This window comes from Pseudomonas sp. MN1F (assembly GCF_009391885.1).
Taxonomy (GTDB): domain Bacteria; phylum Pseudomonadota; class Gammaproteobacteria; order Pseudomonadales; family Pseudomonadaceae; genus Aquipseudomonas.
On sequence record NZ_VZII01000025.1, the window covers coordinates 1 to 111,791 of the forward strand.

Annotated in this window: 111 protein-coding genes, 1 tRNA gene and 1 pseudogene (1 of these 113 running past the window's edge); 69 read left to right on the plus strand and 44 right to left on the minus strand. The window is 63.1% G+C overall.

Annotated elements, in window-relative coordinates; genetic code table 11:
- Positions 1-139: 139 nt before the first annotated feature.
- From F6X59_RS13715 to F6X59_RS13725, 3 genes are read left to right on the plus strand one after another with little or no spacing between them, the layout of a single operon-like run.
- Positions 140-703 (plus strand): GNAT family N-acetyltransferase, encoded by a 564-nt coding sequence (locus tag F6X59_RS13715; RefSeq protein WP_060511452.1) that lies wholly within the window; start codon positions 140-142, stop codon positions 701-703.
- Positions 700-1,257 (plus strand): hypothetical protein, encoded by a 558-nt coding sequence (locus tag F6X59_RS13720; RefSeq protein WP_152956676.1) that lies wholly within the window; start codon positions 700-702, stop codon positions 1,255-1,257. The genes F6X59_RS13715 and F6X59_RS13720 overlap by 4 nt, the downstream gene beginning before the upstream one ends.
- A gap of 11 nt (positions 1,258-1,268) precedes the next feature.
- Complete coding sequence (locus F6X59_RS13725) at positions 1,269-1,649, plus strand: lysozyme inhibitor LprI family protein (protein ID WP_152956677.1); 381 nt, start codon at positions 1,269-1,271, stop codon at positions 1,647-1,649.
- Between the two features lie 41 nt (positions 1,650-1,690).
- Here F6X59_RS13725 and mnmH read toward each other — a convergent pair whose 3' ends face one another.
- Together mnmH and selD are read right to left on the minus strand one after the other, a co-directional pair.
- Positions 1,691-2,791 carry a tRNA 2-selenouridine(34) synthase MnmH gene (gene mnmH / locus F6X59_RS13730; RefSeq protein WP_152956678.1) on the minus strand — a complete coding sequence of 367 codons (1,101 nt, stop codon included), beginning with the start codon at positions 2,789-2,791 and terminating at the stop codon, positions 1,691-1,693.
- Positions 2,791-3,825, minus strand: a complete 1,035-nt coding sequence (selD, locus tag F6X59_RS13735) for a selenide, water dikinase SelD (protein ID WP_152956679.1) — start codon at positions 3,823-3,825, stop codon at positions 2,791-2,793. The genes mnmH and selD overlap by 1 nt, the downstream gene beginning before the upstream one ends.
- Before the next feature lie 126 nt (positions 3,826-3,951).
- Between selD and F6X59_RS13740 the strand changes: the two genes are divergently transcribed.
- The 4 genes from F6X59_RS13740 to phnE are packed head-to-tail and all read left to right on the plus strand — an operon-like array spanning position 3,952 to position 7,185.
- Entirely contained in the window at positions 3,952-4,806 is an 855-nt protein-coding gene (locus F6X59_RS13740; RefSeq protein WP_152956680.1) for a putative selenate ABC transporter substrate-binding protein, read from the plus strand.
- On the plus strand, positions 4,803-5,600 hold the full coding sequence (locus F6X59_RS13745) for an ATP-binding cassette domain-containing protein (protein WP_346653146.1): 798 nt from the start codon (positions 4,803-4,805) through the stop codon (positions 5,598-5,600). Before F6X59_RS13740 ends, F6X59_RS13745 begins: the two co-directional genes overlap by 4 nt.
- Positions 5,594-6,421, plus strand: a complete 828-nt coding sequence (locus F6X59_RS13750; protein ID WP_152956681.1) for an ABC transporter permease — start codon at positions 5,594-5,596, stop codon at positions 6,419-6,421. The genes F6X59_RS13745 and F6X59_RS13750 overlap by 7 nt, the downstream gene beginning before the upstream one ends.
- The gene (gene phnE / locus F6X59_RS13755; protein ID WP_152956682.1) at positions 6,418-7,185 is read left to right on the plus strand and encodes a phosphonate ABC transporter, permease protein PhnE; all 768 of its coding nucleotides are present in this window, start codon (positions 6,418-6,420) and stop codon (positions 7,183-7,185) included. The genes F6X59_RS13750 and phnE overlap by 4 nt, the downstream gene beginning before the upstream one ends.
- Before the next feature lie 29 nt (positions 7,186-7,214).
- Here the strand turns inward: phnE and F6X59_RS13760 are convergent, their stop codons facing one another.
- Complete coding sequence (locus tag F6X59_RS13760) at positions 7,215-8,105, minus strand: bestrophin family ion channel (RefSeq protein WP_346653149.1); 891 nt, start codon at positions 8,103-8,105, stop codon at positions 7,215-7,217.
- Positions 8,106-8,315: 210 nt separating this feature from the next.
- Between F6X59_RS13760 and F6X59_RS28980 the strand changes: the two are divergent.
- Positions 8,316-8,462: pseudogene (locus tag F6X59_RS28980) on the plus strand (transcriptional regulator); the annotation flags it as partial.
- A 10-nt stretch (positions 8,463-8,472) separates the two neighbouring features.
- Here F6X59_RS28980 and F6X59_RS13765 read toward each other — a convergent pair.
- A complete protein-coding gene (locus tag F6X59_RS13765) occupies positions 8,473-8,952 on the minus strand; it encodes a GNAT family N-acetyltransferase (RefSeq protein WP_152956684.1) in 480 nt (159 codons plus the stop codon).
- A gap of 79 nt (positions 8,953-9,031) precedes the next feature.
- Positions 9,032-9,676: a trypsin-like peptidase domain-containing protein gene (locus F6X59_RS13770; RefSeq protein WP_152956766.1), complete on the minus strand. Its 645-nt coding sequence runs from the start codon at positions 9,674-9,676 to the stop codon at positions 9,032-9,034.
- Between the two features lie 305 nt (positions 9,677-9,981).
- Here F6X59_RS13770 and F6X59_RS28405 point away from each other — a divergent pair, with 305 nt between their 5' ends.
- Entirely contained in the window at positions 9,982-10,107 is a 126-nt protein-coding gene (locus F6X59_RS28405) for a winged helix-turn-helix domain-containing protein (RefSeq protein WP_178120084.1), read from the plus strand.
- A gap of 177 nt (positions 10,108-10,284) precedes the next feature.
- A complete protein-coding gene (locus F6X59_RS13775) occupies positions 10,285-11,313 on the plus strand; it encodes a Fic family protein (protein ID WP_218572251.1) in 1,029 nt (342 codons plus the stop codon).
- 92 nt (positions 11,314-11,405) lie between these two features.
- On the opposite strand, the gene F6X59_RS13780 is transcribed toward F6X59_RS13775, so the two are convergent.
- Positions 11,406-11,490: transfer RNA gene (locus tag F6X59_RS13780), tRNA-Leu, on the minus strand.
- Between the two features lie 108 nt (positions 11,491-11,598).
- Here F6X59_RS13780 and queA point away from each other — a divergent pair.
- From queA to F6X59_RS13810, 6 genes are all read left to right on the plus strand, one after another.
- Positions 11,599-12,648, plus strand: a complete 1,050-nt coding sequence (queA, locus tag F6X59_RS13785) for a tRNA preQ1(34) S-adenosylmethionine ribosyltransferase-isomerase QueA (RefSeq protein ID WP_152956685.1) — start codon at positions 11,599-11,601, stop codon at positions 12,646-12,648.
- A 14-nt stretch (positions 12,649-12,662) separates the two neighbouring features.
- Positions 12,663-13,778, plus strand: a complete 1,116-nt coding sequence (gene tgt / locus F6X59_RS13790) for a tRNA guanosine(34) transglycosylase Tgt (protein ID WP_178120086.1) — start codon at positions 12,663-12,665, stop codon at positions 13,776-13,778.
- Between the two features lie 42 nt (positions 13,779-13,820).
- Positions 13,821-14,156, plus strand: a complete 336-nt coding sequence (gene yajC, locus F6X59_RS13795; protein ID WP_027920288.1) for a preprotein translocase subunit YajC — start codon at positions 13,821-13,823, stop codon at positions 14,154-14,156.
- Positions 14,157-14,220: 64 nt separating this feature from the next.
- Positions 14,221-16,083 carry a protein translocase subunit SecD gene (gene secD, locus F6X59_RS13800; protein WP_152956687.1) on the plus strand — a complete coding sequence of 621 codons (1,863 nt, stop codon included), beginning with the start codon at positions 14,221-14,223 and terminating at the stop codon, positions 16,081-16,083.
- Positions 16,084-16,093: 10 nt separating this feature from the next.
- Positions 16,094-17,002: a protein translocase subunit SecF gene (gene secF, locus F6X59_RS13805; protein ID WP_152956688.1), complete on the plus strand. Its 909-nt coding sequence runs from the start codon at positions 16,094-16,096 to the stop codon at positions 17,000-17,002.
- 119 nt (positions 17,003-17,121) lie between these two features.
- Positions 17,122-17,664, plus strand: coding sequence for a glycine zipper 2TM domain-containing protein (locus F6X59_RS13810; protein ID WP_346644602.1), 543 nt, complete (start codon positions 17,122-17,124; stop codon positions 17,662-17,664).
- A 57-nt stretch (positions 17,665-17,721) separates the two neighbouring features.
- Here the strand turns inward: F6X59_RS13810 and suhB are convergent, their stop codons facing one another.
- Positions 17,722-18,540, minus strand: a complete 819-nt coding sequence (gene suhB / locus F6X59_RS13815) for an inositol-phosphate phosphatase (protein WP_152956689.1) — start codon at positions 18,538-18,540, stop codon at positions 17,722-17,724.
- 151 nt (positions 18,541-18,691) lie between these two features.
- On the opposite strand from suhB, the gene trmJ reads away from it, so the two are divergent.
- From trmJ to F6X59_RS13920, 21 genes are all read left to right on the plus strand, one after another.
- On the plus strand, positions 18,692-19,462 hold the full coding sequence (trmJ, locus tag F6X59_RS13820) for a tRNA (cytosine(32)/uridine(32)-2'-O)-methyltransferase TrmJ (RefSeq protein WP_152956690.1): 771 nt from the start codon (positions 18,692-18,694) through the stop codon (positions 19,460-19,462).
- Positions 19,463-19,465: 3 nt separating this feature from the next.
- The gene (gene cysE / locus F6X59_RS13825; RefSeq protein ID WP_152956691.1) at positions 19,466-20,254 is read left to right on the plus strand and encodes a serine O-acetyltransferase; all 789 of its coding nucleotides are present in this window, start codon (positions 19,466-19,468) and stop codon (positions 20,252-20,254) included.
- 179 nt (positions 20,255-20,433) lie between these two features.
- Positions 20,434-20,925 carry a Fe-S cluster assembly transcriptional regulator IscR gene (gene iscR, locus F6X59_RS13830; protein WP_054887562.1) on the plus strand — a complete coding sequence of 164 codons (492 nt, stop codon included), beginning with the start codon at positions 20,434-20,436 and terminating at the stop codon, positions 20,923-20,925.
- 51 nt (positions 20,926-20,976) lie between these two features.
- Positions 20,977-22,191 (plus strand): IscS subfamily cysteine desulfurase, encoded by a 1,215-nt coding sequence (locus F6X59_RS13835; RefSeq protein WP_027920282.1) that lies wholly within the window; start codon positions 20,977-20,979, stop codon positions 22,189-22,191.
- 46 nt (positions 22,192-22,237) lie between these two features.
- Positions 22,238-22,624 carry a Fe-S cluster assembly scaffold IscU gene (gene iscU / locus F6X59_RS13840; protein WP_007929523.1) on the plus strand — a complete coding sequence of 129 codons (387 nt, stop codon included), beginning with the start codon at positions 22,238-22,240 and terminating at the stop codon, positions 22,622-22,624.
- A 35-nt stretch (positions 22,625-22,659) separates the two neighbouring features.
- Positions 22,660-22,983: an iron-sulfur cluster assembly protein IscA gene (iscA, locus tag F6X59_RS13845; protein WP_023630636.1), complete on the plus strand. Its 324-nt coding sequence runs from the start codon at positions 22,660-22,662 to the stop codon at positions 22,981-22,983.
- Between the two features lie 8 nt (positions 22,984-22,991).
- Positions 22,992-23,513, plus strand: coding sequence for a co-chaperone HscB (hscB, locus tag F6X59_RS13850; RefSeq protein ID WP_346653151.1), 522 nt, complete (start codon positions 22,992-22,994; stop codon positions 23,511-23,513).
- Positions 23,514-23,555: 42 nt separating this feature from the next.
- Positions 23,556-25,418: a Fe-S protein assembly chaperone HscA gene (hscA, locus tag F6X59_RS13855; RefSeq protein ID WP_152956692.1), complete on the plus strand. Its 1,863-nt coding sequence runs from the start codon at positions 23,556-23,558 to the stop codon at positions 25,416-25,418.
- A 3-nt stretch (positions 25,419-25,421) separates the two neighbouring features.
- On the plus strand, positions 25,422-25,763 hold the full coding sequence (gene fdx / locus F6X59_RS13860; RefSeq protein WP_054887566.1) for an ISC system 2Fe-2S type ferredoxin: 342 nt from the start codon (positions 25,422-25,424) through the stop codon (positions 25,761-25,763).
- A gap of 10 nt (positions 25,764-25,773) precedes the next feature.
- A complete protein-coding gene (gene iscX / locus F6X59_RS13865) occupies positions 25,774-25,974 on the plus strand; it encodes a Fe-S cluster assembly protein IscX (RefSeq protein WP_023382209.1) in 201 nt (66 codons plus the stop codon).
- A gap of 90 nt (positions 25,975-26,064) precedes the next feature.
- Positions 26,065-26,490 carry a nucleoside-diphosphate kinase gene (gene ndk, locus F6X59_RS13870; RefSeq protein WP_054887567.1) on the plus strand — a complete coding sequence of 142 codons (426 nt, stop codon included), beginning with the start codon at positions 26,065-26,067 and terminating at the stop codon, positions 26,488-26,490.
- Between the two features lie 28 nt (positions 26,491-26,518).
- A complete protein-coding gene (rlmN, locus tag F6X59_RS13875; RefSeq protein WP_152956693.1) occupies positions 26,519-27,664 on the plus strand; it encodes a 23S rRNA (adenine(2503)-C(2))-methyltransferase RlmN in 1,146 nt (381 codons plus the stop codon).
- Positions 27,665-27,677: 13 nt separating this feature from the next.
- Entirely contained in the window at positions 27,678-28,439 is a 762-nt protein-coding gene (gene pilW, locus F6X59_RS13880) for a type IV pilus biogenesis/stability protein PilW (protein ID WP_152956694.1), read from the plus strand.
- Complete coding sequence (locus F6X59_RS13885; protein WP_152956695.1) at positions 28,436-29,464, plus strand: RodZ domain-containing protein; 1,029 nt, start codon at positions 28,436-28,438, stop codon at positions 29,462-29,464. Before pilW ends, F6X59_RS13885 begins: the two co-directional genes overlap by 4 nt.
- Before the next feature lie 3 nt (positions 29,465-29,467).
- Positions 29,468-30,577, plus strand: coding sequence for a flavodoxin-dependent (E)-4-hydroxy-3-methylbut-2-enyl-diphosphate synthase (ispG, locus tag F6X59_RS13890; RefSeq protein ID WP_060511408.1), 1,110 nt, complete (start codon positions 29,468-29,470; stop codon positions 30,575-30,577).
- Positions 30,578-30,601: 24 nt separating this feature from the next.
- Positions 30,602-31,891, plus strand: a complete 1,290-nt coding sequence (gene hisS / locus F6X59_RS13895) for a histidine--tRNA ligase (protein ID WP_372240383.1) — start codon at positions 30,602-30,604, stop codon at positions 31,889-31,891.
- Between the two features lie 39 nt (positions 31,892-31,930).
- The gene (locus F6X59_RS13900; protein ID WP_346653155.1) at positions 31,931-32,569 is read left to right on the plus strand and encodes a tetratricopeptide repeat protein; all 639 of its coding nucleotides are present in this window, start codon (positions 31,931-31,933) and stop codon (positions 32,567-32,569) included.
- Positions 32,570-33,712: an outer membrane protein assembly factor BamB gene (bamB, locus tag F6X59_RS13905; RefSeq protein WP_346653156.1), complete on the plus strand. Its 1,143-nt coding sequence runs from the start codon at positions 32,570-32,572 to the stop codon at positions 33,710-33,712.
- Between the two features lie 117 nt (positions 33,713-33,829).
- Positions 33,830-35,293 carry a ribosome biogenesis GTPase Der gene (der, locus tag F6X59_RS13910; protein WP_152956696.1) on the plus strand — a complete coding sequence of 488 codons (1,464 nt, stop codon included), beginning with the start codon at positions 33,830-33,832 and terminating at the stop codon, positions 35,291-35,293.
- 149 nt (positions 35,294-35,442) lie between these two features.
- The gene (locus F6X59_RS13915) at positions 35,443-36,591 is read left to right on the plus strand and encodes a pyridoxal phosphate-dependent aminotransferase (RefSeq protein ID WP_152956697.1); all 1,149 of its coding nucleotides are present in this window, start codon (positions 35,443-35,445) and stop codon (positions 36,589-36,591) included.
- A complete protein-coding gene (locus tag F6X59_RS13920; RefSeq protein ID WP_152956698.1) occupies positions 36,579-37,370 on the plus strand; it encodes an amidohydrolase in 792 nt (263 codons plus the stop codon). Before F6X59_RS13915 ends, F6X59_RS13920 begins: the two co-directional genes overlap by 13 nt.
- 82 nt (positions 37,371-37,452) lie before the next feature.
- On the opposite strand, the gene F6X59_RS13925 is transcribed toward F6X59_RS13920, so the two are convergent.
- Positions 37,453-40,008 (minus strand): PepSY domain-containing protein, encoded by a 2,556-nt coding sequence (locus tag F6X59_RS13925; protein WP_372240384.1) that lies wholly within the window; start codon positions 40,006-40,008, stop codon positions 37,453-37,455.
- A gap of 102 nt (positions 40,009-40,110) precedes the next feature.
- Entirely contained in the window at positions 40,111-42,423 is a 2,313-nt protein-coding gene (locus F6X59_RS13930; protein ID WP_372240389.1) for a TonB-dependent receptor, read from the minus strand.
- Positions 42,424-42,640: 217 nt separating this feature from the next.
- Between F6X59_RS13930 and F6X59_RS13935 the strand changes: the two genes are divergently transcribed.
- The 3 genes from F6X59_RS13935 to F6X59_RS13945 all read left to right on the plus strand — a co-directional run bounded on the left by F6X59_RS13935 (position 42,641) and on the right by F6X59_RS13945 (position 44,726).
- Positions 42,641-43,321, plus strand: a complete 681-nt coding sequence (locus F6X59_RS13935; protein WP_152956700.1) for a Fe2+-dependent dioxygenase — start codon at positions 42,641-42,643, stop codon at positions 43,319-43,321.
- A gap of 3 nt (positions 43,322-43,324) precedes the next feature.
- Complete coding sequence (locus F6X59_RS13940; RefSeq protein WP_152956701.1) at positions 43,325-44,074, plus strand: tetratricopeptide repeat protein; 750 nt, start codon at positions 43,325-43,327, stop codon at positions 44,072-44,074.
- A 136-nt stretch (positions 44,075-44,210) separates the two neighbouring features.
- Positions 44,211-44,726 carry a hypothetical protein gene (locus tag F6X59_RS13945; RefSeq protein WP_152956702.1) on the plus strand — a complete coding sequence of 172 codons (516 nt, stop codon included), beginning with the start codon at positions 44,211-44,213 and terminating at the stop codon, positions 44,724-44,726.
- Positions 44,727-44,790: 64 nt separating this feature from the next.
- Here the strand turns inward: F6X59_RS13945 and F6X59_RS13950 are convergent, their stop codons facing one another.
- Positions 44,791-45,954, minus strand: a complete 1,164-nt coding sequence (locus F6X59_RS13950) for a type III PLP-dependent enzyme (protein ID WP_025337787.1) — start codon at positions 45,952-45,954, stop codon at positions 44,791-44,793.
- Between the two features lie 505 nt (positions 45,955-46,459).
- Here F6X59_RS13950 and F6X59_RS13955 point away from each other — a divergent pair.
- The 3 genes from F6X59_RS13955 (at position 46,460) to F6X59_RS13965 (ending at position 50,465) form a co-directional block, all read left to right on the plus strand.
- The gene (locus tag F6X59_RS13955; RefSeq protein ID WP_372240385.1) at positions 46,460-46,948 is read left to right on the plus strand and encodes a sigma-70 family RNA polymerase sigma factor; all 489 of its coding nucleotides are present in this window, start codon (positions 46,460-46,462) and stop codon (positions 46,946-46,948) included.
- A gap of 17 nt (positions 46,949-46,965) precedes the next feature.
- Positions 46,966-47,928 (plus strand): FecR family protein, encoded by a 963-nt coding sequence (locus F6X59_RS13960; protein ID WP_152956704.1) that lies wholly within the window; start codon positions 46,966-46,968, stop codon positions 47,926-47,928.
- A gap of 107 nt (positions 47,929-48,035) precedes the next feature.
- Complete coding sequence (locus F6X59_RS13965; protein ID WP_372240386.1) at positions 48,036-50,465, plus strand: TonB-dependent siderophore receptor; 2,430 nt, start codon at positions 48,036-48,038, stop codon at positions 50,463-50,465.
- 36 nt (positions 50,466-50,501) lie between these two features.
- Here F6X59_RS13965 and F6X59_RS13970 read toward each other — a convergent pair whose 3' ends face one another.
- Genes F6X59_RS13970 through F6X59_RS13985 form a run of 4 tightly spaced genes read right to left on the minus strand, consistent with a single transcriptional unit; the run spans position 50,502 to position 53,947 of the window.
- Positions 50,502-51,659, minus strand: a complete 1,158-nt coding sequence (locus F6X59_RS13970) for a betaine/proline/choline family ABC transporter ATP-binding protein (protein ID WP_152956706.1) — start codon at positions 51,657-51,659, stop codon at positions 50,502-50,504.
- The gene (locus F6X59_RS13975) at positions 51,656-52,309 is read right to left on the minus strand and encodes an ABC transporter permease (RefSeq protein ID WP_033701152.1); all 654 of its coding nucleotides are present in this window, start codon (positions 52,307-52,309) and stop codon (positions 51,656-51,658) included. The genes F6X59_RS13970 and F6X59_RS13975 overlap by 4 nt, the downstream gene beginning before the upstream one ends.
- Entirely contained in the window at positions 52,306-53,220 is a 915-nt protein-coding gene (locus F6X59_RS13980; RefSeq protein WP_152956707.1) for a glycine betaine ABC transporter substrate-binding protein, read from the minus strand. The genes F6X59_RS13975 and F6X59_RS13980 overlap by 4 nt, the downstream gene beginning before the upstream one ends.
- Before the next feature lie 13 nt (positions 53,221-53,233).
- Positions 53,234-53,947, minus strand: a complete 714-nt coding sequence (locus tag F6X59_RS13985; protein WP_346653166.1) for an ABC transporter permease — start codon at positions 53,945-53,947, stop codon at positions 53,234-53,236.
- Between the two features lie 431 nt (positions 53,948-54,378).
- Between F6X59_RS13985 and F6X59_RS13990 the strand changes: the two genes are divergently transcribed.
- The 3 genes from F6X59_RS13990 to F6X59_RS14000 all read left to right on the plus strand — a co-directional run bounded on the left by F6X59_RS13990 (position 54,379) and on the right by F6X59_RS14000 (position 56,704).
- The gene (locus F6X59_RS13990) at positions 54,379-54,693 is read left to right on the plus strand and encodes a type II toxin-antitoxin system RelE/ParE family toxin (RefSeq protein ID WP_256669314.1); all 315 of its coding nucleotides are present in this window, start codon (positions 54,379-54,381) and stop codon (positions 54,691-54,693) included.
- 3 nt (positions 54,694-54,696) lie between these two features.
- Positions 54,697-55,023 carry an XRE family transcriptional regulator gene (locus F6X59_RS13995; protein WP_256669316.1) on the plus strand — a complete coding sequence of 109 codons (327 nt, stop codon included), beginning with the start codon at positions 54,697-54,699 and terminating at the stop codon, positions 55,021-55,023.
- Positions 55,024-55,120: 97 nt separating this feature from the next.
- On the plus strand, positions 55,121-56,704 hold the full coding sequence (locus F6X59_RS14000; RefSeq protein ID WP_152956710.1) for a peptide chain release factor 3: 1,584 nt from the start codon (positions 55,121-55,123) through the stop codon (positions 56,702-56,704).
- A gap of 104 nt (positions 56,705-56,808) precedes the next feature.
- Here the strand turns inward: F6X59_RS14000 and F6X59_RS14005 are convergent, their stop codons facing one another.
- The 13 genes from F6X59_RS14005 to F6X59_RS14065 form a co-directional block, all read right to left on the minus strand.
- On the minus strand, positions 56,809-57,888 hold the full coding sequence (locus tag F6X59_RS14005; RefSeq protein ID WP_152956711.1) for a polyamine ABC transporter substrate-binding protein: 1,080 nt from the start codon (positions 57,886-57,888) through the stop codon (positions 56,809-56,811).
- A 51-nt stretch (positions 57,889-57,939) separates the two neighbouring features.
- Positions 57,940-58,281, minus strand: coding sequence for a cupin domain-containing protein (locus F6X59_RS14010; protein WP_152956712.1), 342 nt, complete (start codon positions 58,279-58,281; stop codon positions 57,940-57,942).
- 32 nt (positions 58,282-58,313) lie between these two features.
- A complete protein-coding gene (locus F6X59_RS14015; RefSeq protein ID WP_152956713.1) occupies positions 58,314-59,720 on the minus strand; it encodes an FAD-binding oxidoreductase in 1,407 nt (468 codons plus the stop codon).
- Positions 59,721-59,784: 64 nt separating this feature from the next.
- Positions 59,785-60,594, minus strand: coding sequence for a nuclear transport factor 2 family protein (locus F6X59_RS14020; protein WP_152956714.1), 810 nt, complete (start codon positions 60,592-60,594; stop codon positions 59,785-59,787).
- 347 nt (positions 60,595-60,941) lie between these two features.
- On the minus strand, positions 60,942-61,910 hold the full coding sequence (locus F6X59_RS14025) for a peptide ABC transporter ATP-binding protein (RefSeq protein WP_152956715.1): 969 nt from the start codon (positions 61,908-61,910) through the stop codon (positions 60,942-60,944).
- On the minus strand, positions 61,910-62,878 hold the full coding sequence (locus tag F6X59_RS14030; protein ID WP_152956716.1) for an ABC transporter ATP-binding protein: 969 nt from the start codon (positions 62,876-62,878) through the stop codon (positions 61,910-61,912). Before F6X59_RS14030 ends, F6X59_RS14025 begins: the two co-directional genes overlap by 1 nt.
- A gap of 10 nt (positions 62,879-62,888) precedes the next feature.
- Positions 62,889-63,815, minus strand: coding sequence for an ABC transporter permease subunit (locus tag F6X59_RS14035; RefSeq protein ID WP_152956717.1), 927 nt, complete (start codon positions 63,813-63,815; stop codon positions 62,889-62,891).
- A 10-nt stretch (positions 63,816-63,825) separates the two neighbouring features.
- A complete protein-coding gene (locus F6X59_RS14040; RefSeq protein WP_152956718.1) occupies positions 63,826-64,836 on the minus strand; it encodes an ABC transporter permease subunit in 1,011 nt (336 codons plus the stop codon).
- Between the two features lie 74 nt (positions 64,837-64,910).
- Entirely contained in the window at positions 64,911-66,506 is a 1,596-nt protein-coding gene (locus F6X59_RS14045; RefSeq protein WP_152956719.1) for an ABC transporter substrate-binding protein, read from the minus strand.
- A gap of 73 nt (positions 66,507-66,579) precedes the next feature.
- Positions 66,580-67,959, minus strand: coding sequence for an OprD family porin (locus F6X59_RS14050; RefSeq protein WP_152956720.1), 1,380 nt, complete (start codon positions 67,957-67,959; stop codon positions 66,580-66,582).
- A 143-nt stretch (positions 67,960-68,102) separates the two neighbouring features.
- Positions 68,103-69,695: an ABC transporter substrate-binding protein gene (locus F6X59_RS14055; protein ID WP_152956721.1), complete on the minus strand. Its 1,593-nt coding sequence runs from the start codon at positions 69,693-69,695 to the stop codon at positions 68,103-68,105.
- Positions 69,696-69,848: 153 nt separating this feature from the next.
- Positions 69,849-71,474 carry an ABC transporter substrate-binding protein gene (locus tag F6X59_RS14060; RefSeq protein WP_152956722.1) on the minus strand — a complete coding sequence of 542 codons (1,626 nt, stop codon included), beginning with the start codon at positions 71,472-71,474 and terminating at the stop codon, positions 69,849-69,851.
- A gap of 302 nt (positions 71,475-71,776) precedes the next feature.
- Positions 71,777-72,493 (minus strand): SIMPL domain-containing protein, encoded by a 717-nt coding sequence (locus F6X59_RS14065; RefSeq protein ID WP_152956723.1) that lies wholly within the window; start codon positions 72,491-72,493, stop codon positions 71,777-71,779.
- 202 nt (positions 72,494-72,695) lie between these two features.
- On the opposite strand from F6X59_RS14065, the gene F6X59_RS14070 reads away from it, so the two are divergent.
- The 4 genes from F6X59_RS14070 (at position 72,696) to F6X59_RS14085 (ending at position 77,026) form a co-directional block, all read left to right on the plus strand.
- Entirely contained in the window at positions 72,696-73,952 is a 1,257-nt protein-coding gene (locus F6X59_RS14070) for an ATP-binding protein (protein ID WP_152956724.1), read from the plus strand.
- Positions 73,952-74,512 (plus strand): response regulator transcription factor, encoded by a 561-nt coding sequence (locus tag F6X59_RS14075; RefSeq protein WP_079229623.1) that lies wholly within the window; start codon positions 73,952-73,954, stop codon positions 74,510-74,512. Before F6X59_RS14070 ends, F6X59_RS14075 begins: the two co-directional genes overlap by 1 nt.
- A 156-nt stretch (positions 74,513-74,668) precedes the next feature.
- Complete coding sequence (locus F6X59_RS14080; protein ID WP_152956725.1) at positions 74,669-75,610, plus strand: AEC family transporter; 942 nt, start codon at positions 74,669-74,671, stop codon at positions 75,608-75,610.
- Positions 75,611-75,667: 57 nt separating this feature from the next.
- On the plus strand, positions 75,668-77,026 hold the full coding sequence (locus F6X59_RS14085; protein WP_152956726.1) for an amino acid permease: 1,359 nt from the start codon (positions 75,668-75,670) through the stop codon (positions 77,024-77,026).
- Positions 77,027-77,035: 9 nt separating this feature from the next.
- Here F6X59_RS14085 and F6X59_RS14090 read toward each other — a convergent pair whose 3' ends face one another.
- The 5 genes from F6X59_RS14090 to gatC all read right to left on the minus strand — a co-directional run bounded on the left by F6X59_RS14090 (position 77,036) and on the right by gatC (position 81,872).
- On the minus strand, positions 77,036-78,079 hold the full coding sequence (locus tag F6X59_RS14090; protein WP_152956727.1) for a calcium/sodium antiporter: 1,044 nt from the start codon (positions 78,077-78,079) through the stop codon (positions 77,036-77,038).
- A 60-nt stretch (positions 78,080-78,139) separates the two neighbouring features.
- Entirely contained in the window at positions 78,140-78,514 is a 375-nt protein-coding gene (locus F6X59_RS14095) for a septal ring lytic transglycosylase RlpA family protein (RefSeq protein WP_082433675.1), read from the minus strand.
- A gap of 146 nt (positions 78,515-78,660) precedes the next feature.
- Positions 78,661-80,106: an Asp-tRNA(Asn)/Glu-tRNA(Gln) amidotransferase subunit GatB gene (gene gatB / locus F6X59_RS14100; RefSeq protein WP_152956728.1), complete on the minus strand. Its 1,446-nt coding sequence runs from the start codon at positions 80,104-80,106 to the stop codon at positions 78,661-78,663.
- An 11-nt stretch (positions 80,107-80,117) separates the two neighbouring features.
- A complete protein-coding gene (gene gatA / locus F6X59_RS14105; protein ID WP_152956729.1) occupies positions 80,118-81,569 on the minus strand; it encodes an Asp-tRNA(Asn)/Glu-tRNA(Gln) amidotransferase subunit GatA in 1,452 nt (483 codons plus the stop codon).
- A gap of 15 nt (positions 81,570-81,584) precedes the next feature.
- Positions 81,585-81,872 carry an Asp-tRNA(Asn)/Glu-tRNA(Gln) amidotransferase subunit GatC gene (gene gatC / locus F6X59_RS14110; protein WP_152956730.1) on the minus strand — a complete coding sequence of 96 codons (288 nt, stop codon included), beginning with the start codon at positions 81,870-81,872 and terminating at the stop codon, positions 81,585-81,587.
- A 204-nt stretch (positions 81,873-82,076) separates the two neighbouring features.
- Between gatC and mreB the strand changes: the two genes are divergently transcribed.
- The 8 genes from mreB (at position 82,077) to tldD (ending at position 93,177) form a co-directional block, all read left to right on the plus strand.
- On the plus strand, positions 82,077-83,114 hold the full coding sequence (mreB, locus tag F6X59_RS14115; protein ID WP_003255163.1) for a rod shape-determining protein MreB: 1,038 nt from the start codon (positions 82,077-82,079) through the stop codon (positions 83,112-83,114).
- A 192-nt stretch (positions 83,115-83,306) separates the two neighbouring features.
- Complete coding sequence (gene mreC, locus F6X59_RS14120) at positions 83,307-84,329, plus strand: rod shape-determining protein MreC (protein WP_152956731.1); 1,023 nt, start codon at positions 83,307-83,309, stop codon at positions 84,327-84,329.
- Positions 84,329-84,817, plus strand: coding sequence for a rod shape-determining protein MreD (mreD, locus tag F6X59_RS14125; protein ID WP_060511328.1), 489 nt, complete (start codon positions 84,329-84,331; stop codon positions 84,815-84,817). Before mreC ends, mreD begins: the two co-directional genes overlap by 1 nt.
- 30 nt (positions 84,818-84,847) lie before the next feature.
- Positions 84,848-85,459: a nucleoside triphosphate pyrophosphatase gene (locus F6X59_RS14130; protein WP_152956732.1), complete on the plus strand. Its 612-nt coding sequence runs from the start codon at positions 84,848-84,850 to the stop codon at positions 85,457-85,459.
- Between the two features lie 54 nt (positions 85,460-85,513).
- Positions 85,514-86,971 carry a ribonuclease G gene (gene rng, locus F6X59_RS14135; protein ID WP_152956733.1) on the plus strand — a complete coding sequence of 486 codons (1,458 nt, stop codon included), beginning with the start codon at positions 85,514-85,516 and terminating at the stop codon, positions 86,969-86,971.
- Between the two features lie 82 nt (positions 86,972-87,053).
- Positions 87,054-90,869 (plus strand): YhdP family protein, encoded by a 3,816-nt coding sequence (locus F6X59_RS14140; RefSeq protein WP_152956734.1) that lies wholly within the window; start codon positions 87,054-87,056, stop codon positions 90,867-90,869.
- Positions 90,870-90,883: 14 nt separating this feature from the next.
- Positions 90,884-91,735: a carbon-nitrogen hydrolase family protein gene (locus F6X59_RS14145; RefSeq protein ID WP_152956735.1), complete on the plus strand. Its 852-nt coding sequence runs from the start codon at positions 90,884-90,886 to the stop codon at positions 91,733-91,735.
- Between the two features lie 2 nt (positions 91,736-91,737).
- Positions 91,738-93,177, plus strand: a complete 1,440-nt coding sequence (gene tldD, locus F6X59_RS14150) for a metalloprotease TldD (protein WP_152956736.1) — start codon at positions 91,738-91,740, stop codon at positions 93,175-93,177.
- Between the two features lie 41 nt (positions 93,178-93,218).
- Here the strand turns inward: tldD and yjgA are convergent, their stop codons facing one another.
- Positions 93,219-93,740: a ribosome biogenesis factor YjgA gene (yjgA, locus tag F6X59_RS14155; RefSeq protein ID WP_060511316.1), complete on the minus strand. Its 522-nt coding sequence runs from the start codon at positions 93,738-93,740 to the stop codon at positions 93,219-93,221.
- A 108-nt stretch (positions 93,741-93,848) separates the two neighbouring features.
- Here yjgA and pmbA point away from each other — a divergent pair, with 108 nt between their 5' ends.
- Positions 93,849-95,195 (plus strand): metalloprotease PmbA, encoded by a 1,347-nt coding sequence (pmbA, locus tag F6X59_RS14160; protein WP_152956737.1) that lies wholly within the window; start codon positions 93,849-93,851, stop codon positions 95,193-95,195.
- Between the two features lie 183 nt (positions 95,196-95,378).
- On the opposite strand, the gene F6X59_RS14165 is transcribed toward pmbA, so the two are convergent.
- From F6X59_RS14165 to F6X59_RS14210, 10 genes are all read right to left on the minus strand, one after another.
- Positions 95,379-95,651: an HPr family phosphocarrier protein gene (locus tag F6X59_RS14165; RefSeq protein WP_152956738.1), complete on the minus strand. Its 273-nt coding sequence runs from the start codon at positions 95,649-95,651 to the stop codon at positions 95,379-95,381.
- A 20-nt stretch (positions 95,652-95,671) separates the two neighbouring features.
- Entirely contained in the window at positions 95,672-96,526 is an 855-nt protein-coding gene (gene rapZ, locus F6X59_RS14170; RefSeq protein WP_152956739.1) for an RNase adapter RapZ, read from the minus strand.
- A gap of 2 nt (positions 96,527-96,528) precedes the next feature.
- On the minus strand, positions 96,529-96,993 hold the full coding sequence (gene ptsN, locus F6X59_RS14175) for a PTS IIA-like nitrogen regulatory protein PtsN (protein ID WP_152956740.1): 465 nt from the start codon (positions 96,991-96,993) through the stop codon (positions 96,529-96,531).
- A 12-nt stretch (positions 96,994-97,005) separates the two neighbouring features.
- A complete protein-coding gene (gene hpf / locus F6X59_RS14180; RefSeq protein ID WP_003255135.1) occupies positions 97,006-97,314 on the minus strand; it encodes a ribosome hibernation-promoting factor, HPF/YfiA family in 309 nt (102 codons plus the stop codon).
- Between the two features lie 78 nt (positions 97,315-97,392).
- Complete coding sequence (locus F6X59_RS14185; protein ID WP_152956741.1) at positions 97,393-98,886, minus strand: RNA polymerase factor sigma-54; 1,494 nt, start codon at positions 98,884-98,886, stop codon at positions 97,393-97,395.
- 176 nt (positions 98,887-99,062) lie between these two features.
- The gene (lptB, locus tag F6X59_RS14190; protein ID WP_060511298.1) at positions 99,063-99,788 is read right to left on the minus strand and encodes an LPS export ABC transporter ATP-binding protein; all 726 of its coding nucleotides are present in this window, start codon (positions 99,786-99,788) and stop codon (positions 99,063-99,065) included.
- The gene (gene lptA / locus F6X59_RS14195; RefSeq protein ID WP_152956742.1) at positions 99,789-100,313 is read right to left on the minus strand and encodes a lipopolysaccharide transport periplasmic protein LptA; all 525 of its coding nucleotides are present in this window, start codon (positions 100,311-100,313) and stop codon (positions 99,789-99,791) included.
- Positions 100,300-100,872: an LPS export ABC transporter periplasmic protein LptC gene (gene lptC, locus F6X59_RS14200; RefSeq protein WP_152956743.1), complete on the minus strand. Its 573-nt coding sequence runs from the start codon at positions 100,870-100,872 to the stop codon at positions 100,300-100,302. Before lptC ends, lptA begins: the two co-directional genes overlap by 14 nt.
- 8 nt (positions 100,873-100,880) lie before the next feature.
- On the minus strand, positions 100,881-101,405 hold the full coding sequence (locus F6X59_RS14205) for an HAD family hydrolase (RefSeq protein WP_152956744.1): 525 nt from the start codon (positions 101,403-101,405) through the stop codon (positions 100,881-100,883).
- Between the two features lie 14 nt (positions 101,406-101,419).
- A complete protein-coding gene (locus F6X59_RS14210) occupies positions 101,420-102,394 on the minus strand; it encodes an SIS domain-containing protein (protein WP_152956745.1) in 975 nt (324 codons plus the stop codon).
- Between the two features lie 247 nt (positions 102,395-102,641).
- Here F6X59_RS14210 and F6X59_RS14215 point away from each other — a divergent pair, with 247 nt between their 5' ends.
- The 10 genes from F6X59_RS14215 to hisC all read left to right on the plus strand — a co-directional run bounded on the left by F6X59_RS14215 (position 102,642) and on the right by hisC (position 110,569).
- Positions 102,642-103,451: an ATP-binding cassette domain-containing protein gene (locus tag F6X59_RS14215; protein WP_043213285.1), complete on the plus strand. Its 810-nt coding sequence runs from the start codon at positions 102,642-102,644 to the stop codon at positions 103,449-103,451.
- Positions 103,451-104,248, plus strand: a complete 798-nt coding sequence (gene mlaE, locus F6X59_RS14220) for a lipid asymmetry maintenance ABC transporter permease subunit MlaE (RefSeq protein ID WP_152956746.1) — start codon at positions 103,451-103,453, stop codon at positions 104,246-104,248. Before F6X59_RS14215 ends, mlaE begins: the two co-directional genes overlap by 1 nt.
- Positions 104,248-104,733, plus strand: a complete 486-nt coding sequence (mlaD, locus tag F6X59_RS14225; RefSeq protein ID WP_152956747.1) for an outer membrane lipid asymmetry maintenance protein MlaD — start codon at positions 104,248-104,250, stop codon at positions 104,731-104,733. The genes mlaE and mlaD overlap by 1 nt, the downstream gene beginning before the upstream one ends.
- A gap of 9 nt (positions 104,734-104,742) precedes the next feature.
- The gene (locus F6X59_RS14230; RefSeq protein WP_152956748.1) at positions 104,743-105,390 is read left to right on the plus strand and encodes a phospholipid-binding protein MlaC; all 648 of its coding nucleotides are present in this window, start codon (positions 104,743-104,745) and stop codon (positions 105,388-105,390) included.
- Positions 105,387-105,689 carry a lipid asymmetry maintenance protein MlaB gene (locus F6X59_RS14235; RefSeq protein ID WP_152956749.1) on the plus strand — a complete coding sequence of 101 codons (303 nt, stop codon included), beginning with the start codon at positions 105,387-105,389 and terminating at the stop codon, positions 105,687-105,689. The genes F6X59_RS14230 and F6X59_RS14235 overlap by 4 nt, the downstream gene beginning before the upstream one ends.
- Positions 105,690-105,807: 118 nt before the next feature.
- Positions 105,808-106,047, plus strand: coding sequence for a BolA family protein (locus F6X59_RS14240; protein WP_003255121.1), 240 nt, complete (start codon positions 105,808-105,810; stop codon positions 106,045-106,047).
- A gap of 23 nt (positions 106,048-106,070) precedes the next feature.
- Positions 106,071-107,336 carry a UDP-N-acetylglucosamine 1-carboxyvinyltransferase gene (gene murA, locus F6X59_RS14245; protein WP_054885959.1) on the plus strand — a complete coding sequence of 422 codons (1,266 nt, stop codon included), beginning with the start codon at positions 106,071-106,073 and terminating at the stop codon, positions 107,334-107,336.
- A 93-nt stretch (positions 107,337-107,429) separates the two neighbouring features.
- On the plus strand, positions 107,430-108,065 hold the full coding sequence (gene hisG, locus F6X59_RS14250) for an ATP phosphoribosyltransferase (RefSeq protein ID WP_103445556.1): 636 nt from the start codon (positions 107,430-107,432) through the stop codon (positions 108,063-108,065).
- Between the two features lie 126 nt (positions 108,066-108,191).
- Positions 108,192-109,517: a histidinol dehydrogenase gene (gene hisD / locus F6X59_RS14255; protein WP_152956750.1), complete on the plus strand. Its 1,326-nt coding sequence runs from the start codon at positions 108,192-108,194 to the stop codon at positions 109,515-109,517.
- 2 nt (positions 109,518-109,519) lie between these two features.
- Complete coding sequence (gene hisC / locus F6X59_RS14260) at positions 109,520-110,569, plus strand: histidinol-phosphate transaminase (protein ID WP_152956751.1); 1,050 nt, start codon at positions 109,520-109,522, stop codon at positions 110,567-110,569.
- Between the two features lie 55 nt (positions 110,570-110,624).
- Here hisC and F6X59_RS14265 read toward each other — a convergent pair whose 3' ends face one another.
- Positions 110,625-111,791 carry the 3' portion of an alkaline phosphatase family protein gene (locus F6X59_RS14265; RefSeq protein ID WP_152956774.1) on the minus strand. It continues 24 nt past the right edge of the window, so 1,167 of the gene's 1,191 nt are visible here — the last part of the coding sequence; the start codon falls outside the window, past its right edge; the stop codon is at positions 110,625-110,627.

The following is a 111,791-nucleotide window of genomic DNA, read 5'->3' on the forward strand; positions in this document are numbered from 1 at the left end:
GCGCGGGCGGCGCTCGATTTCCGCCTCACCTCAAACTCAAGGCATGCATCCCCGGCCACTCCGAACTCAAGCCATACACCCGCCCACCCCCACATAACGTTAAACTGTCATCTCCCCAGCAATGGACAGGAGATCCGGCGTGACCCCACCCCGCAGTTTCCCGACTGACCTCTGCCTCGACAGCCCGCGCCTGCAGTTGCGCCCGATGCGCCACGCCGACGCTGCGCAGTGGCTGAAGATCATGGCCGACCCCGAGGTCATGCGTTACTGGCACCATGCCCCCTGGCAAGACCTGGCCGAAGCCGAAAGCGCCCTGGCCGCCGACCGCGAAGCCTACACCAATGGCGACCAGCTCAAGCTCGGCATGTACCGCCGAGACAACGGCGAACTGATCGGCATGGTCCAGCTGTTCAACATCGACGAAGTCTCACGCCGCGGCGAGATTGGTTACTGCCTGGCCAGCGCCGTGCAGGGCAGGGGCTACATGGACGAAGCACTGACCTGCTTCATCGACTACATCGCCCACACCCTGCACATGCGCCGTCTGGAAGGCGAGATCGACCCGCGTAACCAGGGCTCGGCCCGTACCCTCGAACGCCAGGGCTTCGTCCTCGAAGGCACGTTGCGGGCGCGCTGGTGCGTGGCGGGCGAGCTGACCGACTCAGGTATCTACGGCCTGCTGCTGGAGCCGCCAGTCGCATGACCCTGGCCGCCCGTTTACCGGCCTTCTACCTGACCCTGAGCCTTGCCCTATACCTGCTCAGCCTGGCCTTCGACGGTGCCCTGATGAGCGCCGGCCGGCACATGCCAGCGCTGCAGATGTTCCTGTACGGCCCCTGGGGCATCCCCTTCGGCATGTTCCAGTGGTTCGCCAACCCGCTGCTGGCGGTCGCCATCCTTTGCCATCGACGCTTTCGCCGGCTGGCGTTGCTGCTCGGGCTGGGGGCGTTGTACTTGGCTTTCAGCTGCTTTGGCATCGAACGCCTGCCAGACAACATCAGCTATGAATTCACCAACCGCACCGGTTTCGGCGCAGGTTTCTACCTGTGGCTGGCGGCGATCACGGTATTTTGTCTGGGCCAGACCTGGCAGTGCTGGGTTGCACGCAGCAGCGACGATGTGCCGGGCTGGAACTGGCTGGATGTCGCCCTGATTGCGGCGCTGGCCGTGGCCGCTTATGCGGCGACCCAGATGCCAGCGCTGCAATTCGAGCCGGGAAAGGTGTTGATGCCGCCTGAGCCAGTACAAACGCTATGAAGGGATTTGCGATGAACCCGCGATATCTGATGCTCCTGGCCTTTTTGGCGCCGCTGGCGCAGGCCGACGACAACTCCCCGGCCTACAACCAATGCATGGACAAAGCCTCCAGCACGCAGGCCATGAGCAGTTGCATCCAGGCCGAGACCCAACTCCAGGACCAGCGCCTGAACCGGGTCTACAAGCAACTGATGGCCAAGCTCGACTCCGCGCCGCAACAGAGCCTGCGCGATGTGCAGCGGCAGTGGATCGGCTATCGCGACGCCAATTGCAAGTTCCACGTGCAAGCCACTGGCGGCACCCTGGCGCAGCTGGAAGGCGGCATGTGCATGCTGGACATGAACCGCGAGCGGGCGGCGGAGCTGGAGCGGGTGCTCAGCCCCGGGCAGTGACCTTGCCTGAGGCTAGCGCCCAAAGGAGGGGCGCGCCGCGATCAACGTTGGGCGCGGGCCTTGAGATACTCGCGCACCGCCACGGCATCCCCGGCAAACTCGATCCGCTCGGCCTTGGCTTCACGCTGGTAGGCGTACATCGGGTCGTAGTATTCCTTGAGCAGCCCTTCGATCCAGCCCCGGTGCAGGTCAACCGCGCCACTGCGCAGTTGCTCGTCCAACGCCTCGTTCAACATGGCTGACAAGCGCTGGAAGCGCTCCCCGCCAAGACGCTTGTGGATGTTGCTCATGCTTTGCGTCATCCGCGCGGCAAACTTCTGGCGGCCGTCTTCCTCGCCATGCACGTCGACGAACTCGGCGCACAGGTTGATCACGTAATCACGCAGGATGCGCTCGACGCGATTGTCGAAACTGTCTTCCAGCCACACCATCGGGTACTGCTGCATGCCCTGGTACAGCTCCAGCGGCACCGAGCAACTGCCGACGATGCGGCCTTCATCCTCCAGTACGAACTGTTCGATGCCACGGGCACGCTTCTTCAGCACGTCGACGGCGAGCTTGTTCTCGAAGTCGATCTGCGCCGGCTGGGCGGTGGCGCGCTTGCCGAAGCTGGAGCCACGATGGTTGGCATGGCCTTCGAGGTCGAGCACGTTGTTCAGCTGGTGCAGCACATCGGTCTTGCCGGTGCCGGTAAGGCCGCCGACCAGCACGAAATCGCATTGCTCGACGGCCTGCTGGGTGGTTTCCAGCAGGAAAGTACGCATGGCCTTGTAGCCGCCCTTGATGCGCGGGTAGTCGACGCCGGCCTCGTCACGCAGCCACTGCTGCACGATCAGCGAGCGCAGGCCGCCGCGGGCGCAGTACAGGTAACCATCCGGGTGGGCCTTGGCAAAGCTGGCCCAGGCATGCAGGCGCTCGCGCTTGGTCGCGCCGCTGACCAGCTGGTGGCCGAGGGTGATGGCGGCGGCCTGGCCCTGCTGCTTGTAGCAGGTGCCGACCTTCTGCCGCTCATGGTCAGTCATCAGCGGCAGGTTGACGGTGCCGGGGAAGGCACCCTTGGCGAATTCGACCGGCGCGCGCATGTCCATCATCGGCGCGTCGTCGAGGAACAGTTGGCGCAAGTCGGTGCAGTCGGGGCGCATCAGTTCACCTCGACCGCGTGGCTCTGTCGCTCGACCAGTTGGCCGATCGGCGCCAGGCTCAGGCCCAGTTCGCCTGCCACTGCCAGGAATTCGGCTTCGCCTTCAGGGGCCACGGCAACCAGCAGGCCGCCGCTGGTCTGCGGGTCGCACAGCAGGTGCTTCTGCTCGTCGGTCAAGGCGCCGAGCTTGTGCCCGTAGCTGTCGTAGTTGCGCAGTGTGCCGCCAGGGATGCAGCCTTCGGCCAGGTAGTGGTCGACGCTGGGCAGGCGCGGGACCGCAGCATAGTCCAGCTTGGCAGTCAGGCCACTGCCTTCGGCCAGCTCCACCAGGTGGCCGAGCAGGCCGAAGCCGGTGACGTCGGTCATCGCCTTGACCCCGCCGAGCTTGCCGAAGCGGCTGCCCGGGGTGTTCAGCGTGCACATCCAGTCGCGCGCCAGGCCCTGGTCCTGCTCGCGCAGCTTGGCCTTTTTCTCGGCGGTGGTGAGGATGCCGATGCCCAGTGGCTTGGTCAGGTACAGGCGGCAGCCAGCGGTGGCGGTGTCGTTACGCTTGAGGTGGCGCTTGCTGACCACGCCGGTGACCGCCAGGCCGAAGATCGGCTCCGGCGCGTCGATGGAGTGGCCGCCGGCCAGCGGGATGCCGGCTTCGGCGCACACGGCGCGGCCGCCGCGGATCACTTCGCGGGCCACTTCCGGTGGCAGCACGTTGACCGGCCAGCCGAGGATGGCGATGGCCATCAGCGGGTCACCGCCCATGGCATAGATGTCGCTGATGGCATTGGTTGCGGCAATACGCCCGAAGTCGTACGGGTCGTCGACGATCGGCATGAAGAAGTCGGTGGTCGATACCACCCCGCGCTCGTCGTCCAGGGCATACACGGCGGCGTCGTCACGCGAGGCATTGCCGACCCACAACTTCGGGTCCAGGGCCTGGGCGCCGCTTTCGGCGAGGATCACATCCAGCACCTTGGGGGAGATCTTGCAGCCACAGCCAGCACCGTGGCTGTACTGGGTCAGGCGAATCGGCTCGCTCATATGCACCTCAGGGGATCAATTTGTTGCGCGATTGTAGCAAAGCTGGCCTTTGCGCCTGCGCCTCTTATAATTCCCACGGTCGGCGCGTTGCCGGCACTTTCCCCGCTATTGAACCGGAGAACTCCCATGCTCAAACGCCCCCTGGCGCTCGCCGCCGGCCTCGTGCTGTCCTGCTGTGCCGTAGTCGCCCAGGCTGCCGATACCCTGCGGGTCAGTGCCATTCCCGACGAAGCGCCGACCGAACTGCTGCGCAAGTTCGAGCCACTGGGCAAGTACCTGTCCAAGCAGTTGGGCATGGAGGTGAAGTTCGTACCGGTGGCCGACTACCCGGCGGTGGTCGAGTCGCTGGCCAGCAACCGCCTGGACATGGCCTGGCTGGGGGGATTCACCTTCGTCCAGGTGCACCTGAAAGACCCGACTGCCACACCGCTGGTGCAGCGTGAGCAGGACGCCCAGTTCACCTCCAAGTTCATCACCGCCAACCCGGCCGTGAAGAGCCTGGCCGACCTCAAGGGCAAGTCGTTCGCCTTCGGTTCGATCTCGTCTACCTCAGGCAGCCTGATGCCGCGCTACTTCATGCTCAAGGAAGACAACATCAAGCCTGAGAGCTACTTCAGCCGTGTGGCCTATTCCGGTGCCCACGACGCGACCGTAGCCTGGGTGCAGGCTGGCAAGGTCGATGGCGGCGTGCTCAACGCCAGTGTCTGGCAAAAGCTGGTCGATGCCGGCAAGGTCGATACCAGCAAGGTCAAGGTGTTCGCCACCACGCCGGCCTACTACGACTATAACTGGACCGTGCGCGGCAACATGGACCCGGCGCTGAAAGAGAAGATCAAGAAGGCCTTCCTCGACCTTGACCCGGCCAACCCGGAGCACAAGGCGATCCTCGACCTGCAGGCGGCCAGCCGCTTCATCGAGACCAAGCCGGAGAACTATGCGGGCACCGAGCAAGCCGCACGTGAGGCCGGCCTGCTCAAGTGACTATTCATGTACACGGCGCCGGCCTGCGCCATGGCCAGGTCCGCGCGCTCGATTCGATCAGCCTGAGCATCGCCAAGGGTGAGCGGGTGGCGATCATCGGCCCTTCGGGGGCCGGCAAGTCCAGCCTGCTGCACCTGATGGCCACCGCCGTGCAGCCCAGCAGCGGGCACCTGGAACTGTTCGGTGAGCAGCCTTGGGCGCTGTCAGCGGCGGCGCGTCAGCGTCTGCGTGCACGGATTGGCCTGGTGCACCAGGCGCCGCCTTTGCCACCCCGCCAGCGCGTGGTCACAGCCGTACTGGCGGGGCGCCTGGGGCAGTGGGGCCTGCTGCGTGGCCTGCTCAACCTGGTGTATCCGACCGATGTGCCGGGGGCGCGTCAGGCCTTGGCCGAGCTGGGCCTGGCCGACAAGCTGTTCGTCCAGTGCGGGCAGTTGTCCGGCGGCCAGTTGCAGCGGGTCGGCATTGCCCGGGCGCTGTATCAACGGCCGGAAGTGCTGTTGACCGACGAGCCGGTGTCGGCAATGGACCCAGTGCTGGCCGATCACAGTTTGGCTTTGCTCAATCGCCATGCCGTGGCCAACGGTGTGACCCTGGTGGCCAGCCTGCATGCGGTGGACCTGGCGCTGGCGCACTTTCCACGAGTGATCGGTATTCGTGAAGGGCAGGTGGCGTTCGACTGCCCGGCCGAGGCGGTGACCGAGCAATTGCTGGATGCGCTGTACGCCAATGAGCAACTGGGCTCGCCTGCGCAAGCCCAGGGGCCGACCCTGACTGTGCAGATTCCACGATGCTGAAGGCCGATGCCCGCGACCCGGCCACGTTGCCGCGTTTGTTGCTGACCTTGCTGGCGTTGGCCGTGCTGTGGCCTGGGCTGCAATTGAGTGAACTGAACCCTGGCGTTTTGCTGCAGGCGGAGAACCGGCAGCAGATTGCCAGTTTCACCAGCGCTTTCTGGCCGCCAGCGCACAGTGCCGAATTCCTCAAGTTGCTGTACGACGCCACCTTGCAGACCTTGGCCGTGGCGACTGCTGGCATGGCCCTGGCGCTGTTGCTGGCAGTCCCGACCAGCCTGCTGGCCAGCCGTGCGCTGTCACTGCGCGCCGCTTCCCGTGGTGGCCGGGCCGGGCCGTGGTCGCGCTTGTTGCGCCTGCCCGTGCGTGGCGTGCTGATTTTCCTGCGCAGCGTGCCGGAGATCGTCTGGGCGCTGCTGTTCGTGCGGGCCGTGGGCCTGGGGCCGACCGCCGGGGTACTGGCCATTGCCATCACCTACAGCGGCATGCTCGGCAAAGTCTATGCGGAAATCTTCGAATCGGTCGACCAGCGCCCGGCGCATGCCTTGTTGCAGGCTGGCAGCGGCCGGTTGACGGCATTCTTCTACGGCATCCTGCCCAGTGCTTCGGCGGAGGTGGTGTCCTACACCGTCTACCGCTGGGAATGCGCCGTGCGCGCCTCGGTGGTGATGGGCTTTGTCGGTGCTGGCGGGCTGGGGCAGCAGATCGACCTGTCGATGCGCATGTTCGCCGGGGGCGAGGTGGCGAGCATGCTGCTGGCGTTCTTTGGCCTGGTGCTGCTGGCTGATCTGCTTAGCCGCTTGCTGCGGGGGAGGCTGGCATGAACCGGGTGATCAACCTGCTGGTGATCGTTGCCATCGTCGCGGCTGTGGTGGCGTCGTTCGGTTATCTGGAGCTGGACCTGCATGCGTTGGTGGGTAATGGCGGGCTGGGGCAGATGGGCGAGTATGCCGGCCGTTTCCTGCATCCGGACTTGTCCGTCGAGCACTTGCAGGCTGTTGGGCGGGGGGCCATGGAGACCTTGGCGATGTCCGGGCTGGGCACCTTGCTGGCGATGCTCCTCGGCATGCTGTTGGCCTTGCCCGCAGCGGGGCGCTTCGGTTGGCCGCTGCAATCGCTGGCGCGGCTGTTGCTCAATGCCCTGCGGGCCATTCCGGAGTTGGTGTGGGCTGCCTTGACGGTACTGGCGGCGGGCCTGGGGCCCAATGCCGGTACTTTGGCTTTGGCGCTGCACACGTCTGGGGTGCTCGGGCGATTGTTCGCCGAGGCGCTGGAGAATGCGCCGGCAGAGCCTGCCGCGGCCATTCGCCTGCAGGGCGGTGGGCAGGTGGCAGCGTTCTGTTTCGGGACTTTGCCGAATCTGTGGCCGCAGTTGCTCGCTTACAGCCTGTACCGCTGGGAGAACAACATTCGCATGGCCAGTGTGCTGGGCTTTGTCGGGGCAGGGGGGCTGGGGCAGATGCTCTATACCACCCTGAGTCTGTTCCAGGAGGCCCAGGCCAGTACGGTGATCATGGCGATGCTGGTATTGGTGTTGCTGGTGGATGCCTTCAGTGATGTGCTGCGCCAGCGGTATGTCCGGGCCTGACAGATAGCCGGGGCTGCAAAGCAGCCCCTTTACGGCACCAGCTCTCCACACTGCGCTTCCCGCTGCATCGATTCCAGATTCCGTTCAATGGTCTCGCAGATGCTATCCATCTGAATCTGATGCTCACTGAAGCGAAACGGGCTCTGCAGATCAGTCCCGATCCGTTCGATCGCCAGCAGCATGAACCCGACCACCGTCGATGCCAGCGGCGTGAACCAGCCCAGCGATTCCACCAGCCCCACCGGCACGATCAGGCAGAACAGGGTGATGAACAGCCGTGGAAAATACACGTAAGGGTAGGGCAGCGGCGTATTGGCAATACGCTCCATACCGCCCTGGGCATTGGACAGGTCGACCAGCGTCGACTCCAGCCGCGCCAGGCGAATGCTGTCCAGCCGCCCGGCCTGGTATTCCCGTGCCAGCAACGCTGCCGAGCCACTGAGGATATCGTTGGCAAAGTTGTTCGAGCGGTTGCGCCGCTCGAACTCGCCCGGCGGGATGAACGCCATCAGCTCGTCCGGGCAGGCCTCGCCCTTCAGGTGCGCCGCCAGGCAGTTCACATAGGCGATGTGCCGACGCAGCAAGGTCGCCTTGACCGGGTTAAGTCCCTCTTCGGTGTCATCGATGAGCGTCAGCGTCTGCCGGGCGAAGCTACGCGAACCGTTCACCAGCGCCCCCCACAAGGTCCGCGCTTCCCACCAGCGGTTGTAGGCGCTGCTGTTGCGAAAGCTCACCAGCACCACCAGCGCCGAACCCAGCAAGGTCAGCGGGATCAGCGGCAGGGTGAACTTGCTGTTGAAGAACAGCATGAAGTCGATGGTGACCAGCACATCCCAGAGCAGCAGCCAGAACAGCGACCAGCCGATGTAGCCGAAGGTCTTGACGATCAGGCGGTATTTGCGGGCGATGACGTCTTTCACATGAGCTGCCTCGAAAAGCCGGGGATGCAGGATGGGACGTCGAGGGGCGGGTATGGTTCGGTGCTGTTTGTCCTGGCGGTGTTACTGGACGTGTTGTTTAAAAAGCGCGAAGCGGACTACACAGCTTTCGGAGGCCGCTGACTAGGGTGTCGAAAAAAGAACTGGCATTGTCGGTGCCTCTTTATTTCGCGCATTTATGCGGGGGCTCTGATGAAGCCGAATCTGATTCCTTTCGACATGGCAAACCTCCTGGATTGCGAAGAGGCAATCGAGGAATACCTGATGCAGGTGATGAGCGATGGCAACTCTGCCGAACTTGCCCGGGCGCGGCTTCACGTCGACAGAGCGCGGGCGCGCAATTCCGTGATCAACGCAGTTGCTGTTTCATCTGTACCAACGCCACCCGCTTGCCATCCTGAGCCTGCCGCTCCTCAATGCCAAACGGTACGAAGCCAAGCTGTGGATAAAGCAGCAATCCCGCGGTGTTGTGGTTGAAGCACGACACCCAGACCTCCCGCGCCGCGAACTGCTCGCGGGCCAGTTCGATCATGCTCTGTACCAGGTAACGTGCCACGCCCTGGCCGCGAGCGGCGGGGGCGACCACCACGTTGCCGAGGGCGCAGATACCGCCGTGCTCGGCCTTGTAGAAGTTGGCAAAACCGAGCACCAGGCCGTCGCCTTCGACCACGCTCGAGCCGCTGCGCTGGGCGATGGCGTCGCTCAGTTGCGCGGGGGTGAGCGGGTAGGTGGCCTTGGGGAACATGTAGAACAGCTCGTCCGGGCCTTGCGGGAAGCAGCAGATGGCCGGGATGTCACTGGGTTGGACGGGGCGGTGGGCAAAGTGCATGGCAGGTCCTTTTGCGTGAATGTGCGGGCCAAATCATCAGGCCGACCGCAACCGTATCATGTTGGCCCACAACGGTGGATCAAGGCTTGCTGGCAACCACATAGCCCTTCACCGGAGCCGGTGCGCCGTTCGGTTTGCCCTTGTGCGCCAGGTACTGGAAGCGTCGCCATTCCTTGTCGATCTCGCTGTACGACATGAACACACTGACGCGTGCCTTGCCGGCCAGGTCCGGGCGGTTGCGGGCATCGATCCCGTCCTTGGCGATGAAGGCGACGTTCATCCCGACCACCTTGCCGTCAGCGGCGAACACCGGGCCACCGGACATGCCCTTGACCAGCGGGCCGTCATGCACCGAGTAGAAGACGCTGCCCGGTGTGCCTTCCAGGCGCACCAGCGAGTCGAGCGTATGGCCCTTGCCTTGCACCGGCATCATCAAGCTGTTGAAGCCGACCGCCGTCACCGACTCGCCCGGGACGAACTGGCGCCACTGCGGCACCTTGCTGGCCTTGTGCCTGAAGAACACCACATCACCCAGCCCCTCATGCACCACGTTGCGCAGGAACGGGGTGTGCTTGGCAGTGACGGCGTAGTCTTCATTCCACTGAATGGCGCTGGCCATCAGCAGCATCGGCAGGGGAGCACCGGAGGTGACGACAAAAGCCTGGTCGTAGACGGGGTCTGAAACGTATGCGGTTGGCATTCCATTGCACCCACTCAGCAGCATCATTGCTGCCAGACAGGGCGCGGTTTTGTTCATGGGTCACGCAGTCATCATGGGTAAGGGGGCGCAACTATGGCTAAGTGATATTACGGCATCAATACTTTCGGCATATAACCGACGAATGACAGCTTATGGCCAGCACTGCTGTGGCGGCCAATAGAATCCCTGGATACCTGGAAGGCGCGTGGACATTGGGGTGGCGTCAATAGCTCGGTGCTTTTGGCTTGTCACGACGAATGAGCTGGGTTGAGCTCGAATGAGCTGCATTGAGCTGCATTGAGCTGTATTGAGCTATATCCGGAGATGTCATGACGTTGCCAAACAAGATCCTGATCGCTTTGCAGGGCAATCAAGCACTCAGTTCTCGCGAGCTGGCCGAGCGCCTGGATGCGAGCTGGTCAACTGTCAAACGCCACCTGGAGGTATTGCTGTAGGCGGGCAAGGTTGAGCGTGAAAGAGAAGGGCGTACAACACGATATCGACTGAAGTTTGCTGCTCCTCTTGCCAGCGAAAGTGAGCAAGCACCGAATATCACCGCCGAATTGCCTTGGTCGTCGGAAAGCCGCGCACTTCGTGCATCGCTGCTTCGGCCATTGGCAGCGCGCGAAGTGGTGACGTATCAGCGTGATCTGGTGGACAGCTACCAACCGAATCAGACCACGTGGCTGCCCCAGCATCTGGCCGCCGCACTAGAGCTTGAGGGCAGAATGAGAGGGCAGCAGTCAGCGGGCACGTATGCGCGCAAGGTGCTGGAGCCTTTGCTGATAGATCTCTCGTGGTCTTCATCTCGCCTGGAAGGCAACCGCTACACACTGCTCGACACTGAAAGGCTTTTCGAAAGTGGTGTGACTGGCGGCGATCTGGATGCGGTCATGCTGCTCAACCACAAGGCTGCCATCGAGTTCATGGTCGATGCGGTGCCTGAGTACGGGCTCAATCCGGCGGTTATCAGCAACCTGCATGCTCTGTTGATGCAGGATCTGCTGGCAGATGGCGCTGCCTTGGGCAGTATTCGCCAGACCGTAGTGAACATCAGTGGTACCACCTGTTTCCCGACCCAGGTGCCCTCCCTGCTGGCGGAGATGTTCGAGCAGATCTTGGACAAGGCGAGGCGAATCAAGAACCCGATAGAAGCCGCGTTCTTCCTGTGGATAAATCTGGCCTACCTGCAACCGTTCGAGGATGGCAACAAACGCACAAGCCGGTTGGCAGCGAACATCCCGTTGATGCTCTATAACTGCTCGCCGTTGTCATTTCTGGATGTGAATCCAGAAGATTATGCGCTGGCAATGATGGGGGTCTACGAGCAGCGGAATATGTCCATGGCCGCAGATCTGTTTGTCTGGGTATATCGCCGTTCGATCAGCAAGTATGGCGTGATGCTCGAAGCCATGGGGGTGCCGGACCCTGTTCGCCTGCGTTATCGAGAGCTGTTGAACGAAGCAATCAATGCCGTCGTGCGCGAGGGCTTGACTGCGGATCAGGTGGTGGCTGGGCTGGAACTGTCTGAAGAAGAGAAAGTGCAGTTTGCGCCACTGCTACGCGGCGAACTGGATATTCTGGCGTTGCACAACTGCGCCCGTTACAGGTTGGGCATGAAGCAGGTGAAGGCATGGATTGATGCCGGTCGTCCCTGCTGAGGCCGAGCAAGCCGTGAGCTGCCACGTGGCCCTGTCAGGGGGAAACGCCAGGCACAAAAAAACCGACCATAAGGTCGGTTTTTTCTGGATCTTGGTGCCCCGAGGGAGACTCGAACTCCCACTCCTTTCGAAAACGGATTTTGAATCCGCCGCGTCTACCAATTCCGCCATCAGGGCTTGTGGCGCGCAGTATAGAGAGCTGCCCTTGGTCGGTCAATCGGCTTTCATGGTCAATTTTCACGCATTGGGCTAAACTTCCCGGCCCTGTCGAACCCGAACATCATCATGCGCGTCGCCGATTTTTCCTTCGAACTCCCCGATTCCCTGATCGCCCGCCACCCTCTGGCCGAGCGCCATGGCAGCCGTCTGCTGGTCCTCGATGGGCCGAGCGGGGCGTTGGCGCACAAGCAATTCCCCGATCTGCTCGACTATCTGCGGCCGGGCGACCTGATGGTGTTCAACAACACCCGGGTGATTCCGGCCCGGCTGTTTGGCCAGAAAGCCTCTGGCGGCAAGCTGGAAGTGCTGGTCGAGCGTGTGCTCGACAGCCACCGCGTGCTGGCCCATGTGCGGGCCAGCAAGGCGCCGAAAGAAGGTGCAATAATCCTCATCGATGGCGGTGGCGAGGCCGAAATGGTTGCCCGCCACGACACGCTGTTCGAGTTGCGCTTCACCGAAGAGGTGTTGCCACTGCTCGATCGCGTCGGTCACATGCCATTGCCGCCGTACATCGACCGCCCCGACGAAGGCGCCGACCGTGAGCGCTACCAGACCGTGTACGCCGAGCGCGCCGGTGCGGTGGCCGCGCCCACTGCCGGCCTGCACTTCGACGAAGCGCTGCTGGAGAAGATCGCCGCCAAGGGCGTCGAGCGCGCCTTCGTCACCCTGCATGTGGGGGCTGGCACCTTCCAGCCGGTGCGGGTCGACAAGATCGAAGATCACCATATGCACAAAGAGTGGCTCGAAGTGAGCCAGGACGTGGTCGACGCCATCGAGGCCTGCCGCGCCCGTGGCGGCCGGGTGATCGCGGTCGGTACCACCAGCGTGCGTTCGCTGGAGAGCGCAGCGCGCGACGGCGTGCTCAAGGCCTTCAGCGGCGACACCGACATCTTCATCTACCCGGGCCGGCCATTCCATGTGGTCGATTGCCTGGTCACCAACTTCCATCTGCCGGAGTCCACGCTGCTGATGCTGGTCTCGGCCTTCGCCGGTTACCCCGAGACCATGGCTGCCTACGCGGCGGCGGTCGACAACGGTTACCGCTTCTTCAGTTACGGTGATGCCATGTTCATTACCCGCAATCCGGCGCCACGCGGCCCAGAGGATCAAGCATGAGTCGCACCTGTCGAATGTCGTTCGAACTGCTGGCCACCGACGGCAAGGCCCGTCGTGGCCGGCTGACCTTCCCCCGTGGCACGGTCGAGACCCCGGCGTTCATGCCGGTGGGCACCTATGGCACGGTCAAGGGCATGCTGCCACGTGACATCGAGGCCATCGGCGCCGAGATCATCCTCGGCAACACCTTCCACCTGTGGCTGCGCCCGGGTACCGAGGTGATCAAGAAGCACAACGGCCTGCATGATTTCATGCAGTGGAAAGGCCCTATCCTCACCGATTCCGGTGGTTTCCAGGTGTTCAGCCTGGGCGCCATGCGCAAGATCAAGGAGGAAGGCGTGACCTTCGCCTCGCCAGTCGACGGCTCCAAGGTGTTCATGGGCCCGGAAGAGTCCATGCAGGTGCAGCGCGACCTGGGCTCGGACATCGTGATGATCTTCGACGAGTGCACGCCGTACCCGGCCGAGCACGACGTGGCGCGCACTTCCATGGAGCTGTCGCTGCGCTGGGCGCAGCGCTCGAAGAATGCCCACGCCGACAACACCGCGGCACTGTTCGGTATCGTCCAGGGCGGCATGTACCAGGACCTGCGCATGCGCTCGCTGGAAGCCCTGGAAAACATCGGCTTCGATGGCCTGGCCATCGGCGGCCTGTCGGTCGGCGAGCCGAAGCACGAAATGATCAAGGTGCTCGACTACCTGCCGGACCAGATGCCGGCTGACAAACCTCGTTACCTTATGGGGGTAGGCAAACCGGAAGATCTGGTTGAGGGTGTGCGCCGCGGCGTCGACATGTTCGACTGCGTGATGCCCACGCGCAACGCGCGCAACGGCCACCTGTTCGTCGATACAGGGGTGATCAAGATCCGCAATGCGTTCCATCGCCATGATGATTCGCCGCTGGATCCGACCTGTGACTGCTATACCTGCACCAACTTCTCCCGCGCTTATCTGCACCATCTGGACAAGTGCGGCGAAATGCTGAGCAGCATGCTGAATACCATCCACAACTTGCGCCATTACCAGCGCTTGATGGCCGGTTTACGCGAGGCTATTCAACAGGGTAAATTGGCCGCCTTTGTCGACGCCTTCTACGCCAAGCGCGGGCTGCCTGTGCCGCCTTTGGACTGACTGTTCGCATCCATTATTAGAAAATTACATTAGGAGTGCCCAATGAGCTTCTTGATCCCCGCCGCATACGCGGACGCTGCAGCACCCGCCGCTGGCCCAGCCGGTACCGGTTTCGAGTGGATTTTCCTGGTCGGTTTCCTGGTCATCTTCTACCTGATGATCTGGCGCCCGCAATCCAAGCGCGCGAAAGAGCAGAAGAACCTGCTGAGCAACTTGCAGAAAGGTGACGAAGTTGTCACCAACGGCGGCATCGCCGGCAAGATCGTCAAGGTTTCCGATGACTTCGTGGTCCTGGAAGTTTCCGACACCGTCGAGCTGAAGTTCCAGAAGGGTGCCATCGCGGCCACCCTGCCAAAAGGTACGCTCAAGGCTATCTGAGTTACCGGTTTCATTTTTCCAGTCGGGGCGCGCAAAGCGCCCCGCGTCTTGAACGGGCGGCGTGATGCTGAACAAATACCCTCTGTGGAAATACGCACTGATCCTGGTGGTACTGGCGATCGGTTTCATTTATTCCGCTCCCAACCTTTACCCGGATGATCCGGCGGTGCAGATCAGCGGTGCCAGTTCGGCGCTGCAGGTCAACCAGGCCGACCTCGACCGTGTCGGCAAGGCGCTGGTCGATGCCGGTATCACCGTCAAGGGCGTGAGCCTGGGTGAGAAGGGCAGTGGCCTGATCCGCCTGACCAAACAGGAAGATCAGCTGCCAGCCAAGGATGTCGTGCGCAAGGCACTGGGCGATGATTATGTCGTGGCCCTGAACCTGGCCCAGACTACTCCGCAATGGCTGCGCAACCTGGGCGCACGCCCGATGAAGCTGGGCCTGGACCTGTCCGGTGGTGTGCACTTCCTGCTGGAAGTGGACATGGACAAGGCCATGAGCGCCCGCATGAAAGTCTACGAAGGCGAGGTCAAGACCTTGCTGCGCAAAGAGCGCATCCGCTACCGCAGCCTGCCGCAGCAGGATGGCGGTGTGATGCTGGGCTTTGCTGACGATGCTACCCGCGAACAGGCACGTGCCCTGATCCGCAAGAATTTCAATGATTTCGACCTGACCACCACCGAGCGCAACGAACTCGCCGTGCTGCGTCTGGCGCTGACTCAGGCGAAAGTCGCCGAGATCCGCGAATACTCGATCAAGCAGAACCTCACCACCGTCCGCAACCGTGTCAACGAGCTGGGCGTGGCTGAACCGCTGGTGCAGCGCCAGGGCGCCAACCGCATCGTGGTGGAGCTGCCAGGCGTGCAGGACACTGCCGAAGCCAAGCGTATCCTCGGCAAGACTGCCAACCTGGAGTTCCGCTTCGGTGCCGAGCCGGGCGCTTCCAAGGCCACTACCGAGGTCTTCGAGTTCCGTGAAGGCAACCGTTCCGCCGCAGTCGAGCGCGGCCTGATCATTACCGGTGACCAGGTGACCGATGCCCAGGCCAGCTTCGACGAGCATGGTCGGCCGCAAGTGAACATCCGCCTGGATGGCCACGGTGGCGAGCTGATGAGTCGTGCGACCCGCAGCAACGTTGGCCGTAGCATGGCGGTGATCTTCATCGAGCAGAAGCCGGTCACCCGCTACGTCAAGCAGACTGTCGATGGCGTCGAAAAGGACGTTGCCGTACAGAGCTTCCAGGAAGAGAAGAAGATCATCAGCCTGGCGACCATTCAGTCGCCACTGGGCAGCCAGTTCCGCATCACCGGCCTGAACGGCCAGGGTGAGTCGTCGGAACTGGCCCTGCTGCTGCGTGCCGGTGGTCTGGCGGCGCCGATGTACTTCGCCGAAGAACGTACCATTGGCCCAAGCCTGGGTGCCGACAACATCACCAAGGGTATCGATGCGTCGCTGTGGGGCATGCTGTTCGTCTCGCTGTTCATCATCGCCATCTACCGCGGCTTCGGCGTGATTGCCACCGTTGCCCTGGCGGGCAACATGGTCCTGCTGCTGGCGCTGATGTCGCTGCTGGGCGCGACCCTGACCCTGCCAGGTATCGCCGGTATCGTGTTGACCATGGGTATGGCGGTGGACGCCAACGTGCTGATCTTCTCGCGTATCCGCGAGGAGCTGAATGCCGGCATGTCGGTGCAGCGCGCCATCCACGAAGGTTTCAACCGCGCCTATACCGCGATCATCGACGCCAACCTGACCAGCCTGCTGGTCGGCGGCATCCTGTTCGCCATGGGTACCGGCCCGGTCAAGGGCTTCGCGGTCACCATGTCCCTCGGGATTTTCACCTCGATGTTCACCGCCGTCATGGTGACCCGTGCAATGGTCAACCTGACCTGCGGCGGGCGTGACATCAAGAAGCTGTGGGTTTGAGGGAGCTGCGATGAAAACCATCAACTTCATGGGCGTGCGCAATGTCGCGTTCGCCGTCACCGTGCTCCTCACCGTGCTGGCGCTGTTCAGCTGGTGGCAGAAGGGCCTGAACTTCGGCCTGGACTTCACCGGCGGTACGCTGATCGAGCTGACCTACGAGCGCCCGGCCAACCTTGAAGCAGTGCGCACCGAGCTGGTTGGTTCCGGCTTCCACGAGGCGGTTGTACAGAGCTTTGGCGCTACCACCGACTTGCTGGTGCGTATGCCTGGCGATGACCCGCAGTTGGGCAACAAGGTCGCTGAAGCCTTGCAGAAAGCTGGCGGGGACAACCCGGCCACGGTCAAGCGGGTCGAGTTCGTCGGCCCGCAGGTGGGTGAAGAACTGCGCGACCAGGGCGGCCTCGGCATGCTGCTGGCACTGGGCGGCATCCTCATCTACCTGGCTTTCCGCTTCCAGTGGAAGTTTGCCGTGGGCGCGATCGTTTCGCTGATTCACGACGTGGTGGTGACCCTGGGTATCCTGTCGTTCTTCCAGATCACCTTCGACCTGACGGTGCTGGCAGCGGTACTGGCGATCATCGGCTACTCGCTGAACGACACCATCGTCGTGTTCGACCGGGTGCGTGAGAACTTCCGCGTGATGCGCAAGGCCTCGCTGATCGAGAACATCAACGTCTCGACCACTCAGACCCTGCTGCGCACCATCGCCACCTCGGTGTCGACCTTGCTGGCGATTGCTGCGCTGCTGTTCTTCGGTGGTGACAACCTGTTCGGCTTCTCCCTGGCACTGTTCATCGGTGTCATGGCTGGTACCTATTCGTCGATCTACATCGCCAACGTGGTACTGATCTGGCTGAACCTGAACAGCGAAGACCTGATTCCACCTGCGAAAAACGAAGGTGTGGACGACCGTCCTTAAGGATTAGTCCTACGCCGTTCGGCGACCAAAAGGCGCGAGTGTTGAACTCGCGCCTTTTTTTTCGCTCCAAGGCTGGGAGAAGGCGGGATGGCTCCCGCGGGTAGGATCAGGAGGTTCATGTGAATAAATCAATGCTGGTAGGTGCTGTACTGGGTGCTGTCGGTGTGACTGCCGGAGGTGCTGTCGCAACCTACAGCTTGGTGAACAAGGGGCCTGAATACGCCCAGGTCACCGACGTGCAACCGATCAAGCAGCAGGTCAAGACCCCCCGCGAGGTCTGCAAGGATGTCGCCGTTACGCGTCAGGCGCCGGTCAAGGACCAGCACCAGATCGCCGGTACCGTGGTCGGTGCCATTGCTGGTGGCCTGCTGGGTAACCAGATCGGCGGCGGTACTGGCAAGAAGATCGCCACCGTGGCCGGTGCGGTCGGTGGTGGTTATGCCGGTAACAAGGTGCAGGAAGGCATGCAGGAGCGTGACACCTACACCACTACGCAAACTCGCTGCAACACGGTCAACGACATCAGTGAGAAGGTGGTGGGCTACAACGTCAAGTACACCATCGGTGACCAGGTCGGCCAAGTGAAGATGGACCGCGAGCCGGGTTCGACCATTCCGCTGGACAAGAATGGCAAGCTGATCCTCAGCGAAGCCGGGCAGTAAGCGCCGAGCATAAAAAAAGCACCCCGAGGGGTGCTTTTTTTTGCCTGCAATCCGCGCTTAGCGCTTCATGTGCTCTGGCAGGTGTGGCTGGATGGCGGTCAGGACGGCCTTGAAGCACTTGATGTTGCCTGCAACGATGTGGCCCTTGTCGAGGAAGTCGTGGCCACCGTTGAAGTCGCTCACCAGGCCACCGGCTTCCTGGATCAGCAGCACGCCTGCAGCCATGTCCCACTCGGACAGCCCCGACTCCCAGAAGGCGTCGAAGCGGCCGGCAGCCACGTAGGCCAGGTCCAGGCTGGCGGAGCCGGCGCGGCGAATGCCGGCGGTCTGGCCAGTCAGGGCGCGGAACATGCCCAGGTAGTTGTCCATGTCAGCCATCTGGTTGTCACGGAACGGGAAGCCGGTGCCCAGCAGGGCGCCGTCCAGGCTGGTGCGCGAGCTGACGCGCAGGCGGCGGCCATTGAGTTGGGCGCCACGGCCGCGGCTGGCGGTGAATTCTTCCTGGCGAACCGGGTCGACGATCACGGCGTGCTCGAGGCGACCACGGTATTTGCAGGCGATGCTGACAGCGAAGTGCGGAATGCCGCGCAGGAAGTTGGTGGTGCCGTCCAGCGGATCGATGATCCACAGGTAGTCCTTGCCTTCTTCGCCGGTGCCGGCGTGCAGGCCGGTTTCTTCACCTTGAATGGAGTGGTTCGGGTAGGCCTTGCGCAGGGCATTGACGATGCTCTGCTCGGCGGCGCGATCCACTTCGGAGACGTAGTCCTTGGCCTCTTTCTCGTCGACCTTGATGGTATCCAGGCGTTCGATGGAGCGGAAAATCAGTTCACTGGCGCTGCGAGCGGCGCGCAGGGCGATATTCAGCATGGGCTGCATGGGCGGGTCACCTGGAGATGTTAAAGAAGAAAGCCGATCATTCTAGCAGAAAAGTTTGGCGGCAGAAGTGTCACATTTGCTTTCATGGCGTTACGCTGGTCGGTTCTGTAAGATCGATTTCCCGCAAACCTGCATCTGAGAGCACAACACCTTGCTGCAAAATATTCGTGTTGTTCTGGTCAATACCAGCCACCCCGGCAACATCGGCGGCGCTGCGCGTGCCATGAAAAACATGGGCTTGTCGCGTCTGGTGCTGGTGCAGCCAAAAGAGTTCCCGTCCGGCGACGCCACCGCGCGTGCCTCGGGCGCCGACGATATCCTGGCCAATGCCCAGGTGGTCGACAGCCTTGAAGACGCGTTGGTCGGATGCAATCTGGTCATGGGCACCAGCGCCCGTGAGCGCAGCATCCCCTGGCCGTTGATCGACCCGCGTGAGTGCGGGGCCAAGGCCGTGGAGCACGCCAACGGGGGTGAAGAGATCGCCTTGGTGTTCGGGCGCGAACACGCCGGCCTGACCAACGAAGAACTGCAGCGATGTCACTTCCACGTGCACATTCCCTCGAACCCCGACTTCAGCTCGCTGAACCTTGCTGCCGCAGTCCAAGTGCTCTCCTACGAGGTGCGCATGGCCTGGCTGGCAGCCGAAGGCGCGCCATCGAAAGTCGAGAAGTTCGATGCCAACTCGCTGCGCAGCAACGAGCTGGCGACCATGGACGAAATGGAGCTGTTCTATGAACACCTGGAGAAAACCCTGGTGGACATCGGCTTCCTCGACCCCGAGAAGCCCAAGCACCTGATGCCGCGCCTGCGCCGGCTGTATGGGCGCAGCTCGGTCAATCGTTCGGAAATGAGCATTTTGCGCGGCATCCTCACCGAGACCCAGAAGGTCGTCCGGGGCGAGCCGCATAAACGGAAGGACTGACAGATGTTCGAACGTCTGCGTGAAGATATCCAAAGCGTATTCCATCGTGATCCGGCGGCGCGCAACGCCTTCGAGGTACTGACCTGCTACCCCGGCATGCACGCTATCTGGCTGCACCGCCTGGGCAATGCCCTGTGGAAGCGCGACTTCAAGTGGCTGGCCCGCCTGGTGTCGAACTTCGGCCGCTGGCTGACCGGTATCGAGATCCATCCCGGTGCGACCATCGGTCGACGCTTCTTCATCGACCACGGCATGGGTATCGTCATCGGCGAAACCGCCGAGATCGGCGACGATGTCACTCTTTATCAGGGCGTGACCCTGGGTGGTACCAGCTGGAACAAAGGCAAGCGCCACCCGACCCTTGAGAACGGTGTGGTGGTAGGGGCGGGTGCCAAGGTGCTCGGCCCGTTCACCGTCGGTGCCGGGGCCAAGATCGGCTCCAATGCGGTGGTGACCAAGGCGGTGCCGGCCGGTGCCACTGCGGTTGGCATCCCAGGGCGGATCATCGTCAAGAACAGCGAGGACACCGAACTCGAGGCCAGGCGCAAGGCCATGGCCGAGAAGATCGGTTTCGATGCCTATGGTGTCAGTGGCGACATGCCGGACCCGGTAGCCCGTGCCATCGGTCAGATGCTTGACCACCTGCAGGCCGTCGACGAGCGCCTGGAGGGCATGTGTGGCGCGCTGACCAAGATGGGCAGTGATTACTGTGCCAAGGAGCTGCCGAAGCTGCCGGAAGATGACTTCGCGGTCGAAACCCAGGCGGCCCAGCGCGACACTCAGTCACATTGATTGCGCCGCAGTGAAGTCACTCTGACATATGGGGCGTGTGCTCACGCCCCTTTACTGCTACACTCGCGCCCGCCTCCCCGATGCAAACCCGACTAAAGCAGTAGGTCTAATAGTTGACTTAAATGCTCGGGAATCGCATACTCGCACACATCCCGTAACTCCCGTGGTACCCACTAGCCATGCGACTGACTACCAAAGGCCGATACGCCGTCACTGCCATGCTCGACCTGGCACTGCACGCGCAGCATGGGCCGGTGTCTTTGGCCGACATTTCCGAGCGCCAGGGCATTTCCCTCTCTTATCTGGAACAGCTGTTCGCCAAGCTGCGCCGCAGCAGCCTGGTCTCCAGTGTGCGCGGTCCGGGCGGTGGCTACCAGCTGTCGCGCGGCATGGAAACCATCCAGGTGGCCCAGGTCATCGACGCGGTCAACGAGTCGGTCGATGCCACCCGTTGCCAGGGCCTTGGGGATTGCCATGCCGGTGACACCTGCCTGACCCACCACCTGTGGTGCGACCTCAGCCAGCAGATCCACGAATTCCTCAGCGGCATCAGCCTGGCCGACCTCGTCATGCGCCGTGAGGTGCAGGAAGTCGCTCAGCGCCAGGACCTGCGGCGTGTCGCAGGCCGTACCGCCTTGCTGGACAAGATTGAGACGTCCGCCGTCGACTGACCGATTAGATCAACAGTGACGAGCGACGCCACCGCCTGATAGGAGATACCCATGAAGTTGCCGATCTACCTCGATTACTCCGCTACCACGCCGGTCGACCCACGTGTCGCCCAGAAGATGGCCGACTGCCTGCTGGTCGACGGCAACTTCGGTAACCCGGCCTCGCGTTCCCACGTGTTCGGCTGGAAGGCCGAAGAAGCGGTCGAGAATGGCCGCCGCCAGGTTGCCGAGCTGATCAACGCCGACCCGCGCGAAATCGTCTGGACCAGCGGTGCCACCGAGTCCGACAACCTCGCCCTGAAAGGCGTGGCGCACTTCTATCAGACCAAGGGCAAGCACATCATCACCTCCAAGATCGAGCACAAGGCGGTCCTGGATACCGCTCGCCAGCTCGAGCGTGAAGGTTTTGAAGTTACCTACCTGGAACCGGGCGAAGACGGCATCGTCACCCCGGCCATGGTTGAAGCCGCCCTGCGCGACGACACCATCCTGGTCTCGCTGATGCACGTGAACAACGAAGTCGGCTCGATCAACGACATCGCCGCCATCGGTGAACTGACCCGTTCGCGCGGCGTCCTGTTCCACGTCGATGCCGCCCAGTCGGCTGGCAAGGTCGAAATCGACCTGCAGAAGCTGAAGGTCGACCTGATGTCGTTCTCGGCGCACAAGGTCTACGGCCCTAAAGGTATCGGCGCGCTGTACGTCAGCCGCAAGCCGCGCGTGCGTCTGGAAGCCATCATTCACGGCGGTGGCCATGAGCGCGGCATGCGTTCGGGCACCCTGCCGACCCACCAGATCGTCGGCATGGGCGAAGCCTTCGCCATCGCCAAGCAGGAAATGGCCGCCGAGAACGTGCGTATCAAGGCCCTGAGCGACCGCTTCTTCAAGCAGGTCTCGGACCTCGAAGAGCTGTACGTCAACGGCAGCAAGACTGCCCGCGTGCCACACAACCTGAACCTGAGCTTCAACTACGTCGAAGGCGAATCGCTGCTGATGTCCCTGAAGGACATCGCCGTATCGTCCGGTTCGGCCTGTACCTCCGCTTCGCTCGAGCCGTCGTATGTACTGCGCGCTCTGGGCCGCAACGACGAGCTGGCGCACAGCTCGATCCGCTTCTCCTTCGGCCGCTTCACCACTGAAGAAGAAGTCGACTACGCCGCGCAGCAAGTCTGCATGGCCGTCAACAAACTGCGTGAGCTGTCGCCGCTGTGGGACATGTACAAAGACGGCGTTGACATCTCCAAGATCGAGTGGGCCGCCCACTAAGCAGTCGCCGGCAAGAGCGGCTCCCTGATGAGGAAGGAATTGCACCATGGCATACAGTGAAAAGGTCATCGACCACTACGAAAACCCACGCAACGTCGGCAAGATGAACGCCGAAGACCCGGATGTCGGTACCGGCATGGTCGGCGCCCCAGCGTGCGGTGACGTGATGCGTCTGCAGATCAAGGTCAACGAGCAAGGCATCATCGAAGATGCCAAGTTCAAGACTTACGGCTGCGGTTCGGCCATCGCTTCCAGCTCCCTCGCCACCGAGTGGATGAAGGGCAAGACCCTGGACGAAGCCGAAACCATCAAGAACACCCAGCTGGCGGAAGAACTGGCGTTGCCGCCAGTGAAGATCCACTGCTCGGTACTCGCTGAAGATGCCATCAAGGCAGCTGTTCGCGACTACAAGCAGAAGAAAGGCTTGATCTAAGCCGCCCGTTGCAAGGTAAGACTCAAGGAGTTCCGATGGCTATCAGCATGACAGAAGCCGCCGCCAACCACATTCGCCGCTCCCTCGACGGGCGCGGCAAGGGTGAGGGCATTCGCCTGGGCGTGCGCACCACCGGCTGCTCGGGCCTGGCCTACGTGCTGGAGTTCGTCGACGAGCTGGCCGCAGAGGACCAGGTGTTCGAGAACCACGGCGTCAAGGTGATCATCGATCCCAAGAGCCTGGTCTACCTCGATGGCACCGAGCTGGACTTCGTCAAGGAAGGGTTGAACGAAGGCTTCAAGTTCAACAACCCCAACGTGCGCGGTGAGTGTGGCTGCGGCGAAAGCTTCAACGTCTGAGGCTGGCCGTGGGTACTCCTTGTCATTACGCTCTGTTTGACCTCCAGCCCTGCTTCCGCCTGGACCTCGACAAACTGGCCACTCGCTATCGCGAGCTGGCCCGCGAGGTCCATCCGGACCGCTTCGCCGACGCCTCCGAGCGCGAGCAGCGGGTAGCGCTGGAAAAGTCCGCGGCCCTCAACGATGCCTACCAGACCCTGCGCAGTGCGCCGCGCCGTGCCCGCTACCTGCTGGCTATCGGTGGCCACGAAGTGCCTCAGGAGGTCACGGTCCATGACCCTGATTTCCTGTTGCAGCAGATGCAGTGGCGTGAAGAGCTCGAAGAGCTGCAGGACGAAGCCGACCTCGATGGCGTGGCTGTGTTCAAGAAGCGCCTGAAGGCTGCTCAGGACACCCTCAACGAGGATTTCGCCGCCTGCTGGGATGTGCCTGCCGAGCGCGACAAGGCCGAACGCCTGATGCGCCGCATGCAATTCCTCGACAAGCTCGCCCAAGAAGTGCGCCAACTGGAAGAGCGCCTCGACGATTAACCCGGTGTCGCCCGTGATGACGCCTAAGGTATTCAGATAAGCATGGCCCTACTGCAGATCGCCGAACCCGGTCAAAGCCCTCAGCCGCACCAGCGCCGCCTGGCGGTGGGTATCGACCTGGGTACCACCAATTCTCTGGTCGCTGCCGTGCGCAGCGGTCGCAGCGAGCCCCTGCCCGATGCGCAGGGCAACGTCATTCTGCCTTCGGCGGTGCGATACCTGGCTGGCCACAGCGAAGTCGGCCTGGCCGCGCGCGAAGCGGCTGCCAGCGACCCGCTGAACACCGTGCTGTCGGTCAAGCGCCTGATGGGCCGTGGCCTGGCAGACGTCAAGCAGCTTGGTGAGCAACTGCCGTACCGCTTTATCGGCGGTGAGTCGCACATGCCGTTCATCGACACCGTCCAAGGGCCGAAAAGCCCGGTCGAAGTGTCCGCCGACATCCTCAAGGTGCTGCGCGAGCGTGCCGAAGCCACCCTGGGTGGCGAGTTGGTGGGCGCAGTGATCACTGTGCCGGCCTACTTCGACGACGCCCAGCGCCAGGCCACCAAGGACGCTGCACGGCTGGCCGGCCTGAGCGTGCTGCGCCTGCTCAACGAGCCGACTGCCGCTGCCGTGGCCTATGGCCTGGACCAGAACGCTGAAGGCCTGGTGGCCATCTATGACCTGGGTGGCGGTACCTTTGATATTTCCATTCTGCGCCTGACTGCCGGTGTGTTCGAAGTGCTGGCTACCGGTGGCGATACCGCCCTGGGGGGCGACGATTTCGACCACGTCATTGCTGGCTGGATCATCGAGCAGGCCGGCCTGTCCGCTGATCTCGATCCGGCCACCCAGCGCCAGTTGCTGCAGGCCGCCTGCGCTGCCAAGGAAGCCCTGACCGATGCCGACACTGTCAGCGTCAGCCACGGTGCCTGGACGGGCGAACTGAGCCGCACCGCCTTCGAAGCCATGATCGAGCCGCTGGTTGCCCGCAGCCTGAAAGCCTGCCGCCGCGCTGTGCGCGACAGCGGCGTCGAGCTGGAAGAAGTAGGCGCAGTGGTGATGGTCGGTGGTTCGACTCGCGTGCCGCGTGTGCGCGAAGCCGTGGGCGCGCTGTTTGGTCGCACCCCGCTGACCTCGATCGACCCGGACCAGGTGGTGGCCATCGGCGCCGCCATCCAGGCCGACACCCTGGCCGGCAACCGCCGCGAAGGTGGCGAGCTGCTGCTGCTCGATGTCATCCCGCTGTCCCTGGGCCTCGAGACCATGGGCGGGCTGATGGAGAAGGTGATCCCGCGCAACACCACCATTCCGGTGGCTCGCGCCCAGGAATTCACGACGTATAAAGATGGCCAGTCAGCCATGATGATCCACGTCCTGCAGGGTGAGCGCGAGCTGATCAGCGACTGCCGCTCCCTGGCGCGCTTCGAGCTGCGCGGCATTCCGGCCATGGTTGCCGGCGCCGCCAAGATCCGCGTGACCTTCCAGGTCGACGCCGATGGCCTGCTCAGCGTTGCCGCCCGCGAACTGGGCTCGGGCGTGGAAGCCAGCATTCAGGTCAAGCCGTCCTACGGCCTGACCGACGGCGAGATTGCCCGCATGCTCAAGGATTCCTTCGAGCACGCAGGTTCCGACAAGCAGGCGCGCCAGTTGCGCGAGCACCAGGTCGACGGCGAACGCCTGCTCGAAGCGGTGCAGGGCGCCCTGGACGCCGACGGTGAGCGCCTGCTCAGCGAAGACGAGCGGGTCGCCATCGAGTACCAGATGCAAGAATTGCGTGATTTGCTCAGCGGCACTGATGGCGCGGCCATCGAGCAGCAGACCAAGCGTCTGTCGCAGGTGACCGATGCTTTTGCCGCCCGTCGCCTTGATTCGACGGTCAAAGCCGCACTGGCCGGGCGCAACCTGAATGAGATCGAGGAGTAACCGATGCCCCAGGTGATTTTCCTGCCGCACGAGAAGTTCTGCCCGGACGGGCTGGTGGTTGAAGTGGAGCCAGGGACCAACATCCTGGAGCTGGCCCACGAGCACCACATCGAGATGGAAAGCGCGTGCGGCGGTGTGTGCGCCTGCACCACCTGTCACTGCATCGTGCGTGAAGGCTTCGACTCGCTCGAGGAAGCCGACGAGCTGGAAGAGGATATGCTGGACAAGGCCTGGGGCCTGGAGGCGCAATCGCGCCTGGCCTGCCAGGTGATCGTCGGTGAGGATGACCTCACCATCGAGATTCCGAAGTATTCGCTCAATCACGCTGCCGAAGCGCCGCACTGAGGTTTGCCCGATGAGCCTGAAATGGATTGATGTACTTGAGATCGCCATCCAGCTTGCGGAAAGCAAGCCGGACGTTGATCCTAGATATGTGAATTTCGTCGATCTGCACCGTTGGGTGCTGGCCTTGCCAGAGTTCAGCGACGATCCGTCACGTGGCGGTGAGAAAGTGCTCGAGGCCATCCAGGCGGCCTGGATTGAAGAAGCCGACTAAGCGTGACGCTGCAGGTTAGGCAATCCCCTGGAACCCGCGTATAATTCGCGGGTTTAATTTTTCGTAACACTCAATATTCTGGAGTTTTCCATGGCTGTTCAACGTACTTTCTCGATCATCAAGCCTGACGCCGTTGCCAAGAACGTTATCGGCAAGATCACCACCCGCTTCGAAGAAGCCGGCCTGAAAATCGTTGCCTCGAAAATCAAGCAACTGTCCAAAGCCGAAGCCGAAGGCTTCTACGCCGAGCACAAAGAGCGCGGCTTCTTCGCTGACCTGGTTGCCTTCATGACTTCCGGCCCAGTCGTTGTTCAGGTTCTGGAAGGCGAAAACGCCATCGCTCTGAACCGTGAGCTGATGGGCGCTACCAACCCTAAAGAAGCTGCTCCAGGCACCATCCGTGCTGACTTCGCCGAGTCGATCGACGCCAACGCCGTTCACGGTTCGGACTCCGAAGCTGCTGCTGCTCGCGAAATCGCTTACTTCTTCGCTGCTACCGAGGTAACCACTCGCTAAGCGAAAGCTTACGGGTGAGGGTGAATCCATGACGACATCTACTGGCAAAATCAACCTGTTGGGGCTGACCCAGCCGGAAATGGAAAAGTTCTTCGACTCGATAGGGGAGAAGCGCTTCCGTGCCGGTCAGGTGATGAAATGGATTCACCATTTTGGCGTGTCCGACTTTGCGGCCATGACCAACGTAGGCAAGGTCTTGCGCGAAAAGCTCGAGGCCGTTGCCGAGATTCGCCCTCCGGAAGTGGTCAGTGAAGACATTTCCGCCGACGGCACCCGTAAATGGGTGATCCGCGTTGCCTCCGGCAGCTGCGTCGAGACCGTCTACATCCCCACCGACGACCGCGGTACCCTCTGCGTTTCGTCGCAAGCCGGCTGCGCCCTGGACTGCAGTTTCTGCTCCACCGGCAAGCAAGGCTTCAACAGCAACCTCACTGCCGCCGAAGTGATCGGCCAGGTGTGGCTTGCGAACAAATCCTTCGGGACCGTCCCGGCCAAGATCGACCGCGCGATTACCAACGTGGTCATGATGGGCATGGGCGAGCCCCTGCTGAACTTCGACAACGTCATCGCCGCCATGCACATCATGATGGACGACCTGGGCTACGGCATTTCCAAGCGTCGCGTCACCTTGTCCACCTCGGGCGTGGTGCCGATGATCGATGAACTGGCCAAGCACATCGACGTGTCCCTGGCGCTGTCGCTGCACGCGCCAAACGACGAGCTGCGCAACCAGCTGGTGCCGATCAACAAGAAGTACCCGCTGAAGATGCTGCTGGAGTCGTGCATGGGCTACATGTCGACCCTGGGCGGCAAGCGTGTGCTGACCATCGAGTATACCCTGCTCAAGGACGTCAACGACCAGCCTGAGCATGCGGCACAGATGATCGAGCTGCTGCGTGACGTACCGTGCAAGATCAACCTGATCCCGTTCAACCCGTTCCCGCATTCGGGTTACGAGCGGCCGAGCAACAACGCGATTCGCCGCTTCCAGGACCTGCTGCACCACGGTGGTTTCAATGTCACCACCCGTACCACCCGTGGCGACGACATCGACGCTGCCTGTGGCCAGCTTGTGGGTCAGGTCAACGACCGTACCCGCCGCAGCGAGCGCTACATCGCGGTCCGCCAGCTGTCCGCTGACGCCGAGCTGCAAGACAGCACCGTGCGTCACTGAGTCCGGCCTTGCCATGAGCCTGCGCGCCGCGCTGTCGATCCTTGCGCTTTCGCTGCTGGCCGGCTGCGTGTCGGGCGGCGCGAGCGACCCTCTGGCCAATCGCCAGGGGCGGGCGGAGGCAGGGCGGGCCTATACGCAGCTTGGCCTGGGTTATTTGCAACAAGGTTTGACCCAGCAGGCCAAGGCCCCCTTGGGCAAGGCGCTCGCGCTGAATGCCGGGGATGCCGATGCTCATGCGGCCCTGGCCCTGGTGTTCCAGGCCGAAGGTGAGCCAGCCCTTGCCAATGGGCACTTCGAAAAAGCGCTGGCTGCCCGCCCGGGCGACACGCGAATTCGCAACAACTACGGCAGTTTCCTATATGCTCAGCAACGTTTTGCCGAAGCCGAGCAGATGTTTCGCCTGGCCAGTGCCGATACCCTGTATCCTGAACGTTCGCGGGTGTACGAGAACCTTGGCCTGACCGCCCTGGAGCTCGGCGATCGCGACCAGGCACATGCGTATCTGACCAAGGCCCTGCAACTCAACCGACGCCAGCCCAGAGCGTTGCTGGAAATGGCTGAGTTGTCCTTCGAAAACAGGCATTATGTGCCGGCCCGGGATTACTACGATCGTTTCAGCCAGTTAAGCGATCACAGTCCCCGTAGCCTTCTGCTGGGCAGCCGCCTTGCCCGGGTATTCGACGAGCAGGGCACCCTGGCCGATCTGGGCCAGCAATTACAACGACTTTATCCCGGTACGCCGGAATATCAGCAATACCTGTCGGAGCAACGATGAAAGCCGCGCATCCCGAAGTAGCAGCAGCGACTGGCCAGAACCCCGGTGAGCTGTTGCGCCAGGCCCGCGAAAAACGGGAGTGGTCGCAAGCCGAGGTGGCCCGCAAGCTCAACCTCACCGTAAGTTCGTTGAACCACCTGGAAACCGGCGCCTTCGACAAGCTGCCAGGGCATACTTTCGCTCGTGGTTACATCCGCGCCTACGCCAAATTGATGGACATGGACCAAGCACCGCTGGTCGAGGCTTTCGACCAGTACACCGGTACCCATGCCAAGGGCAGTGAAGTGCATTCCCTGGGCCGCATCGAAGAACCGGTGCGCCTGTCGCACAACATCATGCGCGGCGTCACCCTGTTGCTGCTGGTCGCTGTGGTCGGCGGCAGCTTCATCTGGTGGCAGGACCAGGGCAGCCTGAAAGGCAAGGACCTGGCCAAGATGGCGCTGGAGCACGTGGAAGTCGAAAGTGCCGACGGTACCACCCAGATTCACCCGCTGGACGAGCCTGAAGACCAGGCCGTGACCGCGGGTCAGCAACCTGAGAGCGCACCGCTGCCACTGGAGCAGGCCCCCGCCGAGGCGGCAGCCGAAACCACCAGCGAAGCCGCCCCGGCCGCGACTGCGACTGCGCCTGCACCGGCTCCAGTGCCTGTTCCTGCTCCGGTTCAGCAGGCACCGGTTCATGCTGTCGCGCCAGCCCCTGCCCCTGCAGCGCCTGCCGCGCCAGTTGCCAGCGTGCCGGCCGTTGCCGCTGCCGAGCCTACCGCCCCGGCGGCCGTGCCGGCCGGCAGCGCCAAGGTTGCCATCCAGTTCACCGCCGATTGCTGGACCCAGGTGTCCGATGGCAACGGCAAGGTGCTGTTCAGCGCCGTCAAGCGCAAGGGGGACAACCTCGAGTTGACTGGCAAGCCGCCGTTCGCGGTCCGCCTGGGCTTTGCCCGTGGCGCCCAGGTCAGCTACAACGGCCAGGCCGTCGATGTTGCCCCGTTCACCAGTGGCGAGACCGCTCGCCTGAAGTTGGGACAGTAAGTCATGCACGGCGAATCTCCGATCAAACGTCGCGAATCCCGCAAAATCTGGGTCGGCAATGTGCCGGTGGGTGGTGATGCCCCCATCGCGGTGCAGAGCATGACCAACACCGACACCAACGATGTGATGGCCACCGTGGCGCAGATCCAGCGCCTGGTCGATGCCGGTGTCGACATCGTCCGCGTCTCGGTACCGGACATGGACGCCGCCGAAGCGTTCGGCAAGATCAAGCAGCGGGTCAGTGTGCCGCTGGTGGCCGATATCCATTTCGACTACAAGATCGCCCTGCGTGTCGCCGAGCTTGGCGTCGATTGCCTGCGCATCAACCCGGGCAACATCGGCCGTGAAGACCGCGTGCGCGCGGTGGTCGACGCTGCCCGCGACCGGGGCATCCCGATCCGCATCGGCGTCAACGCCGGTTCTTTGGAAAAGGACCTGCAGAAGAAGTACGGCGAGCCGACCCCGGCCGCGCTGGTCGAATCGGCCCTGCGTCACGTCGAGCACCTCGACCGCCTGGACTTCCAGGACTTCAAGGTCAGCGTGAAGGCCTCCGACGTGTTCATGGCCGTCGAAGCCTACCGCCTGCTGGCCAAACAGATCATCCAGCCGCTGCACTTGGGGATCACCGAAGCCGGTGGCCTGCGCTCGGGGACGGTGAAATCCGCCGTCGGCCTCGGTATGCTGCTGGCCGAAGGCATCGGCGATACCATCCGCATCTCGCTGGCGGCCGACCCGGTCGAAGAAGTGAAGGTCGGCTACGACATCCTCAAGTCGCTGCACCTGCGTTCGCGTGGCATCAACTTCATCGCCTGCCCGAGCTGCTCGCGGCAGAACTTCGATGTGGTCAAGACCATGAACGAGCTGGAAGGGCGCCTGGAAGACCTGCTGGTGCCGCTGGACGTGGCGGTGATCGGTTGCGTGGTCAACGGCCCCGGCGAAGCCAAGGAAGCCCACGTGGGCCTGACCGGTGGAACGCCGAACCTGATCTACATCGACGGCAAGCCGGCGCAAAAGCTGACCAATGACAACCTGGTCGATGAGCTGGAGAAGCTCATCCGCCAGAAAGCGGCCGAAAAGGTCGAGGCTGACGCGGCGCTGATCGCCCGCAGCTGACACACAGATTCGTAAGGACTTTTCGTGAGCAAATCGCTGCAAGCCATCCGTGGCATGAACGACATCCTGCCAGAGCAGTCGCCGCTCTGGCGCTACTTCGAAGGCACCGTCGCCGGCCTGCTGGACACCTACGGGTACAGCCAGATCCGCACGCCGATCGTCGAGTTCACCGAGCTGTTCAAGCGCTCCATTGGTGAAGTCACCGACATCGTCGAAAAAGAGATGTACACCTTCGAGGACCGCAACGGCGATTCGCTCACCCTGCGCCCTGAAGGCACTGCCGCCTGCGTGCGCGCGGTACTGGAGCATGGCATCACTGGCAACGGCCAGGTGCAGAAACTCTGGTACATCGGCCAGATGTTCCGCCACGAGCGCCCGCAGAAGGGCCGCTATCGCCAGTTCCACCAGATCGGTGTGGAAGTGTTCAACCTGGACGGTCCGGACATCGATGCCGAGCTGATCATGCTCACCTGGCGCCTGTGGGGCCTGCTGGGCATCCAGGACGCGGTCAAGCTCGAGCTCAACAGCCTGGGTACCAGCGAAGCTCGTGCCCGCTACCGTGACGCGCTGGTCGAGTTCCTCTCGGCGCGCCTGGAGCAGCTCGACGAAGACAGCCAGCGCCGCCTCAAGAGCAACCCGCTGCGCATCCTCGATAGCAAGGACCAGGGTACCCAAGCGGTGCTGGTTGGCGCGCCGAAGCTGGAAGACTACCTGGACGAAGATTCCCGCGTGCACTTCGAGGGCCTCAAGGCTCGCCTCGACGCCGCTGGCATCCCGTTCGTGATCAACACCAAGCTGGTACGTGGCCTGGACTACTACAGCAAGACCGTGTTCGAGTGGGTCACCGACAAGCTCGGCGCCCAGGGCACCGTCTGCGCCGGTGGCCGTTACGACGGCCTGGTCGAGCAGATGGGCGGCAAGCCGACCACTGGCGTTGGTTTCGCCATGGGTATCGAGCGCCTGATCCTGCTGCTGGAAACCCTCGGCAAGGTCCCCGAGTCGATCAACCGCACCATCGACGTCTACCTGTGCGCCTTTGGCGAGCAGGCGGAACTGGCCGGCCTGCGCCTGTCCGAAAGCCTGCGCGACCGCCTGCCGGGCTTGCGCCTGGCGGTCAACGCCGGTGGTGGCAGCTTCAAGAGCCAGTTCAAGAAGGCCGACAAGAGCGGCGCGCTGTTCGCCCTGATCCTCGGCGACGACGAACTGGCCAAGCAAGAGATCGGCTTGAAGCCCCTGCGTGGTCAGGGCGAACAACAGAACATTGCCTGGGATGCTCTGGCTGAGCACCTGGAAACCGCGATCGCTAAGGCGTAACGCGGTTCAACAAGCGAATAGGCGAAAAGGAGTATTGGGGTGTCGAGTACCGATGATGAACTGGCAGGGGTCAAGGACTGGTGGAACCGCAACGGCAAGCCGCTGCTGACCGGTGCCCTGCTGGCTGGTGTGGTGGTGATGGGCTGGAATACCTGGCACAAGTACCAGAACAACCAGTCGCAAGGTGCCTCGCAGCTGTATCAGGCCCTGCTTGAGACCAGCCTGACGCCGAATGGCCAGCCAGACGCAACCAAGGTTGCGGAGCTGGCCGGCAAGCTCAAGAGCGAGTTCGGCGGTACTGCATACGCCCAGTACGGCAGCCTGTTCGTGGCCAAGGTCGCGGTCGAGAGCGGCAAGCTCGACGACGCTGCTGCCGAGCTGAAGAGCGTGCTGGACAAGCCGGCCGACGTCACCTTGGGCGAAATCTCGCGCCAGCGCCTGGCGCGTGTGCTCGCTGCCCAGAACAAGGCCGAAGAGGCCCTCAAGCTGCTCGATGGCGATGCTGACAAGGCATTCCTGGCCAGCCGTGAAGAGCTGAAGGGTGACCTGCTGGTGCAACTGGGTCGCGGCGACGATGCCCACAGTGCCTACGAAAAAGCCAAGGCCGCGCTGTCTGATGAAGCAGCGGTCGGTGGCCTGCAACTGAAGCTGGATGACCTGGCCAAAGGGGACGCGTAAGTGATCGGTTGGAAACAAGCAGCAGTGCTGACCCTGGCCATCCTGGCCGCGGGTTGCAGCAGCAACAGCAAGAAGGAACTGCCTCCGGCCGAGCTGACCAAGTTCACCGAAGAAGTGGTACTGAAAAAGCAGTGGAGCCGTTCGATCGGTGACGGCCAGGGCGAGACCTACAACACCCTGGTACCGGCCATCGAGAATGACCGCATCTACGCCGCCGACGTCAACGGCAAAGTGTTCGCCCTCGACCGCATCACCGGTGACGTGGTGTGGAAGAAAGACCTCGAGCTGCCGGTTTCCGGCGCGGTCGGCGTGGGTTACGGCCTGGTGATGCTCGGCACCCTCAAGGGTGAAGTCGTCGCGCTGGACTCCAGCACCGGTGAAGAGCGCTGGCGCTCCCGCGTGACCAGCGAAGTCCTGGCGCCGCCTGCCAATAACGGTGACGTGGTGGTGGTGCAGACCCAGGACGACCGCCTGATCGGTCTCGACGCCAGCACCGGCAACCGCCGCTGGATTTACGAAAACACCCCGGCCGTGCTGACCCTGCGTGGCACCGGCGCGCCGATCGCCACCAACCGCCTGGCCGTCGCCGGCCTGTCCACCGGCAAGGTGGTGGCGGTGGACATCAACAACGGCGTGCCAGTGTGGGAGAGCCGCGTGGCCATCCCGCAGGGCCGTTCCGAACTGGACCGCGTGGTCGACATCGACGGCGGCCTGCTGCTGTCCGGTGGTACCCTGTACGTCAGCACCTACCAGGGCCGCGTCGCGGGCCTGGACCTGGAAAGCGGCCGTGTACTGTGGCAGCGCGATGCCTCCAGCTATGTGGGCGTCGCCCAGGGCTACGGCAACGTCTATGTCAGCGAAGCCACCGGTACCGTTGAAAGTGTCGACGAGCGCTCTTCCAGCGCACTGTGGACCAACGATTCGATGGCCCGCCGCCAACTGACCGCGCCTGAAGTGTTCTCCAGCTACGTGGCTGTAGGGGACTTCGAGGGTTACCTGCACCTGCTGAGCCAGGTCGATGGCCGCTTCGTCGGCCGTGAGCGTATCGACAGCGATGGCCTGCGCGCCCGCCCACTTGTGGTCGGCGACACCATCTACGTCTTCGGCAACAGCGGCAAGCTCGAGGCACTGACCGTCCGCTGAGGCTATGCTTGAAGCCTTGGCGGGCTTCAAGCTGCGGCGTAGGACACGCCGCCCGAACTCCGGCCGCTGCCTTGCAGCGGCCTTTGCATTTTCAAGAATTCAAGAGTGGAGAGCCGCATGGTTCCCGTAATCGCCTTGGTGGGCCGCCCGAACGTCGGCAAATCCACCATGTTCAACCGCCTGACCAAGACCCGCGATGCCATCGTCGGTGACTTGTCGGGTCTGACCCGTGATCGCCAGTACGGTGATGCCACCTGGCAGGGTCGTTCTTTCATCCTTATCGACACTGGCGGTATCACCGGTGACGAAGTGGGCATGGACGAGAAGATGGCCGAGCAGTCGCTGATGGCCATCGAAGAAGCCGACTATGTGCTGTTCCTGGTCGACGCCCGCGCTGGCATGACCGCTGCGGACCAGATGATTGCCGAGCACCTGCGCAAGCGCAACAAGTCGGCCATCCTGGTGGCTAACAAGATCGACAACATCGACACCGATGTTGCACGTGCCGAGTTCTCGCCCATGGGCATGGGCAACGCCATTCCGGTGGCGGGCTCCCAAGGCCGTGGTATCAGCGCCCTGATGGAAGCCGTGCTGGGCCACCTGCCGCGTGACGCCGAGGAAGAAGCCCTTGACCAGGATGTCGCAGAAGGCGAGGAGGCTGTGCGCATTCCTGGCCCAAGCGAGAAAGATGGCATCAAGATCGCCATCATCGGCCGCCCGAACGTTGGCAAGTCGACCCTGGTCAACCGTATGCTCGGCGAAGAGCGCGTGGTGGTGTACGACGAGCCAGGTACTACCCGTGACAGTATCTACATCCCGTTCGAACGTGATGGCGACAAGTACACCTTCATCGACACTGCCGGTGTGCGCAAGCGCGGCAAGATCCACGAGGAAGTCGAAAAGTTCTCGGTGGTGAAGACCCTGCAGGCGATCAAGGACGCCAACGTGGTGATCTTCGTCATGGACGCCCGCGAAGGTGTGGTGGACCACGACCTCAACCTGCTGGGCTTCGCCCTCGAGGCCGGCCGCGCCATCGTCATCGCCCTGAACAAGTGGGATGGCATGGAGCCGGGTGAGCGCGCTTACGTGAAGACCGAACTGGAGCGCCGGCTGTTCTTCGTCGACTTCGCCGACATCCACTTCATCTCCGCCTTGCACGGCACCGGCGTGGGCAACCTGTACAAGTCGGTGCAGGCCGCGTTCACCTCGGCTGTGACCCGCTGGCCAACCAGCCGCCTGACGCAGATCCTCGAAGATGCCGTCAGCGAGCACCAGCCACCGCTGGTCAACGGTCGCCGCATCAAGCTGCGCTATGCCCACCTCGGTGGTGCCAACCCGCCGCTGATCGTGATCCACGGCAACCAGACCGAGAGCATTCCCAAGTCGTACTCGCGTTACCTGGAAAACACCTACCGCCGCGTGCTGAAGCTGGTCGGTACGCCGATCCGCATCGAGTACAAGGGCGGTGAGAACCCGTACGAGGGCAAGAAGAACACCCTCACCGATCGCCAGGTCAACAAGAAGCGCCGCCTGATGTCGCACCACAAGAAGGCCGAGAAGAAGCGCCGCGACAAGCGCTGATTGCGCGTCGGCTTCTTCGCGGGGTTACCCGCGAAGAAGCCCTTTGATCCAAAGCAATCCCCCTATTGTTTCAACCTTTTTCCTGACCGCTCGATCCGCTATGCTCGGACTCCACCCCGTGCCGGATACACCCCAGGAAAGAGGGCTCCATGATCCGCAGCAAACTGCCGAATGTCGGCACGACCATCTTCACCACCATGTCCCAGCTCGCCGCGCAGACCGGCGCGCTCAACCTGTCCCAGGGTTTTCCCGATTTCAACGGCCCGCAGGCGCTGCTCGATGCAGTCGGCCGGCATGTTGCCGCCGGGCATAACCAGTATTCGCCGATGACCGGCCTACCGGCCCTGCGCCAGCAGGTGGCAGCCAAGGTCGCGCGGTTGTATGGCGCGCAGGTGGATGCCGATCAGGAGGTAACCATCACCCCGGGCGCCACCGAGGCGATCTTCTGCGCCATCCAGGCGGTGATCCACGCAGGCGACGAGGTGATCGTCTTCGATCCCTGTTACGACAGCTACGAGCCCTCCGTGGAGCTGGCTGGCGGGCGCTGTGTGCATGTGCAACTGAGCGATGGCGACTTCCGCATCGACTGGCAGAAGTTCAGCGATGCCCTGAGCCCGCGTACGCGCATGGTCATTCTCAATTCGCCGCACAACCCCAGCGGCGCGCTGATCAGCCGGGAAGACCTCGACCAGTTGGCCAAGCTGATCGCCGAGCGCGATATCTACCTGATCAGCGACGAAGTCTACGAACACCTGGTCTATGACGGCGTGCGCCATGCCAGCGTGCTGGCCCACGAGCAGCTGTACTCGCGGGCGTTCGTGATCAGCTCGTTCGGCAAGACCTACCACGTCACTGGCTGGAAGACCGGCTACGTGATCGCGCCGCCGGCCTTGAGCGCCGAACTGCGCAAGGTGCACCAGTACGTCAACTTCTGCGGCGTGACGCCGTTGCAATGCGCGCTGGCCGACTTCATGGCCGAGCACCCGGAGCACATCGACGAACTGCCGGGCTTCTACCAGGCCAAGCGCGACCTGTTCTGCGACCTGCTCGAAGGCTCGCGTTTCAGCTTTACCCGCACGGCGGGCACCTATTTCCAACTGGTGGACTACTCGCAGATCCGCCCGGACCTGAACGATGTCGACATGGCCCTGTGGCTCACCCGTGAACATGGCGTGGCGACCATTCCGGTGTCGGTGTTCTACCAGCAACCCATCCCCGAGCAACGCCTGGTACGCCTGTGCTTTGCCAAACGTGAGGAGACGCTGCGTCAGGCAGCGGAAAAACTATGCGCGATCTGAGTGCTCTGCCCAACCTGAACGTCGCCCTGGTCCAGACCACCCTGGCGTGGCATGACCGTGAGGCCAACTACGCGCATTTCGAGGTGCTGCTGGACCAGGCCCGTGGCAGCGACCTGGTGGTCCTGCCCGAGATGTTCACCACGGGGTTTTCCATGCAGTCCGAAACCCTCTGTGAGCCTGAGAACGGCCCGACCTACAAATGGCTCAAGGCCCAGGCCAAGCGTATCGACGCGGTGATCACGGGCAGTGTGATCATCCAGGCCGCCGACGGCAGCCATCGCAACCGCTTGCTGTGGGCGCGGCCGGATGGCGAGATCCTGCATTACGACAAGCGTCACCTGTTCCGCATGGCCGGCGAGCACAAGCACTACACCCCGGGTGAGCGCCAGGTGCAGTTCGAGGTCAAGGGCTGGCGGGTGCGCCCGCTGATCTGCTACGACCTGCGTTTCCCGGTGTGGAGCTGCGATGCGCAGGACACCGACCTGCTGCTGTACACCGCCAACTGGCCCGCGGCGCGTCGCCAGCACTGGAACCGCCTGCTGCCGGCGCGGGGCATCGAGAACCTGTGCTACGTGGCGGCGGTGAACCGGGTAGGGACGGACGGCAAGGGCTTTGCCTATTCCGGCGACAGCCAGGTGCTGGACTTCCAGGGTGAGAGCCTGCTCAGTGCAGGGGAGGCAGACGGGGTGTTCACTGCAGTGCTGAGCGCGGCGGAGCTGGCGGCGTACCGCACCAAGTTCCCGGCCAACCTGGATGCCGATACCTTCGAGCTGCATTGATAGCCTGTACTGGCCTCTTCGCGGGTTTATCGAGGCGTCGAACCGCCGCGAAGAGGCCGGTGCTGGTTACATCACTATCTGATCAGTACACATCCCGCCGATACCGCCCATCCTCGATCAGCTGCTGTACCGCTGCTTCCCCAAGCATGCCATTGAGCGCTGCATCCACGCCTGCCGCCATCCCTTGCAGGCTGCCGCAGACATACACACACGCCCCATCAGCCACCCAGCGCTTGAAGTCCTCGGCGTGCTGCAACAACACATCCTGTACATACACTTTCTCGGCCTGATCCCGCGAAAACGCCAGGTCCAGCCGCGCCAGGTCGCCGCTGTCGAGCCAGCCCTGCAGCTCAGCGCCACATAGCAGGTCATGCGCCCGGTTACGTTCGCCGAACAGCAGCCAGTTGCGTGGCTCGCTCGCATTGACCCGCGCCCGGATCAGGCTGCGCAGGCCGGCCAGGCCGGTGCCGTTGCCGATCAGGATCATCGGTGCCGCCGTCTCTGGCAGGTGGAAACCACTGTTGCGGCGCAGGCGCAGGCTCAAGGTGCCGCCCTGCGGCAGGTACTCGGTCAGCCAGCCGGAACCGAGGCCGAGGTTGCCGTCGGCATGGCGCTCCTGGCGCACGATCAGCTCCAGCACGCCATCGCTGGCGATCGAGGCGATCGAGTACTCGCGGCTGCCGACCGGCACCAATGCATCGACCAGCGCTTGCGGGTGCAGGCCGAGCAGGTGATCACGACGGCTTGGCAGCTGGCGGCCAGCCAGCGCCTGGTTCAAGGTTTGCTGCAGGCCCTCGACATGCACGATGGCCGCGGCGTCCAGCGCCATGCCGTGGAGGAACGCGGTGATCCTTGGCTGGCCGTTGAGTGGCAGAATTTCCACCAGGTCACCGGCTTCCCAGCTGGCCGGTTGCTCGGGGCGCAGGCCCAGCAGGTAGACCGGCTGGCCTTGGCTGCCTGGGTTGAGCAGCTCGCGTTGCACCAGGGTCCAGTTGCCGAAGCTCGGCGGCTGCCAGGCGCTGACAGGCTGGGCACCGGTCAGTTGCGCCAGTTCCTGCTGCCACTGTTGCAAGGCGGCCTGGTCGGCGTTGTCCACTTCCACCGGGCTGAATGCGCTGCTGGCGCCGCGCTCGCCAAGCCACGCCTGCAGGCGCCGGGCGAAGCCGCAGAAATGCGGATACTGGCGGTCGCCAAGGGCGAGCAGGGCATAGCTGAGGTTGTTCAGTGCCCAGGGCTGGCCGAGGACCTTGCGCTCGAAACTGCGGGCACTGTCTGGCGCTTCGCCGTCGCCAAAGGTGCTGACCACGAACAGGGCGCGCCTGGCCTGGCGCAAGTCTTGTTCACCCAGGTCGGCCAGGGCGCGCACTTGCACCGGCAAGCCGGCAGCCTGTAGCTGCCCGGCGCTCTGCCAGGCCAGCTGCTCGGCGAAGCCGCTCTGGCTGGCGAAGCCAATCAGCCAGCCATCGCCCCTGGCCGGGTTGCTGTCGACAGTGCCGCGAGCGGCACGTACCTGGCGCTTCTTGCGCCGGCGGTCGAGGTACAGCAGCCAGCCGGTGACGAAGAACAGCGGCATGGTCAGGCTGGCGATGGTGACGATGATGCGACCCGGCAGGCCGAAATATTCGCCGACGTGCAGGGCGTAGACGCTCTGCAGCAGCTGCGCCTTGAAAGACTTGTCGTTGTAGCGGTCCTGGCTTTTCACCTGGCCAGTGGCCGGGTCGAGCACCAGGGTGTTGAACGCGCGCGGGTGGGCGGCATCTTCGAGCAGGTAGAACAGGTTGGCCGGCTGGCCACCGGCTGGAGGCAGGCGCAGGTTGTACATGGCCAGGCCAGGGCCGGCGGCGGCCTTGAGGCTGGCCCAGATAGCGTCATAGTCGACCACCAGCGGCGGCGCGTTCTTGTCGACCTTGGGTGGCCCATGGCGGCCCCGGCCTTCGCCGCGCTTCTGTTGCTGGCCAGCGGCGGGTTGGTCAGCCAGCAGTTTGTTCAGGCCCGAGCGGTACCATTCGTAGGACCAGAACAGCCCGGTCAGTGCGAACAGAAGGTAGAACAGCAGGCACCAGGTTCCAGCCACGGCGTGCAGGTCCCAGTTGAAGGCTCGGCCTTGCTTGGCCCAGTCGAAGGTCAGCCAGGTGCGCCAGTTCAGCGCCTTGCGCGGCCAGCGCAGGTACAGGCCGGACAGGCAGAAGAACACCAGCATCAGGGTGCAGGCACCGGTGATTTGCCGGCCGGTGTCGCCCATGGCGAGGAAGCGGTGCAGGGTCAGCATCAGGTTGAAGAAACCTTGCCCGGTGGCCTCGCCCTTGAGCTCACCGGTATACGGGTCGGCGTAGCGCAGCGCGCCCCGGCGCTCACCCGGTAGCGGGGTGAAGAATACCCGCGCGGCGTTGCCTTCGCGCACGTCGACCCACAGCATCGACACCTTGTCGCCTTGCTCGGCCTCGACCCGGCGCACCAGCTCGGCCGGTGGCAGCACGCCCTCGGCGCGGACCTCGACCTTGAGCACATCGGCGTTGAAGGCGCGCAGCAACTCTTCCTGGAACGAGTACAGCGCACCGGTGATACCCATCAAGGCCAGCACCAGGCCAGCGGTGATGCCAAACAACCAGTGCAGTTGGAACAGCGTCTTCTTCACCACATCTCTCACCTTGTGTTGCTGCCACCGACCGCGCGGCGTGCATTATGCCTTGATACGCAAAAGCCCCGCTCACAGGTATGAACGGGGCTCGGCGGTGTTTCGTCAGAAGTGGACGCTGGTGGTCAGCAATGCCGTCCTGCCCGCTGCCTGGTTGGCGAAGTGGGTGGAGAAGGCCTTGTCGTAGTACACCTCGTTGGTCAGGTTCTGCACGTTCAACTGCAGGTCGACGTTCTTGGTCAGCTTGTAGGCGGCCATGGCGTCGTAGCGCACATAGCTGTCGACCATGGTGGTGTTGGCCACGCTGCCGTATACGTCATCCACGTAGAATGCACCGCCACCGACGGTCAGCTTCGGCGTGATCGAGTAGGTGGTCCACAGGCTGGCGCTGTTGTTCGGCGTGTTCGGCAGCTGGTTGCCGTCGTTGGCCGCGCCCACCGGGCCGCCGTCGATCTGGCGCGCTTCCATGTAGGTGTAGCCGGCGAACACTTGCCATTTGTCGGTGATCTTGCCGCTGGCCGACAGCTCGATGCCCTGCACACGGGTTTCGCCGACGTTTTCGTAGGTGGTGGTGTTCACCTGGACGCGGGCGTTTTCTTTCTCGGTGCGGAACAGCGCAGCAGCCAGGGACAGACGCTCGTTGAGCAGGTCCCATTTGGTGCCGATTTCGTAGTTGGTGGTTTCTTCCGGCTCCATGTCGCTGCTCAGCAGGTTGCCGCTGCGATCAGTGGTGTTGCCCAGCGGGTTGCCTTCAGTGCCTTCGCCGAGCATCGCACCTGGTGGGGTGGCGGAGGTGGCGTAGGACACGTAGATGCTGCCGTTGTCGGCCGGTTTCCACACCAGGCCCAGCTGGCCGGTGACGAACTCACTGGTGTCCTTGCCCTTGGAGACGACGCCCTTGGTACTTACCGCCGTGCTGCCGTTGGCGTTGTAGCCACGGAACTGAGTGTCGAAGTGATCGTAACGCAGGCCCATGTTCAGCAGCCACTGTGGCGACAGTTCGAGGGTGTCGAACACGTAGATGGCCCGGGTGTTGCTCTTGGTATTGGTGCCGGCGTAGTTGCGCGAGATTGCACCGTTCCACGGATCATCCGGGTTCGGGTTGCTCAGCGAGGTGCAGTTGTAGCCGCTGGTAGCACCGATCATGCCTGGGGTGCAGTTGGTGTTCGCTGCGCCACCGGGGACGGTGTCGGTGTTGACGTCGTAGGTTTCACGGTCGCTTTCTTCACGGCTCAGCTCGATACCGGTGGCGAAGCTGTTCTTCAGGCCACCGAGGTAGAACTCGCCGAACAGATCGGTCTGGTTGGTGGTAGTGGAGGTGTTGCCAACGCGGGTGTTGGCGCGGCGCCAGACGCTGCCATTGTTGACGTTGCCCTTGCTGTCGTCGGGCTGGGTCAGGATGTAGTCCTGCATGCTGTTGCCGTGACGGAAGGTGTTCTTGATGGTCAGCGCTTCGCTCAGGTCGTGCTCGATGGCGAAGGTGGCGATGTCGACACGGGTCTTGCGGAAGTCGCGGTCGGTCAGGCCGTAGAAGTTGTCGCTGTCGCCACCGTCGTTCGGCTTGCTCGGGTGAGCAGAGGTGCGCGCGGCGCTGCCAGCGGTGGGAATAGTGTAAGGAATGCCCGAGTCAGGCAGGTCATCACTTTCCAGGTGGTAGTAATCGAGGTTGACGCGGGTCGCGGTGCCCAGGCCGAAGGCCAGCGACGGGGCGATACCCCAGCGGTCGTAGTTGACCTTGTCACGCCCGGCGACATTGCTTTCGTGGGTCATCAGGTTCAGACGCCCGGCGACGGTGTCGCTGAACTGGTAGTTGCCATCGAAGGTGTAACGCTGGGTCTGGTCGCTGCCCCAGGTCCAGGCACCGTCGAGCGAATTGCCCAGGTGCGCGCGCTTGCTCACCAGGTTGATGGTGCCGCCGGCAGCGCCGCGGCCGCCGATGGCCGAGTTCGGGCCCTTGGCCACTTCGACCGATTCGATGGCGAAAATTTCGCGGGTCTGGGCGCCAGTGTCGCGCACGCCGTCCAGGTAGGTGTCACCCTGGGCGTCGAAGCCGCGGATGAACGGGCGGTCGCCTTGCGGGTTGCCGCCTTCGCCGGCACCGAAGGTGATGCCAGGCACGGTGCGCAGGGCGTCCTGCAGGGTCAGGGCATTGGTGTCCTTGATCACTTGCTGCGGGATGACGGTGACCGAGCGCGGGGTGTCCACCAGCGGTGCGGTGTACTTCTGCGAGGAGGCCTTCTCGACCTTGTAATCGGTGCTGGCCTGCTCAGCCTTGCCATTGACGCTGGTGGCGTCGAGGGTGATGGCGCTGCTGGCAGCCGGGTCAGCGGCGTAAGCGCCGGAAGCGCTGAGGGCGACACCGATGGCCGAGACGATCAGGCGTGGTGAACTCACTGCAGATGGTACGTGACGCATTATTGTAGGCCTTCCCCAAGGTGTGAAGGCCGCGAATGTTAATGTAAGGATTTGTAAGGCACAATTGAGACTCGTTACCATTCGCTATAAATTTACAATCTTTACATGTTCTCTTTACGTTTTATGGACGCTGAATCGTCTATGGCCTTGCCAGGGCTTGTGCTGGGTAAAAGGGAATCAATATCATTGACGCTTTACAGATCTTAACGGTGCCGCCGCCATGCTGCTTCATATCCCCGGGTTGTTTGACGCCGATGAACTGGCCCGTATCCGCGAGGCGCTGGAGCAGACCGACTGGGCCGACGGCAAGGTCACGGCCGGCTATCAGTCGGCCAAGGCCAAGCACAACCTGCAATTGCCGGAAGGGCACCCGCTGGCCAAGGAAATCGGCAGCGCACTGATCGATCGCTTGTGGCAGACCCCGCGTTTCATGTCGGCGGCCTTGCCACACAAAGTGTTCCCGCCACTGATCAATTGCTACCGCGAGGGCGGCAACTTCGGTTTCCACATCGACAATGCCCTGCGCCAGCCCAAGGGCAGCGCGGAACGGGTGCGCACCGACCTGTCCTCGACCTTGTTTCTCAGCGACCCGGACAGTTACGACGGCGGCGAACTGGTAATCCAGGACACCTACGGTGAGCAGCAGGTCAAGCTGGCGGCCGGCGACCTGGTGCTGTATCCGGGCACCAGCCTGCACAAGGTCAACCCGGTGACCCGTGGCGTGCGCTATGCGGCGTTCTTCTGGACCCAGAGCCTGGTGCGTGAGGACAGCCAGCGCGCGCTGCTGTTCGAGATGGACAATGCCATCCAGCAGCTCACCGCCGATGTGCCGGACCACCCGTCCTTGCTGCAGCTGACCGGCACCTACCACAACCTGCTGCGCCGCTGGGCCGAGGTCTGAGCCATGTCCTATCAGCTGCGTCGTGAAGAAGTGGTGGATGCTGCCGGCCTGCAGGCCATGCTCGAACACAGCCCTGGCAAGGCGGCCCAGGCGATCCTGGCGGCTGCGGGGCAGGGCATGGTCGAGGCGCAGCTGCTGCTCGGGCAGATTCTGCTCGACGGCCGTGGTATCGAGCAGGACGCCGGTGTTGCCCGGCGCTGGTTCGGCATTGCGGCACAGGGCGGCAGTGCCATGGCGCACAACATGCTCGGTCGTTGCCTGGAGCATGGTTGGGGGGGCGAGGTGAACCTGGCGCAGTCGGCCATTCACTATGCCAGGGCGGCCGATGCCGGCCTGGATTGGGGGCTGTACAACCTGGGCAACCTGCTGGCCACCGGGCGTGGGCTACCCGCCAACCAGGCCCAGGCGCTGAGCTGTTACGAGAAGGCTGCGCAGATGGGCCATGCCAAGTCGATGAACTTGTACGGGCGTTACCTGGAGCACGGCATTGCCACCGCGCCGAGCCCGGTGCGGGCGGTGCGCTGGTATCGGCGCTCGGCCGAAGCGGGGGATTTCCGCGGCATGTTCAGCCTGGCGATGGTGCTGGCCGAGCGGGGGGACATGGCAGAAGTCGGGGCTTGGCTGGAGCGCGCGCGGGTCGAGGGCAACCTGAGCTTTCTGCGTAGCGCCTTGGTGACCTTGCAAGGGGCGGGGCCAGTGTTGATGGCGTTTGCGCAGCGATATGCCGAAGAGATCGAACGGCGCGGGGAGTGATCAGTGGCCTGGGACGGCTAGCCATTCGAGGGGGGCGTTCCAGGTTCTTCCCAGGGGGACACGGAAGCAGAGTCGCGTTGCACCGCGCAAGTCATACGACTGCGGTTCTCTTGCGATTCATCACCTGGAGGTCACCATGACGACAATCAATCTGCAGCAATCATTCACGGCGAGGTTGGAGGGGCAAGACAACAGCAAACAGAGCGTGCCGATCATGCTAATCGAACGGCAATTGCTCGAAGTGGACAGCTCCGGATGGCTCTGTCTGCCAGCAGGCGATACGGTGGGGCTGAATTTCTTGCCGGCCACGTTGCGTTTCGATTTTCTTGGTCAGCATGGCGACAGTTGCCATTACCGGGTCAGTTGCGCGACCAGGAATTCGCATTATTTCGAGCGACATCTGGATTGCAGCAGCAACGGTTACCTAGGCTTCTACAGTTCGTCGGCGGGTGATGTATTCTGGAAAATCGATGTGATCAACGGTTCGGCGAGCGGCGTATCGCCTGTATTCAACCTGCGTGATCACCGCGGGCGCGGGGTAACGACGCTGACTGACAGCAGTATTATCCAGGGCAAGATAACCTACCTGGCGGCTTCCGACTCCAGGATGAAGCCCCAGCCCTTCAAGCTGGTTGACTATAAGCCGAGCTGACCCAAGGGAGGCATGAGTCGAGCGCCGCCTGCACGGCGCTTTACCGCGCAGGCGACGCAGATGCTTACAGGTAGTAAGCCTTCAGCGGCGGGAAGCCGTTGAATTCAACAGCGCTGTAGCTGGTGGTGTAGGCACCGGTGGACAGCCAGTACAGGCGATCACCGATGGCCAGGTTCAGCGGCAGGCCGTACTTGTAGTTTTCGTACATGATGTCGGCGCTGTCACAGGTCGGGCCGGCGATGACCACTTCTTCGGCTTCGCCTTTCTTCTCGGTCCAGATCGGGAACTTGATGGCTTCGTCCATGGTTTCGATCAGGCCCGAGAATTTGCCCACGTCGGTGTAGATCCAGCGCTCGACGGCGGTGCGCGACTTGCGCGCGACCAGCACCACTTCGCTGACCAGGATACCGGCGTTGGCGATCAGCGAACGGCCCGGCTCGAGGATGATTTCCGGCAGGTCGTCACCGAAGTCTTCCTTCAGGAAGCGGATGATCTCTTCGGCGTAGGTCTCGAGGCTGTTGGTACGGGTGATGTAGTTGGCCGGGAAGCCGCCACCCATGTTGATCAGCTTCAGCTCGATGCCGTCTTCTTCCTTCAGGCGCTCGAAGATCACCTTGACCTTGGCGATGGCTGCGTCCCACACGCTGATATCGCGCTGTTGCGAGCCAACGTGGAAGGAGATGCCGTAAGGCACCAGGCCCAGGTCACGGGCGAGGATCAGCAGGTCCATGGCCATGTCGGTCTGGCAGCCGAATTTGCGCGACAGTGGCCAGTCGGCCGTGGTCGAGCCTTCGGTGAGGATACGCACGTACACTTTCGAGCCCGGCGCGGCCTTGGCGATGTTGCGCAGGTCGGCTTCCGAGTCGGTGGCGTACAGGCGCACGCCCTTCTCGTAGAAGTAGCGGATGTCCTTGGACTTCTTGATGGTGTTGCCGTAGCTGATACGGTCGGCGCTGACACCACGGCCCAGGACCTTGTCCAGTTCGTAGATCGAGGCGATGTCGAAGCTCGAACCTTTCTCTTTGAGCAGGTCGATGATCTCGACGGCCGGGTTGGCCTTGACCGCGTAGTACACCTTGGCGAACTCGAAACCAGCACGCAGGTCGTCATAGGCCTGGCTGATCATCTGGGTGTCGATGAGTACGAACGGGGTTTCCTGCTTGTCGGCGAACGCCTTCATTTTCTGGAAGGTGTCACGCGCGAAATAGTCTTCGACCTGGATCGACATGCTCAGGGACTCCATGGGCAAACTGAATGATTAAGTGGCTGCAAACTGAACGTCCTCCGTATCCCCACTTTGGTTCGCCTACTCAGTACTTGAGCCGGATGGATCGTTTCCAGCATGGACGTTCGGCGCGCACTTTAGGGCGTGAAGAATGCAGAATCAACTGGCAATCCGGGTGCGATCGTCGTGGATCGGCACGCTACCCGTTGAATAACCGACTCACCTGACCGCCTGATGTTCCCCGGCATGTTTCAAGCGTAAAAAATTGTGGAATAGACCGCGTTGACCCCTTTGCGGGTAAACCCGCTCCTACAGGGTTTTCGCAATTCCTATGGGAGCGGGTTTACCCGCGAAGGGGCCTGTGGTGTTCATATTTATGGCCACAATTTCTGGCACTGGCGTACATGAAAAACACGATAAATTTTTTGTTACCGTCGGGCAGATTTGCCGTTATGGATGAGAAACATTACTATTCGCACCCTCATCCGCCTCCCTGACGACCCCGAACGTGTCCGGACACAAAGGCTTCCTCGACCACTACCATGAGCTGATCGGCACCTGGACGCGCAAGTTGCGCAGTCGTCAGCAGGCCGAGGACCTCACTCATGATGCTTTCGTCCGGGTACTGGAAAGCCCGCGCGAACAGGTCGAGCAGCCCCGCGCCTACCTGCACCAGACTGCCCGCAACATCGCCGTGGACGGGTTTCGCCGCGAAGACCGGCGCCAGGCCGTGGAACTGCAAGCCTTCGACGAAGGCGTGGCCACCAGCGACGACCCGGAAGCCTACGTGCATGCCCTGGAGCTGGCCGACAGTGTCGAGCGTGCACTGGCCGAGTTGCCGCTGAACTGCCGCCGGGTGTTCATCTGGCAGAAGCTCGAAGGCCTGAGCCAGGCCGAGATCGCCGAGCGCATGGGTTTGACCAGGAACATGGTCGAAAAGTATATGATTCGCACGCTCCGGCATCTGCGCGAGCACCTGGACGTGTCAGCACGATGAGTCAGGAGACCTTTCCCATGAAACAGCGCGGTTCCGAGACCGTCCGTGAGCAGGCGGCTGCATGGTTCGTGCGCCTGCAGGACGCGCCACGCGATGCCGCGCTGCAAAAGCAGCTGCGTGCCTGGCTGGCCGCCGACCCTAGCCACCGTGCCGAGTACGATGCCCTGGCCACGGTCTGGAGCGCGGCGGAGCTGATCCCGCGCCAGCGCCTCGAAGCGCTGTGTGAGCCAGGCCCGGTACGCCAGCTGCCGCAGCGGCGCCTGCTGCGCCAGGCACTGGCGGCGAGTGTGGCAGTGGTGGCGCTGGGGCTCGGCTGGACGGGCTGGCACTACCAACAGCTCAATCACCAAGGCCAGCTGCAGACGGCCTTTGGCGAGCGCCGTCAGGTCGCGTTGCCGGATGGCTCGCAGCTTGAGCTCAACGGCGCAACCCAGCTGCACATCGATTTCAGCCCAGGCCGCCGTCGCATTCAGTTGAACGCCGGTGAGGCGATGTTCATCGTCGCCCACGACAGCAGCCGCCCGTTCGTGGTCGACACTGCCCAAGGCAGCGTGACCGTGACCGGCACCCGCTTCGATGTGCGCCTGGACCCGGCAACCACTCGCGTGGCGGTCGAGCAGGGATCGGTGCGTGTGCAGGGCAGTGATACGTCGCTGGCGCAACTTGGCGCTGGTCAGGGTGCCTATATAGATGCGCATGGCCAGGTCGCCGCGCCTTATGCGGTCGACGCCGCCACCCTGACCGCCTGGCGCCAGGGCAAGCTGGTGTTCGACAACGCCACCCTCGCCGAAGTGGTGGCCGAAGTGTCGCGCTACCGCGCCCAGCCCCTGCGCGTGGCACCTGGCAAGGTTGCCCAGTTGCGCCTCTCCAGCACCTTCAGCACCGATGACACGGACGCGCTGCTGCGCGCCTTGCCGAGCATCCTGCCAGTGGCAATCAAGGCCCATGCAGACGGCTCCCGCGAAATAATCGCGAAATAGATTCAGGTTTTTTTCCGCTCGTTCGTCTTCCCCGTCAGCTGCAACTGCCAAGCATTTCCATTTGCATGCGGTTGGCGTTTATTCCTTCTTCCGGATGTTTCGACGACGTGAACAACAACAAACCTTTTCCACGCCTGAGCGCTCTGGCGCTGGCCCTGGCGGTCAGCACCGTGGCCGTCGATGCCCAGGCCGAGCAGGCCGGCAGCATGATCCAGATCCAGGCGCAGCCTTTGGCCTCGGCGCTGAGCCAGTTGGGCCAACAGACCAACCTGCAGCTGTTCTTCAGCCCTGAACTGGTAGCCGGCAAGCTGGCCCCGGCCGTGTCCGGCAACCTGGCGCCCGAGCAGGCCTTGCAGCAACTGCTGCAGGGCAGCGGGCTGACGTACGAGAAGTCCGAAGACACGGTGGTAGTGAAGCCAGCCCAGCCTGCCGGCACGCTCACCACCGGCAGCCTGGAGCTGGCGCCCACCGACGTGAAGGTGGTCGGTGACTGGCTGGGCGATGCCGACCAGGCGGTGGTGCAGAACCACCCAGGCGCACGCACCGTGGTCCGTCGTGAGGCGATGGAGGAGAAGGGCGCGATGAACGTGCGCGATGTGCTGCGCGGCATCCCTGGGGTGCAGGTACAGGACAGCAACGGCACCGGTGGCAGTGACCTGTCGCTGAACGTTGGCGTGCGTGGCCTGACCTCGCGCCTGTCGCCGCGCTCGACCGTGCTGATCGACGGCATTCCGGCAGCCTTTGCGCCCTATGGCCAACCGCAGCTGTCGATGGCACCGATCTCCTCGGGCAACCTCGACAGCATCGACGTGGTGCGCGGTGCCGGCTCTGTTCGTTACGGCCCGCAGAACGTCGGCGGGGTGATCAACTTTGTTACCCGGGCGATTCCCGAAAAGGCATCGGCAGAACTGTCCACCACGCTGGAAACCTCCCAGCATGGCGGCTGGAAACACACCGAATCGGCGTTCGTCGGTGGCACCGCCGACAACGGCATGGGTATGGCCTTGCTGTACACCGGCGTGAACGGCAACGGCTATCGCGAGAGCAACAACGGCAATGACATCGACGACGTCATCCTCAAGACCCACTGGGCACCGACCGAGGTCGACGAGTTCTGGCTCAACTTTCACTACTACGATGGCCGTGCCGACATGCCCGGCGGCCTGACCCAGGCCCAGTACGACAGCAACCCGTACCAGTCTCTGCGCGACTACGACTACTTCGCCGGCCGGCGCAAGGACGTGTCGTTCAAGTGGCAGCGCCAGCTCGACGATGCCACCCAGTTCGAAGTACTGACCTATTACACCGACAGCTTCCGTGGTAGCGCCATCGCCGCGCGCGACATGAAGACCCTGTCGTCGTACCCGCGCAACTATCACACCTTCGCCATCGAGCCACGGGTGTCGCGGATCTTCTTCGCCGGTCCTACTACCCAGGAAGTCAGTGTCGGCTACCGCTACCTGAAAGAAGCCATGCGCGAGCAGTCGACCCGCCTGGCGCTGATCGACAACGTGCCGACGCCCACGCCGACCTCCGACGGCCACGTGTTCCAGGACCGCAGCGGCGGCACCGAGGCCAGCGCCTACTACATCGATGACAAGATCGATGTCGGCAACTGGACCATCACCCCGGGCATCCGCTTCGAACACATCAATACCGACTGGCGCGACCGCCCGGTGCTTGGCGCCAACGGCCAGCCGGTACCGGAGAAGAACCGCAGCATCACCAGCAACGAGCCATTGCCAGCGCTGAGCGTGATGTACCACGTCTCCGATGCCTGGAAGGTGTTCGCCAACTACGAGACTTCGTTCGGCAGCCTGCAGTACTTCCAGCTGGGCCAGGGCGGCACCGGCAACAGCACGGCCAACGGCCTGGAGCCGGAAAAAGCCAAGACCTACGAGCTCGGTACCCGTTATGACAACGGCGGCTTCGCCGGTGAGCTGACGGCGTTCTACATCGACTTCGATGACGAGCTGCAGTACATCAGCAACGACGTGGGCTGGACCAACCTCGGCGCGACCAAGCACCAGGGCATCGAGGCCTCGGTGCGCTACGACCTGGCTGGGCTGGACCCGCGCCTGGAAGGCGTGTCGGTGAACGGTGGCTACACCTATACCCGGGCGACGTATGAAGGGGATATTCCCGGCTTCAAGGGCCGTGACCTGCCGTTCTATTCACGCCAGGTGGCCACTGCCGGGGTGCGCTATGCGATCAACCGCTGGACCTGGAATCTGGATGCCTACGCCCAGTCCAAGCAGCGTGCGCCGGGGACCGGGATCAACGCCGATGGCAGCTTCAATGGTGACTACATCACCGAACCGACTGCCGATGGGCAATACGGGGATATTCCGGGGTATGTGACCTGGCATGCCCGTGGCGGGTATGAGTTCGGGCCGCAGCTGTCCAACCTGAAGCTCGCGGCGGGGGTGAAGAACCTGTTCGACAAGCAGTACTTCACCCGCTCCAGCGACAACAATGCCGGCATCTATGTCGGTGAGCCGCGGACCTTCTATGTGCAGGCCAGTGTAGGGTTCTGATCCGAGATTGCCGGGGCCGCTGTGCGGCCCCAGCGATTACGAAGCCACCGCCTCAGCCGGCGACACGATGCTGGTCTTCGCCCCCCGCGAGCGCCCCGAGCTCAAATAAGCCGCAATCGACTCCTGTGTCACCTCACCCAGGAACACCTGCTCCGCATCCAGCACCGGCAACCAAGCCCGGTTGAACTCATACATCCGCGACAATAAAATGCGCAGATGCTCGTCATGCGATGCCGTGGCATTGAACGGCCGCAGGAAGTCGCCACAGGTGCCTTGCTGGCGGTGCATGTCACGCCGGCGCACATAGCCCAGCGCCTTGTTCTGCCCGTCGGTCACCACCACATAGCGGCGGTCGTGCTCGTCGAGCAGCTCCAGCGCATCGTTCACCGGCGTCTGCGGGCTCACCGACGGCGCGTTGTCCGCCGCATCCTCGGCACGCACCAGCAGCAGGCGCTTCAACGTGCTGTCCTGGCCGACGAAGTTGCTCACGAAGTCATCCACCGGGTGCGCCAGCAGGGTGTCCGGGTGGTCCAGCTGGAGCAGCTTGCCGGCGCGGAAGATAGCGATCTTGTCGCCCAGCTTGATCGCCTCGTCGATGTCGTGGCTGACCATGATCACGGTCTTGTTCAGCGCCCGCTGCATCTCGAAGAACTCGTTCTGAATCATCTCGCGGTTGATCGGGTCGACCGCGCCGAATGGCTCGTCCATCAGCAGCACCGGCGCTTCCGCTGCCAGTGCGCGGATCACGCCAATGCGCTGCTGCTGGCCACCGGACAGCTCGCGTGGGTAGCGCTGCAGGTACTGCTTGGGTTCGAGCTTGATCATGTGCATCAGCTCGCGGGCGCGGTCGTGGCACTTCTGCTTGTCCCAGCCGAGCAGGCGCGGCACCACCGTGATGTTCTCCTCGATGGTCATGTTGGGGAACAGGCCGATCTGCTGGATCACGTAGCCGATGTGCCGGCGCAGGGTCACTTCGTCCAGCGCGCTGGTGTCTTCGCCATTGATCAACACCTGGCCGGAGGTTGGCGTGATCAGGCGGTTGATCATCTTCAGCGTGGTGCTCTTGCCGCAGCCCGAAGGGCCGAGGAACACGCAGATTTCGCCTTCGTTGACGGTGAGGCTTACCGAGTCGACGGCTTTGACGTCCTTGCCGTTGACGTTGAAGGTCTTGCTGAGGTTCTTCAGTTCGATCATGAGCGCAGTCCTTCTGGAGTCAGGGCACGTTGCAGGGTTTGCAGGAGCAGGTCGGCGATGATCGCCAGCAGGCTGACCAGCACGGCGCCGACCAGCAGCATCGACATGTCGCTGCGGCTGATGGAGGTGAGGATAAGCACGCCCAGGCCGCCGGCGCCGATGGTGGCGGCGATGGTCATGACGCCGATGTTCATCACTACGGCGGTGCGCACGCCGGCGAGGATCACCGGCACCGCGATCGGCAGCTCGACCATGCGCAGGCGCTGGCCGAAGGTCATGCCGATGCCGCGCGCCGCTTCACGGATGCCGGGCTCGACGTTGGTCAGCGCCAGGTAGGTGTTGCGCAGGATCGGCAGCAGTGAATAGAGGAACACCGCAGTGATTGCCGGCAGCGGCCCGAGGCCCTGGCCGAACTTGGAGTAGAACGGCAGCAGCAGGCCGAACAGGGCGATCGAAGGGATGGTCAGCAGCACCGTGGCACTGGCCTGAAGCGGGCCGGCGACGGCCGGGAAGCGGGTCATCAGAATGCCCAGCGGCACGCCGACGAGGATCGCCAGGCTGACGGCAACGCCCACCAGCATGATGTGCTGCCAGGTCAGCTGCAGCACCTGGGCCCAGTCGAGGTGGGCGAACGTGTCGAGCAGGCTCATGGCTGTACCTCGCTAGGCATTGGGTGCTCGCGCAGGAAGGTGGCGGCCACCGTGGTCGGGTTCTGGTGTTCGACGTCGACCTTGGCATTGAGCTGGCGCATGGTTTCGTCATCCAGCTGCTCGGCCAGGGGCTTGAGCAGGCCGACCAGTTTCGGGTTGGCGTCGAGCACCTGTTTGCGCACCACCGGGGCGGCGGTGTAGTCGGGGAAGTAGTGCTTGTCGTCTTCCAGCAACTTGAGGTTGAACGCGCTCAGGCGGCCGTCGGTGGTGTACACCAGGCCCGCGAACACCTGGTTGTTGTGCATGGCGGTGTAGACCAGCCCGGCATCCATCTGGCGGATGTTGGCGCGGCCCACTTGCAGGTCGTACATCTCCTTCAGGCCGACCAGGCCATCCGGGCGGTTGGCGAACTCGGTGTCCAGTGCCACCAGGTGCTTGCGCTGACTTTCGTCACGCAGTACCTGGTTGAGGTCGCTGATGGTGTTGACCTGTGGATAAGCCTCGGCGACCTGCTTGGGCAGGCCCAGCGCGTAGGTGTTGCTGAACTTCGACGGGGTCAGCCAGATCAGGTCCTTCTTCGCGTCCAGTTCCTTGACCTTGGCGTAGGTGGCTTCGGCACTGGGCATGCGCTCGTCGATATGGTTGTACGAGACCAGCGACACGCCGGTGTATTCCCACATCAGGTCGAGCTGGCCGGTTTCCTGGGCCTGGCGCGCGATGCTGCTGCCAAGGCCGGAGGTGACACGCACGTCGAAGCCGTTGGCGCGCAGGTATTGCGCGGTGATTTCAGCGAGCACGGTCTGCTCGGTGAACACCCGCGCGCCGATGCGGATCAGGGGTTTTTCGGCTGCCTGGGCAAATCCTGCGAACAGCAGGGCCGCGCCCAGCAGCAAGGCGATTCTCTTGTTCATACGTTCCCTCTTGTTATCCAGCCAAGCCACGTTCCAGCCAGCGCTTGCTGGCGAAACTCACCGCCGCGTCCAGCACCAATGCCAGCAAAGCGGTGCAGGCGGCACCGAGTAGCAGCTGTGGCTGGTTGTTCAGGGCGATGCCGGGGAAGATCAGGCTACCGAGGCTGTTGGCGCCGATCAGGAAGGCCAGTGGTGCGGTGCCCACGTTCAGCGCCAGGGCCACGCGCACGCCGCCGACGATGATCGGCACGGCGTTGGGCAACTCCACCTGCCAGAGTTGCTGGCGCGGGGTCATGCCGATGCCGGTGGCGGCTTCCTTGAGCGAGGCGGGGACGTTTTTCAGGCCCTCGTAGGTGTTGCGCACGATGGGCAGGAGGGAGGCGAGGAACAGCGCGAAGATCGCAGGCCCGGCGCCGATGCCCAGGATACTCAGGGCGATGGCCAGAACGGCCAAAGGGGGGATGGTGTTGCCAACGTTGAAGAACTGCATGAAGCGCTCGGCCTTGTCGACCCGGTGCGGTCGACTGAGCGCAATGCCAGCGGGGATGCCCACGGCCAGCGCCGCCGCCATCGAAGCCAGCACCAGTACCAGGTGCGCTTGCAGGTAGAACCCAAGATCGTCGCGATAACGCGCGATCGTGTCGATGCCGATCCAGTGGATCAGCAGGGCCAGGATGACGAGCACGGTGGCGCATCCCAACAGCCCTTTTCCGTAGCGTGTAGCCACAGGCGGACTCCTTGTGTTGTCGGCGAGCACACTTCTTGTAAGCCGGCCGGTCCTGGCGGCAGAGGGTGTGTTCGCGAGTAGCAGCGTGAGGCAACCGAAGGCTGCGATCAGGCCATGAGCCGAACCCCGTCGGGCCCGAAAATGCTGATGAAACCAGTCCCCAACCGAAGCGGGTTGCAGGGGAGTGGACGTCTCCGTGGGCGTAAAGGTTCCCATCTGGGGCGGCATTTGGCCAGCGTTAATCACTGGCGTGTTAGAAATATCACGCGAAAAATAAGCGCTTTTCCTACATCATGGCGTTGAATTACCTGCTATCGAGCCGTTTGCCCCGCCGAGCAATATCTGCTTTGAAATTCTCTCGATATTCACTTGAGGGAATATTCCTTAGAGGGTATTTTGTGGTGTGGTCTATAAGGATGTGCCCGGAATTCATGACCGAATTCAAGGCGTTGGCACTGGAGGTTCAGGATGAGCTGCTGGCTCAACTCCATCTGCTTGCCTGCCGCGGCCCGGCTCTGGGGCGACCCCGTGTGGATTCCTTGAAAGGCTCAAGGCATTCGAACATGAAAGAGTTGCGATTCAGTGTCGGCGATGGAGTGTGGCGGGTAGCGTTCGCCTTTGATCCATCACGTTGTGCGCTGCTGTTGGTAGCCGGCGATAAGGCAGGCATTAGTGAGCGTAGGTTTTACCGCAGCCTGATCGGTCGTGCTGACGCGCGTTTCGAACGGCATCTGTACAGAGATTGAATGATGAAAACACTCGATGAGGTTATGAACGAGCTTTCGCCTGAGCGTAGAGCCAGGGTTGAAGCCCGCGGTCGTGAACTGATCCGTGAAGAAATGACCTTGCAAGCATTGCGCAGGCAACTGGCAGTCACCCAGGAAGGGCTGGCGGAGCGTATGGATATCCGTCAGGGCAATGTTTCGAAAGTGGAGAAGCGGAGTGACATGTTGATTTCCACCTTGCGCAGCTATGTGGAGGCACTGGGCGGGACTTTGGAGCTGGTTGCGCATATTCCAGGGCGCCCCCCCGTCACGCTTGACGGTTTCCTTGAGGAGCAGGAACAACGCGCTTAGTTCCTGCAATGGACCGGTTGGGGGATCAAATTTTGGTCCCCGCCCAACTTCAGGTATGATATCGCCCCTTTCAAATCCCCCAGTCAGGCGATTTCCCATGACCAACCAGGCCGCCGAAGTCGCGAAGCGCCGCACTTTCGCAATTATTTCCCACCCCGACGCCGGTAAGACCACCATCACCGAGAAGCTCCTGCTGATGGGCAAGGCCATTGCCGTCGCCGGTACCGTGAAGTCGCGCAAGTCCGACCGCCACGCCACCTCCGACTGGATGGAAATGGAGAAGCAGCGCGGCATCTCCATCACCACCTCGGTGATGCAGTTCCCGTACCGCGAGCACATGATCAACCTGCTCGACACCCCCGGCCACGAAGACTTCTCGGAAGACACCTACCGCACCCTGACCGCGGTGGACTCGGCGCTGATGGTGCTCGACGGCGGTAAAGGTGTAGAGCCGCGGACCATCGCCCTGATGGACGTGTGCCGACTGCGCGACACGCCGATCGTCAGCTTCATCAACAAACTCGACCGTGACATCCGCGACCCGATCGAACTGCTCGACGAGATCGAAGCCGTCCTGAAGATCAAGGCCGCGCCGATCACCTGGCCGATTGGTTGCTACCGCGACTTCAAGGGCGTGTACCACCTGACCGGCGACTACATCGTGGTCTACACCCCAGGCCACGGCCACGAGCGCACTGAAGCCAAGATCATCCAGAAGCTGGACTCCGACGAGGCTCGCGCGCACCTGGGCGACCAGTACGATTCGTTCGTCGAGCAGCTGGAGCTGGTACAGGGCGCCTGCCATGAATTCAACCAGGAAGAGTTCATCAACGGTCAGCTGACCCCGGTGTTCTTCGGTACCGCACTGGGTAACTTCGGTGTCGACCACGTGCTTGATTCGGTCGTCGACTGGGCACCGCGCCCGCTGGGCCGCGTGGCTCACGAGCGGACCGTCGAGCCTGTGGAAGAGAAATTCACCGGCTTCGTGTTCAAGATCCAGGCGAACATGGACCCGAAACACCGCGACCGTATCGCCTTCATGCGCATTTGCTCGGGCAAGTACGAAAAGGGCATGAAGATGCGCCATGTGCGCCTGAACAAGGACCTGCGCATTGGCGATGCACTGACCTTCTTCTCCTCCGAACGTGAGCAACTGGAAGAGGCCTATGCTGGCGACATCATCGGCCTGCACAACCATGGCACCATCCAGATCGGCGACACCTTCACCGAAGGCGAGTCGCTGGGCTTCACCGGTATCCCGCACTTCGCCCCGGAGCTGTTCCGCCGCGTGCGCCTGAAGGACCCGCTGAAATCCAAGCAGCTGCGCCAGGGCCTGCAACAGCTGGCCGAAGAAGGTGCGACCCAAGTGTTCTTCCCTGAGCGCAGCAACGACATCATCCTCGGAGCGGTCGGTGTGCTGCAGTTCGACGTGGTCGCCAGCCGCCTGAAGGAAGAGTACAAGGTCGAGTGCGCCTACGAGCCGATCACCGTGTGGTCGGCCCGCTGGATCGCTTGCGACGACAAGAAGAAGCTCGAGGAATTCCAGAACAAGGCCATGGAAAACCTGGCCATTGACGGTGGCGGTCACCTGACCTACCTGGCGCCGACCCGGGTCAATCTGGCGCTGATGGAAGAGCGCTGGCCGGACATCAAGTTCCGCGCTACCCGCGAGCACCACTAAGAGCAGCTACAAGTTTCAAGCTGCAAGCTACAAGAAAAAGCGGGCGCGAATTGGCCCGCTTTTTTCTTGCCGCTGTCAGCTTGAGGCTTTGCAACTGACGAATGTCAGTTGCCTGCTTTGATGCTGGTCCAGATCCGCGTGCGGATGCGGTCGATCTTCGCCGGCATCGCCTCCAGCGCGTACAGCTTGCCCATCACATCTTCGCTCGGGTAAATCATCGTGTTGCCCTTCATCGCCGGCTCTACCAGCCCGTCCGCCTTGAGGTTGCCGTTGGCGTACTGCACGTGGTTGCTGATGTTGGCCATCACCTCTGGCTGCAGCAGGTAATTCATGTAGGCATACCCGGCCTTCTCATCCGGCGCATCGGCCGGCATGGCCACCATGTCGAACCACATTGGCGCACCTTCTTTCGGGATCGAATACCCGACTTTCACCCCGTTCTTCGCCTCTTCGGCGCGGTTCTTCGCCTGCAGCACATCCCCCGAGAAGCCCACCACCACGCAGATATCGCCGTTGGCCAGGTCGCCGGTGTACTTCGATGAGTGGAAGTAGCTGATGTACGGCCGCACCTGCATCAGCAACGCCTTGGCCTTGTCGTAGTCGGCCGGGTTCTGGCTGTGGTGCGGCAGGCCCAGGTAGTGCAGGGCGATCGGCAGCAGTTCGGGACCGTTGTCCAGCACTGCCACGCCGCAGCTTTTCAGCTTGCTCATGTACTCGGGCTTGAAGATCAGGTCCCAGGAGTCCACCGGTGCGTTGTCGCCGAGCACCGCCTTGACCTTGTCGATGTTGTAGCCGATGCCGGTGCTGCCCCACAGGTACGGGAAGCCGTACTGGTTGCCCGGGTCGTTGACCTCCAGCGCCTTCATCAGCACCGGGTTGAGGTTGTGCCAGTTGGGTAGCTGCGACTTGTCCAGCGGCTTCAGGGCCTTGCCCTGGATCTGCCGGGCCATGAAATGGTTGGACGGGAACACCACGTCGTAGCCGGAATTGCCGGTCATCAGCTTGCCGTCGAGGGTCTCGTTGCTGTCGTACACGTCATAGGTCGGCACGATGCCGCTGGCCTGCTGGAAGTTCTTCAGGGTGTCGGGCGCGACGTAGCTGGACCAGTTGTAGATCTTCACCGTTTCGGCGGCGCTGGCGAAGCTTGCGGCCAGCATCAGGGGGGCGAACAGGAACATGCGCATATCGGGTTACCTTGCTTTGTCTGTTGTTATCGAAGGCAGGCGATCAGCGGATCAGAAAATCAGAACGTAGGTCTTGCGCACGGTCTCCTGGATGTCCCAGGTGCCGGTGCTGTTGGCCGGTAGCATCAGTGCGTCTCCGGCTTCTATGACCAGGGGCTCGCCACCGTCGGGGGTGAAGGTGCAGCGGCCCTTGATGAAATGGCAGAACTCCTGTTGCAGGATCTGCCGCCGCCAGCGCCCTGGGGTGCACTCCCAGATGCCGGTTTCGACGCCGTCGCTGCGTTCCACGCAGGTGACCGACGTCACTGCCACGGGGTCGCCAAGCGGCACCGCGACCGGGTTGGAGCTGTCAAGCACGGCGCTGTCTGTGTGTTTGAACTGGGTGATGCTCATGACCGGTGGATCCTGTGTCGGGGAAAGGGAAGTCAGTGCATGAAACCTTCCATGAAGTCCGCTAGCGAGCTGGCCAGGCGCCGCCTCCAGGGCGCGCTGGCGGGGTTGGCGAGGGTCCGGTCCTCGTGGACGAAGCTCTGGATGATCGCGTTGTAGCCGAGCCAGCGGCAGGGCTCGGGCGGCCAGCTGGCCAGGCTCGATACCGGGCGGTTGTCGAGCACCCAGGGTTGCGCGGTCAGCTGGTTGTGCTGGTTGAGGATCAGCGCCGCCAGCGTGCGGCCGCCGAGGTTGGTGGCACCGACACCTTCGCCGCCATAGCCGCCGGCCAGGGCAATGCCGCGCTGGCGGTCACAGAGCATATGCGGGCGAAAGCGCCGCGCCATGCCCAGGTTGCCGCCCCAGGTGTGGGTGATGCGTGCGTGCTTGAGCTGCGGGAACAGTTCGCCGAACAAGTAGCGGCGCAGCTCGATTTCGTGCTCGTCGAGGTTGAAGTTTTCGCGCAGGCGGCCGCCGAAGCGGTAGCCGCCGCGGGCGCCGAACACCAGGCGGTTGTCGGCGGTACGCTGGCCGTAGGTGACCTGGCGGCTGCTTTCGCTGAAGGCCTGGCCTTGGCTGAGGCCGATCTGCTCCCAAGTCGATTCCGGCAGCGGCTCGGTGGCCACCAGCAGGCTCTGCACCGGCAACTGGTGCTTGCCCAGCGGCGGCAGGCTGGCGGCGTAGCCTTCGACCGCAGGCACCATCCACTGGCAGCGAATGCGCGCCAGGGGCGAGCGCACTTCGCCGGGCTGCCAGTCGATGGCTGGGGTGTTCTCGTAGATCGTCACGCCAAGCGCCTCCACCGCCCGGGCCAGGCCACGGGCCAGCTTGGCCGGCTGGATGGTCGCGGTGTGCGGGCTGTAGATTGCGCCGTAGGCATTGCTGACCCGCAGTTGCGCGTCCAGCTGCTCGGGGCGCAGCCAGCGATAGTCGTCCTCGGTCATTCCCTGGCGATAGAGATCGTCGAGATAGGCGCGCAGGCTGCGTTCCTGCTCTGGGTAACGCGCGGCGCAATACAGCACACCGCCTTTGCGGTAGTCGCAGTCGATGCCTTCGCGTTGCAGCACGCTGTGCACCTCATCCGGAATGCCATGCAGCAGGTCGATGCTGGCGCGGCGCTGCTGCGGCGACAGGGTGGCGAGCAGTCGGTCTTCACCGAGCAGGTTGCCCATCAGCCAACCACCATTGCGCCCCGAGGCGCCGAAGCCGGCGATGTTGGCCTCGATCACCGCGATGTTCAGGTGCGGCGCCTGGCGCTTGAGGTAGTAGGCGGTCCATAGCCCGGTGTAGCCGGCGCCGATGATGCACACATCGACTTCGAGGTCCTGGCGCAGGGCCGGGCGCGCGCACAGCGGCTCGTCGAGCTGGTCCATCCACAGGCTGAGCGTGCGCAGGGGTTGCATCGGGTTTTGCTCCACATCCGTCAAGGTCTGTGGGCGATGCTAGTGGTGTCGGCCAGCGCCTGTCTTACGTGCGTGCACGCAGGGAAATTTGTTTCAGATAGGCCTTGGGGGTGAGGCCGGTGTGCTCGCGGAAGCACTTGTAGAACGCCGAGAGCGAGTTGAAGCCAGCGTTGAACGCCAGGTCGTCGATCGGTGCCTCGACGCTGTCGTCGTCGAGGCTGGCCATCAGGTGTTGCAGGCGTGCCTGGTTGACGTAGCGGTAGAAGCTTTGCCCGAGCACCTGGTTCAGCAGGTAGGAGATCTGGTTGCGGCTGTAGCCGCTGGCGTCGGCCACCTGCTGCAGGTCCAGTTCCGGGTCGAGGTAGGGGCGCTGGCGCTGGAAGTAGTGCTCCAGGTCCTGGGCCATGGTCGACAGCTGCCGTGGCGACAGGCCCAGGCGGCTGGTGGCCGGGCGTGGGCCGCTGCTGACCAGGGCGTTGCCGTTCTGGCGCACCAGGGTGGCGTACTCGTTGACCCGCCAGATCAGGCCGTCCTTGACGGTGATCGCTTCGCTGGACTGGAACGCCACCAGGCCTTCGCCGCCCTGCACCGTGACCTGGTACTGGATGAACGCCGTGCAGCCGTCGACGCGGATGCGGTCGCTGTGGACGATGTCTTCGCCGGCTGCATGGGGCAGGCAGGCGCGCACGTAGTCGCGTAGCTCGACATAGCCGAGCACGCGGTTCTGGAAGAAGTCGTGGTACTGGATGTCGGGGTGGTAGAGCGCGATCACGCCGTCGAGGTCACGGTGCTTCCAGCACAGGTGGTAGCGCAGCACGGTGTCGGCGGTGAGCGGGGTCTGCTCAGGGCCGTCGGGGAGGAGGGTGGCGATCATGGGCTCGATAGTGCATTGCAGAACACCCACGTGCAAGGGGATGCATCTGGCAATTTGCACGGTTCTATCAAGCGGCTAATAACATAACCTGTTGATTTTATTGAAAGTAATTTTTTGATACGAGTGGCATGGCGAGTGCACGGTCTTGTTCACCATCGAACAAGGAGAAAAGCCATGCGCTCGATATTGCTGTGGATGATTGGGGTGCCGATTCCGGTGATCATTCTGATCTGGTTCTTTATGCATTGAGATTCTTGGGGCCGCTTTGCGGCCCATCGTGGATAAATCCGCTTCTACAAGGTGACCGATGCAGGAGCGGATTTAGCCGCGATGAATTTCACACCGATCTAGAGAAATTGCTCGGCATAGTGGCAAGCCACCTGCCGCGTACTTACCTGCCGCAACGCCGGCACTTCCCTGGCACAGCGCTCGGTCGCATACGGGCAACGCTTGTGGAACGCACACCCATCCGGCGGATTAAGCGGGTTGGGCAGCTCCCCGGCAATGCGGATCTTCGGCTTCAGCGGATCGGGGTGAATCGCCGGTGTCGCCGACAGTAGTGCCTGGGTATACGGATGCAGCGGCTTCTCGTAGATGTCCTCCTTCGGCCCCATCTCTGCCGGCCGCCCCAGGTACATCACCAGCACCTGATCGGCCACATGTCGCACCACCGCCAGGTTGTGCGAGATGAACACGTAGGCGGTGTTGAACTCCTTCTGCAAGTCCATGAACAGGTTCAGCACCTGCGCCTGGATCGACACGTCCAGCGCCGAGGTCGGTTCATCCGCCACCAGCACCTTCGGCTGCAACATCATGGCCCGGGCCAGGGCGATGCGCTGGCGCTGACCACCGGAGAACATGTGCGGGTAGCGCTGGTAATGCTCGGGGCGCAGGCCGACCTGTTCCATCATCTTCTGCACTTTCTCGCGCCGCTCGGCTTTGCTCAGCGAGGTGTTGATCAGCAGCGGCTCGGCCAGCTGATCACCGATCTTCTGGCGCGGGTTGAGCGAGGCATAGGGGCTCTGGAACACCATCTGCACGTCGCGGCGCAGTTGCTTGCGCTCGGCCTTGCTGGCGCCCTTAACCTCGGTGCCGGCGATCTGCAACGAGCCGGAGGAGGGCTCTTCGATCAGTGTCAGGGCACGGGCCAGGGTCGACTTGCCGCAGCCGGACTCACCGACCACGGCCAAAGTCTTGCCGGCCTCCAGTTCGAACGACACGCCATTGAGCGCGCGCACCAGGGCGTGGCCCTTGAACAGCCCGCGGGAGACTTGGTAATGCCGGGTCAGCTCCCGGGCAGTGAGAACGACGGCCATCACGCCACCTCCTGGTTCAGCGGGTAGAAGCAACGCACCAGGCTGTGAGCCTGCGGGTCGAGGTGCGGGCGCTGGTGCCGGCAATTGTCCTGCACGTACGGGCAGCGCGGTGACAGCAGGCAGCCAGCCGGGCGGTCGTAGCGGCCTGGGACAATGCCGGGCAGCGTGGCCAGGCGCTCGGCACCGATGCTGTGCTCGGGGATCGCCGCCAGCAGCGCTTCGCTGTACGGGTGGGCAGGCACGTCGAACAGCTCCGGCACCTGGCCGACTTCCACGGCCTGGCCGGCGTACATCACGCACACCCGTTTGGCCGTTTCGGCGACCACGGCCAGGTCGTGGGTAATCAGGATAAGCGCCATATTGCGCTCTTTCTGCAGGTTGACCAGCAACTCCATGATCTGAGCCTGGATGGTCACGTCCAGCGCGGTGGTCGGTTCGTCGGCGATCAGCAGCTTGGGTTCGCCGGCGATGGCCATGGCGATGGCGACGCGCTGGCTCATGCCGCCGGAGAGCTGGTGCGGGTAGGCGTCCAGGCGGCTTTCGGCGGCCGGGATCTCGACTTTCTTCAGCAGTTCCAGAGCACGCTGACGCGCAGCCTTGCCCTTCAGGCCCAGGTGCTGACGCAGCACTTCCTCGATCTGATAGCCGACGGTGTAGCTGGGGTTGAGCGCGGTCATCGGGTCCTGGAAGACCATGGCGATGTCCTTGCCCACCACCTTGCGCCGCTGCCGGCCGCTGAGCTTGAGCATGTCGGTACCGTCGAAGGTGAGCGCATCGGCGGTGATGCGCCCAGGGGCGTCGATCAGGCCCATCAGGGCCATCATGGTGACGGATTTGCCCGAGCCGGACTCGCCGACGATGGCCAGGATCTCGCCGGCGTCCACCGCCAGGTCCAGGCCATCGACCACGGGGACGGCATTGGCGTCGCCGAAGCGCACGTTCAGGTTGTTGATCTGCAACAGTGACATGGCGGTCTCCTCAGGCGGCGTTCTTGAGTTTCGGGTCCAGCGCATCGCGCAGGCCGTCGCCCATCAGGTTGATTGCCAGCACACTGAGCAGAATGGTCAGGCCAGGCAGGCTCACCACCCACCAGGCGCGCTCGATGTAGTCGCGGGCCGAGGCCAGCATGGTGCCCCACTCGGGGGTTGGCGGTTGTACGCCGAGGCCGAGGAAGCCCAGGGCGGCGGCGTCGAGGATCGCCGAGGAGAAACTCAAGGTCGCCTGCACGATCAGCGGTGCCATGCAGTTGGGCAGCACGGTGACGAACATCAGCCGTGGCAGCCCGGCACCGGCCAGGCGAGCGGCGGTAACGTAGTCGCGGTTCAGTTCGCCCATCACCGCAGCGCGGGTCAGGCGCACGTAGGACGGCAACGACACGATGGCGATGGCGATCACCGTGTTGATCAGGCCTGGGCCGAGGATGGCGACGATGGCCACGGCCAGCAGCAGTGACGGCAGGGCCAGCATCACGTCCATCAAGCGCATGATCGAGGGGCCGAGCAGCTGCGGGAAGAAGCCGGCCAGCAGGCCCAGCAGGATCCCCGGGATCAACGACATCACCACCGACGACAGGCCGATCAGCAGCGACAGCCGCGCGCCCTGGATCAGGCGTGACAGCAGGTCGCGGCCGAGTTCGTCGGTGCCGAGGATGAACTGCCAGCTGCCGCCATCGAGCCACACCGGCGGAGTCAGCAGGAAGTCGCGGTACTGCTCGCTCGGGTCATGGGGGGCGACCCATGGCGCGAATAACGCGCAGAACACCACCAGGCACATGAAGGCCAGGCCCATTACCGCGCCCTTGTTGCGCGAGAAGGCGTGCCAGAATTCTTTGTACGGTGAGGGGTAGAGCAGGCTCTGGTCCACCGGGCTGGCCGGTGCGACGGATTTCGGAATCGGGCTAGTCATGGCGAAGGCCTCAGCGCTGATGACGGATGCGTGGGTTGGCCAGGCCGTAGAGGATATCCACGACGAAGTTGACCAGGATCACCAGGCAGGCGATCAACAGGATGCCGTTCTGGACCACGGGGTAGTCACGGGCGCCGATGGCTTCGATCAGCCATTTGCCGATGCCCGGCCAGGAGAAGATGGTTTCGGTGAGCACGGCGCCGGCCAGCAGCGTGCCGACCTGCAGGCCGAACACCGTCAGCACCGGGATCAGCGCGTTGCGCAGGCCATGCACGAAGACCACGCGGGCCGGCGACAGGCCCTTGGCGCGGGCGGTGCGGATGTAGTCCTCGCGCAGCACTTCGAGCATCGACGAGCGGGTCATGCGGGCGATCACCGCCAGCGGGATGGTGCCGAGCACGATGGCCGGCAGGATCAGGTGCATCACCGCGTCCTTGAACGCGCCTTCCTCGTCGCTGAGCAGGGTGTCGATGAGCATGAAGCCGGTCTTCGGCGCGATGTCGTAAAGCAGGTCGATACGCCCGGACACCGGGGTCCAGCCCAGGCTCACCGAGAAGAACATGATCAGGATCAGGCCCCACCAGAAGATCGGCATGGAATAGCCGGCCAGGGAGATCCCCATCACCCCGTGGTCGAACAGCGAACCGCGCTTGAGCGCGGCGATCACCCCGGCCAGCAGGCCGACGACGCCGGCGAACAGCAAGGCGGCGAGGGCCAACTCCAGGGTGGCGGGGAACAGGGTGAGGAACTCGGTCCACACGCTCTCGCGGGTGCGCAGCGATTCACCGAGGTCGCCCTGGGCCAGCTTGCCGACGTAGTCCAGGTACTGGACCGGCAGTGGCTTGTTCAGGCCCAGGCGCTCCATGGCCTGGGCGTGCATCTCGGGGTCGACCCTGCGCTCGCCCATCATCACTTCCACCGGGTCGCCGGGGATCAGGCGTATGAGCGCGAAGGTCAGCAAGGTGATACCGAAAAAGGTCGGTATCAGCAGGCCCAGGCGCCGGGCAATAAAACTCAACATTGTCGGGGTTACCTCATCAACTGGTCACGCAGTGCCGCCGGTGCCCGTGTGGGGTCCCGGCGATCGTTGTTGTTCTACTTCACCCGGGTGGTGGCGAAGTTGTTGTTGGTCAGAGGGTTGATCACGTAGCCCTCCACGTTGTCTCGCATGGCAGTGAACATCTTCGGATGGGCCATGTTGATCCAGGGTTGATCGTCATCGTACACCTTCAAAGCCTCGGCATAGACCCATCGACGTTCATCATCGTTGCTGAGTTCTCGGCCACGGACGATCAGGTCCTGAAATTTTTCATTGCACCAGCGGGCATAGTTCTCACCGTTGCGCGCGGCTTCGCAACTGAGCAGCGGGCCGAGGAAGTTGTCCGGGTCGCCGTTGTCACTGGCCCAGCCAGAGGAAATCAGGTCCGCTTCGCCGGCCTTGGCGCGGCGCAGCATTTCGGCCCATTCCATGACGCGGATGTCGAGCTTGATGCCGATCTTGGCCAGGTCCGCTTGCAGCATCTCGGCGGAAAGCCGCGGATTGGGATTGGTCGGGCCACCGCCGTTACGGGTGTATAGCGTCAACACCGTACCTTCCGGCATGCCCGCCTCCTTCAGCAGAGCGCGAGCCTTGACCAGATCCTGCTTCGGGTTGGTGATCGACACGTTGTTGCCCAGCATGCTGCTTGGGTACGGGTTGATGGCTTCGGTGGCATTGCCTTTGCCGAACAGCTGCTCGATATGTGTCTGGCGATCGAATGCCAGGTTGATGGCTTTGCGCACGCGTACGTCGCTGAGGTACTTGTGCTGTGTGTTCATGGCGATGTAGCCGGTGACCAGCGCATCGGTTTCCGCCACTTTGAACTGAGGGTCGGACTTGATCGATGGCACGTCTGTCGGCTTTGGATACAGCGCCACCTGGCATTCGTTGGCACGCAGCTTCTGCAGGCGCACGTTGCTGTCGGTGGTGATGGCGAACACCAGCGCATCGGCCGGCGGTTTGCCGCGGAAGTAGTCCGGGTTGGGTTTGTAGCGAACCTGGGCGTCCTTGTTGTAGCGCTGGAAGATGAACGGGCCGGTGCCGATCGGCTTGCTGTTGAGGTCACCGGTCTTGCCGGCCTTGAGCAGCTGGTCGCCGTATTCGGCGGAATAGACAGAGGTGAAGGCCATGGCCATGTCGCGCAGGAAGGGCGCTTCGGGGCGGGTCAGGGTGATCACCACGGTATGGTCGTCGGTCTTGCTCACCGACTTGAGCAGCGCCTTGAAGGCCATGCTTTCGAAGTACGGGTAGCCGACGCTGGTCTTGGCGTGCCACGGGTGGTTCGGGTCGAGTTGGCGATTGAGGCTCCACAGCACGTCGTCGGCGTTGAACTCGCGGGTCGGCTTGAAGTAGTCGGTGGTATGGAACTTGACCCCTTGGCGCAGGTGGAAGGTGTAGGTCAGGCCGTCTTGCGAGATGTCCCAGCGTTCGGCCAGGGCCGGCTGGATGTCGGTGGTACCGGGCTTGAAGTCGACCAGGCGGTTGAACACCGTCTCGGCCGAGGCATCGGCGGTGACGGCAGTGGTGTACTGGACGATGTCGAAGCCTTCCGGGCTGGCTTCGGTGCACACCACCAGCGGCTTGGCCGCGAGGTTGCCGGCGGCGCCCAGGATAACCGCTGCCAGGGCAGCGCGGAGCGGTAGCGATGTCATGGAAACTCCCTGCATGCGTTGATTCCAGCGTAGCCGCCACGGCCCGGGTTGAAGCGGGCCGTGGCGCCAGTGGTCAGAGAATGTTGAATGGAATGGTGGTCACTACGCGGAACTCGTCCAGGCTGCCATCGCCCTGGGCCTTGCTGGCGCGGTGGGCGGTGTAGGTGGCGCGGATGCTGGTGTCCTTGAACGGCCCGCTCTGCACGGCGTAGCTGGTGCCGATGCCCCACTCGTAGTGGGTTTCGCCGTCCAGGCCGCGCACGTCGTAGGCGGTGCCGGTGTAGTGGGTGCCGTCGATGCCCCAGCCGCGGGCGTTGTACAGGTTGAACTTGAGGCCTGGCACGCCGTAGGGCGCCATGTTCAGCACGTAGGAGAGCTGCAGGGATTTCTCGTTGGGGCCGTTGAAGTCCGACAGCAGCGAGTTGGCCAGGTAGATGCCGTTGGTTTCGTGCAGGTAGTCGAAGTACTCGTTGCCGTTGACCTGCTGCCAGGAGGCGGTGAGGGTGTGCGCCTGATGGCTCAGGCCGAACGACAGGCTGTAGGTGTCGTTGTCGATCTCGCCCATCTTCTTGCTGCCTTCGTCCACGGTCTTGTAGTAGTTCAGGCCGGTGGTCAGGGCGAGCACGGCGTTGTCGCCGAGCACGTGGTTGGCGCCGAAGTAGTACTGGTTCCAGAAGTCGTCGACCTTGGTGGCGTACAGGCTGGTGGTCAGGCTCTTGAACGGCTGGTAGTTGACCCCGGCGGTGCTGGCGCGGTCGGTCTCGACGCCGGTGGCGCTGTATTCGCTGCGGAACTTGCTCAGGCTCTGTTCGGTGCGTGGCGAAACGCGGTCGAAGGTGCCCAGGTCGAGCGACAGGTTGTCGAACTCGGCGCTGTGCAGGAACGCACCCTGGAAGCTCGACGGCAACGCACGGTTGCCGATGTAGGCGATCATCGGTGTATCCACCGACTGGCGGCCAACGGTAAGGGTGGTGTTGGACACGCGCGCCTTGACGTTGGCCAGGCCCATCTTGCTCCACTGGCCGACCGGGTCGCCGTCGCTGTGGGTGAGTGTTCGGTTGTTCGGCCCGGCGATCGCGGCACGGCCCTGCTGCAGGGCGACGGCGTTGTAGCCGGCGGCCTCGACGGCAAAGCCGACGGTGCCCTGGGTGAAGCCCGAACTGTAGTTGAGGATGGTGCCCTGCACCCAGTTGTCGCGGCTGTGGGTATCGTGGCGGGTGCCGTCGGCCTTGTAGTACTTCCACAGCGGTGCGCGGGTGGCGCGTTCGTGGGCGTACCAGTTGCGCGTGCTGCCGGACAGGCTCTGGCCGTCGATGAAGCCGTTGGCCTCGTCCTGTTCGCTACTGGATTTCAGGCTGAACGGGACGTAGTCCTGGCTCTGGGTGTCGGCCTCTGTCACGGCGCAAAAGGTGCCGATGGATAAGGCCAAAGCGGTCAAGGTGAATAGTCTCAAAGTTAAAGCTCCCTTTCTGTTCTTTTAGTTATTACCTGGCCTTGTGGGCCGGGTTGCTTGCTGCGGTGTTGCCAGGGTTGCCCGGGGTTGCCGGGCAAAAGCGGGGGAGTTGTGTTGGCGATGAGGCCGGCACTGGCTATCGCTTAATCAACACTCACACCGGAAAAGTCATTGCGCCCGAACGGGCTGACCTTGAAATCGGCCACCTTGATGCTCAGCGGCTGGTTCACCGTGGAATGCGCCACCGGGGTGATCGGCACCTGTTGCTTCAGGCGCTGCTGGGCCTGCTGGTACAGCGCCGTGCGCTGCTCGCGGTCGGTGACCTGCTTGGCCTGCTTGACCAGGCTGTCGTACTGCGGGTCGCACCACAGCGAGTAGTTGTTGCTGCCGATGGCGTCGCAGTTGTAGAGGGTGCCGAGCCAGTTGTCCGGGTCACCGTTGTCGCCGGTCCAGCCGATCAGGGCGATGTCGTGCTCGCCGCTCTTCATGCGCTTGAGGTATTCGCCCCATTCATAGCTGACGATGCGCACCTTGAAGCCGAGCTTGCTCCAGTCGGCCTGGAGCATCTCGGCCATCAGCTTGGCGTTGGGGTTGTACGGGCGCTGTACGGGCATGGCCCACAGGGTGATCTCGGTACCCGGCTTGACCCCGGCCTGCTGCAGCAACTGCTTGGCCTTTTGCGGGTCGAACGGTGCGTCCTTGAGGCTGTTGTCATAGGACCACTGGGTTGGCGGCATGGCATTGACTGCCAGTTGGCCGGAGTCCTGGTACACCGCCTGGATGATGGCCTGCTTGTTCACTGCCATGTCCATGGCCTGGCGCACTTCAAGGCGATCAAACGGTGGGTGCTGGGTGTTGTAGGCGATGTAGCCGAGGTTGAAGCCAGGCTGCTGCATGACCTGCAGCTTGCCGTCGGCCTTGAGCGCCGGCAGGTCGGCCGGGCGTGGGTGCAGGGTGACCTGGCACTCGTTGCGGCGCAGCTTCTGGATGCGCACCGACGGGTCGGTGTTGATCGAGAACACCAGGTTGTCGATCTTCACTTCATCCGGCGCCCAGTAATGCTTGTTGCCCTTGAAGCGGATCTGCGAGTCCTTCTGGTAACGCTGGAACACGAACGGCCCGGTGCCGATCGGTTGCTGGTTGATGGCGCTGGGGCGCCCGCTGACCATTAGCTGCTCGGCATATTCAGCAGACAGTATCGAGGCGAAACTCATGGCCAGGTTCTGGATGAATGCGGCATCGACCTTGTTCAGGCTGAACACCACGGTCAACGGGTCGGTCTTTTCGACCCGGGCGATGTTCTTGTCCAGGCCCATGCTGACGAAGTACGGGAATTCGGTAGGGTAGGCCTTACGGAACGGTTGGTCCTTGTCGAGCATGCGGTTGAAGGTGAACAGCACATCGTCGGCGTTGAAATCACGGCTCGGTTTGAAGGCCTTGTTGGCATGGAACTTCACGCCCTCGCGCAAGTGAAAGGTGTAGCGCAGGCCATCGTCGGAGACCTCCCATTTCGTCGCCAGCGCCGGGTGCACCGCCGTGCCGCCGCGTTCGAACTCCACCAGCCGGTTGTAGATCGGCTCGGCGGCGTCGTTGTCGGTGGCACTGGTGTACTGGGCGGTGTCGAAGCCGGCCGGGCTGCCTTCGGAGCAGAACACCAGGTTCTTGGCCTGAAGGGCAGGGGCCTGGCTCAGCAGGCCGAGGGCGAGCAGGGTCGAAAGGTAAGTGACGTGGCGCATGGCGGTTCCTTTTCCAGCTGTTCAAGCCGCCTCGGGGTACGAATGACGGCAACAGTTTGCCGACTCCGTCGCGGGTAGCGTCGGAGTGGGCGCGAGATGCTTGAGGGTGGTGAGGCGGCACCCGCCGTCGATCGGCGGGTGCCGGGATCTACCCTATTTGTCCACGCTGACGCCGTAGAAGGCGTTCAACGCGAACGGGCTGATCTTGAAGTCTTTCACCTTGGCGCTCATCGGCTGGTAGACCGTGGAGTGGGCGATCGGGGTGATCGGCACCTGTTCCTTGAGGATGTGCTGGGCCTTCTGGTACAGCTCGGTGCGCTTGGCCTGGTCGGAAGTGGCCTTGGCCTGCTTGATCAGGTCGTCGTAGGGCTTGTAGCACCACTTGGAGAAGTTGTTGCCGTCGATGGCGTCGCAGCCGTACAGGGTGCCCAGCCAGTTGTCCGGGTCACCGTTGTCGCCGCTCCAGCCGATCAGCATGGCGCCTTGTTCGCCGCCTTTGGAGCGCTTGATGTACTCGCCCCATTCATAGCTGACGATCTTCGCCTTGATGCCGATCTTGGCCCAGTCGGACTGCAGCATCTCGGCCATCAGCTTGGCATTGGGGTTGTAGGGGCGTTGCACAGGCATGGCCCACAGGGTGATCTCGGTGCCTTCCTTGATACCGGCTTCCTTGAGCAACTGCTTGGCCTTCTCGGGATCGTACGGCGCGTCCTTGATGCTGGTGTCATAGGACCACTGGGTGGGTGGCATGCCGTTGACTGCCAGCTGGCCAGCGCCCTGGTAGACCGATTCGATGATCTTCTTCTTGTCCACGGCCATGTCCAGCGCCTGGCGGACTTCCAGCTTGGCCATCGGGTTGGGCTCGTTGCTGCCCTTGATCTTGTCCATCACGTTGTAGGCGATGTAACCAAGGTTGAAGCCGGCCTGCTGTGGCATCTGCAGGTTCTTGTCGGCTTTCAGCGGCTCGATGTCGGCCGGCCGTGGGAACAGGGTGACCTGGCACTCGTTCTTCTTCAGCTTCTGCATGCGCACCGAGGCGTCGGTGGTGATGGCGAAGATCAGGTTGTCGATCTTCACGTCCTCGGGCTTCCAGTAGTCCTTGTTGCCCTTGAAGCGGATCTGCGCGTCCTTCTGGTACTTGCTGAACACAAATGGCCCGGTGCCGATCGGCTTCTGGTTGATGTCGGCGGCCTTGCCGTCCTTGAGCAGCTGGTCGGCGTACTCGGCGGACTGGATGGAGGCGAAGCTCATGGCCAGGTTCTGGATGAACGCGGCGTCCACTTCATTGAGGGTGAACTTCACCGTGTGATCGTCAAGCTTCTCCACCGTGGCGATGTTCTTGTCCATGCCCATGTCGGTGAAGTACGGGAACTCGGTGGGGTAGGCCTTACGGAACGGGTGGTTCTTGTCGAGCATGCGGTTGAAGGTGAACAGCACGTCGTCGGCGTTGAATTCGCGGGTCGGCTTGAAGTAGTCGGTGGTGTGGAACTTGACCCCTTCGCGCAGGTGGAAGGTGTAGGTCTTGCCGTCGTCGGCCACGTCCCATTTGGTTGCCAGGCCCGGGATGACCGCGGTGCCGCCGCGTTCGAACTGGGTCAGGCGGTTGAACACGGTCTCGGCCGAGGCGTCGAAGTCGGTTCCGGTGGTGTATTGCCCCGGGTCGAAGCCGGCCGGGCTGCCTTCGGAGCAGAACACCAGGTTGGACGCGGCCTGGGCCAGCGGGGCGCCGGCGAGCAAGCCTGCACCTAGCAGGAACGGAATGACTGCGTGTTTGAGCATGGTGGCCTCATTGTTGTCATTTTTTGGATTGAGGTGGCCTCGTGAGCCGACCTGCGGATACTTATGCAGGGGGTATTCCCAATGCAACAGGCAGAAGGATAGTTGGCGTCAGGAAAGTAGTACGAGCGTACATGGATGTCGCATACGTATAACTTTCGGCGAAGTTGAACGTTTGCGTGGGCAAAATGATGGCTTTTTGCGGGATGTTTCTGGGCGGGGGAGGGTGTAGGACGCACTTCTATGGTGCGTAGGAAATATCTGATTTTGCTAAATAGGGGCTGCCAAGCAGCCCCCGGCGATCTTCAGGGCATCTGCACTTCGATCAGGCCATCGGCATTCATGCTGACTTCACTGGTCCCCGCTTCGATATCCGGCGCTGGCGCCGCTTCGTCAGCCCCCATGGCCTTCATCGCCATCGGTGCGCTACGCAGGTAAGGGCGCGGGTAACCGGAGCTGTTCAGGTTCAGGCTGACCACTTTATAGCCCTTGCCCCCCAACGCCTCGGTTGCCAGCTGCGCACGGGCCTTGAACGCATTGACCGCATCCTTGAGCAGTTCATCTTCGCTGGCCTTGCGTGTGGCCGGGGCGATGGAGAAGTCCATGCCGCCCATCTTCAGGTCCTGCAGCAGGTCGGCAGTGAGCTGGGACAGGGCCGGGAAGTCGGCACCTTCCAGGCGCAGCTCGGCGCGCTCGCGCCAGCCGGTAATCTTCTGGCCTTTGCTGTCATACACCGGGTAGCTGTTGCGGCTGCCCTGGCTGATCTTCACGTCCTTGACCTGGCGTGCCTGCTGCACGGCCTTGTTCATGGTTTCGGTGATCTGCTTGGCGAGCTTGCCCGGGTCGGTATTCTGCGCTTCGCTGTAGAGGGTCACGACCATCAGGTCGCGCGCCACTTCCTTGCTGACTTCGGCGCGCAGCGATACCTGGTTGTAGCGCGGTTCGTCGGCCGCCAACGCCGGCAGGCTGGCGAGCAGGCCGCAGGACAGGATCAGTGCCGCGCCGTGACGGGTAATGTGCATGTGTTACTCCTTGGCAATAATGGGCGTGGGTTCTGGCCATCCATTCCACGCATGGCCAATCAGACCGGGACCAGTGTAGTGGGTTCAAAAGTGCCACTATGAACGTGTGACAAAGTGTGGCGCTTTGCCGCATTGCTGCAGTGGGGCGCCCGGCTTCGGTATACTCCAGCCGATTTTCCTGGAGCACTCATCGGGAGAGCGCATGCTCGCCGCCGCACAACCGTTGTCCGCAACACGCCAGAACCTCTGGCGCCTGACTGTCATTCGGGTTCTGGTCCTGGCCGCCCAGGCAGGCTCCGTGGGCGTTGCCTACTGGACTGACTTGCTGCCACTGCCGTGGCTTTCGCTGGCCGCGACCCTGGCCCTGTCGTCGCTGCTCTGCGCGTTCACCGCCTTGCGCCTGCGCCTGTCGCTGCCGGTCACCGAAACCGAATATGCCTTGCAGCTGGCCTGCGACCTGCTGATCCACAGTGCCTTGCTGTATTACTCAGGTGGCTCGACCAACCCGTTCGTGTCCTATTACCTGGTGCCGCTGGCTATTGCTGCGGTGACCTTGCCATGGCTGTATTCGCTGATCCTCTCGGGCATCGCCCTGACCGCCTACAGCCTGCTGCTGGTGCAGTTCTACCCGCTCGAGGGGCTGCCGATGGCGCGGGACAAGATGCAGGTCTACGGCATGTGGCTGAGTATCGCCCTGGCCGCAGCCGTGATTACCTTCTTTGCCGCGCGCATGGCCGAGGAGCTGCGCCGCCAGGAGCAGTTGCGTTCCGAGCGCCGCGAAGAAAGCCTGCGTGATGAGCAGCTGCTGGCCGTGGCTACCCAGGCTGCCGGCGCGGCCCACGAGCTGGGCACACCCTTGGCGACCATGAGCGTGCTGCTCAATGAAATGCGCCAGGACCACACCGACCCGTTGCTGCAGGAAGACCTGCAGATCCTTCAGGACCAGGTCAAGCTGTGCAAGGAAACCCTCCAGCAGCTGGTGCGCGCCGCCGAGGCCAACCGCCGCCTGGCGGTGGTCGAACAGGACGTTACCGCCTGGCTCGACGAGGCGTTGAACCGCTGGCACCTGATGCGCCCGGAGGCCAGCTACCGCTTCCAGCGCCTGCGCGACGGCCAGGTGCCGCGCCTGACGCCGCCACCGGACCTGACCCAGGCGCTGCTGAACCTGCTGAACAATGCCGCCGATGCCTGTCCCGATGACCTGCAGGTGACCCTCGACTGGGACGCCCAGGACATCCTGATCAGCATCCGCGACCATGGCCCTGGCGTGCCGCCGGCCATCGCCGAAGCGATCGGCAAACCCTTCATTACCACCAAGGGCAAAGGCTTCGGCCTGGGCCTGTTCTTGAGCAAGGCCAGCGTGACCCGTGCGGGCGGCTCGGTGAAACTCTATAGTCATGAACAGGGTGGCACCCTGACCGAACTGCGCCTGCCCCATGGCACGCGAGGAGATGAATGATGAGCGAAGAAAACCAGGTCGAAGGCGAAGAGCTGCCGCACCTGCTGCTGGTGGACGATGACGCCACCTTTACCCGGGTCATGGCCCGCGCCATGAGCCGCCGTGGCTTCCGCGTGAGCACTGCCGGTTCCGCCGAGGAAGGCCTGATCCTGGCCCAGCAGGACCTGCCGGACTACGCCACGTTGGACCTGAAGATGGAAGGCGACTCGGGCCTGGTGCTGCTGCCCAAGCTGCTGGAGCTGGACCCGGAGATGCGCGTGGTGATCCTGACCGGTTACTCGAGCATCGCCACCGCCGTCGAGGCGGTCAAGCGGGGCGCCTGCAACTACCTGTGCAAGCCGGCCGATGCCGACGACGTGCTGGCGGCGCTGCTGTCGGAGCATGCCGATCTGGACTCTCTGGTGCCGGAAAACCCGATGTCGGTGGACCGATTGCAGTGGGAGCACATCCAGCGCGTGCTGAACGAGCACGAGGGCAATATCTCCGCCACCGCGCGGGCGCTGGGCATGCACCGTCGTACCCTGCAGCGCAAGTTGCAGAAGCGCCCGGTTCGCCGCTGACCTTCTGCTGCCAGTGCCGTCCTCTTCGCGGGTTCACCCGCGAAGAGGACGGCACAGACAGAAACTTGATTTAAAGTCCCGCTCGATCCCCGCATTTCCTGACGCGTTGGCGTATCATTAGCCGCCTAACGGCAACCCCTTCAGGACCGCTTGCGCATGCTCGCCCTTCTTATCCAGACGCTGAACATCACGGCGCCCGTCTTCGCCATGCTGTTCATGGGCGTGCTGCTAAAACGCATCCACCTGATCGACGACAACTTCAACCGCGTCGCCTCGCAGTTGGTGTTCAACGTCTGCATGCCCGCGCTGCTGTTTCTTGGCATCTACCACGCCGACCTGGCCACAGCGGTGCAACCCAAGGTCATCCTCTACTTCGTCGCCGCCACGCTGGTCGGCTTCGCCGTGTCCTGGGGCATGGCCATCTGGCGCAGCCCGTTGGCCGACCGCGGCATCTACACCCAGGGTGCGTTCCGCGGCAACAACGGCGTGATCGGCCTGGCCCTGGCTGCCAGCCTCTATGGCGATTACGGCATCTCCCTGGGTGCGGTGCTCGCCGGCCTGGTGATCCTCATGTACAACTCGCTGTCGTCGGTGGTGCTGGCGGTGTACAGCCCGGACCTCAAGTCCGACCCGTGGAGCATCTGCAAGAGCATCTTCAGCAACCCGCTGATCCTCAGTGTGTTGGTGGCAACGCCGATGGCGTACGGCCAGGTGCCGCTGCCGAACTGGTTGCTGACTTCGGGTGACTACCTGGCGCAGATGACCCTGCCGCTGGCGCTGATCTGCATCGGCGGCACCCTGTCGCTGGCGGCGCTGCGTGACAGCGGCAAGCTGGCCGTCGATGCCAGCCTGGTGAAGATGGTATGGCTGCCGCTGATCGGCACCCTGGGAGCCTGGTTGTGCGGTTTCCGGGGGGCCGAGCTGGGCATCCTGTTCCTTTACATCGGCAGCCCGACCGCGGCGGCCAGTTACGTCATGGCCCGCGCCGCCAACGGCAACCATGAGCTGGCGGCCTCGATCATCGTGATCACTACGTTAATGGCGGCGATCACCACCAATATTGGTATTTTCATCTTGCAGTGGGGCGGATGGATCTAGATCCTTGACTGCAAAACAACAGCAACAACACTGCCTCACTGAGCCAAAGGACACTTCATGCAAGACCAGAGCACGCCCGAGCCGCTGAAGCGCGGGCTGAAGAATCGCCATATCCAGCTGATTGCGCTGGGTGGTGCCGTCGGCACCGGGCTGTTTCTGGGCATCGCCCAGACCATCCAGCTGGCCGGCCCCTCCGTTCTGCTGGGCTACGCCATCGCCGGCCTGATGGCCTTCTTCATCATGCGCCAATTGGGTGAGATGGTGGTCGAGGAGCCGGTCGCCGGCAGCTTCAGCCACTTCGCCCACCAATACTGGAGCGAGTTCGCCGGGTTCGTCTCGGGTTGGAACTACTGGGTGGTGTACGTGCTGGTCGGCATGGCCGAGCTCACGGCCGTGGGCATCTATGTGCAGTACTGGTGGCCGGATTTCCCGACCTGGGCCACGGCGGCGATCTTCTTCGTGGTGATCAACCTGATCAACCTGACCCAGGTGAAGGTGTATGGCGAAATGGAGTTCTGGTTCGCCCTGGTCAAGGTGGTGGCGATTGTCAGCATGATCGGCTTCGGCGCCTGGATGCTCGCCAGCGGTCATGGTGGCCCGGATGCCAGTGTGGCCAACCTGTGGCAATACGGCGGGTTCTTCCCCAATGGCGTGACCGGCCTTGTGATGGCGCTGGCGGTGATCATGTTCTCGTTCGGTGGCCTTGAGCTGGTCGGTATCACCGCCGCCGAGGCCGACAACCCGCGTCAGAGCATCCCCAAAGCGACCAACCAGGTGGTCTACCGCATTTTGATCTTCTACATCGGTGCGCTGGCCGTGCTGCTGTCGCTGTACCCCTGGCAGAAAGTGGTGCAGGGCGGCAGCCCGTTCGTGATGATCTTCCACGAGCTGGACAGCGACCTGGTGGCGACCATCCTCAACATTGTGGTGCTGACTGCTGCGTTGTCGGTGTACAACAGCTGCGTATACGCCAACAGCCGCATGCTGTTCGGCCTGGCCAGCCAGGGTGATGCACCGCGTCAGCTGCTCAAGGTCAGCCGCAGCGGCGTGCCACTGACGGCGTTGGGCGTTTCGGCCTTCGCGACCGGCCTGTGCGTGCTGATCAACTACCTGATGCCCGGTGAGGCGTTCGGCCTGCTGATGGCGCTGGCGGTGTCGGCGCTGGTGATCAACTGGGCCAGTATCAGCATTACCCACCTGAAGTTCCGCAAGGCCAAGCTGGCGGCCGGGATCACCCCGTTTTACCAGAGCTGGGGGCATCCGCTGACCAACTACCTGTGCCTGGCGTTCATCGTGCTGATTCTGGTGGTGATGTACCTGACCCCGCCGATTCGCATCTCGGTGATGCTGATTCCGGCTTGGATTCTGGTGCTCTGGGGCGCTTTCAGGCTGAAGAAGGCTCGGCAGGGGAGATAAGTACAGCGGTCAGTGCTGCCTGCGCCAGGCCCGGGCTGTGGTGTACAGCAACACCGCGCCCAGCACCGGCAGCACATAGAACAGCATCAGCCGCTCCAGCCGCCCGGCCAGCGGCATGCCCATGGTAAACGCTGCCACATGCAGGCCGTAGGCCAGGTACAGGCAGAGGAACACCAGCCCTTCGATGCGGGTGATGCGGTAGCCGGAATAGAACACGGGCAGGCTCAGGGCCGCGACACCCAGCATCACCGGCAGGTCGAACGCCAGCGCATTGGGCGAGATGGTCAGCGGCTCGGGGGTGACCAGTGCCGTCAGGCCGAGCACTCCCAGCAAGTTGAACAGGTTGCTGCCAATCACCGTACCGACTGCAATCTCCCGCTCGCCTCGAATGGCGGCAATCAGCGCGGCGGCAAGTTCAGGCAAGGATGTGCATACGGCGACTACAGTCAGGCCGATGACGCGTTCGGACAGGCCGAGATCGGTGGCCACTTCAATGGCAGCTTCCAGCAGCAGGTGGCCGGCCAGGCTCAACAGCCCAAAGCCGAACAGCACCTGTAGCAGCGTCCCGGACCAGAAGCGCCCAGCGCTGGCTGCCGTAGCATCCTGGGCGGGGTAGGTGCGGGCATAGTTGCGCGACTGGTGCCACAGCATGGCCAGGTAGCCCGCCAGGGCGAGCAGCAACAGCAAGCCTTCGGCCCGGCCCAGGTGGCCGTTGGCACAGAGCGCATAGACCAAGGCGCTGGCGGCAATCATCAGCGGGATGTCCAGGCGCACCAGCTGGCGTGATACCCGCAGTGGAATGATCAGCGCGGCCAGGCCGAGGATGACCAGCACGTTGAAGATGTTGCTGCCGATCACGCTGCCCACGGCCACGTCGGGCGCGCCTTGGTAGGCGGCCTGGAGGCTCACGGTCAGCTGCGGTGCGGTACTGCCGAAGGCTACAAGGCTTAAGCCAATGATCAGTGGCCGCACGCGCAGGCGTTCAGCCAGGCGCAGCGCCGCGCGCACCAGCAGTTCGGCCCCGGCGATCAGCAGTAGCAGGGCAACGCCCATTTGCAGCAGGCTGAAGGTGGGGAGGGTGGCCAGGTCGAAAATTTTTGGACTCCTGTCAGGTCAGTCGCTCAGACCTTGTACCCGCACGCGCGCCGTTCCGCTACGGAGCATGCCGATTTTTTCTGCGGCAGCACGTGACAGGTCGATCAGGCGGCCGCGAGTATGCGGGCCGCGGTCGTTGATGCGCACCACTACGCTGCGGTCGTTGGCCAGGTTGGTGACCAGCACCCGGCTGCCGAATGGCAGGCTGCGGTGGGCTGCGGTGAGGCCGTGCTGGTTGAACGGTTCGCCGCTGGCAGTGCGTTTGCCGTGGTGGCGCGAGCCGTAATAGGAAGCGGTGCCGGTTTCGTTGTAACCGCGCGGGTCGATGTCGTGGCTGGCGCAGCCGGCCAGGAAGGAGAAAAGGGCCAGGGTGCCGAGGGATCGTTTTAGCAAGTCAGGTGCTCTCCTAGTGCGGCCATTCGCGGCTAAAGCCGCTCCCACAGGTACGGCGCTGCCCGTGAGAGCAACGCCGTACCTGTGGGAGCGGCTTTAGCCGCGAACGAGGGCAAAGCCCTCGCAGCATTACAGGGGTAAAACAATCACCCTTCGAGCTTGGCCTTGAGCAATTGGTTCACCTGCCCCGGGTTGGCCTTGCCTTTGGATGCCTTCATCGCCTGGCCGACGAAGAAGCCGAACATCTTGCCGCGCTTGGCCTCGTCGGCGGCGCGGTACTGTTCGACCTGTTCGGCGTTGGCGGCGAGCATTTCGTCGAGCATCTTGTCGATCGCACCGGTGTCGGTGACCTGCTTGAGGCCTTTGCTCTCGATGATGCTGTCGGCATCGCCTTCACCGGCGGCCATGGCCTCGAACACGGTCTTGGCAATCTTGCCGCTGATGGTGTTGTCGCGAATGCGCAGCAGCATGCCGCCCAGGTCCGCGGCGCTGACCGGCGCCTGGTCGATCTCGATGCCCAGCTTGTTCAGCAGGCTGCCCAACTCGACCATGACCCAGTTGGCGGCCAGCTTGGCGTCGCCACCGATCTTCACCACTTCCTCGAAGTAGTCCGCCTGTTCGCGGCTGGAAGCCAGCACGTTGGCGTCGTAGGCCGACAGGCCGTACTGGCTCTGGAAGCGCTCGACCTTCTGCGGTGGCAGCTCCGGCAGGCCAGCGCGGACGGTTTCGAGGAAGCTGTCCTCGATCACCACCGGCAGCAGGTCCGGGTCGGGGAAGTAACGGTAGTCGTTGGCCTCCTCCTTGCTGCGCATGGAGCGGGTCTCGTCCTTGTTCGGGTCGTACAGGCGAGTTTCCTGCACCACCTTGCCGCCGTCCTCGATCAGGTCGATCTGGCGCTGGATCTCGCTGTTGATCGCGCGCTCGATGAAGCGGAACGAGTTGACGTTCTTGATCTCGCAGCGGGTGCCGAATTCGGCCTGGCCTTTGGGGCGGATCGACACGTTGCAGTCGCAGCGCAGCGAGCCTTCGGCCATGTTGCCATCACAGATGCCCAGGTAACGCACCAGCGCGTGGATGGCCTTGACGTAGGCCACGGCTTCCTTGGCGCTGCGCATGTCTGGCTCGGAGACGATCTCCAGCAGCGGCGTGCCGGCGCGGTTCAGGTCGATGCCGGTGGAGCCGCTGAAGTCTTCGTGCAGGCTCTTGCCGGCGTCTTCCTCAAGGTGCGCGCGGGTAACACCGATGCGCTTGATGGTGCCGTCTTCCAGGGCGATGTCCAGGTGGCCCTTGCCGACGATCGGCAGGTCCATCTGGCTGATCTGGTAACCCTTGGGCAGGTCCGGGTAGAAGTAGTTCTTGCGCGCGAACACGTTGCGCTTGCCGATCTCGGCATCGATCGCCAGGCCGAACATGCAGGCCATGCGCACGGCTTCCTGGTTCAGCACCGGCAGTACACCGGGCATCCCTAAGTCAACCAGGCTGGCCTGGGTGTTCGGCTCGGAGCCGAAGGTGGTGGCGCTGCCGGAGAAGATCTTCGACTGGGTGGCCAGCTGGGTATGAATCTCCAGCCCGATCACAACTTCCCATTGCATGTGTGAATTCCTCAGAAGCCGTTAGGGGCGCGGGTGTGCCAGTCGGTGACTTGCTGGTAACGGTGCGCGACGTTGAGCAGGCGGCCTTCCTGGAAGTACGGGGCCAGCAGCTGCACGCCGACCGGCAGGCCATCGACGAAGCCGGCTGGCATCGACAGGCCCGGCAGGCCCGCCAGGTTGGCGGTGATGGTGTAGACGTCTTCCAGGTAGGCGGCGACCGGGTCGCTGCTCTTGGCGCCAAGCTTCCAGGCCGGGTTCGGCGTGGTCGGGCCGAGGATCAGGTCGACATCGTTGAAGGCGGCCATGAAGTCGTTCTTGATCAGGCGGCGGATCTGCTGGGCCTTGACGTAGTAGGCGTCATAGTAGCCGGCCGACAGGGCGTATGTGCCGACCATGATGCGGCGCTGCACTTCAGTACCAAAGCCTTCACCACGGGAGCGCTTGTACAGGTCGGTCAGGTCTTTCGGCGCTTCGCAGCGATAGCCGAAGCGCACGCCGTCGAAGCGCGACAGGTTGGACGAGGCTTCTGCAGGCGCGATCACGTAGTACGCCGGAATGGCATGCTGCATGTTCGGCAGGCTGATTTCCTTGACCACGGCACCGAGCTTTTCCAGCTCCTTGACGCTGGCCTGGACCAGCTCGGCGATGCGCGGGTCGAGGCCGGCGCCGAAGTATTCCTTCGGCAGGCCGATGCGCAGGCCCTGCAGCGAGCCATTGAGGGCAGCGCTGTAGTCCGGTACTGGCTCGTCGATGCTGGTGGAGTCCTTGGCGTCGAAACCGGCCATGCCTTGCAGCAGCAGGGCGCAGTCTTCGGCAGTACGCGCCAGCGGGCCGCCCTGGTCGAGGCTGGAGGCGTAGGCGATCATGCCCCAGCGCGACACACGACCGTACGTCGGCTTGAGGCCGGTCAGGTTGGTCAGTGCCGCCGGCTGGCGGATCGAGCCGCCGGTGTCGGTGCCGGTGGTGGCCGGCAGCAGGCGCGCGGCCACGGCTGCGGCCGAACCGCCGGACGAACCGCCAGGCACGTGCTCGAGGTTCCACGGGTTCTTCACCGCGCCGTAGTGGCTGGATTCGTTGGCCGAACCCATGGCGAATTCGTCCATGTTGGTCTTGCCCAGGGTGACCATGCCGGCTTCGGCCAGCTTGGCGACCACGGTGGCGTCGTACGGCGCCTTGAAGTTGTCGAGCATCTTCGAGCCGCAGCTGGTGCGCACGCCGAGGGTGCAGAACAGGTCCTTGTGGGCGATCGGTGCGCCGAGCAGCGCGCCGGTCTCGCCAGCGGCGCGACGGGCGTCGGCGGCACGCGCCTGGCCCAGGGCCAGCGCTTCGGTGACGCTGATGAAGCTGTTGATCTGTGGGTCGATCTGCTTGACGCGCGCCAGCAGGGCGCCGGTCAGCTCTTCGGAGGAAAACGACTTGTCGGCGAGTCCGCGGGCGATCTCGGCCAGGGTCAATTCATGCATGGCAGGCTCTATCCCTTACTCGATGACTTTGGGAACCAGGTACAGACCGCTTTCGGTCGAGGGTGCGATGGCCTGGTAGGCCTCGCGCTGGTTGCTTTCGGTGACCTGGTCGGGACGCAGGCGCTGGCTGGCCTCCAGGGGGTGGGCCAGGGGCTCGATGCCAGTGGTATCGACCGCTTGCATCTGGTCGACCAGGCCGAGAATGCTGTTCAGGGCGTCAGTAATGCGTGGCAGTTCGCCTTCATTCAGGCCCAGGCGGGCCAGATGGGCGATCTTTTCCACGTCGCTGCGTTCAAGCGCCATGGTGATCTCCAGGGGAAACAAAGAACCGAATAGGGTCGGCGGTGAGGAACATGTCAGCATTTTGGCGGTCCAACGGCCGCGATCATCTGCTGGCGTGCTCGGAAAAACAGCCAATTTAACATATTGGCTCCTTGCCCAAAATCCCTGCCATTGTTAGAGTTTGCCGCACTTTTTTACCCACGCTTTCCCCAGGGTCACTTTCCCATGTTCAAGAAACTGCGTGGCATGTTTTCCAGCGATCTTTCCATCGACCTGGGGACTGCCAACACCCTTATTTACGTGCGTGAGCGCGGTATCGTCCTGAATGAGCCCTCGGTTGTTGCCATCCGTACCCACGGCAACCAGAAAAGCGTCGTCGCCGTCGGGACCGAAGCCAAGCGCATGCTGGGCCGTACGCCAGGTAACATTGCTGCCATTCGTCCGATGAAGGACGGCGTCATCGCCGACTTCAGCGTTTGTGAAAAAATGTTGCAGTACTTCATCAACAAGGTTCACGAAAACAGCTTCCTGCAGCCCAGCCCACGCGTGCTGATCTGCGTGCCGTGCAAATCGACTCAGGTAGAGCGCCGCGCCATTCGCGAGTCGGCCCTGGGTGCCGGTGCCCGTGAAGTGTTCCTGATCGAAGAGCCGATGGCCGCTGCCATCGGTGCCGGCCTGCCGGTCGAAGAAGCCCGTGGCTCGATGGTCGTCGATATCGGTGGCGGTACCACCGAAATCGCCCTGATCTCGCTGAACGGTGTGGTCTATGCCGAGTCCGTCCGCGTGGGTGGCGACCGCTTCGACGAGGCCATCGTCACCTACGTGCGCCGCAACTACGGCAGCCTGATCGGCGAATCCACCGCCGAGCGCATCAAGCAGGAAATCGGCACCGCCTACCCGGGCGGCGAAGTGCGCGAAGTCGACGTGCGCGGCCGTAACCTGGCCGAGGGCGTACCACGCGCCTTCACCCTGAACTCCAACGAAGTCCTGGAAGCCCTGCAGGAATCCCTGGCGACCATCGTCCAGGCGGTCAAGAGCGCCCTGGAGCAGTCGCCGCCGGAGCTGGCCTCCGACATCGCCGAGCGCGGCCTGGTGCTGACCGGTGGTGGTGCGCTGCTGCGTGACCTCGACAAGCTGCTGGCCCAGGAAACCGGCCTGCCGGTGATCGTCGCCGAAGACCCGCTGACCTGCGTCGCCCGTGGCGGCGGTCGCGCCCTGGAGATGATGGACAAGCACGCGATGGACCTGCTCTCCAGCGAGTGATCCGCGCTGCTTTTGAAAGCCCGGTTTACAGGTAGCACGCGCAGTGCTACCTGTATGCGCTGGGCTGGCGTCCATCCGGGCGTCGTTTCCGTCAACCCGCAACCAGGCTGGTGCGTTGTCCCATGTCCAATGACCTCCTGAGTCGTCCACGAGGAACGGCCCATTAAACCGCTTTTTTCCAAGGGCCCTTCGCTGGGCGTTCGCCTGCTGGTACTGGTGGTGCTGTCGGTCGCGTTGATGGTTGTCGACGCGCGTTTCGACGTGCTCAAGCCGGTGCGCAGCCAGATGGGCCTGGTGCTCATGGAGTCGTACTGGATCACCGACCTGCCGCAGCGCATGTGGCAAGGCGTGGCCGGCCAGTTCGGCAGCCGCACCGAGCTGATCGCCGAAAACGAAAAACTCAAGACCGAAGCCCTGCTGCTGCAGGGGCGTCTGCAGAAGCTGGCGGCCCTGACCGAGCAGAACGTGCGCTTGCGTGAGCTGCTCAATTCCTCGGCGCTGGTCAACGAGAAGGTTGAAGTGGCCGAGCTGATCGGCGTCGACCCCAACCCGTTCACCCACCGCATCCTGATCAACAAGGGTGAGCGCGATGGCGTGTTCCTTGGCCAGCCGGTGCTCGATGCCCGTGGCCTGATGGGCCAGGTGGTCGAGCTGATGCCGTATACCTCGCGGGTTCTGCTGCTGACCGACACCACCCACAGCATTCCGGTGCAGGTCAACCGCAACGGCCTGCGCGCCATCGCCAGCGGCACCGGCAACCCGGAGCGCCTGGAGCTTCGGCATGTCGCCGACACCGCCGACATCAAGGAAGGTGACCTGCTGGTGAGCTCCGGCATGGGCCAGCGCTTCCCGGCCGGCTACCCGGTGGCCACGGTCAATGAAGTGATCCACGATTCCGGCCAGCCGTTTGCCATCGTCCGCGCCATTCCGACCGCCGCGCTCAACCGCAGCCGCTACATGCTGCTGGTGTTCAGTGACCGCCGGAGTCCGGAGCAGCGCGCCACCGAGGCAGCCATTGCCCAGGAAGAAGCCGATCGCAAAGGCACTGGCCAACCTGCCGCCAATGCCGAGCACCCGGCAGCGGCCCCAGCCCCAGCCCAGCCAGCGGCTCCGGCAGCTCCGGCTGCTGCTGGGCAGGCGCCAGCAGCCCCGGCTGCAGCGCCCGCCAGCCCGGCCGCCGCACCTGCGGCACCCGCTCATCCACGGAGGCAATGATGGCCAAGTCGCGCCGTAACCACGGTTGGGTCATCTGGCTGACGTTCGCCATCGGCCTGTTGCTCAGCGTTTCGCCCATGCCGCAGTTCCTCGAAGTGTTCCGGCCCATGTGGCTGGCGATGCTGGTGTCGTTCTGGACCTTGAACGTGCCGAACAAGGTGGGCATGACCACCGCTTTCGTCCTGGGGCTGGCCGAGGACGTGCTGTATGGCACCTTGCTGGGGCAGAACGCGCTCATCCTCACCCTGATCACGTTCCTCGTGCTGTCGCTGCAGCAGCGCCTGCGCATGTTCCCGCTGTGGCAGCAGAGCCTGGTGATCCTGGTGATCTTCGGTATCGCCCAGTTGATCCAGCTTTGGCTCAGTGCGCTGACCGGCAATCGCCTGCCGACCCTGGCGCTGGTCTGGTCAGCCGTGATCAGTGCCTTGCTCTGGCCTTGGATCAGCTTCGCCCTGCGCGACCTGCGCCGACGTTTGCGTATCAACTGACGGCGCTGCCACTGACAGGGAGATGTCTAGATGAAACCCCTCTACCTCGCCTCCGGCTCACCGCGCCGGCGTGAACTGCTCGGCCAGATCGGCGTGCCGTTCACCGTCATCAGTGCTCCCATCGATGAAACCCCGCTGCCGGGCGAAAGCGCCGAGGCCTATGTCGAGCGCCTGGCCCGGGCCAAGGCCGAAGCCGGCCTGGCCACGCTTGAAGGCCCTGCCGTGGCGCTTGGTGCCGACACGGCGGTGGTGCTCGATGGGCGTATTCTTGGCAAGCCGGAAAACCGTGAACATGCCCTGGCGATGCTGGCCGACCTGGCTGGCCGCGAGCACCAGGTGCTGACCGCCGTGGCCTTGAACGATGGCCTGCACTGCGAGAGCCTGTGCGTCAGCAGTACCGTGCGTTTTCGCCCTGTCGATGCCGCAGAAGCCGAGCGCTACTGGACCAGTGGCGAACCTGCGGACAAGGCCGGGGGCTACGCCATCCAGGGCCTGGGCGCGGTGTTCGTCATCGGGCTCGAAGGCAGTTACTCGGCGGTGGTTGGCCTGCCCTTGAGCGAAACGGCCGACATGCTCGCCCGATTCGGTATCGCCTGCTGGCAGGTACCGGCGCTTTTGCCAGAGGTAACAAACCAGCGGTAGCCAGCCCAGCACGCGCGATCCATCATTACCGAAGACCTTTGACGAGAGCCTGCCATGAGTGAAGAGATCCTGATCAACATCACCCCGATGGAATCACGCGTGGCGGTGGTCGAAAACGGGGGGCTGCAGGAAGTGCATGTCGAGCGCACCCAGCGCCGCGGCATCGTCGGCAATATCTACAAGGGCAAGGTGGTGCGGGTGCTGCCGGGCATGCAGGCGGCGTTCGTCGACATTGGCCTGGAGCGCGCGGCGTTCATCCATGCGTCGGAAATATCCCAGCGCGAAGGCTCGGCGGTGGAGAACATCACCGCCCTGGTGCACGAGGGCCAGGCCCTGGTGGTGCAGGTGACCAAGGATCCGATCGGCACCAAGGGCGCACGCCTGACCACGCAGCTGTCGATCCCCTCGCGTTACCTGGTGTACATGCCACGCAGCAGCCATGTCGGCATTTCCCTGAAGATCGAAGACGAAGCCGAACGCGAACGCCTCAAGCAGGTGGTCAGCGACTGCATGGACAGCGAGAACATCAAGGACGCCGGTGGCTTCATCCTGCGCACCGCCGCCGAAGGTGCGCGGGCCGAGGAGATTCTGCAGGACATCCGCTACCTGCGCCGCCTGTGGGAACAGATCGGTAGCCAGATCCAGACCTGCGGCGCACCCACGGTCATTTACGAAGACCTCGGCCTGGCCCTGCGCACGCTGCGTGACCTGGTCAACCCGAAGATCGAGAAGATCCGCATCGACTCGCGGGAAACCTTCCAGAAAACCACGCAGTTCGTCGCCGAGCTGATGCCGGAAATCGCCGATCGCCTGGAGCATTACCCGGGCGAGCGACCGATCTTCGACCTGTATGGGGTCGAGGACGAAATCCAGCGTGCCCTGGAGCGCAAGGTGCCACTCAAGTCCGGTGGCTACCTGGTGGTCGACCCGGCTGAGGCGATGACCACCATCGACGTCAACACCGGTGCGTTCGTCGGCCATCGCAACCTCGAAGAAACCATCTTCAAGACCAACCTCGAGGCCGCCACGGCCATCGCCCGGCAACTGCGCCTGCGCAACATCGGCGGGATCATCATCATCGACTTCATCGACATGGAAGACGAAGAGCACCAGCGCCAGGTGCTGCGCACCCTGGAAAAGCAGCTGGAACGCGATCACGCCAAGACCAACATCATCGGCATCACCGAGCTGGGCCTGGTGCAGATGACCCGCAAGCGTACCCGCGAGAGCCTCGAACAGGTCCTTTGCGAGCCGTGCACCGCCTGCCAGGGGCGCGGCAAGCTGAAAACCCCTGAGACCATCTGTTACGAGATCTTCCGCGAAATCCTCCGCGAAGCCCGTGCCTACCAGGCTGAAGGTTATCGCGTGCTGGCCAACCAGAAAGTGGTCGATCGCCTGCTGGACGAGGAGTCTGGCAACGTTGCGGAACTGGAGACCTTCATTGGCCGAACCATTCGCTTCCAGGTCGAGTCGATGTATTCGCAGGAACAATATGATGTGGTGCTGCTCTGAGGCTTTCTGATACCCGCGCCGGATGGCAGCGGCTGGCAAAATCGACACGTCGGGCCATCATGGATAAACGACCTGGAGGGCCATGGCCATGGGACGTCTGAACCGCGTTCTTGTCGCCTTGACCCGTTGGGGGTTGGGCATTTGTGCCCTGCTCGCGGTGCTGGTGGCGTTGTATGTCAGCCTCGGCCGCGAACTGGTGCCGCTGGTGGCCGAATACCGTGCCGACGTCGAAAGCAAGGCCGAACAGGCGCTGGGCCTGCCCGTGCATGTGGGCGCTCTGGAAGGGCGCTGGAGTGGCCTGGCGCCGATATTGCGCGTGCGTGACCTGCAACTGGGCGAGGGCGCATCGGCCCTGCGCCTGGATGAGGTCAAGGTGGTACCCGACCTGTGGGCCAGCCTGACCTCCCGTGAAGTGCGCCTGGCGCGCATCGAACTCGGCGGCCTGCAACTGATTCTGCGCGAAGATGAGCAGGGTGGCTGGGCCCTCGAAGGGGTACCGAAAAAGGACGACGCACCGCTGGACCCTGCCGAGCTGTTGCAGCGTTTGCGCCAGTTGGGCCGCATCGATGTGTTCGACAGCCAGGTTACCCTGCAGCCCTGGCAGCGTGACCCGCTGACCCTCACCTATGTCAGCGTCGGCCTGCAGGCCGGCGCATCACGCCAGGCCCTCGACCTGCGTGCGACCTTGCCCGACGGCCAGCCGCTGGCGGTCAACCTGCGCAGCCGGGCGGATGCCAAGGCCTGGCGCGATGGCGAGGTCGAGGCCTACCTGAGCTTGCCGCAAAGCGACTGGGCGCGCTGGTTGCCGCCGGGTTTGCTGGGCCAGTGGCGGGCTGAAGCGCTGAAGGCCGGTGGCGAGTTCTGGGTCGACTGGAGCAAGGGCCAGTTGCAGCAGGCGGTAGTCCGCCTCAACGCCCCGCAACTGCGCGGTGCCTACGCCGAGCGCAAGGCCGTGGCCCTGGACAATCTTGCCTTGGCCGCCTGGTTCCAGCGCCGTGATCAGGGTTTCGCTGTGGTGGTGGATTCACTCGCTGCGAGCATCGGCAAGACACGCTGGGAATCGCACCTGCAAGTGAACCAGCGCCTGGGCGATGAACCGGCGGACGAAACCTGGCAAGTGCAGGCCGACCGCCTTGACCTGACCCCGTTGACCCCCTTGATCAATGCCCTGGCCCCCTTGCCGGACAAGCTCATGAGCGTGGTCGATGCGCTGAAGGTCACCGGGGCCCTGCGCAACGTTCGTCTGGAAGCACGGCCAAAAGCCGAGGGTGACCAGCGCCTGCAGTTCGCCGCCAACCTGGAGAGGGTCGGTTTCGATGCCTATCACGGCGCACCGGCGGCCGGTAATGTCAGCGGCAGCATCAGCGGCGACCTCGGGCACGGTGAGCTGCGCCTGGATACCGACGCATTCATGCTGCATCTGTACCCGATCTTCGCCAAACCCTGGCAATACCAGAAGGCCAATGCGCGCCTGACCTGGGCGCTCGACAAGCACGGTTTCACCCTCATCGCACCTTACCTCAAGGTGCTGGGCGAGGAAGGCAAGATTGCCGGCGATTTCCTGATTCGCCTGCTGTTCGATGAAGGTTCCGAAAGCTACATGGACCTGCGCGTCGGCCTGACTGAAGGCGATGGCCGCTATACCGCCAAGTACCTGCCCGAAGTGCTGAGCCCGGCGCTCGACGAATGGCTGCGCAGCGCCATCGTCAAAGGCAACGTCGACCAGGGCTACTTCCAGTACCAAGGCTCGTTGAACCACGGCGCCGCGCCTGAGGCTCGCAGCATCAGCCTGTTCTTCAAGGTCCACGATGCCGCGTTGGACTTCCAGCCAGGCTGGCCGCAGGTGCAGGAGGTGGATGGCGATGTGCTGATCGAAGACAGCGGTGTGCGCATCAAGGCCAGCAAGGGCCTGCTGCTCGACACTAAAGTCAGCGATGTCAGCGTGAATATTCCCCATGTCGACAGCGGCCAGCACAGCCACCTTTACCTGGACGGCAATTTCGACGGCAGCCTTGGCGATGGCTTGAAGATCCTCAAGGAAGCACCGATCGGTACTGGTGAGATCTTCGCCGGCTGGGAAGGCGAGGGCCCGCTCAAGGGCAAGCTCGAGCTCGATGTGCCCCTGGCCCACGGCGAGCGGCCAAAAGTGCTGGTGGACTTCGCCACAGCCGATGCGCGCCTCAAGGTGGCCCCGCCAAGCCTGGACCTGACACGCCTGAAGGGCGACTTCAACTTTGACTTCGACAAGGGCCTGAGCGGCAAGAACATCAGCTTGCAGGTGTTTGGCAAGCCGGTCACCGCGCAGATCAGTGCCCAGGGCCAGCCCGGGCAGATGCAGACGCGCATCAATGCCAGCGGCCAGGCCTCGCTGAAATCCCTGACCGACTGGCTGCAGTTCAAACAGACCTTGCCCGCCACCGGCGATCTGCCTTACCAGTTGCAGATCAATCTGGGCAGCCGCGACAACAGCTTGAATGTCAGTTCTTCGCTCAAGGGGCTGACCATCGATCTGCCGGTCCCCTTCGGCAAGGCGGCGGCAGATACGCGTGACAGCCGTTTCAGCATGAACCTGCAAGGGCCTGAGCGGCGGTTCGATGCGGCTTACGCCGACCTGGCCCGTTTCGCCTACGCCGCACCGGCCGACAAGCTGGGCCAGGGCCGCGGTGAACTGCTGCTCGGCGCCGGGCAGGCGCAGCTGCCAGCGGCGCAGGGGCTGCGGGTGAAGGGGCGGCTGGAAAGCCTGGACCTGGCGCCTTGGCAGGAGCAGGCCGCACGCTTTGCCGGTGACGACCCTGGTGGCAATGCCCGGCAGAACCTGCAGAGTGTCGACCTGAGCATCGGCCAGCTGAAGGCTTTCGGCATGAGCCTGAACCAGGCCGTGGTGCGCCTGACCCGGGGCGGCCCAGCGTGGGATCTGCGCCTGGACAGCAAGGAAGTCATCGGTAACGCACGCGTGCCCGATGCCAAGGCTGCGCCGATGGTCGTACGCCTGCAGACCCTGCGCCTGCCGCCTGCCGACCCGGCTGAAGCGCAGTCGGAGGAGGGCCCGGACCCGCTGGCTTCATTCGACCCGCGCAAGGTGCCGGCCCTGGACCTGAGTATCGACAAGCTTTATCGCGGCGATGACCTGTTCGGCAATGCCGCGCTGAAGCTGCGCCCGACTGCACGGGGGGTGACAGCGCAGGACATCGACCTCGATTTCAAAGGCCTGCATGTCGATGGCAGTGGCGGTTGGGAGGGCCAAACGGGGGCTACCAGCAGCTGGTACAAAGGCCGGCTTGATGGCAAGAACCTCGCCGATGTGCTCAAGGCCTGGGGTTTCGCCCCGACTGTGACCAGCCGCGATTTCCGCCTGGATGTCGATGGCCGTTGGCCCGGTTCGCCGGCCTGGGTCGGCCTCAAGCGCTTCTCGGGCAGCATGGATGCCGCCTTGCGCAGCGGTCAGTTCGTCGAAGTGGAAGGTGGCGCCCAGGCCCTGCGGGTATTCGGCCTGCTCAACTTCAACTCGATTGGCCGGCGCCTGCGCCTGGACTTCTCCGACCTGTTCGACAAGGGCCTGGCTTACGACCGGGTCAAGGGCCTGCTGGTGGCCAGCAGCGGTGTCTACGTGACCCGCGAGCCGATTACCGTGACCGGGCCGTCGAGCAACTTCGAACTCGATGGCACCCTCGACCTAGTACGTGATCGGGTCGATGCCAACCTGCAGGTGACCCTGCCGGTGACCAACAACCTGCCGCTGGCCGCGCTGATCGTCGGTGCGCCTGCGGTCGGGGGGGCGCTGTTCCTGGTCGATCGATTGATCGGCGACCGGGTGTCGCGTTTTGCCAGCGTGCACTATCGCGTCGAAGGGCCGGTGAAAGAGCCTAAAATCACCTTTGTGAAACCGTTCGACAAATAACTTCGGGAGTGCCCATGAAGGCAGCGGTCATCCAGATGGTCAGCCAGGACGATGTGCTGGCCAACCTGCAGCGTGCGGGCACCTTGCTCGAACAGGCGGCCTTGGGCGGTGCGCGGCTGGCCGTGCTGCCGGAAAACTTCGCGGCAATGGGCCGCAAGGATGCCGCCGCCATCGGCCGCGCCGAAGCCATGGGCGAAGGCCCGATCCTGCCATGGTTGAAACGTACCGCGCGCGACCTCAGATTATGGATTGTTGCCGGTACCTTGCCGCTGCCACCGCAAGGCCAGCCTGAAGCCAAGGCCCATGCCTGTTCGCTGCTGATCGACGAACACGGCGAAGTGGTGGCGCGCTACGACAAGCTGCACCTGTTCGACGTGGATGTGGCCGACAACCGTGGCCGCTACCGCGAGTCCGATGACTATGCCCATGGTGCCCAGGTGGTGGTGGCTGATACGCCGGTAGGGCGCTTGGGGCTGAGCGTGTGTTACGACCTGCGCTTCCCCGAGCTGTACAGTGCCTTGCGCGGCGCAGGCGCGGAACTGATCACGGCACCCGCCGCCTTTACTGCGGTCACAGGCGCTGCACATTGGGAAGTGCTGATCCGTGCCCGGGCCATCGAGACCCAGTGCTACGTGCTGGCGGCGGCCCAGGGCGGTAGCCATCCAGGCCCGCGGGAAACCCACGGGCATGCCGCGATCGTCGACCCTTGGGGGCGGATCGTCGCAGAACAGGCGCAAGGCGAAGCGGTTTTGCTCGCCGAGCGCGACGTTGATGAACAGGCGTCCATCCGGGCGCGCATGCCGGTCACCACGCACCGGCGCTTTTTCTCGCAGGACGCCTTGCGGCCTGCGCACACCTCGGAGTGACTATGAGCCAGATGTTATCCACCGTCAGCGAGCAGCTCCTGGCACCGGGCGGACTCACCCTCGACAGCCTGCAGAGCGTGCTGGGCGAACTGGCCGGCCCCGGCATCGATGCCGCGGACCTGTATTTCCAGGGCCAGATCTCGGAAACCTGGGCGCTGGAGGACGGCATCGTCAAAGAGGGCAGCTTCAACCTTGACCAGGGTGTGGGCGTGCGTGCCCAGTCCGGTGAGAAGACGGGCTTTGCCTACAGCAATGCGATCAACCTTGAGGCGCTGACCTCGGCCGCCCGTGCTGCCCGCTCGATTTCCCGCGCTGGCCAGAACGGCACGGTGCAGGCGTTCCGCAGCCAGGACGTGACGGCGCTGTATGCGCCGGAGAACCCGCTGGACGTGCTCAGCCGTGCCGAAAAGGTCGAGCTGCTCAAGCGCGTCGATGCCGCCACCCGTGCCCTCGATCCGCGTATCCAGCAAGTCAGCGTGAGCATGGCCGGGGTCTGGGAACGCATCCTGATTGCCGCCGCCGACGGCAGCCTGGCCGCCGATGTGCGGCCGCTGGTACGTTTCAACGTCAGCGTCATCGTCGAGCAGAATGGCCGCCGCGAGCGCGGCGGGCAGGGCGGTGGCGGGCGTACCGATTACCGCTTCTTCACGCAAGAGCGCGTCATGGGCTATGCCCGCGAAGCGCTGCGCCAGGCGCTGGTGAACCTTGAGGCTATCCCGGCCCCGGCCGGCACGTTGCCGGTGGTACTGGGGTCTGGCTGGTCGGGTGTGCTACTGCACGAAGCGGTCGGTCATGGCCTGGAAGGCGACTTCAACCGCAAGGGCAGTTCGGCATTCAGCGGGCGGATCGGCGAGAAGGTCGCTTCGCAGTTGTGCACCATTGTCGACGACGGCACCCTCCAAGGTCGCCGCGGCTCGTTGAGCGTCGATGACGAAGGCACGCCGACCGAATGCACCACGCTGATCGAGAACGGCATCCTCAAGGGCTACATGCAGGACAAGCTCAATGCACGGCTGATGGGCGCGGCGCTTACCGGCAACGGTCGCCGCGAGTCATATGCGCACCTGCCCATGCCGCGCATGACCAACACCTACATGCTGGCCGGCGAAAGCGATCCGCAAGAAATCATTGCCTCGGTGAAGAAGGGCATCTACTGCGCCAACCTCGGCGGTGGCCAGGTCGACATCACCAGTGGCAAGTTCGTGTTCTCGACCAGCGAAGCCTACCTGATCGAAGACGGCAAGATCACCGCTCCGGTGAAGGGGGCGACCCTGATCGGCAACGGGCCGGAGGCCATGAGCCGAGTGTCGATGGTCGGTAATGACCTGGCGCTGGACAGTGGTGTGGGAACGTGCGGCAAGGATGGTCAATCGGTGCCGGTAGGCGTCGGGCAGCCGACCTTGAAGCTGGATGCGATTACCGTGGGCGGTACTGGCGCTTGATGGATGTCCGGGGGCTGCAAGGCAGCCCCAGGCGGCGGGAATCAGCGCAGGCCGCGCTGCATCTCGTCGAGATCGCGGATGTACTTGAACACCTTGCGCGCAGCGGCAGGCGGTTTGTTCCGCGCCTTTTCGTGCTGGGCATGACGGATCAGCGAGCGCATCTGCTGGCGATCGGTTTCGGGGAATTCCTGAACAAAACGCTCAAGGTCTTCGTCATTGCCATCGATCAACCGGTCGCGCCAGCGTTCCAGGCCATGGAAACGCTCGTTGTACTGGCGGCTGGAGGTGTCGATTTGATCGAGCACGGCGTGGATGGCGTCCAGGTCCTGGTCGCGCATCAATTTGCCGACGAACGACATGTGGCGTTTGCGCGCGCCATGGGCGGTGTGCTTGCAGGCTTCGGCCAGGGCTTTGCGCAGCTCGTCGGTGAGCGGCAGGCGCGCCAGGGTATCGGCCTTGACCGTGGTCAGGCGCTCGCCGAGTTCGACCAGTGCATGCAGTTCGCGCTTGATCTGGGTTTTGCTTTTTTCGCCGTCGAAGGCGTCGTCGTATGAATCAACCATGGTGGCAGTCCGCTAGAAATCGCCGCCATGATAACCAGTCGGGGGCCGCTTGTCCGGTCCGGTCGTAGAATGACCCTCGCCGAACGCAGAATTTGAGTGGAGAAAACCATGAGTGCAGTCCAGAGCGTAGGCCCAAAGGACCTGCCAGCGTTGCAGGAGCAGGTCGAAGCGATCATTGCAGAAGCACGCAAGCAAGGCGCCAGTGCCTGCGAAGTGGCGGTATCGCTGGAGCAGGGCCTGTCCACCACGGTGCGCCAGCGCGAGGTCGAGACGGTCGAATTCAACCGCGACCAGGGCTTTGGCATCACCCTCTATGTCGGCCAGCGCAAGGGTTCGGCCAGCACCTCGGCCAGTGGCCCGGATGCCATCCGTGAAACCGTCGCCGCTGCTTTGGCGATTGCCAAACATACCTCCGAGGACGAGTGTTCGGGCCTGGCGGATGCCGCGCTGATGGCCCGCGAGATCCCCGACCTCGACCTTTATCATGACTGGGACATCGAGCCGGAGAAGGCCATCGAGATGGCGCTGACTTGCGAGGCGGCGGCATTTGACGCCGACAAGCGCATCCTCAATGCTGATGGCACCACCCTGAACACTCACCAGGGTTGCCGTGTGTACGGCAACAGCCACGGCTTCATCGGTGGCTACGCCTCGACCCGGCACAGCCTGAGCTGCGTGATGATCGCCGAAGGCGAAGGCCAGATGCAGCGTGACTACTGGTATGACGTGAACCGCCAGGGCAACCTGCTGGCCGACCCGCGCAGCATCGGCGTGCGCGCCGCCCAGCGCGCTGCCAGCCGCCTGGGTGCGCGGCCAGTACCGACCTGCGAAGTGCCCGTGCTGTTCTCCGCCGAGCTGGCCGGTGGCCTGTTCGGCAGTTTCCTGTCGGCCATCTCGGGGGGCAACCTGTACCGCAAATCATCGTTCCTCGACGGCGCCATCGGTCAGCGCCTGTTCCCGTCCTGGCTGACCCTCGACGAGCGCCCGCACATTCCGCGCGCGCTGGGCAGCGCTGCATTCGACGGTGACGGCCTGGCGACCTACGCGAAACCGTTCGTCGACAAAGGCGAGCTGGTGTCGTACCTGCTGGGTACTTACTCCGGGCGCAAACTGGGCTTGCCAAGCACTGCCAACGCCGGCGGCGTGCATAACCTGTATGTCACCCATGGCGTGGAAGACCAGGCGGCGCTGATCCGTCGCATGGGCCGTGGCTTGCTGGTAACCGAGCTGATGGGCCATGGCCTGAACATGGTGACCGGCGATTATTCGCGTGGCGCGGCGGGCTTCTGGGTCGAGAACGGCGAGATTCAGCATGCCGTGCAGGAAGTGACCATTGCCGGCAATATGAAAGACATGTTCCAGCAGATTGTCGCGATTGGCAGTGATCTTGAGACCCGTAGCAATATTCACACAGGATCGGTGCTGATCGAGCGAATGACGGTCGCTGGCAGCTGATACCCGCCAGAATCCCCGTGACATTGAAACCCGGCCATCGCGCCGGGTTTTTCTTTGATCACCAGGGTTTTGATTCGTTTGAATGCTTCCATGGCCTGGCCTCAATCTATACCCATATGGGTATAAAGGCAGCCGCACAGGAATGCACCCTGACAATTGGCAGGGGATATTGCAGAAAGGGGCTTACTCGCCTTCGTCGAAGAAGTTGTTGATCAATGCCACCAGCGCTTCCAGGGCCTCGCCGTCCTGCTCGCCCTCGGTCATCAGGTGCACCTGAGTGCCTTTGCCTGCGGCCAGCATCATCACCGCCATGATGCTCTTGCCGTCCACCAGCTTGTCGGGCGCGCGGCCGACGCGGACCTGGCAGGGGTATTTACCGGCCACGCCGACGAACTTGGCTGCCGCCCGGGCATGCAGGCCCAGCTTGTTGATGATGGTGATTTCGCGGGCGGGCATCGTGCGGTGGATCCTGTGGGCTAGAGGTCGCGGTGGCGGACCTGGACGTTTTTCAGGGATTGCTGCAACAGCTGGCCGAGGCGCTCGGTGATGTAGACCGAGCGGTGGTGGCCTCCGGTGCAGCCAATGGCGATGGTGACATAGGCGCGGTTGCTGGCGGCAAAGCGTGGCAGCCATTTGAGCAGGTAGCTGGAAATGTCGTTGAACATTTCTTCGACGTCCGGCTGTGCGGCCAGGTAGTCGCTAACTGGCTGCTCCAGGCCGGAATGATCGCGCAGCTCCGGTTTCCAGTATGGGTTGGGCAGGCAGCGTACGTCGAACACCAGGTCGGCATCGACCGGCATCCCGCGCTTGAAGCCGAACGACTCGACCAGGAATGCGGTGCCAGGCTCAGGCTGGTTGAGCAGGCGCAGCTTGATCGAATCGCGCAATTGGTAGAGGTTGAGGCTGGTGGTGTCGATCTTCAGGTCGGCAAGGTCGGCAATCGGCCCCAGCAGTTCGCTTTCAACGCGGATCGCTTCGGCCAGCGAGCGGTCGGCGTTGGTCAGCGGGTGGCGACGGCGGGTTTCCGAGAAGCGCTTGAGCAGCGTGTCTTCGTCTGCGTCAAGAAACAGCACGTCACACTGGATGTGGCGCCCACGGGCCTCCGCCAGCAGTTCGGGGAAGCGCGACAGGTGGCTGGGCAGGTTGCGCGCATCGATCGAAACCGCCACTTTGGGTTGCAGCAGTTCGGTATTGATCAACGCATTTTCCGCCAGCTGCGGCAGCAGCCCGGCGGGCAGGTTGTCAATGCAGTAGAAACCGTTGTCTTCCAGGACATCGAGGGCGGTGCTCTTGCCGGAGCCGGACCGGCCGCTGACGATGATCAGGCGCATGTTCAGTGCTCGTTCTGTGCGTCCAGGACAACCTGGTACAGGGCCTCGCTGCTACCGGCGGCACGCAGCCGATCGCGGACCTCCTTGCGATCGAGCATGCTGGCGATCTGGCGCAGCAATTCAAGATGGGCATCGGTGGCCGCCTCTGGCACCAGCAGGACGAACAGCAGATCCACCGGTGCGCCATCGATGGCGTCGTAGTCGATCGGCGCATCCAGGTGCAGCAGGGCGCTGACTGGGGACGAGCAGCCTTCAAGTCGGCAATGGGGAATGGCAATGCCATTGCCAAAGCCGGTCGAGCCCAGTTTTTCGCGAGCGATGAGCTTTTCGAAGACGTCTTGCATCTCCAGCCCGTTTACTTGCTCGGCAATCAGGTTGGCGACCTTTTCCAGGGCGCGCTTCTTGCTGCCGCCCGGCACGTTCACCAGGGAACGGCCGGGGGTCAGGATGGTTTCGAGTCGGATCATGGATAAGAGGGATCAGCGGGCGGCTGCACCTTGCAGCAGGCTTTGCTGTTTTTCCTTGTGTTTTTTCAGTTGGCGGTCGAGCTTGTCGGCCAAGGCGTCGATCGCTGCATACATGTCTTCGTGTTCGGCGTTGGCAACCACTTCACCGCCGGGAATCTGCAGGGTCGCCTCGACCTTCTGCTGCAGCTTCTCGACTTTCATGATGACCTGCACGTTGGTGATCTTGTCGAAGTGACTTTCCACGCGAGCGAGCTTTTCAAGCACATAATCGCGCAGTGGCTGGGTGACTTCTACATGCTGTCCACTGATATTGACTTGCATACAGCTTCTCCTTTGTTGCCCGTGCATAAAGAGGCAGGTATTGCACCTGCCCCACAAACGCTGTGGCACATCCAGGGGCTACATCAGTCGCTTGCGCTCGCTCGACGGTGCGATGCCGAGGGACTCGCGGTACTTGGCGACGGTGCGACGGGCTACCTGGATGCCTTGTGCCTCCAGTAAACCAGCGATCTTGCTGTCACTCAATGGCTTTTTCTGATTTTCCGCCGCAACCAGTTTCTTGATGATCGCGCGGATTGCCGTAGACGAGCATTCTCCGCCTTCGGCGGTGCTGACGTGGCTGGAGAAAAAGTATTTCAGTTCGTAGATGCCACGCGGGGTGTGCATGTATTTCTGCGTGGTTACCCGCGAAATGGTCGACTCATGCATGCCCACCGCTTCGGCGATGTCATGCAGGACCAGCGGCTTCATCGCTTCATCGCCGTGGTCGAGGAAGCCGCGCTGGTGTTCGACGATCTGCGTGGCGACCTTCATCAGCGTTTCGTTGCGGCTTTGCAGGCTCTTGATGAACCAGCGCGCCTCTTGCAACTGGTTGCGCATGAAGGTGTTGTCGGCGCTGGTATCGGCGCGGCGGACGAAGCCGGCGTACTGCGGGTTGACCCGCAGGCGCGGGATCGCTTCCTGGTTCAGCTCGACCAGCCAGCGGTCGCTGTCCTTGCGCACGATCACGTCAGGCACCACGTATTCCGGTTCGCTCGACTCGATCTGCGAACCGGGCCGCGGGTTGAGGCTCTGCACCAGTTCGATCACCTGGCGCAGTTCGTCTTCCTTGAGCTTCATGCGGCGCATCAGCTGGCTGTAATCGCGGCTGCCGAGCAGGTCGATGAAGTCGGTGACCAGGCGCTGGGCCTCGCTCATCCAGGGCGTGCTGGCGGGCAGCTGGCGCAATTGCAGCAGCAGGCACTCGCCGAGGGTGCGGGCGCCGACGCCGGCCGGTTCGAACTGCTGGATGCGGTGCAGCACCGCCTCGACCTCGTCGAGCTCGATGTCCAGCTCCGGGTCGAAGCCTGCGCAGATTTCTTCGAGGGTATCTTCCAGGTAGCCCTGGCCGTTGATGCTGTCGATCAGGGTGACGGCGATCAGGCGGTCGGTGTCGGACATCGGTGCCAGGTTCAGCTGCCACAGCAGGTGGCTCTGCAGGCTTTCGCCAGCCGATGTGCGGGTGGTGAAGTCCCACTCGTCGTCATCGTTGCTCGGCAGGCTGCTGGCGCTGGTCTGGTAGATGTCTTCCCAGGCGGTGTCGACCGGAAGCTCGTTGGGGATTCGCTCGTTCCACTCACCGTCTTCCAGGGTTTCGGCACTGGAGGTGCTTTCCTGGAAGCTGTTGTCCTGGGCTTCGGCGGCCGGCTTGTTCTCGGCGTTGTCCGCCATCGGGTCGCTGTTGTCGAAGTCGTCGCCGTCTTCCTGACGTTCGAGCATCGGATTGGACTCCAGCGCTTCCTGGATTTCCTGCTGGAGGTCCAGGGTGGAGAGCTGAAGTAGGCGGATGGCCTGTTGCAACTGCGGGGTCATCGTCAGTTGCTGGCCCATTTTTAGGACGAGCGATGGTTTCATGGCTGGGGCTTAATACCTTGTTCGCCGGCGCGCATGCGCCATCCACTACACGAGGGCGCCAAAGCGCCAAATTCAAGCAAGTTTTATGCCTCAAATTGTAGCGTTTGCCTAGAGCGCTGTAACAACTTAAGCCCCTACAGGGCATTAATGCCAGTGCTCCAGGCAGGACCTGAGGGTCAGAGTCGGAACTCGTGGCCCAGGTAGACTTCCTTGACCAGGTCGTTGGCCAGGATGGTCTCGGCGTCCCCTTCGGCGATCAGTCGACCGTCGTTGACGATGTAGGCGGTCTCGCAGATATCCAGGGTCTCACGGACGTTGTGGTCGGTGATCAGTACACCGATACCCTTGGCCTTGAGGTGATGGATGATCTGCTTGATGTCGCCCACGGAAATCGGGTCGACACCGGCAAAAGGTTCGTCCAGCAGGATGAACTTCGGTGCGGTAGCCAGGGCGCGGGCAATTTCGACACGGCGGCGTTCACCACCGGAGAGGCTCATGCCGAGGTTGTCGCGGATGTGGCTGATGTGGAACTCCTGCAGCAGGCTTTCCAGCTCTTTGCGCCGGCCTTCGCGGTCGATGTCCTTGCGGGTCTCGAGAATGGCCATGATGTTGTCGGCCACCGACAGCTTGCGGAAGATCGAAGCTTCCTGCGGCAGGTAGCCGATGCCGGCGCGGGCGCGGCCATGCATGGGCTGGTGACTGACATCGAGGTTGTCGATCAGTACGCGCCCCTGGTCGGCCTGGACCAGCCCCACGATCATGTAGAAGCAGGTGGTCTTGCCGGCGCCGTTGGGGCCGAGCAGGCCGACGATCTGCCCGCTGTCGATCGACAGGCTGACATCACGCACGACTTGCCGCCCCTTGTAGCTCTTGGCCAGGTGCTGGGCTTTGAGGGTTGCCATTTACTCGGCCTTCTTCTTCGGCTGGATCACCATGTCGATGCGCTGACGTGGTTGAGTCACGTTGCCACCACGACCGGCGGTCGCAACCTGGGTCTTGGTGTTGTAGATGATCTTCTCGCCTTCGGTGGTGTTGCCTTCGTTCTCGACCTTGGCGCGGTCGGTGAGGATCACCGTGTCTTTCTGCGCCTGGTACTGGATGGTCACCGCCCAGCCTTTCATCTTCTCTGGCTTGGCCGCGCTCTGCTGCTGCTCGAAGTAGGCCAGGTTGCCCACCGAGGTCACCACGTCGATGTCGCCATTGGCGGCACGGGTCATGGTCACGGTGTTGCCTTTGATCATCATCGAGCCCTGGGTGATGATCACATCGCCGGTATAGGTGGCCACGCCTTGCTTGTCGTCCAGGTGCGCGTTGTCGGCCTGGATGCGGATAGGCTGGTCACGGTCGGTCGGCAGGGCGAAGGCGCTCGCGCTTCCCAGTGCTGCGCTCAGGCTGAGCAAAAGGGGGAGGGTTTTAACGAGCCTCATACTGTCCTCTTACGTTAGAGAGCAAGTCCATCTTGCCTTCTTTCAAATACGCTTTCATTCCTTTGCCCGTAGTTGTGCCACCGGCGCCGTCGATTCTAACGGCTTGCTCGGTCTGCGCATATTGCTTCTGCGGGAATACGGTCATGCGGGAGCTGGTAACCACGAGTTCACGCTGTTTTTCGTCGATGCGTTGCACGCGGACATTCTCGATCAGCTCGACCTCGGTGCCATCCGGGTTGACCTCGGCACGTGCACTCTGCACGTGCCAAGGGTACTCGGTGCCCCGGTACATGTGCAGGTCAGGTGTGGTCAGCAGGGTGACTTCGCTGGCCCTGAGGTGCTCGACCTTGTCGGCGGTCATCTCGTATTGCAGCTTGCCGTCGGGCATGAACTGCACGCTGTGCGCGTTGATCGCGTAGTAATCGATGGCACTTTCGTCAACCTGGGCCACTGGCTTTTCGAGGAAGCTCTCGGGGCTGACATTCCAGTAGCCGATTGCCGCCAGCAGGGCGGTAATCACCGCGAGCAGCGCAATATTGCGGGCTTTCTTGCTGAACATGGGCAGCCTTAAAGGTAGTTGGCGTTGGCAGCGTCCAGGGTGCCCTGGGCCTGCATGATCAGTTCGCAGAACTCGCGTGCAGCACCTTCGCCGCCGCGTGCCTGGGTTACGCCGTGGGCGTGCTGGCGAACGAACGGCGCGGCGTTGGCCACGGCCATGCCCAGGCCTACCCGGCGGATCACCGGCAGGTCGGGCAGGTCGTCGCCCAGATAGGCGACCTGTTCATAGCTTAGGCCCAGTTCGGCGAGCAGGCCGTCGAGCACGACCAATTTGTCTTCGCGGCCCTGGTAAAGGTGAGGGATGCCGAGGTTCTTCGCCCGGCGCTCCACCACTGGGGTCTTGCGTCCGCTGATGATCGCCGTGGTTACGCCTGCGGCCATGAGCATCTTGATGCCCTGGCCATCAAGGGTGTTGAAGGTCTTGAATTCGCTGCCATCTTCGAGGAAGTACAGGCGGCCATCGGTCAGCACGCCGTCAACGTCGAAAACGGCGAGCTTGATCGCCTTGCCGCGTTGCATGAGATCTTGGGTCATCGGTTCGTTCTCCTTTACATCACGCCGGCGCGCAGCAGGTCGTGCATGTTCAGGGCGCCGGTCGGGCGGTCGTCCTTGTCCACGACCACCAGGGCGCTGATCTTGTGGTCTTCCATGATCTTCAGGGCCTCGGCGGCAAGCATCTCGGCGCGAGCCGTCTTGCCATGTACGGTCATCACCTGATCGATCAGTGTGGAGTGCACGTCGATGTTACGGTCCAGGCTGCGGCGCAGGTCGCCGTCGGTGAAGATCCCGGCCAGCTTGCCATCGCTGCCCACGATCACGGTCATGCCCAAACCTTTGCGGGACATTTCAAGGAGCGCGTCCTTGAGCAGTGTGCCGAGCTGTACCTGGGGCAATTCGTCACCGGCGTGCATGACATGCTCGACCTTGAGCAGCAGGCGGCGGCCCAGGGCACCGCCAGGGTGCGAGAAGGCGAAGTCCTCGGCAGTGAAGCCACGGGCTTCGAGCAGGGCAATGGCCAGCGCGTCGCCCAGCACCAGTGCCGCAGTGGTGGAGGAGGTCGGGGCCAGGTTCAGCGGGCAGGCTTCCTGGGTGACGCTGGCGTCGAGATTGACTTCGGCGGCCTGGGCCAGGGGCGAGTCCGGGTTGCCGGTCAGGCTGATCATCTGGATTCCCAGGCGCTTGATCAGCGGCAGCAGGGTAACGATCTCGGCGGTGCTGCCGGAATTGGACAGGGCCAGGATGACATCGTCGCGGGTGATCATGCCCATGTCGCCATGGCTGGCTTCGGCTGGATGCACGAAGAACGCTGGCGTGCCGGTGCTGGCCAGGGTGGCGGCAATCTTGTTGCCGATATGCCCCGATTTGCCCATGCCGACCACCACGACCCGGCCCTTGCTCGCCAGGATCAGCTCGCAAGCCTTGACGAAATTGGCGTCGATGCGGGCCACCAGGCCTTCAACGGCCTCGAGTTCCAGGCGCAGGGTGCGCTGGGCGGAGTGGATCAGCTCGCTGGATTGGCTCATGTCGAAAAGCAATGCCTGATTAAAAGGCGGCGATTATAGCCGCAATACAAGAAAGCCTCATCCTTTCGATTGCCCTCTTGAAAGACATCAATGCCTGTCATTGGCCTGAACGACCTGTTCCATGCCCTTGGGGGCGTGAGGTCAGCAGTGCTATAGTTCGCCGCTATTCGGCCTGCCAAGGGCGCGTGTGCCTTCACGATGAGGGCCAGCGTCCATTAGTGCGAGGCTGCATTAGCAAGGAGTCTAGATGAGTGTGGATAGCGCCTACGCGGTCGAGTTGAAGGGAGTCACCTTCAAGCGCGGTTCGCGCAGCATTTTCAGCAATGTCGACATCCGTATCCCACGTGGCAAGGTCACCGGGATCATGGGACCGTCGGGTTGCGGCAAGACCACGCTGCTGCGCCTGATGGGCGCGCAGCTTCGGCCGTCGAGCGGTGAAGTGTGGGTGGCCGGGCAGAACCTGCCGAGCCTCTCGCGCAGCGACCTGTTCGACGCACGCAAGCAGATGGGCGTACTGTTCCAGAGCGGTGCGCTGTTCACCGATCTCGATGTGTTCGAGAACGTCGCTTTTCCGTTGCGCGTGCATACCCAGCTTTCGGACGAAATGATCCGTGACATCGTGTTGATGAAACTGCAGGCTGTCGGCCTGCGCGGTGCCATCGACCTGATGCCGGACGAGCTGTCCGGCGGCATGAAGCGCCGGGTGGCGCTGGCCCGGGCGATTGCCCTGGACCCGCAGATCCTGATGTACGACGAACCGTTCGTCGGCCAGGACCCGATTGCCATGGGTGTGCTCGTGCGCTTGATCCGTCTGCTCAACGATGCGCTGGGCATCACCAGCATCGTGGTTTCCCACGACCTCGCCGAAACCGCGAGTATCGCCGATTACATCTATGTGGTTGGTGATGGCCAGGTGCTGGGCCAGGGTACCCCCGACGAGCTGATGGGCTCGGACAATCCGCGCATCCGCCAGTTCATGAAAGGCGACCCGGACGGCCCGGTGCCATTCCACTTTCCCGCGCCTGATTACCGCGCCGATCTGCTGGGGGCGCGGTGATGCGCAGAAAATCCTTACTCGAACGTATCCGCCTGCTCGGGCGCTCGGCGATCGACGTGCTGGCCGTGCTCGGGCGCTCGTGCCTGTTCCTGTTCCATGCGCTGGTCGGCCGTGGCGGCATCGGCGGCGGTTTCCAGTTGCTGACCAAGCAGCTGTACTCGGTGGGTGTGCTGTCGCTGGCGATCATTGTCGTTTCCGGCGTGTTCATCGGCATGGTGCTTGCCCTGCAGGGCTACAGCATCCTGACCAAGTACGGTTCCGAGCAGGCGGTCGGGCAAATGGTCGCCCTGACCCTGCTGCGTGAGCTCGGCCCGGTGGTCACCGCGCTGCTGTTCGCCGGCCGCGCCGGTTCTGCGCTGACCGCCGAAATCGGCAACATGAAGTCCACCGAGCAGCTGTCGAGCCTGGAAATGATCGGCGTCGACCCGCTCAAGTACATTGTCGCGCCACGCTTGTGGGCCGGTTTCATCTCGCTGCCGCTGCTGGCGCTGATCTTCAGCGTGGTCGGCATCTGGGGCGGTTCGTGGGTCGCAGTCGACTGGCTGGGCGTTTACGAAGGCTCGTTCTGGGGCAACATGCAGAACAGCGTTTCCTTTACCGATGACGTGCTCAACGGGCTGATCAAGAGCCTGGTGTTTGCCTTCGTCACGACCTGGATTGCCGTATTCCAGGGCTACGACTGCGAACCCACCTCAGAGGGGATCAGCCGTGCCACCACCAAGACCGTGGTCTATGCCTCGTTGGCAGTGCTGGGTCTGGACTTTATTTTGACCGCCTTGATGTTTGGAGATTTCTGATGCAAAACCGCACCCTGGAAATCGGTGTCGGCCTGTTCCTCCTGGCCGGGATCCTGGCACTGCTGCTGCTGGCCCTGCGTGTCAGCGGGCTGTCGGCCAGCCCGAGCAGCGATACCTATAAAGTTTATGCGTACTTCGACAATATCGCCGGTTTGACGGTCAGAGCTAAAGTGACCATGGCCGGTGTAACGATCGGCAAGGTCTCCGCCATCGATCTGGACCGTGATTCCTACACCGGTCGGGTGACGCTGCAACTGGACAAGTCGGTCAACAACCTGCCGACCGACTCCACTGCTTCGATCCTGACCGCCGGCTTGCTTGGCGAGAAGTACATCGGTATCAGCGTGGGCGGTGAAGAAGACGTGCTCAAGGATGGCTCGACCATCCATGACACGCAGTCGGCGCTGGTGCTGGAAGATCTGATTGGCAAGTTCCTGCTCAACTCCGTTGGCAAGGAACCAAAAGAAGCGCAACCGGCTAATTAAGGAGTTTCCATGATTTCGATCCTGCGACGTGGCTTGCTGGTGCTGCTGGCGGCCTTCCCCCTGATGGCCCTTGCCGCGCAGTCGCCGCACGAGGTGGTTCAAAGCACCACCACCGAGCTGCTCAGCGACCTGAAGGCCAACAAGGAGCAGTACAAGGCCAACCCCAACGCCTTCTACGATGCGCTCAACCGCATCCTCGGCCCGGTGGTCGACGCTGACGGCATCTCGAAAAGCGTCATGACCGTCAAGTACTCGCGCAAGGCCACCCCTGCGCAGATGCAACGCTTCCAGGACAACTTCAAGCGCAGCCTGTTCCAGTTCTATGGCAATGCGCTGCTGGAGTACAACAACCAGGGCATCACCGTCGATCCGGCCAAGGCCGATGACGGCAAGCGCGCCAGCGTCGGCATGAAGGTCACCGGCAACAACGGTGCCGTGTACCCGGTGCAGTACACCCTGGAAAACCTCGGTGGCGAGTGGAAGGTGCGTAACGTCATCGTCAACGGCATCAACGTTGGCAAGCTGTTCCGCGACCAGTTCGCCGATGCCATGCAGCGCAATGGCAACGACCTGGACAAGACCATCGACGGCTGGGCCGGCGAAGTGGCCAAGGCCAAGGAAGCTGCCGACAACTCGCCAGAGAAGACCGTCAAATGAGTGAGGCCGCTGTGACCATGGCCGAGCCGGGCCTGTTGTGCCTGGCCGGCGAACTGGATTACCGCAGCGGGCCGGCCCTGCGCAAGCAGGGCAAGGCACTGATCGGCGCCTGCCGTGAATCGCGTCTGGTGCTGGACTGCTCGGCTGTAGCGCGTTCCACCAGTGTTGGTCTGTCGCTGCTGCTGGCGTTCATCCGTGACGCCCAGGCCGCCGGCAAGGCCGTCGAGGTACGCGGCATGCCTGACGACATGCGGGAAATCGCCGGGGTCTATGACCTCGATGAGGTGCTGGCAAGCTGATGGCTTGGCAGTGATGAGAGGCCCCTCGGTCGCGCGCCCTTTCGTTGGGCTTCGCAGGCGAGGGGCTTTTTTGTATGATGGCCGACCCGTGCGCATCGGGCGCCGATTGAGGTTGAGCATGCAGGCCGTAGAAGTTAAGAGCTTCCTTGAAGAGAAATTGCCGGGATCCCGGGTCGAAGTTGAAGGCGAAGGCTGCAACTTCCAGTTGAACGTGATCAGCGACGAGTTGGCTGGCCTGAGCCCGGTCAAACGTCAGCAGGCGATCTATGCTCACCTGAATCCGTGGATCGCCAATGGCAGCATCCATGCGGTAACCATGAAATTTTTCAGCAGCGCAGCCTGGGCTGAGCGCACCTGAGCCAACTTGGCGGCGAGACACCAATGGACAAACTGATTATTACTGGCGGCGCTCGTCTTGATGGCGAGATCCGTATTTCCGGCGCGAAGAACGCGGCCCTGCCGATCCTGGCGGCGACCCTGCTGGCCGATGGCCCGGTCACCGTGGGCAACCTGCCGCACCTGCACGACATCACCACCATGATCGAGCTGTTCGGGCGCATGGGCATCGAGCCTGTGATCGACGAAAAGCTGGCGGTGGAAATCGACCCGCGCACCATCAAGACCCTGGTAGCCCCTTACGAGCTGGTCAAGACCATGCGCGCCTCGATCCTGGTGCTCGGCCCCATGGTCGCGCGCTTCGGTGAAGCCGAAGTGGCACTGCCAGGTGGCTGCGCCATCGGTTCGCGCCCGGTCGACCTGCACATCCGTGGCCTTGAGGCCATGGGGGCGAAGATCGAAGTCGAAGGCGGCTACATCAAGGCCAAGGCGCCTGAAGGCGGCCTGCGCGGCGCGCACTTCTTCTTCGACACCGTCAGCGTGACCGGTACCGAGAACATCATGATGGCCGCTGCCCTGGCCAAAGGCCGCAGCGTGCTGCAGAACGCCGCGCGCGAGCCTGAAGTGGTCGACCTGGCCAACTTCATCAACGCCATGGGCGGCAAGGTCCAGGGCGCTGGTACCGACACCATCACCATCGATGGTGTCGAGCGCCTGGCTTCGGCCCACTACCGCGTCATGCCTGACCGTATCGAGACGGGCACCTACCTGGTCGCCGCAGCCGTGACCGGCGGTCGCGTCAAGGTCAAGGACACTGACCCGACCATCCTCGAAGCCGTACTGGAGAAGCTCAAGGAAGCGGGCGCCGACCTGACCACCGGTGAAGACTGGATCGAGCTGGACATGCACGGCAAGCGGCCAAAAGCCGTCAACCTGCGCACCGCCCCGTACCCGGCGTTCCCGACCGACATGCAGGCGCAGTTCATCTCGCTGAACGCCATCGCCGAAGGCACTGGCGCGGTCATCGAGACGATCTTCGAAAACCGCTTCATGCACGTGTACGAAATGCACCGCATGGGCGCGCAGATCCAGGTTGAAGGCAATACCGCGATCGTCACCGGCGTGCCGGCACTCAAGGGTGCTCCGGTGATGGCCACCGACCTGCGTGCATCTGCCAGCCTGGTGTTGTCGGCGCTGGTCGCCGAAGGCGATACCCTGATCGACCGCATCTACCACATCGACCGTGGTTACGAGTGCATCGAAGAAAAACTGCAGATGCTCGGCGCGAAAATCCGCCGCGTACCGGGCTAGTTGCCCGCTGGCACACGGACGTGCCATTCGAATTGAATGCGGTCGGGCTGTAGCAGCCCGGCCGGCAGTAGCCGCTTAAGGACCGACGTTCCAATGTTGACCATCGCGCTTTCCAAAGGCCGTATTCTCGACGATACCCTGCCGTTGCTGGCCGAGGCCGGTATCGTGCCGACCGAGAACCCGGACAAGAGCCGCAAGCTGATCATCCCCACCACGCAGGACGACGTGCGCCTGCTGATCGTGCGTGCCACCGACGTGCCGACCTATGTCGAGCATGGTGCCGCCGACCTTGGTGTGGCTGGCAAGGACGTGCTGATGGAGTACGGCGGCCAGGGCCTGTACGAGCCACTGGACCTGCAGATTGCCAAGTGCAAGCTGATGACCGCCGGCGTGGTCGGTGCACCCGAGCCCAAGGGCCGCCTGCGCGTCGCCACCAAGTTCGTCAACGTGGCCAAGCGTTACTACGCCGAACAAGGCCGCCAGGTCGACATCATCAAGCTGTACGGCTCGATGGAGCTGGCGCCGCTGATCAACCTCGCCGACAAGATCATCGACGTGGTCGACACCGGCAACACCCTGCGCGCCAATGGCCTGGAGCCCCAGGACCTGATTGCCACGATCAGCTCGCGCCTGGTCGTCAACAAAGCCTCCATGAAGATGCAGCATGCCCGCATCCAGAGCCTGATCGACACGCTGCGCAAAGCGGTCGAATCGCGACACCGCGGCTGACATCTGCGCGCGGCCTTTGCTGTCGCGCCCGTCTATCCGCGTCATAGCCATTTTTCTCGGGTGCCCGCGCGGATGGACTGGTAGCCTAGGGCGCCTGAGCATTCGCTAATAATCGAGGCCCTCGCCATGACCGTGTCCACTGCAATTGCCCGTCTCAACGCTGCTGATCCGGATTTCGCCCGACATCTGGATCATCTGCTGAGCTGGGAAAGTGTGTCCGATGACGCGGTCAACCAGCGCGTGCTCGACATCATCAAGGCCGTGCGCGAGCGCGGCGACGCCGCGCTGGTGGAATTCACCCAGCGCTTCGACGGTGTTGACGCCAAAAGCATCGATGAGCTGATCCTCGGCCGCGAGCGCCTGGAGCTGGCCCTGACCCGCATCACCGACGCCCAGCGTGAAGCCCTGGAGAAAGCCGCCAACCGCGTTCGCCTGTACCACGAGCGGCAGAAGCAGGACTCCTGGCAGTACACCGAAGCCGACGGCACCGTGCTCGGCCAGAAGGTCACCCCGCTGGACCGTGCCGGCCTGTACGTGCCGGGCGGCAAGGCGTCGTACCCGTCGTCGGTGCTGATGAATGCGATTCCGGCCAAGGTCGCCGGCGTCACCGAAGTGGTGATGGTGGTGCCGACCCCGCGTGGCGAAGTCAACGAGCTGGTGCTGGCCGCGGCCTGCATCGCCGGTGTCGACCGGGTGTTCACCGTCGGTGGCGCCCAGGCCGTTGCCGCCCTGGCCTATGGCACTGAAAGCGTACCGCAGGTAGACAAGATCGTCGGCCCGGGCAACATCTATGTGGCTACCGCCAAGCGCCACGTGTTCGGCCAGGTCGGTATCGACATGATCGCCGGCCCGTCGGAAATCCTCGTGGTGTGCGACGGCCAGACCGACCCGGACTGGATCGCCATGGATCTGTTCTCCCAGGCCGAGCACGACGAAGATGCCCAGGCCATCCTGGTCAGCCCGGATGCTGCGTTCCTCGACCGCGTCGCCGCCAGCATCGACAAGCTGCTGCCGACCATGGAGCGTGCCGAAATCATCGAGAAGTCGATCAACGGCCGTGGTGCGCTGATCCAGGTGCGCGACATGCAGCAGGCCATTGAAGTCGCCAACCGCATCGCCCCCGAGCACCTGGAACTGTCGGTCGCCGACCCGCAGGCCTGGCTGCCGCAGATCCGCCACGCTGGCGCGATCTTCATGGGCCGCCACACCAGCGAAGCACTGGGCGATTACTGCGCCGGCCCCAACCACGTGCTGCCGACTTCCGGCACCGCGCGCTTCTCGTCGCCGCTGGGGGTGTACGACTTCCAGAAGCGCTCGTCGATCATCTTCTGCTCCGAACAGGGCGCATCCGAGCTTGGCCACACCGCTTCGGTCCTGGCCCGTGGCGAATCGCTGACGGCCCACGCCCGCAGTGCTGAATACCGTATCCTGACCCAAGACAAGGGGAACTGAGCATGAGTCGATTCTGGAGCCCCTTCGTCAAGGCGCTGGTGCCTTACGTGCCGGGCGAGCAGCCAAAGCTGGCCCGCCTGGTCAAGCTGAACACCAACGAGAACCCTTATGGCCCGTCGCCCAAGGCGCTGGAAGCCATGCGCGGCGAACTGAACGACAACCTGCGCCTGTATCCGGACCCCAACAGTGACCGGCTCAAGCAGGCAGTGGCCGAGTATTACGGTGTCACCACGGCCCAGGTATTTGTCGGCAACGGTTCGGACGAGGTGCTGGCGCACATCTTCCACGGCCTGTTCCAGCACGATCGCGGGCCGCTGCTGTTCCCGGATGTCAGCTACAGCTTCTATCCGGTCTACTGCGGCCTGTACGGGATCCCGTTCGAGCAGGTGGCGCTGGATGAGCAGTTCCAGATCCGCATCGCCGACTACGCCAAGCCCAACGCCGGCATCATCTTCCCTAACCCCAACGCGCCAACCGGCTGCCTGCTGCCGCTGCAAGCAATCGAGCAGCTGCTGCAAGCCAACCGCGACTCGGTGGTGGTGGTGGATGAAGCCTACATCGACTTTGGCGGCGAAACCGCCATCAGCCTGGTGGAGCGCTACGACAACCTGCTGGTGACCCAGACCCTGTCCAAGTCGCGTTCGCTGGCCGGGCTGCGAGTCGGCCTGGCCGTCGGCCATCCGGACCTGATCGAGGCCCTGGAACGGATCAAGAACAGCTTCAACTCCTATCCGCTCGACCGCATGGCCATCGTCGGTGCAGCGGCGGCGTTCGAAGACCAGGCCTACTTCGAGGAAACCTGCCGCAAGGTTATCGACAGCCGTGAAACGCTGGTCGAGCAGTTGGTGGCAAAGGGCTTCGAAGTGCTGCCCTCGGCGGCCAACTTCATCTTCGCCCGCCACCCGCAGCAGGATGCCGCGCAACTGGCGGCGCGCCTGCGTGAGCAAGGGGTGATCGTGCGCCACTTCAAGCAGGAGCGAATCGCTCAATTCCTGCGTATCACCATCGGCACGCCAGAGATGAACCAGGCGTTGGTCGACGCGCTGAACTGATCGCGGCGAACTGCAGGGGCGAGTGAGCTCGCTCCTGCAGGCTATGCCCCGCACATCAGTTGCTGCTGTCTTCGATGACGAATGCCTTGTTGAGCGGTCGGGTGCGCACCGCGACCGGTGTGTCGTCCAGCACAAGCACGTAATCGTTGGCCTGGCGCATGCCTTCCGGGTCAGTCCATTGCTGTAGGTAGGCCTGTACACTCGCGACTACCTGGCCATTTCTGTGAATGGTCACGGTGCCTTGTGCGTCGCTGTTCCACAGCAACTTGGCCTCGCCTTCAATGGCCCGTGCCTTGCGTACGCCGGTAGCGCCCAGCAGTGGCGTGCCATCGAGCTTCCATTCTGGCAGCAGGTCGAGCCCCATGTGCCTGAGCACGGTTGGGGCCACCGATGTCTGCGCCGCGTAGCCATACAAGTTGTTGGGCCCCGGGTTGTCCTCTGGAATGCTCGGCTGGTTCAACTCTTCGTTCAGCGGCTTGTTGCTGGCAATGAAGACCGTCTTCTCCTGCTCGGTCACGCCACCATGGCCTGAGCCCTGGTAATCACGTCCGTGGTCGGTGCAGACGATTACCAGCCAGTCCTCCTGCGGGTGCTTGTAGGCACGCTCCTCGACTTTGTCCAGCAGGCGCCCCAGCTTGTCATCGGCTTCACGCAGGGCGAACTGGTAGGCCGGGCCGAAGCCACTGGCGTGGCCGGCTTCGTCGGGTTCGTCGAGCTGGATGAAGGTGAGGTCGGCAGGCGTGTTATCGAGGATGTCCAGGGTCCGGGCGGTGACCTGCTCATCGCTCAGGCCGCTTTCGCGCACATTGTTGCCTTGCGCGTCCTCCAGCAGGTAGGCCGTATTGATCGGCGACCAGCTGACGACACTGGAGAGGTAGGCGTTTGGCAGGGCATCACGCAGCCGTTTGAACAGGCTGGGGAACCCAGGGTCGACCCGCAACGATTCGGCATTGGAAATGACCCCATGCTTGTTGGCCCATACGCCGGTGAGCAAGGTCATCCAGCCGGGGCCACTGATGGTCGACTGTTCGCTGGCACGGCCGCTGATACCGCCGGCATAGGCTTTGCCGTAGAACAGGCGCTTCTGCAGGTTGGTCTCGCCGCCCAGTTGTTCATAGTGCTGCAATTGCACACCGTCCATTCCGATGATGAGCGTCTTGGGTTGCATTGGCGGTTGTCTGGCGTCGCACCCTTTGAAGAGCAGGGCGAGCAGCAGGCCGGC

Bases quoted from the DNA above. Each gene is read 5' to 3' on its own strand.
- F6X59_RS13720 (WP_152956676.1), top strand. From the start codon at position 700: ATGACCCTGGCCGCCCGTTTACCGGCCTTCTACCTGACCCTGAGCCTT.
- F6X59_RS13725 (WP_152956677.1), top strand. From the start codon at position 1,269: ATGAACCCGCGATATCTGATGCTCCTGGCCTTTTTGGCGCCGCTGGCG.
- mnmH (WP_152956678.1), bottom strand. From the start codon at position 2,791: ATGCGCCCCGACTGCACCGACTTGCGCCAACTGTTCCTCGACGACGCG.
- selD (WP_152956679.1), bottom strand. From the start codon at position 3,825: ATGAGCGAGCCGATTCGCCTGACCCAGTACAGCCACGGTGCTGGCTGT.
- F6X59_RS13740 (WP_152956680.1), top strand. From the start codon at position 3,952: ATGCTCAAACGCCCCCTGGCGCTCGCCGCCGGCCTCGTGCTGTCCTGC.
- F6X59_RS13750 (WP_152956681.1), top strand. From the start codon at position 5,594: ATGCTGAAGGCCGATGCCCGCGACCCGGCCACGTTGCCGCGTTTGTTG.
- phnE (WP_152956682.1), top strand. From the start codon at position 6,418: ATGAACCGGGTGATCAACCTGCTGGTGATCGTTGCCATCGTCGCGGCT.
- F6X59_RS13765 (WP_152956684.1), bottom strand. From the start codon at position 8,952: ATGCACTTTGCCCACCGCCCCGTCCAACCCAGTGACATCCCGGCCATC.
- F6X59_RS13770 (WP_152956766.1), bottom strand. From the start codon at position 9,676: ATGCTGCTGAGTGGGTGCAATGGAATGCCAACCGCATACGTTTCAGAC.
- F6X59_RS28405 (WP_178120084.1), top strand. From the start codon at position 9,982: ATGACGTTGCCAAACAAGATCCTGATCGCTTTGCAGGGCAATCAAGCA.
- queA (WP_152956685.1), top strand. From the start codon at position 11,599: ATGCGCGTCGCCGATTTTTCCTTCGAACTCCCCGATTCCCTGATCGCC.
- tgt (WP_178120086.1), top strand. From the start codon at position 12,663: ATGTCGTTCGAACTGCTGGCCACCGACGGCAAGGCCCGTCGTGGCCGG.
- yajC (WP_027920288.1), top strand. From the start codon at position 13,821: ATGAGCTTCTTGATCCCCGCCGCATACGCGGACGCTGCAGCACCCGCC.
- secD (WP_152956687.1), top strand. From the start codon at position 14,221: ATGCTGAACAAATACCCTCTGTGGAAATACGCACTGATCCTGGTGGTA.
- secF (WP_152956688.1), top strand. From the start codon at position 16,094: ATGAAAACCATCAACTTCATGGGCGTGCGCAATGTCGCGTTCGCCGTC.
- suhB (WP_152956689.1), bottom strand. From the start codon at position 18,540: ATGCAGCCCATGCTGAATATCGCCCTGCGCGCCGCTCGCAGCGCCAGT.
- cysE (WP_152956691.1), top strand. From the start codon at position 19,466: ATGTTCGAACGTCTGCGTGAAGATATCCAAAGCGTATTCCATCGTGAT.
- iscR (WP_054887562.1), top strand. From the start codon at position 20,434: ATGCGACTGACTACCAAAGGCCGATACGCCGTCACTGCCATGCTCGAC.
- F6X59_RS13835 (WP_027920282.1), top strand. From the start codon at position 20,977: ATGAAGTTGCCGATCTACCTCGATTACTCCGCTACCACGCCGGTCGAC.
- iscU (WP_007929523.1), top strand. From the start codon at position 22,238: ATGGCATACAGTGAAAAGGTCATCGACCACTACGAAAACCCACGCAAC.
- iscA (WP_023630636.1), top strand. From the start codon at position 22,660: ATGGCTATCAGCATGACAGAAGCCGCCGCCAACCACATTCGCCGCTCC.
- hscA (WP_152956692.1), top strand. From the start codon at position 23,556: ATGGCCCTACTGCAGATCGCCGAACCCGGTCAAAGCCCTCAGCCGCAC.
- fdx (WP_054887566.1), top strand. From the start codon at position 25,422: ATGCCCCAGGTGATTTTCCTGCCGCACGAGAAGTTCTGCCCGGACGGG.
- iscX (WP_023382209.1), top strand. From the start codon at position 25,774: ATGAGCCTGAAATGGATTGATGTACTTGAGATCGCCATCCAGCTTGCG.
- ndk (WP_054887567.1), top strand. From the start codon at position 26,065: ATGGCTGTTCAACGTACTTTCTCGATCATCAAGCCTGACGCCGTTGCC.
- rlmN (WP_152956693.1), top strand. From the start codon at position 26,519: ATGACGACATCTACTGGCAAAATCAACCTGTTGGGGCTGACCCAGCCG.
- pilW (WP_152956694.1), top strand. From the start codon at position 27,678: ATGAGCCTGCGCGCCGCGCTGTCGATCCTTGCGCTTTCGCTGCTGGCC.
- F6X59_RS13885 (WP_152956695.1), top strand. From the start codon at position 28,436: ATGAAAGCCGCGCATCCCGAAGTAGCAGCAGCGACTGGCCAGAACCCC.
- ispG (WP_060511408.1), top strand. From the start codon at position 29,468: ATGCACGGCGAATCTCCGATCAAACGTCGCGAATCCCGCAAAATCTGG.
- der (WP_152956696.1), top strand. From the start codon at position 33,830: ATGGTTCCCGTAATCGCCTTGGTGGGCCGCCCGAACGTCGGCAAATCC.
- F6X59_RS13915 (WP_152956697.1), top strand. From the start codon at position 35,443: ATGATCCGCAGCAAACTGCCGAATGTCGGCACGACCATCTTCACCACC.
- F6X59_RS13920 (WP_152956698.1), top strand. From the start codon at position 36,579: ATGCGCGATCTGAGTGCTCTGCCCAACCTGAACGTCGCCCTGGTCCAG.
- F6X59_RS13935 (WP_152956700.1), top strand. From the start codon at position 42,641: ATGCTGCTTCATATCCCCGGGTTGTTTGACGCCGATGAACTGGCCCGT.
- F6X59_RS13940 (WP_152956701.1), top strand. From the start codon at position 43,325: ATGTCCTATCAGCTGCGTCGTGAAGAAGTGGTGGATGCTGCCGGCCTG.
- F6X59_RS13945 (WP_152956702.1), top strand. From the start codon at position 44,211: ATGACGACAATCAATCTGCAGCAATCATTCACGGCGAGGTTGGAGGGG.
- F6X59_RS13950 (WP_025337787.1), bottom strand. From the start codon at position 45,954: ATGTCGATCCAGGTCGAAGACTATTTCGCGCGTGACACCTTCCAGAAA.
- F6X59_RS13960 (WP_152956704.1), top strand. From the start codon at position 46,966: ATGAAACAGCGCGGTTCCGAGACCGTCCGTGAGCAGGCGGCTGCATGG.
- F6X59_RS13970 (WP_152956706.1), bottom strand. From the start codon at position 51,659: ATGATCGAACTGAAGAACCTCAGCAAGACCTTCAACGTCAACGGCAAG.
- F6X59_RS13975 (WP_033701152.1), bottom strand. From the start codon at position 52,309: ATGAGCCTGCTCGACACGTTCGCCCACCTCGACTGGGCCCAGGTGCTG.
- F6X59_RS13980 (WP_152956707.1), bottom strand. From the start codon at position 53,220: ATGAACAAGAGAATCGCCTTGCTGCTGGGCGCGGCCCTGCTGTTCGCA.
- F6X59_RS13990 (WP_256669314.1), top strand. From the start codon at position 54,379: ATGACCGAATTCAAGGCGTTGGCACTGGAGGTTCAGGATGAGCTGCTG.
- F6X59_RS13995 (WP_256669316.1), top strand. From the start codon at position 54,697: ATGAAAACACTCGATGAGGTTATGAACGAGCTTTCGCCTGAGCGTAGA.
- F6X59_RS14000 (WP_152956710.1), top strand. From the start codon at position 55,121: ATGACCAACCAGGCCGCCGAAGTCGCGAAGCGCCGCACTTTCGCAATT.
- F6X59_RS14005 (WP_152956711.1), bottom strand. From the start codon at position 57,888: ATGCGCATGTTCCTGTTCGCCCCCCTGATGCTGGCCGCAAGCTTCGCC.
- F6X59_RS14010 (WP_152956712.1), bottom strand. From the start codon at position 58,281: ATGAGCATCACCCAGTTCAAACACACAGACAGCGCCGTGCTTGACAGC.
- F6X59_RS14015 (WP_152956713.1), bottom strand. From the start codon at position 59,720: ATGCAACCCCTGCGCACGCTCAGCCTGTGGATGGACCAGCTCGACGAG.
- F6X59_RS14020 (WP_152956714.1), bottom strand. From the start codon at position 60,594: ATGATCGCCACCCTCCTCCCCGACGGCCCTGAGCAGACCCCGCTCACC.
- F6X59_RS14025 (WP_152956715.1), bottom strand. From the start codon at position 61,910: ATGGCCGTCGTTCTCACTGCCCGGGAGCTGACCCGGCATTACCAAGTC.
- F6X59_RS14030 (WP_152956716.1), bottom strand. From the start codon at position 62,878: ATGTCACTGTTGCAGATCAACAACCTGAACGTGCGCTTCGGCGACGCC.
- F6X59_RS14035 (WP_152956717.1), bottom strand. From the start codon at position 63,815: ATGACTAGCCCGATTCCGAAATCCGTCGCACCGGCCAGCCCGGTGGAC.
- F6X59_RS14040 (WP_152956718.1), bottom strand. From the start codon at position 64,836: ATGTTGAGTTTTATTGCCCGGCGCCTGGGCCTGCTGATACCGACCTTT.
- F6X59_RS14045 (WP_152956719.1), bottom strand. From the start codon at position 66,506: ATGACATCGCTACCGCTCCGCGCTGCCCTGGCAGCGGTTATCCTGGGC.
- F6X59_RS14055 (WP_152956721.1), bottom strand. From the start codon at position 69,695: ATGCGCCACGTCACTTACCTTTCGACCCTGCTCGCCCTCGGCCTGCTG.
- F6X59_RS14060 (WP_152956722.1), bottom strand. From the start codon at position 71,474: ATGCTCAAACACGCAGTCATTCCGTTCCTGCTAGGTGCAGGCTTGCTC.
- F6X59_RS14065 (WP_152956723.1), bottom strand. From the start codon at position 72,493: ATGCACATTACCCGTCACGGCGCGGCACTGATCCTGTCCTGCGGCCTG.
- F6X59_RS14070 (WP_152956724.1), top strand. From the start codon at position 72,696: ATGCTCGCCGCCGCACAACCGTTGTCCGCAACACGCCAGAACCTCTGG.
- F6X59_RS14075 (WP_079229623.1), top strand. From the start codon at position 73,952: ATGAGCGAAGAAAACCAGGTCGAAGGCGAAGAGCTGCCGCACCTGCTG.
- F6X59_RS14080 (WP_152956725.1), top strand. From the start codon at position 74,669: ATGCTCGCCCTTCTTATCCAGACGCTGAACATCACGGCGCCCGTCTTC.
- F6X59_RS14085 (WP_152956726.1), top strand. From the start codon at position 75,668: ATGCAAGACCAGAGCACGCCCGAGCCGCTGAAGCGCGGGCTGAAGAAT.
- F6X59_RS14090 (WP_152956727.1), bottom strand. From the start codon at position 78,079: ATGGGCGTTGCCCTGCTACTGCTGATCGCCGGGGCCGAACTGCTGGTG.
- gatB (WP_152956728.1), bottom strand. From the start codon at position 80,106: ATGCAATGGGAAGTTGTGATCGGGCTGGAGATTCATACCCAGCTGGCC.
- gatA (WP_152956729.1), bottom strand. From the start codon at position 81,569: ATGCATGAATTGACCCTGGCCGAGATCGCCCGCGGACTCGCCGACAAG.
- gatC (WP_152956730.1), bottom strand. From the start codon at position 81,872: ATGGCGCTTGAACGCAGCGACGTGGAAAAGATCGCCCATCTGGCCCGC.
- mreB (WP_003255163.1), top strand. From the start codon at position 82,077: ATGTTCAAGAAACTGCGTGGCATGTTTTCCAGCGATCTTTCCATCGAC.
- mreD (WP_060511328.1), top strand. From the start codon at position 84,329: ATGGCCAAGTCGCGCCGTAACCACGGTTGGGTCATCTGGCTGACGTTC.
- F6X59_RS14130 (WP_152956732.1), top strand. From the start codon at position 84,848: ATGAAACCCCTCTACCTCGCCTCCGGCTCACCGCGCCGGCGTGAACTG.
- rng (WP_152956733.1), top strand. From the start codon at position 85,514: ATGAGTGAAGAGATCCTGATCAACATCACCCCGATGGAATCACGCGTG.
- F6X59_RS14140 (WP_152956734.1), top strand. From the start codon at position 87,054: ATGGCCATGGGACGTCTGAACCGCGTTCTTGTCGCCTTGACCCGTTGG.
- F6X59_RS14145 (WP_152956735.1), top strand. From the start codon at position 90,884: ATGAAGGCAGCGGTCATCCAGATGGTCAGCCAGGACGATGTGCTGGCC.
- tldD (WP_152956736.1), top strand. From the start codon at position 91,738: ATGAGCCAGATGTTATCCACCGTCAGCGAGCAGCTCCTGGCACCGGGC.
- yjgA (WP_060511316.1), bottom strand. From the start codon at position 93,740: ATGGTTGATTCATACGACGACGCCTTCGACGGCGAAAAAAGCAAAACC.
- pmbA (WP_152956737.1), top strand. From the start codon at position 93,849: ATGAGTGCAGTCCAGAGCGTAGGCCCAAAGGACCTGCCAGCGTTGCAG.
- F6X59_RS14165 (WP_152956738.1), bottom strand. From the start codon at position 95,651: ATGCCCGCCCGCGAAATCACCATCATCAACAAGCTGGGCCTGCATGCC.
- rapZ (WP_152956739.1), bottom strand. From the start codon at position 96,526: ATGCGCCTGATCATCGTCAGCGGCCGGTCCGGCTCCGGCAAGAGCACC.
- ptsN (WP_152956740.1), bottom strand. From the start codon at position 96,993: ATGATCCGACTCGAAACCATCCTGACCCCCGGCCGTTCCCTGGTGAAC.
- hpf (WP_003255135.1), bottom strand. From the start codon at position 97,314: ATGCAAGTCAATATCAGTGGACAGCATGTAGAAGTCACCCAGCCACTG.
- F6X59_RS14185 (WP_152956741.1), bottom strand. From the start codon at position 98,886: ATGAAACCATCGCTCGTCCTAAAAATGGGCCAGCAACTGACGATGACC.
- lptB (WP_060511298.1), bottom strand. From the start codon at position 99,788: ATGGCAACCCTCAAAGCCCAGCACCTGGCCAAGAGCTACAAGGGGCGG.
- lptA (WP_152956742.1), bottom strand. From the start codon at position 100,313: ATGAGGCTCGTTAAAACCCTCCCCCTTTTGCTCAGCCTGAGCGCAGCA.
- lptC (WP_152956743.1), bottom strand. From the start codon at position 100,872: ATGTTCAGCAAGAAAGCCCGCAATATTGCGCTGCTCGCGGTGATTACC.
- F6X59_RS14205 (WP_152956744.1), bottom strand. From the start codon at position 101,405: ATGACCCAAGATCTCATGCAACGCGGCAAGGCGATCAAGCTCGCCGTT.
- F6X59_RS14210 (WP_152956745.1), bottom strand. From the start codon at position 102,394: ATGAGCCAATCCAGCGAGCTGATCCACTCCGCCCAGCGCACCCTGCGC.
- F6X59_RS14215 (WP_043213285.1), top strand. From the start codon at position 102,642: ATGAGTGTGGATAGCGCCTACGCGGTCGAGTTGAAGGGAGTCACCTTC.
- mlaE (WP_152956746.1), top strand. From the start codon at position 103,451: ATGCGCAGAAAATCCTTACTCGAACGTATCCGCCTGCTCGGGCGCTCG.
- mlaD (WP_152956747.1), top strand. From the start codon at position 104,248: ATGCAAAACCGCACCCTGGAAATCGGTGTCGGCCTGTTCCTCCTGGCC.
- F6X59_RS14230 (WP_152956748.1), top strand. From the start codon at position 104,743: ATGATTTCGATCCTGCGACGTGGCTTGCTGGTGCTGCTGGCGGCCTTC.
- F6X59_RS14235 (WP_152956749.1), top strand. From the start codon at position 105,387: ATGAGTGAGGCCGCTGTGACCATGGCCGAGCCGGGCCTGTTGTGCCTG.
- F6X59_RS14240 (WP_003255121.1), top strand. From the start codon at position 105,808: ATGCAGGCCGTAGAAGTTAAGAGCTTCCTTGAAGAGAAATTGCCGGGA.
- murA (WP_054885959.1), top strand. From the start codon at position 106,071: ATGGACAAACTGATTATTACTGGCGGCGCTCGTCTTGATGGCGAGATC.
- hisG (WP_103445556.1), top strand. From the start codon at position 107,430: ATGTTGACCATCGCGCTTTCCAAAGGCCGTATTCTCGACGATACCCTG.
- hisD (WP_152956750.1), top strand. From the start codon at position 108,192: ATGACCGTGTCCACTGCAATTGCCCGTCTCAACGCTGCTGATCCGGAT.
- hisC (WP_152956751.1), top strand. From the start codon at position 109,520: ATGAGTCGATTCTGGAGCCCCTTCGTCAAGGCGCTGGTGCCTTACGTG.